Origin of the sequence: Phenylobacterium sp., assembly GCF_036501465.1 — a bacterium.
Taxonomy (GTDB): Bacteria; Pseudomonadota; Alphaproteobacteria; order Caulobacterales; family Caulobacteraceae; genus Phenylobacterium.
The window spans coordinates 1-96772 of record NZ_DASYAF010000071.1 but is presented as its reverse complement, the minus strand read 5'-3'; the positions used below and the strand labels follow the sequence as shown (position 1 = coordinate 96772).

At 70.1% G+C, this 96772-nt stretch carries 96 protein-coding genes, 1 other RNA gene and 2 pseudogenes; 53 read left to right on the top strand and 46 right to left on the bottom strand.

The genetic code is table 11. The features are described 5' to 3' along the window. Positions 1-138: pseudogene (locus VGL85_RS07745) on the top strand (IS481 family transposase); the annotation flags it as partial. Here VGL85_RS07745 and VGL85_RS07740 read toward each other — a convergent pair. The 5 genes from VGL85_RS07740 to VGL85_RS07720 are packed head-to-tail and all read right to left on the bottom strand — an operon-like array spanning position 135 to position 6397. Further along, the gene (locus tag VGL85_RS07740; RefSeq protein WP_331587730.1) at positions 135-3059 is read right to left on the bottom strand and encodes a tetratricopeptide repeat protein; all 2925 of its coding nucleotides are present in this window, start codon (positions 3057-3059) and stop codon (positions 135-137) included. The pseudogene VGL85_RS07745 and the gene VGL85_RS07740 overlap by 4 nt on opposite strands. Positions 3060-3063: 4 nt before the next feature. Continuing rightward, positions 3064-4086: a MotE family protein gene (locus tag VGL85_RS07735; protein WP_331587728.1), complete on the bottom strand. Its 1023-nt coding sequence runs from the start codon at positions 4084-4086 to the stop codon at positions 3064-3066. Next, the gene (locus VGL85_RS07730) at positions 4083-4688 is read right to left on the bottom strand and encodes a DUF6468 domain-containing protein (protein WP_331587726.1); all 606 of its coding nucleotides are present in this window, start codon (positions 4686-4688) and stop codon (positions 4083-4085) included. The genes VGL85_RS07735 and VGL85_RS07730 overlap by 4 nt, the downstream gene beginning before the upstream one ends. Next, positions 4685-5776, bottom strand: coding sequence for a flagellar motor switch protein FliM (gene fliM, locus VGL85_RS07725; protein WP_331587723.1), 1092 nt, complete (start codon positions 5774-5776; stop codon positions 4685-4687). The genes VGL85_RS07730 and fliM overlap by 4 nt, the downstream gene beginning before the upstream one ends. A 27-nt stretch (positions 5777-5803) precedes the next feature. Beyond that, the gene (locus VGL85_RS07720) at positions 5804-6397 is read right to left on the bottom strand and encodes a flagellar basal body-associated FliL family protein (RefSeq protein WP_331587721.1); all 594 of its coding nucleotides are present in this window, start codon (positions 6395-6397) and stop codon (positions 5804-5806) included. Positions 6398-6631: 234 nt separating this feature from the next. On the opposite strand from VGL85_RS07720, the gene flgF reads away from it, so the two are divergent. From flgF to VGL85_RS07690, 6 genes are read left to right on the top strand one after another with little or no spacing between them, the layout of a single operon-like run. Next, complete coding sequence (gene flgF / locus VGL85_RS07715; RefSeq protein WP_331587719.1) at positions 6632-7375, top strand: flagellar basal-body rod protein FlgF; 744 nt, start codon at positions 6632-6634, stop codon at positions 7373-7375. A gap of 15 nt (positions 7376-7390) precedes the next feature. After that, positions 7391-8179 (top strand): flagellar basal-body rod protein FlgG, encoded by a 789-nt coding sequence (flgG, locus tag VGL85_RS07710; RefSeq protein WP_331587717.1) that lies wholly within the window; start codon positions 7391-7393, stop codon positions 8177-8179. A 3-nt stretch (positions 8180-8182) separates the two neighbouring features. Further along, complete coding sequence (gene flgA / locus VGL85_RS07705; protein WP_331587715.1) at positions 8183-8974, top strand: flagellar basal body P-ring formation chaperone FlgA; 792 nt, start codon at positions 8183-8185, stop codon at positions 8972-8974. A gap of 19 nt (positions 8975-8993) precedes the next feature. Then, complete coding sequence (gene flgH / locus VGL85_RS07700; RefSeq protein ID WP_331587713.1) at positions 8994-9758, top strand: flagellar basal body L-ring protein FlgH; 765 nt, start codon at positions 8994-8996, stop codon at positions 9756-9758. 22 nt (positions 9759-9780) lie between these two features. Then, a complete protein-coding gene (locus VGL85_RS07695; protein WP_331587711.1) occupies positions 9781-10263 on the top strand; it encodes a hypothetical protein in 483 nt (160 codons plus the stop codon). Positions 10264-10321: 58 nt separating this feature from the next. Further along, complete coding sequence (locus VGL85_RS07690) at positions 10322-10792, top strand: hypothetical protein (RefSeq protein WP_331587709.1); 471 nt, start codon at positions 10322-10324, stop codon at positions 10790-10792. A gap of 77 nt (positions 10793-10869) precedes the next feature. On the opposite strand, the gene dxs is transcribed toward VGL85_RS07690, so the two are convergent. The 5 genes from dxs to VGL85_RS07665 all read right to left on the bottom strand — a co-directional run bounded on the left by dxs (position 10870) and on the right by VGL85_RS07665 (position 15647). Then, positions 10870-12783, bottom strand: coding sequence for a 1-deoxy-D-xylulose-5-phosphate synthase (gene dxs / locus VGL85_RS07685; protein ID WP_331587707.1), 1914 nt, complete (start codon positions 12781-12783; stop codon positions 10870-10872). 35 nt (positions 12784-12818) lie between these two features. Next, complete coding sequence (locus VGL85_RS07680; RefSeq protein ID WP_331587705.1) at positions 12819-13715, bottom strand: farnesyl diphosphate synthase; 897 nt, start codon at positions 13713-13715, stop codon at positions 12819-12821. Between the two features lie 33 nt (positions 13716-13748). Then, positions 13749-13991, bottom strand: a complete 243-nt coding sequence (locus VGL85_RS07675; protein ID WP_331587703.1) for an exodeoxyribonuclease VII small subunit — start codon at positions 13989-13991, stop codon at positions 13749-13751. Between the two features lie 9 nt (positions 13992-14000). Beyond that, positions 14001-14621: a histidine phosphatase family protein gene (locus VGL85_RS07670; protein WP_331587701.1), complete on the bottom strand. Its 621-nt coding sequence runs from the start codon at positions 14619-14621 to the stop codon at positions 14001-14003. Positions 14622-14723: 102 nt separating this feature from the next. Further along, a complete protein-coding gene (locus VGL85_RS07665) occupies positions 14724-15647 on the bottom strand; it encodes a histone deacetylase family protein (protein ID WP_331587699.1) in 924 nt (307 codons plus the stop codon). 33 nt (positions 15648-15680) lie between these two features. On the opposite strand from VGL85_RS07665, the gene VGL85_RS07660 reads away from it, so the two are divergent. After that, positions 15681-16253: a GNAT family N-acetyltransferase gene (locus tag VGL85_RS07660; RefSeq protein WP_331587697.1), complete on the top strand. Its 573-nt coding sequence runs from the start codon at positions 15681-15683 to the stop codon at positions 16251-16253. Between the two features lie 116 nt (positions 16254-16369). After that, positions 16370-16936 (top strand): recombinase family protein, encoded by a 567-nt coding sequence (locus tag VGL85_RS07655; RefSeq protein ID WP_331587695.1) that lies wholly within the window; start codon positions 16370-16372, stop codon positions 16934-16936. Between the two features lie 14 nt (positions 16937-16950). On the opposite strand, the gene VGL85_RS07650 is transcribed toward VGL85_RS07655, so the two are convergent. From VGL85_RS07650 to VGL85_RS07640, 3 genes are all read right to left on the bottom strand, one after another. Then, complete coding sequence (locus VGL85_RS07650; RefSeq protein ID WP_331587693.1) at positions 16951-18528, bottom strand: DHA2 family efflux MFS transporter permease subunit; 1578 nt, start codon at positions 18526-18528, stop codon at positions 16951-16953. Positions 18529-18559: 31 nt separating this feature from the next. Continuing rightward, complete coding sequence (locus tag VGL85_RS07645; RefSeq protein ID WP_331587691.1) at positions 18560-19699, bottom strand: HlyD family efflux transporter periplasmic adaptor subunit; 1140 nt, start codon at positions 19697-19699, stop codon at positions 18560-18562. A 96-nt stretch (positions 19700-19795) separates the two neighbouring features. After that, positions 19796-21232, bottom strand: a complete 1437-nt coding sequence (locus VGL85_RS07640; RefSeq protein ID WP_331587689.1) for an efflux transporter outer membrane subunit — start codon at positions 21230-21232, stop codon at positions 19796-19798. Positions 21233-21344: 112 nt separating this feature from the next. On the opposite strand from VGL85_RS07640, the gene VGL85_RS07635 reads away from it, so the two are divergent. Then, positions 21345-21962, top strand: a complete 618-nt coding sequence (locus VGL85_RS07635; protein WP_331587687.1) for a TetR/AcrR family transcriptional regulator — start codon at positions 21345-21347, stop codon at positions 21960-21962. Between the two features lie 18 nt (positions 21963-21980). On the opposite strand, the gene VGL85_RS07630 is transcribed toward VGL85_RS07635, so the two are convergent. The 3 genes from VGL85_RS07630 to VGL85_RS07620 form a co-directional block, all read right to left on the bottom strand. Continuing rightward, positions 21981-24164 (bottom strand): TonB-dependent receptor domain-containing protein, encoded by a 2184-nt coding sequence (locus VGL85_RS07630; protein WP_331587685.1) that lies wholly within the window; start codon positions 24162-24164, stop codon positions 21981-21983. A gap of 106 nt (positions 24165-24270) precedes the next feature. Then, positions 24271-25776: a M56 family metallopeptidase gene (locus VGL85_RS07625; protein WP_331587683.1), complete on the bottom strand. Its 1506-nt coding sequence runs from the start codon at positions 25774-25776 to the stop codon at positions 24271-24273. Beyond that, complete coding sequence (locus tag VGL85_RS07620; RefSeq protein ID WP_331587681.1) at positions 25766-26134, bottom strand: BlaI/MecI/CopY family transcriptional regulator; 369 nt, start codon at positions 26132-26134, stop codon at positions 25766-25768. The genes VGL85_RS07625 and VGL85_RS07620 overlap by 11 nt, the downstream gene beginning before the upstream one ends. Before the next feature lie 194 nt (positions 26135-26328). On the opposite strand from VGL85_RS07620, the gene VGL85_RS07615 reads away from it, so the two are divergent. Further along, on the top strand, positions 26329-27324 hold the full coding sequence (locus tag VGL85_RS07615) for an aldo/keto reductase (protein ID WP_331587679.1): 996 nt from the start codon (positions 26329-26331) through the stop codon (positions 27322-27324). On the opposite strand, the gene VGL85_RS07610 is transcribed toward VGL85_RS07615, so the two are convergent. The 4 genes from VGL85_RS07610 to VGL85_RS07595 form a co-directional block, all read right to left on the bottom strand. Then, entirely contained in the window at positions 27321-28541 is a 1221-nt protein-coding gene (locus VGL85_RS07610; RefSeq protein ID WP_331587677.1) for an MFS transporter, read from the bottom strand. The genes VGL85_RS07615 and VGL85_RS07610 overlap by 4 nt on opposite strands. 119 nt (positions 28542-28660) lie before the next feature. After that, positions 28661-29383 (bottom strand): hypothetical protein, encoded by a 723-nt coding sequence (locus VGL85_RS07605; RefSeq protein ID WP_331587675.1) that lies wholly within the window; start codon positions 29381-29383, stop codon positions 28661-28663. 10 nt (positions 29384-29393) lie between these two features. After that, positions 29394-30131, bottom strand: a complete 738-nt coding sequence (locus VGL85_RS07600) for a hypothetical protein (RefSeq protein ID WP_331587672.1) — start codon at positions 30129-30131, stop codon at positions 29394-29396. 2 nt (positions 30132-30133) lie between these two features. Next, positions 30134-30817 (bottom strand): hypothetical protein, encoded by a 684-nt coding sequence (locus VGL85_RS07595; RefSeq protein WP_331587670.1) that lies wholly within the window; start codon positions 30815-30817, stop codon positions 30134-30136. A 184-nt stretch (positions 30818-31001) separates the two neighbouring features. On the opposite strand from VGL85_RS07595, the gene VGL85_RS07590 reads away from it, so the two are divergent. Continuing rightward, the gene (locus VGL85_RS07590; RefSeq protein WP_331587668.1) at positions 31002-32414 is read left to right on the top strand and encodes a M20/M25/M40 family metallo-hydrolase; all 1413 of its coding nucleotides are present in this window, start codon (positions 31002-31004) and stop codon (positions 32412-32414) included. Positions 32415-32436: 22 nt separating this feature from the next. On the opposite strand, the gene VGL85_RS07585 is transcribed toward VGL85_RS07590, so the two are convergent. Then, a complete protein-coding gene (locus VGL85_RS07585; protein WP_331587666.1) occupies positions 32437-33924 on the bottom strand; it encodes an MFS transporter in 1488 nt (495 codons plus the stop codon). A gap of 273 nt (positions 33925-34197) precedes the next feature. On the opposite strand from VGL85_RS07585, the gene VGL85_RS07580 reads away from it, so the two are divergent. Both VGL85_RS07580 and VGL85_RS07575 read left to right on the top strand, forming a co-directional pair. Further along, on the top strand, positions 34198-35376 hold the full coding sequence (locus tag VGL85_RS07580) for a VWA domain-containing protein (protein ID WP_331587664.1): 1179 nt from the start codon (positions 34198-34200) through the stop codon (positions 35374-35376). 8 nt (positions 35377-35384) lie between these two features. After that, positions 35385-36062, top strand: a complete 678-nt coding sequence (locus VGL85_RS07575) for a TetR/AcrR family transcriptional regulator (RefSeq protein ID WP_331587662.1) — start codon at positions 35385-35387, stop codon at positions 36060-36062. Between the two features lie 11 nt (positions 36063-36073). On the opposite strand, the gene VGL85_RS07570 is transcribed toward VGL85_RS07575, so the two are convergent. Together VGL85_RS07570 and VGL85_RS07565 are read right to left on the bottom strand one after the other, a co-directional pair. Beyond that, positions 36074-36349, bottom strand: coding sequence for a hypothetical protein (locus tag VGL85_RS07570; RefSeq protein ID WP_331587660.1), 276 nt, complete (start codon positions 36347-36349; stop codon positions 36074-36076). Between the two features lie 26 nt (positions 36350-36375). After that, positions 36376-37398, bottom strand: a complete 1023-nt coding sequence (locus tag VGL85_RS07565; RefSeq protein ID WP_331587658.1) for a class I SAM-dependent methyltransferase — start codon at positions 37396-37398, stop codon at positions 36376-36378. Positions 37399-37503: 105 nt separating this feature from the next. Here VGL85_RS07565 and VGL85_RS07560 point away from each other — a divergent pair, with 105 nt between their 5' ends. The 6 genes from VGL85_RS07560 to VGL85_RS07535 all read left to right on the top strand — a co-directional run bounded on the left by VGL85_RS07560 (position 37504) and on the right by VGL85_RS07535 (position 43210). Further along, entirely contained in the window at positions 37504-39618 is a 2115-nt protein-coding gene (locus VGL85_RS07560) for a S9 family peptidase (protein WP_331587656.1), read from the top strand. Positions 39619-39687: 69 nt separating this feature from the next. Then, positions 39688-40407 carry a glutathione S-transferase family protein gene (locus VGL85_RS07555; protein ID WP_331587654.1) on the top strand — a complete coding sequence of 240 codons (720 nt, stop codon included), beginning with the start codon at positions 39688-39690 and terminating at the stop codon, positions 40405-40407. Between the two features lie 105 nt (positions 40408-40512). Then, entirely contained in the window at positions 40513-40674 is a 162-nt protein-coding gene (locus tag VGL85_RS07550) for a hypothetical protein (protein ID WP_331587652.1), read from the top strand. 186 nt (positions 40675-40860) lie between these two features. Continuing rightward, positions 40861-41478 carry a DUF6134 family protein gene (locus tag VGL85_RS07545; protein ID WP_331587650.1) on the top strand — a complete coding sequence of 206 codons (618 nt, stop codon included), beginning with the start codon at positions 40861-40863 and terminating at the stop codon, positions 41476-41478. A gap of 157 nt (positions 41479-41635) precedes the next feature. Next, positions 41636-42970, top strand: a complete 1335-nt coding sequence (locus VGL85_RS07540) for an MFS transporter (protein WP_331587648.1) — start codon at positions 41636-41638, stop codon at positions 42968-42970. 69 nt (positions 42971-43039) lie between these two features. Further along, positions 43040-43210, top strand: coding sequence for a hypothetical protein (locus tag VGL85_RS07535; RefSeq protein ID WP_331587646.1), 171 nt, complete (start codon positions 43040-43042; stop codon positions 43208-43210). Between the two features lie 46 nt (positions 43211-43256). Here VGL85_RS07535 and VGL85_RS07530 read toward each other — a convergent pair whose 3' ends face one another. The 7 genes from VGL85_RS07530 to VGL85_RS07500 form a co-directional block, all read right to left on the bottom strand. After that, the gene (locus tag VGL85_RS07530) at positions 43257-44423 is read right to left on the bottom strand and encodes a sialidase family protein (RefSeq protein WP_331587644.1); all 1167 of its coding nucleotides are present in this window, start codon (positions 44421-44423) and stop codon (positions 43257-43259) included. Positions 44424-44426: 3 nt separating this feature from the next. Continuing rightward, positions 44427-45506: a Glu/Leu/Phe/Val dehydrogenase gene (locus VGL85_RS07525; protein WP_331587642.1), complete on the bottom strand. Its 1080-nt coding sequence runs from the start codon at positions 45504-45506 to the stop codon at positions 44427-44429. 74 nt (positions 45507-45580) lie between these two features. Further along, positions 45581-46630, bottom strand: coding sequence for an alpha/beta fold hydrolase (locus tag VGL85_RS07520; protein ID WP_331587640.1), 1050 nt, complete (start codon positions 46628-46630; stop codon positions 45581-45583). A 119-nt stretch (positions 46631-46749) separates the two neighbouring features. After that, positions 46750-47376 (bottom strand): glutathione S-transferase family protein, encoded by a 627-nt coding sequence (locus VGL85_RS07515; protein WP_331587638.1) that lies wholly within the window; start codon positions 47374-47376, stop codon positions 46750-46752. Further along, positions 47373-47639 (bottom strand): DUF3253 domain-containing protein, encoded by a 267-nt coding sequence (locus VGL85_RS07510; RefSeq protein WP_331587636.1) that lies wholly within the window; start codon positions 47637-47639, stop codon positions 47373-47375. The genes VGL85_RS07515 and VGL85_RS07510 overlap by 4 nt, the downstream gene beginning before the upstream one ends. After that, positions 47639-48787 (bottom strand): acyl-CoA dehydrogenase family protein, encoded by a 1149-nt coding sequence (locus VGL85_RS07505; protein ID WP_331587634.1) that lies wholly within the window; start codon positions 48785-48787, stop codon positions 47639-47641. Before VGL85_RS07505 ends, VGL85_RS07510 begins: the two co-directional genes overlap by 1 nt. A gap of 18 nt (positions 48788-48805) precedes the next feature. Then, complete coding sequence (locus VGL85_RS07500; RefSeq protein WP_331587632.1) at positions 48806-50002, bottom strand: acetyl-CoA C-acetyltransferase; 1197 nt, start codon at positions 50000-50002, stop codon at positions 48806-48808. Positions 50003-50156: 154 nt separating this feature from the next. Between VGL85_RS07500 and VGL85_RS07495 the strand changes: the two genes are divergently transcribed. From VGL85_RS07495 to VGL85_RS07480, 4 genes are all read left to right on the top strand, one after another. Then, positions 50157-50630: a PaaI family thioesterase gene (locus VGL85_RS07495; protein ID WP_331587630.1), complete on the top strand. Its 474-nt coding sequence runs from the start codon at positions 50157-50159 to the stop codon at positions 50628-50630. Then, positions 50627-52300 (top strand): glycosyltransferase family 4 protein, encoded by a 1674-nt coding sequence (locus VGL85_RS07490; RefSeq protein WP_331587628.1) that lies wholly within the window; start codon positions 50627-50629, stop codon positions 52298-52300. The genes VGL85_RS07495 and VGL85_RS07490 overlap by 4 nt, the downstream gene beginning before the upstream one ends. Before the next feature lie 98 nt (positions 52301-52398). Continuing rightward, positions 52399-52752 carry a GFA family protein gene (locus tag VGL85_RS07485; RefSeq protein ID WP_331587626.1) on the top strand — a complete coding sequence of 118 codons (354 nt, stop codon included), beginning with the start codon at positions 52399-52401 and terminating at the stop codon, positions 52750-52752. A gap of 125 nt (positions 52753-52877) precedes the next feature. Further along, a complete protein-coding gene (locus tag VGL85_RS07480; protein ID WP_331587624.1) occupies positions 52878-53888 on the top strand; it encodes an MsnO8 family LLM class oxidoreductase in 1011 nt (336 codons plus the stop codon). Here the strand turns inward: VGL85_RS07480 and VGL85_RS07475 are convergent. Genes VGL85_RS07475 through VGL85_RS07465 form a run of 3 tightly spaced genes read right to left on the bottom strand, consistent with a single transcriptional unit; the run spans position 53885 to position 56619 of the window. Then, positions 53885-54679, bottom strand: coding sequence for a hypothetical protein (locus VGL85_RS07475; RefSeq protein ID WP_331587622.1), 795 nt, complete (start codon positions 54677-54679; stop codon positions 53885-53887). The genes VGL85_RS07480 and VGL85_RS07475 overlap by 4 nt on opposite strands. 13 nt (positions 54680-54692) lie before the next feature. Beyond that, positions 54693-55322 carry a glutathione S-transferase gene (locus VGL85_RS07470; RefSeq protein WP_331587620.1) on the bottom strand — a complete coding sequence of 210 codons (630 nt, stop codon included), beginning with the start codon at positions 55320-55322 and terminating at the stop codon, positions 54693-54695. A 13-nt stretch (positions 55323-55335) separates the two neighbouring features. Further along, the gene (locus VGL85_RS07465) at positions 55336-56619 is read right to left on the bottom strand and encodes a NupC/NupG family nucleoside CNT transporter (protein ID WP_331587618.1); all 1284 of its coding nucleotides are present in this window, start codon (positions 56617-56619) and stop codon (positions 55336-55338) included. 188 nt (positions 56620-56807) lie between these two features. Between VGL85_RS07465 and VGL85_RS07460 the strand changes: the two genes are divergently transcribed. The 6 genes from VGL85_RS07460 to VGL85_RS07435 all read left to right on the top strand — a co-directional run bounded on the left by VGL85_RS07460 (position 56808) and on the right by VGL85_RS07435 (position 62010). Beyond that, on the top strand, positions 56808-57527 hold the full coding sequence (locus tag VGL85_RS07460; RefSeq protein WP_331587616.1) for a hypothetical protein: 720 nt from the start codon (positions 56808-56810) through the stop codon (positions 57525-57527). Beyond that, positions 57527-57739 (top strand): helix-turn-helix transcriptional regulator, encoded by a 213-nt coding sequence (locus VGL85_RS07455; RefSeq protein ID WP_331587614.1) that lies wholly within the window; start codon positions 57527-57529, stop codon positions 57737-57739. The genes VGL85_RS07460 and VGL85_RS07455 overlap by 1 nt, the downstream gene beginning before the upstream one ends. 90 nt (positions 57740-57829) lie before the next feature. After that, the gene (locus tag VGL85_RS07450; protein ID WP_331587612.1) at positions 57830-58939 is read left to right on the top strand and encodes a hypothetical protein; all 1110 of its coding nucleotides are present in this window, start codon (positions 57830-57832) and stop codon (positions 58937-58939) included. A 191-nt stretch (positions 58940-59130) separates the two neighbouring features. Further along, positions 59131-60273 carry an ABC transporter permease gene (locus VGL85_RS07445; protein WP_331587610.1) on the top strand — a complete coding sequence of 381 codons (1143 nt, stop codon included), beginning with the start codon at positions 59131-59133 and terminating at the stop codon, positions 60271-60273. Further along, positions 60270-61025, top strand: a complete 756-nt coding sequence (locus tag VGL85_RS07440) for an ABC transporter ATP-binding protein (RefSeq protein WP_331587608.1) — start codon at positions 60270-60272, stop codon at positions 61023-61025. Before VGL85_RS07445 ends, VGL85_RS07440 begins: the two co-directional genes overlap by 4 nt. A 10-nt stretch (positions 61026-61035) precedes the next feature. Further along, positions 61036-62010, top strand: a complete 975-nt coding sequence (locus tag VGL85_RS07435; RefSeq protein ID WP_331587606.1) for an efflux RND transporter periplasmic adaptor subunit — start codon at positions 61036-61038, stop codon at positions 62008-62010. Positions 62011-62106: 96 nt separating this feature from the next. On the opposite strand, the gene VGL85_RS07430 is transcribed toward VGL85_RS07435, so the two are convergent. After that, positions 62107-63894, bottom strand: a complete 1788-nt coding sequence (locus VGL85_RS07430) for a hypothetical protein (RefSeq protein ID WP_331587603.1) — start codon at positions 63892-63894, stop codon at positions 62107-62109. Positions 63895-64038: 144 nt separating this feature from the next. Here VGL85_RS07430 and VGL85_RS07425 point away from each other — a divergent pair, with 144 nt between their 5' ends. The 3 genes from VGL85_RS07425 (at position 64039) to VGL85_RS07415 (ending at position 68035) form a co-directional block, all read left to right on the top strand. Continuing rightward, positions 64039-64941 (top strand): SDR family NAD(P)-dependent oxidoreductase, encoded by a 903-nt coding sequence (locus VGL85_RS07425; RefSeq protein ID WP_331587601.1) that lies wholly within the window; start codon positions 64039-64041, stop codon positions 64939-64941. Between the two features lie 177 nt (positions 64942-65118). Further along, positions 65119-66504 (top strand): MFS transporter, encoded by a 1386-nt coding sequence (locus VGL85_RS07420; protein ID WP_331587599.1) that lies wholly within the window; start codon positions 65119-65121, stop codon positions 66502-66504. Positions 66505-66610: 106 nt separating this feature from the next. Continuing rightward, positions 66611-68035, top strand: coding sequence for an MFS transporter (locus VGL85_RS07415; RefSeq protein ID WP_331587596.1), 1425 nt, complete (start codon positions 66611-66613; stop codon positions 68033-68035). Here VGL85_RS07415 and VGL85_RS07410 read toward each other — a convergent pair. Beyond that, positions 68028-69164: an Mrp/NBP35 family ATP-binding protein gene (locus tag VGL85_RS07410; RefSeq protein ID WP_331587594.1), complete on the bottom strand. Its 1137-nt coding sequence runs from the start codon at positions 69162-69164 to the stop codon at positions 68028-68030. The genes VGL85_RS07415 and VGL85_RS07410 overlap by 8 nt on opposite strands. A gap of 121 nt (positions 69165-69285) precedes the next feature. On the opposite strand from VGL85_RS07410, the gene hflK reads away from it, so the two are divergent. From hflK to VGL85_RS07390, 4 genes are read left to right on the top strand one after another with little or no spacing between them, the layout of a single operon-like run. Next, complete coding sequence (gene hflK / locus VGL85_RS07405; protein WP_331587592.1) at positions 69286-70503, top strand: FtsH protease activity modulator HflK; 1218 nt, start codon at positions 69286-69288, stop codon at positions 70501-70503. After that, complete coding sequence (locus tag VGL85_RS07400; protein ID WP_331587591.1) at positions 70500-71420, top strand: protease modulator HflC; 921 nt, start codon at positions 70500-70502, stop codon at positions 71418-71420. The genes hflK and VGL85_RS07400 overlap by 4 nt, the downstream gene beginning before the upstream one ends. Beyond that, on the top strand, positions 71420-71962 hold the full coding sequence (locus VGL85_RS07395) for a GNAT family N-acetyltransferase (RefSeq protein ID WP_331587590.1): 543 nt from the start codon (positions 71420-71422) through the stop codon (positions 71960-71962). Before VGL85_RS07400 ends, VGL85_RS07395 begins: the two co-directional genes overlap by 1 nt. Positions 71963-72001: 39 nt before the next feature. After that, positions 72002-73333 carry an acyl-CoA thioester hydrolase/BAAT C-terminal domain-containing protein gene (locus VGL85_RS07390; RefSeq protein ID WP_331587589.1) on the top strand — a complete coding sequence of 444 codons (1332 nt, stop codon included), beginning with the start codon at positions 72002-72004 and terminating at the stop codon, positions 73331-73333. Here the strand turns inward: VGL85_RS07390 and VGL85_RS07385 are convergent. Both VGL85_RS07385 and serB read right to left on the bottom strand, forming a co-directional pair. After that, positions 73330-73998: an HAD family phosphatase gene (locus VGL85_RS07385; protein ID WP_331587587.1), complete on the bottom strand. Its 669-nt coding sequence runs from the start codon at positions 73996-73998 to the stop codon at positions 73330-73332. The two genes, VGL85_RS07390 and VGL85_RS07385, sit on opposite strands and share 4 nt — an antisense overlap. A 3-nt stretch (positions 73999-74001) precedes the next feature. Next, positions 74002-74898: a phosphoserine phosphatase SerB gene (gene serB / locus VGL85_RS07380; protein WP_331587585.1), complete on the bottom strand. Its 897-nt coding sequence runs from the start codon at positions 74896-74898 to the stop codon at positions 74002-74004. On the opposite strand from serB, the gene miaA reads away from it, so the two are divergent. Then, positions 74897-75826 (top strand): tRNA (adenosine(37)-N6)-dimethylallyltransferase MiaA, encoded by a 930-nt coding sequence (gene miaA / locus VGL85_RS07375; RefSeq protein ID WP_331587583.1) that lies wholly within the window; start codon positions 74897-74899, stop codon positions 75824-75826. The genes serB and miaA overlap by 2 nt on opposite strands. A 170-nt stretch (positions 75827-75996) precedes the next feature. Continuing rightward, positions 75997-77790: an acetolactate synthase 3 large subunit gene (locus tag VGL85_RS07370; RefSeq protein WP_331587581.1), complete on the top strand. Its 1794-nt coding sequence runs from the start codon at positions 75997-75999 to the stop codon at positions 77788-77790. Positions 77791-77800: 10 nt separating this feature from the next. On the opposite strand, the gene VGL85_RS07365 is transcribed toward VGL85_RS07370, so the two are convergent. Then, positions 77801-78112 (bottom strand): DUF6665 family protein, encoded by a 312-nt coding sequence (locus tag VGL85_RS07365; RefSeq protein ID WP_331587579.1) that lies wholly within the window; start codon positions 78110-78112, stop codon positions 77801-77803. Positions 78113-78175: 63 nt separating this feature from the next. Further along, positions 78176-78544, bottom strand: coding sequence for a nuclear transport factor 2 family protein (locus VGL85_RS07360; RefSeq protein WP_331587577.1), 369 nt, complete (start codon positions 78542-78544; stop codon positions 78176-78178). Between the two features lie 164 nt (positions 78545-78708). Between VGL85_RS07360 and ilvN the strand changes: the two genes are divergently transcribed. Then, entirely contained in the window at positions 78709-79260 is a 552-nt protein-coding gene (gene ilvN, locus VGL85_RS07355; RefSeq protein ID WP_331587575.1) for an acetolactate synthase small subunit, read from the top strand. Here ilvN and VGL85_RS07350 read toward each other — a convergent pair. Continuing rightward, entirely contained in the window at positions 79257-79874 is a 618-nt protein-coding gene (locus VGL85_RS07350) for a septation protein IspZ (RefSeq protein ID WP_331587573.1), read from the bottom strand. The two genes, ilvN and VGL85_RS07350, sit on opposite strands and share 4 nt — an antisense overlap. Before the next feature lie 127 nt (positions 79875-80001). On the opposite strand from VGL85_RS07350, the gene ssrA reads away from it, so the two are divergent. The 11 genes from ssrA to flhA all read left to right on the top strand — a co-directional run bounded on the left by ssrA (position 80002) and on the right by flhA (position 92074). After that, positions 80002-80363: a transfer-messenger RNA gene (gene ssrA / locus VGL85_RS07345) on the top strand. 205 nt (positions 80364-80568) lie between these two features. Beyond that, positions 80569-81054, top strand: coding sequence for an SspB family protein (locus VGL85_RS07340; protein ID WP_331587571.1), 486 nt, complete (start codon positions 80569-80571; stop codon positions 81052-81054). Next, the gene (locus tag VGL85_RS07335; protein WP_331587569.1) at positions 81054-81515 is read left to right on the top strand and encodes a PaaI family thioesterase; all 462 of its coding nucleotides are present in this window, start codon (positions 81054-81056) and stop codon (positions 81513-81515) included. The genes VGL85_RS07340 and VGL85_RS07335 overlap by 1 nt, the downstream gene beginning before the upstream one ends. Before the next feature lie 41 nt (positions 81516-81556). Next, positions 81557-82303, top strand: a complete 747-nt coding sequence (locus VGL85_RS07330; protein ID WP_331587567.1) for a C13 family peptidase — start codon at positions 81557-81559, stop codon at positions 82301-82303. A gap of 94 nt (positions 82304-82397) precedes the next feature. Continuing rightward, complete coding sequence (locus VGL85_RS07325) at positions 82398-84680, top strand: serine hydrolase domain-containing protein (RefSeq protein ID WP_331587565.1); 2283 nt, start codon at positions 82398-82400, stop codon at positions 84678-84680. A 170-nt stretch (positions 84681-84850) separates the two neighbouring features. Then, entirely contained in the window at positions 84851-86515 is a 1665-nt protein-coding gene (gene fliF, locus VGL85_RS07320; protein ID WP_331587563.1) for a flagellar basal-body MS-ring/collar protein FliF, read from the top strand. After that, positions 86515-87537: a flagellar motor switch protein FliG gene (fliG, locus tag VGL85_RS07315; RefSeq protein ID WP_331587561.1), complete on the top strand. Its 1023-nt coding sequence runs from the start codon at positions 86515-86517 to the stop codon at positions 87535-87537. The genes fliF and fliG overlap by 1 nt, the downstream gene beginning before the upstream one ends. After that, positions 87537-88217 carry a flagellar assembly protein FliH gene (locus tag VGL85_RS07310; protein WP_331587559.1) on the top strand — a complete coding sequence of 227 codons (681 nt, stop codon included), beginning with the start codon at positions 87537-87539 and terminating at the stop codon, positions 88215-88217. Before fliG ends, VGL85_RS07310 begins: the two co-directional genes overlap by 1 nt. 1 nt (position 88218) lies before the next feature. Further along, a complete protein-coding gene (gene fliN / locus VGL85_RS07305) occupies positions 88219-88575 on the top strand; it encodes a flagellar motor switch protein FliN (RefSeq protein WP_331587557.1) in 357 nt (118 codons plus the stop codon). Positions 88576-88600: 25 nt separating this feature from the next. Continuing rightward, positions 88601-89971: a sigma-54 dependent transcriptional regulator gene (locus tag VGL85_RS07300; RefSeq protein ID WP_331587555.1), complete on the top strand. Its 1371-nt coding sequence runs from the start codon at positions 88601-88603 to the stop codon at positions 89969-89971. Positions 89972-90040: 69 nt separating this feature from the next. Beyond that, a complete protein-coding gene (gene flhA, locus VGL85_RS07295; protein ID WP_414695201.1) occupies positions 90041-92074 on the top strand; it encodes a flagellar biosynthesis protein FlhA in 2034 nt (677 codons plus the stop codon). Positions 92075-92078: 4 nt separating this feature from the next. Here flhA and VGL85_RS07290 read toward each other — a convergent pair whose 3' ends face one another. From VGL85_RS07290 to VGL85_RS07275, 4 genes are all read right to left on the bottom strand, one after another. Beyond that, positions 92079-93038, bottom strand: coding sequence for an acyl-CoA thioester hydrolase/BAAT C-terminal domain-containing protein (locus VGL85_RS07290; protein ID WP_331587551.1), 960 nt, complete (start codon positions 93036-93038; stop codon positions 92079-92081). Further along, the gene (locus VGL85_RS07285) at positions 93038-93589 is read right to left on the bottom strand and encodes a hypothetical protein (protein ID WP_331587549.1); all 552 of its coding nucleotides are present in this window, start codon (positions 93587-93589) and stop codon (positions 93038-93040) included. The genes VGL85_RS07290 and VGL85_RS07285 overlap by 1 nt, the downstream gene beginning before the upstream one ends. A gap of 72 nt (positions 93590-93661) precedes the next feature. Then, positions 93662-93970: a transcriptional regulator gene (locus tag VGL85_RS07280; protein ID WP_331587547.1), complete on the bottom strand. Its 309-nt coding sequence runs from the start codon at positions 93968-93970 to the stop codon at positions 93662-93664. A gap of 3 nt (positions 93971-93973) precedes the next feature. Beyond that, positions 93974-94522, bottom strand: coding sequence for a hypothetical protein (locus tag VGL85_RS07275; protein ID WP_331587545.1), 549 nt, complete (start codon positions 94520-94522; stop codon positions 93974-93976). 150 nt (positions 94523-94672) lie between these two features. Here VGL85_RS07275 and VGL85_RS07270 point away from each other — a divergent pair, with 150 nt between their 5' ends. Next, positions 94673-95035, top strand: a complete 363-nt coding sequence (locus VGL85_RS07270; RefSeq protein WP_331587543.1) for a DUF4282 domain-containing protein — start codon at positions 94673-94675, stop codon at positions 95033-95035. A 74-nt stretch (positions 95036-95109) separates the two neighbouring features. Next, positions 95110-95643 carry a MarR family transcriptional regulator gene (locus tag VGL85_RS07265; protein WP_331587541.1) on the top strand — a complete coding sequence of 178 codons (534 nt, stop codon included), beginning with the start codon at positions 95110-95112 and terminating at the stop codon, positions 95641-95643. Here the strand turns inward: VGL85_RS07265 and VGL85_RS07260 are convergent. Both VGL85_RS07260 and fliI read right to left on the bottom strand, forming a co-directional pair. Further along, entirely contained in the window at positions 95640-96065 is a 426-nt protein-coding gene (locus VGL85_RS07260) for a flagellar export protein FliJ (protein WP_331587538.1), read from the bottom strand. The genes VGL85_RS07265 and VGL85_RS07260 overlap by 4 nt on opposite strands. Positions 96066-96132: 67 nt before the next feature. After that, positions 96133-96772: pseudogene (gene fliI, locus VGL85_RS07255) on the bottom strand (flagellum-specific ATP synthase FliI); the annotation flags it as partial.

Genomic DNA, 96772 nt, shown 5'->3' with positions numbered 1-96772 from the left:
GACGCCTACAACTTCGCCAAGCGGCTGAAGACCCTACAGGGCCTCACACCCTACGAAGCCATCTGCAAGGCCTGGGCGGATAAGCCGGATCGCTTCAGGATCGATCCCGTCCACTTGACCTCGGGACTGAACACCTAGGCCTTGGCTGGCGTTTTGGGCGGCGTCGCGGCGGCCTGTTTGGCCGGCGCCTTGGCCGAGGCGGGCGCGGGGGCCGCGGCCTTGGTGGGGCCGCTCGGCGGCGGAGCTTCGCGGAAGTGGGCCTTCATCTTGTCGACCCAGCCGGTGAAGGCCTCGTTGTCGGCGCTGACGCGACCGAAGTCGGCAACGCTCAGCTTGTTGGTCGAGACCCCGGTCAGGGCGATCCGCAGCGCCGCCGGATTGTGGGCGCCGTCGAAGAAGCCCTTGTATTCGTTGGACAGCCGGGCCAGGGCCGCGTCGTCGCCGGCCAGGCTGTAGGCGACGCCGGCGCGCAGCAGGCGGCCCTCCTCGTCGGCCGACAGCGGCTGCGGCGTCTTCCAGCGGTCGCCCAGCGATTTCTCGAACTGCGGCCCGGACTTGGCCCAGTCCTTCTGCTTCCAGGTGATCTCGGCGCGCAGGTCGGTGGCGTCCCGGGAATTGTCCTTCTCGATGATCTCCAGGGCCGAATCGTAACGGCCGACGCCCATCCAGCCACGGGCCTCCACCAGGCGCCGCTCGGCGTTCAGCGCGTTGGGCAGGATGGTGGTGCGCGAGGAGTTGATCGCCTGGATCGCCTGCTCGGGCTTGCGGTCCATCAGGTAGATGACCGCCAGGTCGGTGGCGACCTGGGCCTTGGCCACGCCGTCCAGGCGGTTGTCGACCTGGTACTTCAGGAAGAATGCGGCCCGGTCGAGCAGGTCCACGTCCACCAGCCGGCGCACCAGCTTGCGGACCATCAGGTCGCCGTCGGCGCCCAGGGGCGCGAGTTCCTGGAAGTCGGTGAACAGGCCCAGCGCCTGCACCGGCTCCAGGCCGTCAGCGCCGCCGTCCAGGAACAGCGAGCGGAAGGCCGCGGTGAGGTCGGCCTGCAGCTGCAGGGCCTCGGGCAGGTCCGGCAGGCGCTTGCCGGCCGAGCGCAGGGTCTCCAGCGCCTCGCGGTAGCGGCCCTGGCTGAGATAGAGCTGGCCGAGCGCGCGGATGGTCTCGAGCTCGGTGGCGTCGCCGCGCCAGCGGTAGCGCAGGCCGTCGAAGATCTGGGCCGCCTGGACCGGCGTCACCTTGCCGGTCTCCAGCCGGATCTGGGTGGCGCGCAGCAGGGCGGGCGAGGACAGGCTCTCGCGCGGCACCGTCGCGATCGCCTGGTACATGCGCAGCGCCCGGTTCTTGTGGCCCTGCTGCTCGATGACCCGGGCCTGGACCAGGCGGGTGGCGAGTTCCTCCCAGGGGTCGGTCTTGTCGGCCAGCGCCAGGTGGATGCGGGCGTCGGCGCTGGCCAGGTCGCCCTGGGCGAGCGCGGCCTGGGCGTCGGCGCGGGCGAAGCGCGCCTTCCAGGTCGGCGAGAACATGTTGAAGGCTTCGGCGCCCTTGACGAACTGGCCGCGCGCCTCGGACCACTGGGCGAGCTGGGCGGCGATGTAGGCGCGCCAAAGCGAGGCGGACTTGTCCTCGGCCAGGACCGGGGCGGAGAAGTCGGCCTCGGCCTCCTTGTAGCGCCGCGCCATGACCCGGGCGATGCCACGCAGGCCGCGCCACTCAGGGTTCTCCATCATGGCCGAATTGGTGCGGGCCAGGTCGTTCAGGACGCCGATCGCCTCGTAGGAAAGCTCGCTGCCGACCAGGAAGCGCGCCAGCGCCATGCGCGCGCCGGTGGGCGCGGCCTTGTCCTTGTTGGCCCTTTCGACGGTCGCGGCGGCCAGCAGGTGCTGGTAGCGGTCGAGGAAACCCTTGGGCCCGGTCTTCGGCCAGTCCTGGTAGTTGATCACCGACGGCAGGGCGGCGGGCCTGGGCGTGTCCAGCCCATAGCGGGTGTCGTCGTCGACGGCGTAGGTCGGCGAGAGCGCCATGCCGGCCTTGCGGCCGATATGGACGATGTCGCCGGCGCGCACCACGTCGAGGTCGTCGACGTACTGCTCGATGGCCACGCCCTGCACCGAGGGCAGGACCGCCATCTGCACATAGTCGTGCCGCGAGGCCACGCCCTTGGCCGGGCCGAGCGCGGTGACCACGTCCAGGGTGTCGCCGGCCTGGGGATCCAGGAGCCGCACCACGCGGGTGGCGCCGGCCACGGCGGCCTTCAGCCCGGGCGGGCCTTCGACGTCGTCGCGCTGCACGCGTACGGCGGTGGAGGGGCCCTGCTCGCCCGGCCCCACCGAGACGGTCCAGGTCGCGCCCTGGGCGGTGGCGAAGATCGGCGCGCCGTGGGCGGCCTCGATGCGCACGGCGGCGTAGTCGGCGCCCTTGACCGCGGAGACCGCCGAGAACTGCGGCACGCCCTTGATCGTGTGGCTGACGTCGATGGTCGCCGCGGCGTCGAAGACGATCCAGACCGCGTCGCCGCGGCGGAACACCGCCGCGCCCGCCGGATTGGCCCACGGGAAGCTGAACTGCACCTGGGAATTGACCACGGCCGAGGCCATGTGGACCACGCCGCCGGCCGGGACGGGATTGGGACGGACGGGCTCCGGCTCGACCGGCGGCGGCGGCGCGGCCGCGACCTCCTCCGGAGGAGGCTTCGCCTTCTGGAAGACGTTGAGGAACATCGCCCCGTCGGCGTTGCCCACCTTGTAGTCGGCGTCGTCGGCGAGGGTGATGGAGAGCTGCAGCCGCCCGCCCGCGTGCTTCTTTTCGGCGGTCTTGATCCACTTGGGCGGCGAGGTGCGCAGGCGCGCGATGTCCGGGTCGGCGTCGCGCGGGAAGCTGAAGGTCAGCACCTGGCCGGCGCGCTTCACCTGGGCCGCGGCGCCGCGGAACTCCACGCGGGAGAAGCCGTCGGCCTGGGCCACGCGCACGTCAAGACCCGTCGTCGCCGCCCCGGCGGGGGCGACGACGGCCGCGACGGCGATCGCCGCCACACCTGCGCGCAGGGTCTGGCGCAGGGTCAAGGACCTATCCGGCCTTCGCCGGTGTTGGCGCGGCGGCCGGCGGCGACTTGTCGGCCGCGGCCGTGGCCTGGGCGTCGTCGCCCTCGGCGGCGGGCTTCTTCTTGGCCGGCGCCTTCCTGGCCGAGCGGGCCTTCTTGGCCGGGGGCGCGGCCTTCGTCGGGTCGTCGGCGGCGGTCTTGGTGGCGGCGGCCGCGGCGTCGGCCTTGGCGTCGGCGCCCTGGGCCAGGATCTGGGCGGGGGTGAAGCGCTTGGCGAGCGCCTCGGTCAGCTTCTTGGCCTCGGCCGGCGGCATCTGGCCGACGATGCCGGAGAGCGAACGCTCCTTCATCTTGGCGGCGATCGGCAGGCGGACGCTGTCGTCGAGGATGGCCATGCGCGCGGCGGCGTCCTTGGGCTTCATGCCCTCGAACACCTTCACCAGGCGGTCGATCTCTGTCTGTTCCTTGCCGTCGGCCTGGGCCAGCAGGTTCTGGATGTCCGTCTTCAGGCCCTGCAGCACCTTGGTCTTGGCGTCGAGCTTGGCCTCGGCGGCGGCCAGCAGGGCCACCTGGGTGGAAAGGTCCTGCTCGCGCTGGTCCAACTGGCCGCGCCGCGCGCCCAGGTTCTGCAGGATCTGCAGCTCGGCGGGCGACAGGCCGGCTTCCTTGGCCAGTTCGGCGGCGGTGGGCGCGCAGACGGCCCGGGGCTGCTGCGACGGCGGCGGCAGGGCGGAGCTGGCGGCGGCGTCCTTGCCGGCGCCCGCGGCCGAAGCCGCCCCGGCGTCGGGCGCGCCCGGGTGCGCGGGGTCCGCGAACAGCGAGCCCTCGCCGTCGCCGGCCTTGGCGTCAGTGATCGCGGCGGCGGCCTTGGCGGCCGCCGGCTTCTTGGCCGCGCCCTTCTTCGGCGCCGGCTTGGCGGCTTCCTCGGCGAAGGCCTTGGCGCCGCTCAACAGGCCAGGCAGGTCGCGCGCGCCGGCCAACGCATTGATCGCCAGGACTCCGCCGACGGCGACGCCGACCAGGGGCAGGATGCGGGGCATCGACTTCAACGACGGACTCCGTGGACTTGATCGAGGGTGAGCGGCTCGTCGTCGAACAGATCGTCGTCGGCCAGGCGGCGGCCGCGCAACGGCCGCTCGTAGGAGGGGTTCGGCAGGACGTCGCCGGAGATGCGGCGCTCGCCGCGCGCCAGGATCTCGGCCCCGGCGCGCTCGGCGTCGCTCTGATGGGGATTTGCGCGCAGGGGGGGCATGATCCGCTCCGGGCGCGCCTCGCGCGCGGCGGCCAGCAGGGCGCCCAGGCGCCGCTCGGCCACCGGGTCGTCGGAGAGACCCTGCTCGGCGTTCTGCGGGGCGGCGCGCTGTGGCACGTGGGCGTGCTCGACCAGCCGCTCCAGCTTGAGCGCCAGCGCGCGGCCCTTTTCGATGCGGTCGGCCAGGAGGTCGACGGCCTCGTCGGTGGCGGAGCGCAGGTCGGCCAGGCCCTGTTCGGCGCGGGCGGCGGCGCGGTTCAGCTCGCTGACCGCCTCGGCGAAGCCCTCGTGGCTGTCGCGCAGCGCCTTCAGCCGGCGGTTCAGCCGCAGGCCCACGCCGAGCGCCGCCAGCAGCAGCACGGCGAGCATCGAATTCATCACCAGGCCGACGATGCTCATACGGACCTCTGCACGGCTTGCCGGGCGTGGGGCGTCAGCGGCGCTTCCACGCGCACGGCGATGTGGGCGTTGCGGCGGCCCATGCGGCCGCGGGTGAGCGGGATGACGCCGGCGCGCAGCTCGATCAGGCTGTCGGGCGTGGCGTTCAGCATCAGGGTGTCGCCGACCTTCAGGTCGAGGACCTGCTTCAGGCCCAGCTGCTGCTCGTCGAGGACGGCGCGGACCTCCATGCTGGTGGTCCAGAGCTCGGTGGCCAGGTGGCCTTCCCAGATGTTGTCGCGGCCGAACTTCTCGCCCATGAACTGCTGCAGCAGCATCTTGCGGATGGGCTCCAGCGTCGCATAGGGCAGCAGGAGCTCGATGCGCCCGCCGCGGTCTTCCATGTCGATGCGCAGCTTCACCAGGATCGCGGCGTTGGCGGGCCTGGCGATGGCGGCGAAGCGCGGGTTGGTCTCCAGGCGATCGAGGCTGAAGGTCACCGGGGTCAGGGGCTCGAAGGCCTCGCGGGCGTCGGCCAGCACCACCTCGACCATCCGCTGCACCAGCACGCGCTCGATGGTGGTGTAGGGGCGGCCCTCGATGCGCATGGCCGCGGTGCCGCGCCGCCCGCCCAGCAGGACGTCGACGATCGAATAGATCAGGTTGGAATCGACCGTCAGCAGGCCGTAGTTGTTCAGCTCCTCGGCCCGGAACACCGACAGGATCGCCGGCAGCGGGATCGAGTTCAGGTAGTCGCCGAAGCGGATCGAGGAGATGTTGTCGAGGCTGACCTCGACGTTGTCGGAGGTGAAGTTGCGCAAGGAGGTGGTCATCAACCGCACCAGGCGGTCGAAGACGATCTCCAGCATCGGCAGGCGCTCGTAGGAGACCAGCGCGGAGTTGATGATCGCGCGGATGCCGGTGCGCTCGCCGCCCTCCTCCTCGGAGAGGTCGAAGCCCAGCAGGCTGTCGATCTCGTCCTGGTTGAGGATGCGCTCGTTGGCCTCGCCGCCGTCGTCCCAGTCGGTGGACGCGGCGTCGCCCGGCGCGGCGCCGGGAGCGGCGTCGGCGGCGGCGATTTCTTCGGTGTTTTCGGGTTCGTCGGCCATGGGTGACTGCGATCAGGCGCTGGCGCGCTAGTTGATCAGCATCTCCTCGATGAGCACGGCGTTGGCCTTGGCCGAGGGGGCGAGCACTAGGTTCACCCGGCGCAGGATCTCCATGCGCAGCTCGTAGGAGCCCTGGCTGCCGGAGAGGTCCTCGGGCCGCAGTTCGCGCAGGAAGGTCTGGAACATGTCCTGGAGCCTGGGCATGTTCGGCTCCAGCTCGTCGACCGCATCCTGGTTCGGCATCTCCAGGGTCAGCTTCAGCTTCAGGAAGGTCGGGCGGCCGTCGGCCGTCTGCATGTTCACGACCACGTCGGGGATCGTGTAGAACAGCACGCCGTCGGGGCCTTCCTTGACCACCGGGGCGTTCTTGTCGTCCTTCTTGTCGCCGTCCTTGCCCTTCTTCTTCTCCGGCTTCTTCTTGGCGTCCTTGCCGGCCGACGCCTCGGGCTTCGGCTTCAGCATGAAGAAGGCGCCCGCGCCGCCGCCGCCCACCACCACGAGCGCAGCCGCGCCCGCGATGAGCATCAGCTTCATCGGCAGCTTCTTCTTGGGCTTGTCGCCCTCTGCGTCTTCGCCCTCGGAGCCTTCCTTGGGCGCTTCGGAGACCTCTTCCTTGGCCACGCGCGCGTTCCTTAGAAACTTACACGCTCACCCATGCGGCCAAGTTGGTTAACGCGCGGTTTTTAACGGACGTTAATGGGTGACAAGCCTGCCCGGCAGATTCCGCCGCGCGGCAGCCGTTAACCAATTTATTCACTGATTTCTTTGGGCTTTTTAGTTGGCCCGATGCTTGCAAACCCTGGCGACGAAAGTGTCGCGCCTTTTGCGACGCCCCCAGAGGTCTTCGGAAGCTCGATGGACAACACCCTCTACGTCGGCCTGTCGCGCCAGATGGTGCTGAAGCGCGAGATGGACATCATCGCCAACAACATCGCCAACGCCGACACCAACGGTTTCAAGGTCGAGAACCTGATGACCAAGGAGGTGGACGGCGCGCCGGCCTTCACCCAGGGCGGCCCGCGCCCGGTCAAGTTCGTCGGCGAGGACGGCGTGGCCCGCGACTTCAGCCAGGGCGGCATGCGCCGCACCGACGCCACCTACGACGTGGCCATCGACGGCCAGGGCTTCTTCAAGGTCAGCACCGCCAACGGCGACCGCTTCACCCGCGACGGCCACTTCCGCACCGACTCCAACGGGGTGATCACCACCCAGAACGGCGACCCGGTGGCCGACGACGGCGGCGGCCAGATCACCATCGACCCCAACAAGTCGGGCCCGATCACCATCTCGGAAGACGGCATCGTCAGCCAGGGGACCGAGCGGGTCGGCAAGATCGGCGTCTACAAGTTCGACAGCCAGTCGGCGCTCGAGAAGACCGGCGACAACCTCTACCAGAACGCCGCCAACCAGACCCCGACCGCGGCCGACACCGCCAAGGTGCGCCAGGGGATGCTGGAGAGCTCCAACGTCAATTCGATCACCCAGATCACGCGGATGATCGAGGTCAACCGCGCCTACGAACAAGTCACCCAGATGATCTCCGCCGAGAGCGACCTGTCGCGCACCTCCGTGTCGCGCCTGGGCAAGCTCAGCAGCTAGTTAGGACCTTAAGCGATGCAAGCACTCCGCACCGCCGCGACCGGCATGGCCGCGCAACAGATGAACGTCGAGGTCATCTCGAACAACATCGCCAACATGAACACGGTCGGCTTCAAGAAGCAGCGCGCCGAGTTCTCGGACCTGCTCTACCAGACCCTGCAGCAGCAGGGCGCGCAGTCGTCGGACCAGGGCACCGTCGTGCCCACCGGCGTGCAGGTCGGCGCGGGCGTCAAGGCCGGCTCAGTCTACCGGATCGCGAGCCAGGGGGCGATGACCTCCACCGGCAACCCCTACGACCTGGCGATCAACGGCCGCGGCTACTTCCAGGTGCTGACGCCGTCGGGCGACATCGCCTATTCGCGGGCCGGCAACTTCGCGATCAACGACCAGGGCCAACTGGTCACCCAGGACGGCTACCAGGTGCAGCCGGCGATCACGATCCCGCAGAACGCCACCAACGTCACCATCTCCCAGACCGGCCAGGTGCAGGTGACCCAGCCGGGCGTCGCCACCCCGGCGGTGGTCGGCCAGATCGAACTCGCCAGCTTCACCAACGAGGCGGGCCTGTCCGCCCAGGGCAGCAACCTGTTCCTGCAGACCGCCGCCTCCGGCGCGCCGGTGACCTCGACGCCGGGCCTGCAGGGCTTCGGCACCCTGATGCAGGGCTACACCGAGGCGTCGAACGTCGATCCGGTGAGCGAGATCACCAACCTGATCGTCGCCCAGCGCGCCTATGAAATGAACTCCAAGGTGATCACCACCGCCGACAACATGCTGGGCGTGGCCAACCAGGTGAAGCAGTAAGCCATGCGTCTCGCGCTTACCCTGATCGCCGCCGCGCTCGCGGTCGCAGGCCCAGCCCTCGCCGGCCGCCCCGTGAGCCTGAAGGCCGACACCACCAGCGCCGACGCGGTCGTGACCCTGGGCGACCTGTTCGATGGCGCGGGCGCCGCCGGCCGCCTGGCCGTGGCCCAGCGCACCGCCTCGACCGTGGTGCTGGACGCCGCCGCCGTTCAGGCCGCCGCGCGCCGCGCCGGCCTCGACTGGGACAACCCCGACCACCTGCGCAAGCTGGTGGTCCGCGCCGGGATCAGCGCGCCCTCGGCGCCCATCGCCCGGAGCGTCTCCGGCTCGCCCGCCGCCGCCCAGCTGGGCGCCTCGGCGGCCCGCGGCGAGGTCGAGGTGCTGACCTATGCCCGCAGCCTGAACGCCGGAGAGCTGGTGCAGCCCACCGACCTGGCCTGGGCGAAGGCCGTGGCGGCGCCCGCCGACAGCCCCTCGGACCCCGACCAGGTGATCGGCATGGCCACGCGGCGGCCGGTCCGCTCCGGCGCCGTGGTCATGGCCCGCGACGTGGGCGCGGCCGTGGTCGTCAGGTCCGGCGACCTGGTCATCGTGACCTACGACAGCGGCGGGGTCTCGCTCTCGCTGGAGGGCAAGGCGATGGGCTCCGCCGGGGTCGGCGACACCCTGCAGGTCCAGAACACCCAGTCGCGGAAGATCATCCAGGTGGTGGTTTCCGGGCCCGGAACCGCCGTGGTCGGCCCCGCCGCCCTCGAAATCAAATCCAACCGCACCACCCGCTACGCCGCCCGCTGAGAGAACAGAGAGTCATTCCATGCGCATCCTCGCCCGCACCCGCACCCGCACCGCCGCCGCCGTCGCCCTGATCGCACTGGTCCCCGCCCTGGGCTCCCTGGGCGCCTGCACCACCGTCAAGGAGGCCGTCCACGGCCCGGAGCTGGCCCCGGTCGGCTATCCCTCGCACCTGGCGCCGATGGACCCGAAGACGACGCTGCAGTATCCGGCGCCGCAGCCGCCGACCGCCAATTCCCTGTGGCGGACCGGCGCGCGCACCTTCTTCAGCGACCAGCGCGCCCGCGCGCCGGGCGACATCCTGACCGTGCTGATCAACATCAACGACAGCGCCAACACCAAGAACGAGACCACCAGCTCGCGCACCAGCGGCGCCAATGTCGGCATCCCGAACCTGCTGGGCTTCGAATCGACCCTGGGCAAGATCCTGCCCAAGGCCTTCAACCCGGCCAGCGCGGTCTCGACCAACTCCAAGATGACCAACGACGGCTCGGGCGCGGTGACCCGCCAGGAGCAGATCAGCCTGACCATCGCGGCCACGGTGATGGCGGTGCTGCCGAACGGCAACCTGGTGATCCAGGGCACCCAGGAGGTGAAGACCAACACCGACATCCGCCAGCTGACCATCGCCGGCATCGTGCGGCCGGAGGACATCTCGGCCAACAACACCATCCAGCACACCCAGATCGCCGAGGCGCGGATCAACTACGGCGGCCGCGGCGACATCTCCAGCGTGCAGAAGACCCCAGCCGGCCAGTCGCTGCTGCAGCGGTTCTCGCCGTTCTAGGGCGCGGCGGGCGGTGCGGCGCATGCGCGGCCTGATGGTCCTGGGGCTGGCGGCCGTGGTGCTGGGCGGCTGCGGCAGCGTCCGCGTCAGCGCCGTCACCGATCTCGCCGCCGAGCACCCGCACACCGCCTGGGACCTCAGCGAGGACGGCGACGAACTGCGGCTGTCGCTGGGATCGCCGGGCAACAAGGTCCAGGTGGCCCTGACCTGCCGCGTGCGCAGCGGGCGGATCGACTTCACCCTGGCCGGCCGCGAGGGCGACCCGGCGATGATGGAGCTGCGCTCCGGCGAGATCATCAAGCGCTATGCCGGCGCGGGCCACGCCGATCCCGACAGCCCGGGCGTGATGCTGGTCGAGGTCCCCGTCGGCGCCGACGACCCGGTGATGCGCCGTCTGGCCGACACCGGCCAGCTGAGGATCGCCTTCGGCGACCGGCGCATCATCCTGCCCAACGCCTTCGCCCCGGCCCACGACTTCCTGCGGGCCTGCCGGGCGGCGAATTGACAGCCGTTGGGGCTGGTGCACGCTGGCCGCCGATCCTCTGGTCTTCGGAAATTTCAGTATGCGCCGCGTCCTGGCTTCCGCCGCCATCGCCGTCAGCCTGGTGACGCTTGCGGGCGCGGGCCGCGCCGATCCGGACATGGTCTGGATCTATATGGAGCCCAGCCATCCGCAAACGGACCCGGCGCGCCTGGCCTACGGCGTGCCCGCCACCGAGGACGGGCTGATCAGCATCGACTGCCGGCCGGGATCGGGGACGCTGAGCCTGACGACCTGGATCGACCCGGACCCGCACGTCGGCCGCACCACGCTGCGGGCGGGGGCCGCGCGTTCGGTTCACAGCTCGAAGACCGAGCCCAACGACATCGCCGAGGGCGTGGCCGTGGAGACATCAGCCTCCACCCAGGACCCGGCGATCCGGGCGTTCCGCAAGGGCGCCGCGCTCTCCGTCATCACCGGCCGGAGCGTGACGCGGTTGCCGCCGGTGACGCGCGCGGCGGCCGAGCCGTTCTTCCGGGTCTGCGGAGGCTAGGATCTTTCAACAGCTCAGCGGACACAGACATCCGTTTTCCCCGCTTTCGCGGGGAATGCGGCTGTTGAGTCCGGACGCTAGGCGCGCCAGCCCATGGCGACGGCGTTGTCCATGCCGAGCGCGGCCAGGACGCCGCGCACGATGCCGTCCGCGTCGAGGCCGGCCTGGGCGTACATGGCCTCGGGCTTGTCCTGGTCCTGGAAGACGTCGGGCAGCACCAGGGGACGGACCTTCAGGCCGCGGTCCAGCGCGCCGTGCTGGGCCAGCGTCTGCAGGACGAAGGCGCCGAAGCCGCCGACCGCGCCCTCCTCCACGGTGACCAGGGCCTCGTGCTCGCGGGCCAGGCGCAGCACCAGCTCCACGTCCAAGGGCTTGGCGAAGCGGGCGTCGGCGACGGTCGCCGAGAGGCCTCGGGCGGCCAGCAGGTCGGCGGCCTTCAGCGCCTCGCCGAGCCGTGTGCCCAGCGACAGAATGGCGACGGCGGTCCCCTCGCGCAGGATGCGGCCCCTGCCGATCTCGTAGGGGGCGGCCAGGTCCGGGATGGCGACGCCGGTCCCCTCGCCGCGCGGATAGCGGAAGGCGGACGGGCGGTCGTCGATCTCCACGGCCGTGGCCACCGCGTGGGCCAGCTCCGCCTCGTCGGCCGGGGCCATCAGCACCATGCCGGGCAGCGCGCCCATGTAGCCGATGTCGAAGGAGCCCGCGTGCGTCGGCCCGTCGGCGCCCACCAGGCCCGCGCGGTCCATGGCGAAGCGCACCGGCAGGCGCTGGATCGCCACGTCGTGGACCACCTGGTCATAGCCGCGCTGCAGGAAGGTGGAATAGATCGCCGCGAACGGCTTCATGCCGTCGGCGGCCAGGCCGGCGGCGAAGGTCACCGCGTGCTGCTCGGCGATGCCGACGTCGTAGGTCCGCTCCGGGAAGCGCTGGCCGAACAGGTCCAGGCCCGTGCCGGACGGCATGGCCGCGGTGATGGCGACGATCTTGTCGTCGATCTCGGCGCGCTTGATCAGCTCCTGGGCGAAGACCTTGGTGTAGCTGGGGGCGATGGCCTGCCCCTTGGCCTGTTGGCCGGTGACCACGTCGAACTTCGCCACCGCGTGCAGCTTGTCGGCGGCGGCCTCGGCCGGGGCGTAGCCCTTGCCTTTGTGGGTGACCACATGGACCAGCACCGGGCGGTCGGTGATCTCGCGCGCGTTCCTCAGAACATGGACCAGGGCGCCCATGTCGTGGCCGTCGATCGGGCCCACGTAGTAGAAGCCCAGCTCCTCGAACAGGGTGCCGCCGGTGACCATGCCGCGGGCGTATTCCTCCGCCTTGCGGGCGGCCTCCTGCATCGGCTTGGGCAGCACCTTGGCCACCGTGCGGCCCACCTTGCGGAACGACTGGTAGCCGCCGCCGGAGACCAGCCTGGCCATGTAGGCGCTCATTCCGCCCACCGGCGGGGCGATCGACATGTCGTTGTCGTTGAGGATGACGGTGAGCTGCCTGGTCGTCTCGCAGGCGTTGTTCATCGCCTCATAGGCCATCCCCGCGCTCATCGAGCCGTCGCCGATCACGGCGACCACGCGGTGGTCCTCGCCCTTGCGGTCGCGGGCGGCGGCGAAACCCAGAGCGGCCGAGATCGAGGTCGAGGCGTGGGCCGCACCGAAGGGGTCGTAGGGGCTTTCCGCGCGCTTGGTGAAGCCCGACAGGCCGCCGCCCTGGCGAAGCGTGCGGATGCGGGCGCGGCGACCCGTGAGGATCTTGTGCGGATAGGCCTGGTGGCCGACGTCCCAGATCAGGATGTCCTTGGGCGTCTCATAGACGTGATGCAGCGCCACCGTGAGCTCGACCACGCCCAGGCCCGCGCCCAGGTGGCCGCCGGTGACCGAGACCGCATCGATGGTTTCGGCGCGCAGTTCGTCGGCCAGTTGCCTCAGCTCGGCGATGGAAAGACCGCGGGTGTCGGCGGGCGAATCGACCGTGTCGAGCAGCGGGGTGACGGGCATGAAAACGAACCGGGCGGGACTGATTAGGGGACGATCTAGGATTGGCGCTCTAACACGAAATCGACGCTGGCCCTCAGGAATTCAGCCGCTGCGCCAAAGGGCTCCAGGTGCGATTTCGTCTGCTCCCGCAGGAGCGCCAGGCGCTCGCGCGCGGCCGGCACGCCCAACAGGGTGACGAAGTTCGCCTTGCCTTTTCCGGCGTCCTTGCCGACCGCCTTGCCGAGCCGTTCCGGGTCGCCCTCGGCGTCCAGCAGGTCGTCGACGATCTGGTAGGCCAGGCCCAGGTCGTGGGCGAAAGCCAGCATGGCGTGACGCTCCGAATCCTTGGCGCGGGCCAGCACCAGCGGCAGCTCGAACGCGCAGGCGATCAGCGCGCCGGTCTTCAGCCGCTGCATGCGCGCCACCCCGCCCAGGTCGTCGCGCACGCCCAGGATATCGATCATCTGGCCGCCGCACATGCCGCGCGCGCCCGCCGCCTGGGCGAGCCTGGCCACCAGCTCGGCGCGGATCGCCCCGTCGGAATGGGTGTCCGGATGGGCGAGGATCTCGAAGGCGGCGGTCTGCAGGGCGTCGCCGGCCAGGATGGCGGTGGCCTCGTCATAGGCCTTGTGCGCCGAGGGCCGGCCGCGGCGGGTGTCGTCGTCGTCCATGGCCGGCAGGTCGTCGTGCACCAGGCTGTAGGCGTGGATGCATTCCAGCGCGCAGGCGGCGCGCAGCGTCGAGCGCTCCGGCACGTCGAACATCCGCCCCGTCTCGAGCGCGAAGTAGGTGCGCAGCCGCTTGCCGGGCCCGAGCGCCGAATAGCGCATGGCCTCGGTCAGCCGGCCCTCCGGCCCGTCGGCGCGCGGCAGCAGTTCATCCAGCGCGACCGTGACGAGGTCGGCGGCCTCGGCCACCCGCTGGCCCAGCTCTCCGTTCGAGAGCACTGGCATCAGGAGACTTTTGGCATCAGGAGCCTTTCGGCATCAGCTGAACTCGGCGGGTTCGACACCCTGGGCGCCGCCCGCGCCGACCACGATCTTCTCCACGCGCAGGCGCGCGGCCTCCAGGCGGGCCTCGCAATGGGCCTTCAGCGCCGCGCCGCGCTCGTACATGCGGATCGAATCCTCCAGCGGCGCCTGGCCGCTCTCCAGCCGACCCACAATCTGCTCCAGCTCGGCGAGCGCCTGCTCAAATGACATGGCGGCGATATCGGCGGGTTCGGACATGGATTCTACCTAGGACCGCTCGAAGCGTTGCGTCGACCAGTATTTGTAGCCTTCGCGCAGGGTCCGCCTCCAGCCGCGGCGGCGCAGCGCCCGGCCGATCATCGCATTGAAGAATCCGTGGGCCAGCACCACCACGTCGCGCCCATCGGCAGCGATGGCGGCGAGCTCGGCGGCGGCGAACTCGGCGCGGGCCTCGGCCTCCTTGCGGGTCTCCTGGCCCTCGTGGTGGTTGAAGAACCACCACCAGAAGCGGGCGAAGAAACCCCACAGACGCGGCGACAGGCGGATCCAGCCGGGCCAGTTCGGCGGCGGCAGGGGCGCCTCCACCAGGAACTCCTCGCGGGTGAAGGCCCGGCCCCTGCCCAGCGCCTCGGCGCTCTCGATGGCGCGCTGGCGGGTCGAGGCGATCAGCACGTCGCAGCGTTCCACGAAGGCGGCCAGGTCCTTGGGCGGGGTCTGGCCCGGCAGCAGGCCCATCACCTCATAGCGGGCCCAGAACTCGCGGTATTCGGCGGCGGTCAGGCGGACCTGGCGCGACAGGGCGGGCTCGCCGTGGCGGGCGAGCGTGATCACGCCCGGACGGCCCCAGGCCGCCTCCGCGGACGCGATGCTGGCGGTTTCCGCGTTCACGGCCTCAGCCCACCCTCGCGAATGACTGGCTGGCGAAGAGCTGGCCGGCGAAGGGCTGGCCCGCGAACGACTGGCGGCTTCGCCTTCACGAGAGCTCCGTCCCTACCCCAGCGAGAGGGCGCGCACGTGCGCAAGCGCCGACGAGCCCAGAGCCTGAAGGTCGTAACCGCCCTCCAGCGAAGAGACAACCCGGCCCTTGGCGTGGCGGCCCGCGACCTCGACGATGGCGCGGGTGGCCCAGGCGAAGTCTTCCGCCTCCAGGGCCTGGCCGCCGCCGCCCAGTGGGTCGCGCACATGGGCGTCGAAGCCGGCCGAGATGATGATCAGGTCCGGCGCGAAGGCGTCGACCCGCGGCATCAGGCTCTCGAAGGCCTTGCGCCAGACCGCCGCCGAGGCGCCCTCCGGCGAGACGGCGTTGGCGATGTTGGGCGCGGTCGGCTCCGACGGATGGCCGGTGCCGGGCCACATGGGCCACTGCTGGATCGAGGCCAGGAACAGGCCGTCCTGGCCGTCGAAAGCGGCCTGGGTGCCGTTGCCGTGGTGGATGTCGAAGTCGACGACGGCGACCTTCTCCAGGCCCGCCGCCTGGGCGGCGCGGGCGGCGACGGCGACGTTGGAGAAGATGCAGAAGCCCATGGGCAAGCCTGGCTCGGCGTGGTGGCCGGGCGGGCGCACGGCGCAGAAGGCGCGCGCCGTCTTGCCGGCGGCCACGTCGCGCACCGCGGCCACCACGGCGCCGGCCGCCCGGCGCGCGGCGGCCTTGCTGCCGGCCGACATGTAGGTGTCCTCGTCCAGCTTCACCGTGCCCGCCTCGGTGCGGGTGGCGGCGATGGCGTCGAGGTATTCGCGGCTGTGGACCGCCAGCAGGTCGGCGTCGTCGACCAGCGGCGCCTCGTGGGGCGAAAGGTCGAGATCGCTGTCGTCCAGCGCCGCGGTCACCGCGGCCAGGCGTTCGGGCCGTTCCGGATGGCGGTCGCCGGGACGGTGGCCCAGCATGTCCAGATGAGTATAAAGCGCGACGGTCATGCCCAATCCTAGCTTCAGATTCCCCGCCTGCCGATGCCTGAACCCATAATACGGCGCGCCGGCCCGGCCGATGCGGCGACCCTGTCGGCGATCGGCGCGGAGACCTTCGTCGAGACCTTCGGCCATCTCTATCCGCCGCGGGACCTCGAACGCTTCCTGGTCGAGGCCTACGACCTGGAGCGGACGCGCAAGGACCTCGCCGACCCGGCGAAGGCGTCGTGGTTGGTGGAGGCGGACGGCCAGGCGATCGGCTATGGTCTGGCCGGGCCCTGTGGCCTACCGCACCCGCAGGCGACGCCGGCCTGCGGCGAGATCAAGCGCATCTACTTCCGCAAGGCCTGGCAGGGCGCGGGCCTGGGCGCCGCCCTGTTCGCCGAGATGGTGGGCTGGCTGCAGGCGGCGGGACCGCGCGCGGTCTGGATCGGCGTCTGGTCGGAGAACCACGGCGCCCAGCGGTTCTACGCCCGCCATGGCTACGAGACGGTGGGTGAATACGGCTTCGAGGTCGGCGACACAGTCGATCGCGAATATATTCTGAGGCGTTCGTGGGAGAGTTATGCCGCGGACGCCGCAAAAACGGCGGTAGGCGAACACAATCCCGCCTGAATTACCCCGTCCAAGGGTTGAATATTGCCTGGATTTAATCCTTCGCCGCTTGTGGCGGCGCTTGGCATCTGGGACCCTTGGGGCAAGTCCTAACCTTATAGGAGACGCGCAGGGGTATGCGCCGGATCGGCTACGTCAGGCGGCCAGAGCGCGTACCCGGTTTCGGGTGCGAGCTGGCGCGTGATTTCGCTCGTGAGGACGACGCCGCGGCCGAGGCCGAGGCCCTGCGCGCGGCCGGCTGCGACGAGGTCCGGCTGGAGGTCGACGCCACGTCCGGCGGCGACGCCTTCGCGGTGCTGCATGCGCTGCTGGACGCCATCGGGCCGGGCGACCAGCTGGTGGTGGGCCGTCTCGAGCGCCTGGGCGGCAGCGGACGGGCCATGCTGGCGGTGCTGGAGCGGCTGGAGCGCCGCGGCGCGGGCCTTGAGATCATCCGCCCGACGCTGAGCAGCCGCGGCCCGGGCGGGACGGCGCTGCGCGCGGCGCTGGAGGCGGTGGCGGCGGCCGAGCCGAACGGCGGCGCGCGGCCCAGGCGCGCGGCGGCGACCCAGGAGATCCGCGCCCTGCAGGAGGCCGGGGTCGGGCCGGTGGAGATCGCGCGCCGCCTGGGCGTCAGCCGGATGACGGTCTGGCGCAAGCTGAAGGCGGCGGAGGGCTTCGGGGGCCAGTCCGCCCTGCCCTAGCCCGCCGTCCAGCGCTAGTCCGCCGCGTGCGCCGCGCCGCCGGCCCCGATCGCCTTGCGGCTCAGCCAGACCATGGGAATGACGATCACCATCAGCCAGGCGCAGACCCGGAAGATGTCGACGGTGGCCAGCATATAGGCCTGGCTCACCACCTGGTTGGTGACCGCGCCCAGCGACTGCAGCGGCGAGAGGCCCGCGCCCTGCAGCTTCGACATGCTCTGGACGAAGGACGGCGCCTGGGAGCCCATGGTCTCGGAGAGCCGGGTCTGGTGCACGGCCTCGATGCGGTCCCAGCTGGTGGTCACCAGCGAGGCGGCGAAGCTGCCGGCGGTGATCCGCAGGAAGTTGTACATGCCGGTCGCCTGGGGGACCATCTGGGCCGGCAGGCCGTTCAGCGCCATGGTCACCATGGAGACGAAGAAGGTCGCCATGGCGATGCCCTGCACCAGCATGGGGATCACCAGCGCCTGGAAGCCGACGTCGCTGGTGAACAGCGAGCGCAGGTAGAAGGAGGCGGCGAAGGCCAGCAGCGACAGCGTCGCCGTCCAGCGCGCGTCGACCTTGTTCATGATCCGGGCGGCGAACGGGGTCAGGAACACCGCCACCACGCCGGACGGCGCGGCCACCAGGCCCGCCCAGGTGGCGATGTAGCCCATGCGGGTCTGCAGCCAGAGCGGCTGGAGCAGGTTGGTGGCGAAGAACACCGCATAGCCCAGGCATGAGGCGGTGGTGGCGAGCACGAAGTTGCGGTTCTTCATAAGGGCCAGGTCGACGATCGGATGCGCCTCGTTCAGCTCCCAGATCAGCCACGCGATGAAGCCCACGATGGCGATCAGCATCTCGACGACGATGGCCGGCGAGTTGAACCAGTCGGCGTCCTTGCCGGTGTCGAGCATGACCTGCAGCGCGCCGACCCAGGTCAGCAGGAGGAAGAAGCCCCAGCGGTCGATGGGCAGCTGGCGGGTCGGGGTCTCGCGGCTCTTCATGGCGCGCCAGCAGACGACGGCGCAGATCGCCCCAACCGGCAGGTTGATCAGGAAGATCCACGGCCAGGAGATGTTGTCGGAGATGTAGCCGCCGAGGATCGGCCCGCAGATCGGCGCCACCAGGGTGGTCATCGACCATAGGGCCAGCGCCGTGCCGCGCTGGGCGGCGGGGAAGATCATGATCAGCAGCGCCTGCGAGCCCGGGATCATCGGGCCGGAAAGCGCGCCCTGCAGGATCCGGAAGACGATCAGCGACGGCAGGTTCCAGGACACGCCGCAGAGGAAGGAGGCGATGGTGAAGCCGGTGACCGAGGCCACGAAGGTCCGCACCACGCCATAGCGCTGCATCAGCCAGCCGGTGAGTGGAACCGAGGCGCCGTTGGCCACCGCGAAGGAGGTGATCACCCAGGTGCCCTGGTCGGCCGAGACGCCCAGGTTGCCGGCGATGGTCGGCACCGAGACGTTGGCGATGGTGGTGTCCAGCACCTGCATGAAGGTGCCGAGCGCCAGCGCGATGGCGGTGATCGCCAGGGCGGCGCCCTGCATGGGAGCCGGCCCGGCAGGCTGGGCGGCTTGCGCTTGGACAGGCTTGGAGTCGTCGGCCATGGCCGCGCCTTTCAGGACTTAGGGCGGAAGCTTAGTTGGCGTGCGAGATGTCGACGGTGGCCTTCATGGACAGGCCCACGCGCAGGGGGTGGCGGGCCAGCTCCTTGGGGTCGAGGTCGATGCGGACCGGCAGGCGCTGGACCACCTTGATCCAGTTGCCCGAGGCGTTCTGGGCCGGGATCAGGGAGAAGGCCGAGCCGGTGCCGCCGGACAGGCCGCGCACGCGCCCGTGGAACTTCACGTCCGAGCCATAGAGGTCGGAGGTGAGCGTCACCGCCTGGCCGGGGCGCACCTTCTTCAGTTGCACTTCCTTGAAGTTGGCGTCGACGTAGGCGTCGTTGGCCGGGACGATGGCCATCAAGGGCGCGCCGACCGCGACCTGCTGGCCGACCTCCACCTGCTTCTTGGAGACGATGCCGTCCATGGGCGCCTTCAAGACCGTGCGGTCGAGCATCAGCTGGGCGGCGTCGAGGCGGGCCTTGGCGGCGGCGACTTCCGGGTTCTGGTCGAGGGAGACGCCAGCGATCAGCACGCGGTTGGCCTCGCGCTGGCCGGCGGCGGCGGCGCGGCTGGCCTGGGCCTGGGCGAGCGCGGCCTGGGCCTCGGCGTAGCGGTTCTTGGCGTTGGTCAGCTCATCGCCGGAGACGGCGCCGGAGGCCGACAGCGCCTGGCGGCGGTCGAGGTCGGTCTTGGCGCGGTCGAGGTCGGAACGGGCGCGGGCGATATCGGCGTCGCGCGCGGCGAGCTGGCCGGCGAGCGCGGTGTCGTTGGCGCTATAGCCCTGCACCTTGCGGATCGCCTGGCCGAGCGCGGCCTGGGCCTGCTCGACGGCGATCTTGGCGTCGGCGTCGTCCAGCACGATCAGCGGCTGGCCGGCCTTGACCTGCTCGGTCTCGCGCACCAGCACCTTGGCGACGGGACCGGCGATCAGCGGCGTCACCTGCCCCACGTCGGCGCCGACGTAGGCGTTGTCGGTGGAGACCGTGCGGCCGCCGAACAGCAGGGCGTAGGCGCCGTAGAGCACGGCGGCCAGCACCACGACGATGGCCAGGAGGATCAGCATCTGGCGGCGGCGCGACCTGGCCGCGGTCTGGGCGGCGGCCGGACCGGAGACCTGGACCCCGGGGCCCGGTTCGACGCCGGTCTTTGCGAAGGTGGCGGTGTCGGACATCTGAGTGGTCCTTGGAGGATCGGCGTCGGGAAGGCGTCGGGTTGGAACTGGGAGTCGTGAAAACCAGGCGGTCGTGCAAGAGGACGAAGCGGCGGGTCAGGTCGTGACGTGGTAGCCGCCGCCCAGCGCGCGGATCAGCTCCACGTCGAGGGTCAGCGCGCGGGCGTCGAGGTCGGCCACCGCGCGGCGGCGGCGCAGCAGGTCCTGCTCCACCAGCAGCACGGCGGGATAGGTCGACAGCCCGCCCTGGTAGCGCAGCTTGGCGATGCGGTAGGCGTCCTCGCTGGCGGCGAGGGCGGCGCGGCTGTCGGCCAACTGGACCTGCAGGGCCTTGTCGGAAGCCAGCACGTCGGCGACCTGGTGGAAGGCCTCGGTGACGGCGGCGTCGTAGCTGGCGACGGCGGCGTCGCGGTCGGCCTCGGCGCCCTTCAGCCCGGCGCGCAGGCGCCCACCCTCGAAGATCGGCAGGCTGAGCGCCGGGCCCACCGAGCCGATGTCGGAGCCGGAGGCGGTGAGCGCGGAAAGATGCAGGGCCTGGACGCCCAGGAAGGCGGTCAGGTTGACGTCCGGATAGAAGGCGGCGCGGGCCTCCTTGATGTGGCTGGTCGCCGCCTCGGCGCGCCAGCGGGCGGCGGCGACGTCGGGGCGGCGGCCGACCAGGTCGGCGGCGAGCTGGCCCGGCACGCCCAGCGGCTTCAGGGCCGCGATGCTGGGCCGGGCGATGGAAAGGCCGCGGTCGGGGCCAGCGCCCGCGAGCGCGGCCAGGCGGTTGCGGGTCAGCGCGATCTGCTCGTCGATGGCGTCGAGGTCGGCCTTGGCCTGCAGCGGCTGGGCCTCGGCCTGGCGCTGCTCGCCCAGGGTGTCGAGGCCGTTCTTCACCCGGTCGGAGACCAGCTTGGCGGTCTCGGCCTGGGCGGCCTGGGCGCGTTCGGCCACGTCGCGTTCGGCGTAGAGGCGGGCCAGGTCGGCGTAGGCGGCCGCGACATTGGTCGACAGCATCAGCCGCGCCTCGGCGGCGTCGGCCTGGGCGGCGCGGGTGTCGGAGACGGCGGCGGCCACCGCGGCGCGGTTCTTGCCCCAGAAGTCCAGCTCCCAGGAGAAGTCCAGCGCCTCGCGGCCGTACCAGTTGTAGCCCTTGGGCACGAACGGCTTGGGGATGCCCAGGTTGTAGCTCTGCTTCATCTCCTCGACGCCGAGGTTGGCGTTGAGGCTCGGCAGCTCGCGCGAATGGGTGGAGGAGACGATCGCCTCGGCCTTGCGCACGCGGGCCTCGGCCAGGGCCAGGCTGGGCGAGCCGGAGAGCGCCTCGGTCATCAGGCCGTCGAGCTGGGCGTCGCCGTAAGCGCGCCACCAGGCGTCGGCCGGCCAGTCGCGGCTGGCGCCGGCGAAGGCCTGGGTGGTGGCGTAGCTGGCCGGTGTCTTGGCCACCCTGGCGGGCGACGGCGGCGGCAGGGTGGCGCAGGCGGTAAGCGCGGTGGCGGCCAGCAGGGCCCCGAGGGATGTCATTGGGAGCGGGCGGGAGAACGTCGTCATGGTCCGACTCTTGTCATACCGTACGGTACGGTCATATATTCTGGGGGACGATATAGCGAACCCTGCCTTGACCCGTCAAGACTGACCATACCGTACGGTTGGAAAAAAGATGATGCTGCTGACGAAAACCAAACTGGACCGCGACCAGCGCCGCGAGCTCATCCTAGATGTGGCGCAGGAGGTCTTCCTGGAAGAGGGCTACGCCAACGCCTCGATGTCGGTGATCGCCGCGCGGCTCGGCGGCTCCAAGGGCACGCTCTATAACTACTTCAAAAGCAAGGACGAACTGTTCAACGCCTATGTCGAACGGCGCTGCCTGTGGCAGGACGAAATCTTCGCCATGCCCACCGACAAGGAGACGCCGGAGCAGACCTTGCGGCGGATCGGCGGCGCCTATCTGCGGCGCGTGCTGACCGACTTCAACCTGAAGAACTTCCGCCTGATCACCGCCGAGGCCGAGCGCTCGCCGGAGATCGGCCGCACCTTCTATGACGCGGGTCCCAAGCTCGGCGCCGAGCGGGTGGCCGAGCTGTTGAGCGGCATGCAGGCGGCCGGCCACCTGGACCTGGACGACCCGCTGGACGCCGCCCACCAGTTCCTGGGCCTGGCCCAGAACCGCTATTTCAAGGCCCGGCTCTGCAACGCCATCCCCGAGCTCACCGAGAAGCAGATCGAGGACGAGGCGAAGCTGGCGGCCAAGACCTTCCTGCGGGCGTTCGGCAAGCGCTAGCGGGTGACCCCGCCAGCGCTATTGCGGGGCGGTCCCGCCCTGCTTGAACTCGAACCCCGGATCGCGCCCGCCGCGGCCGCCGAAGCTGCGCGAGATCCCGATGAGGAGCACGCGCGAGTCGGTATCGCGCCGGGACCCGGTCTTCAGGGCCGGGGTCTCGATCACCTGGGAATCGTGCAGCGTCTTGAAGAGGTCCTGGACCACCACCAGGACCGACAGGCGCTCGTCGATCCTGTGCCGATAGCCGAGGTTGACGGCGCCCGATGGCTTGGCGAAGCCCTGCGCCGTCAGCCGCTTTCCGTTCTCGAAGGCGCCGACCTGCACGAAGTCGGCTTTGGTGACCTGCCAGTTGAGCGTCGCGTGGCCGAAGACCGTGGTCGCCGTGCGGGTCCGCGGCGCCCCGAACGGGGTCGGGTCGAACTGGCTCCAATAGAGGTCGCCGCTCAGGTTGTAGGTCAGCGTCGGCATGAGCCGGCCCGCCGCGATCAGCTCCAGGCCGGCGTTGCGGGTGCGTTCGGCGTTGACCCGTTGCGTGAGGAAGATCCCGTCGCCGAGGTCGCGGACGTCGTCGGTGAAGGCGTCCTTGTTCCGCCGCCAGTAGAGGTTGGCCATGTAGACCGCGGGGCTCCGGCGCAGCTGGTAGCCGAACTCGAAGGAGTCCGTCTGCTGCAGCTTCAGGTCGAGGTTCCCGGCCCGCAGGTCGGTGGGGTCCATCTGAATCGCGAACGGATTGAGGTCCTCCGGGTTGGGCCGCTGGACGCGGCGGCTGTAGCTGGCGGTGAGCTGTTGGGCGTCGGTCAGCTTGTAGGCGAGGTGCAGGCTGGGGTTCGCCCGCAGATCGTCGCGCCGGCGTTCCAGCCCCAGGGTGGTCTGGGTGAGGTCGAGGCTCTCGTCCTCCAGCCGCAAGCCCGCCAGCACCGTCACCGCGCCGAGCGGGCGCTCGTAGGTGACATAGGCCTGGTTGAGCACCTGCCGGTCGTCGAACAGGTCGACGAACGCGGGCGCGACCACAAGCACGTCCGGCGCCGCGCCGAAGGACCCGCCGTTGTTGAAGCCGTTGTCGATGATCTGAAGCGCGTAGCCGACCTTCAGCTTGCCGGTTGAAAACGGCAGGGTGTAGTCGGCCTTGAGATCGGTCTGGCGCACGGCGTTCTTGGACGACAGGCGGTCGAACGACTCCGGCAGAGCGGGAGTGCTTTCGGCGATGTCCTCGCGTCGGTAGCCGATCCTCTGGACCTGTTCGTAGTTCGCGCTGACCACCAGCTCCTCGCCGTCGATGCGGAACCTGCGCCGCCAGGTTCCGGTCGCGCCGCCATAGGCCTGCCGGGCCGTGGTGAGCGCAACCCGGTTGAAGGCCTCCGCCAAACCGCCTGTCGGGTCCGTCCGCTGGAAATCGTCTGTGGCCCTGAGGTCGAAGCTGGTGAACAGGACCCGCACCTCACCGCTCAGGCGGTTCTTGGCGTCATAGTCGAAATCGACGGCCGAGCGGGCGCCCAGGTAGTCGTATTCCACGTGCCCGAGGCTGGCGTCGTGGCTGGCGAGGATGTCGCCACCGGCCGGATCGAGGGCGGCGCGGTCGTCCTGGCCCACCTGGCGCTGGGTGTCGTGCCGGTACTGGGCGTCCGTCGTCCAGGACAGCGAACCGGAATTGTAGCCTTGGCTGCCCGTCGCGATGAAACGCGCGCCGGAGACAGCCTCGAGGCGGGCGGAGCCGGTCCGCCCCGCCCCGCGCGCCTTCTTCATCACCAGGTTGATGATGCCCGATCCCTCGGACTGGAACTCCGCCGATGGGTTGGTGATCACCTCGACGCGTTCGATCCGGTCGGCCGGGATCTGTTGCAGCGCCTGACCGGCTGAGGCGCCGCGAAACTGCGCAGAGGGCTTGCCGTCGACCAGGATGGTGACGTTCCCCTGTCCGCGCAGGCTGAGGTTGCCCTGCAGGTCCACCTGCACCGAGGGGATGTTGCGCAGGGCGTCAGCGATGGAGCCGGTCTGGGCCTGAAGGTCGCCGGCGACGCTGTAGCTGCGCCGATCGATCGAGGTGGTGATCGGCGCGGCCTGGCCGGTGACGACCACGCCCTGCACGGTCGTCGTCGAAGGTGGCGCGGGCGGCGGCCCCGCGGCAGGTTGGGCGGCAGCGGTCGTTGAGGTCACCAGGGCGACGGTGAACGCGGCGGAGACGGCGCGGCGCGTGAACGGCATGGCGGAACTCCTGGCATAGGCGCGCGCGGCGTCATCCAGCGCCGGCGGGCGTCGGTTTTGGGGAAGGTCGAGGGATCGAAGCGGGGCGGTGGAGCGCCCGCGGTCGCTAACCGGGGCGCGGCGGTCCGTCGGAGCCGGCGTGGAGGACGGCGCCGACCGAGACCTTCTGGCCATTGTCCAGCACGAGCTCGGCGGCCTCGCCGGACGCGACGGTCGCCGCGCCGGACCCGATCAGTTGGCCATCGAGGTAGAGCGCCGGGTGGAACTCGACCTTGTCGCCCACCTGCCGGGCGCCGGGGACCAGGAGATAACGCGGAACGAAGTTCACGGAGCCCGACGTGTAGGCCGTGCCCTGGCGATAGGTGACGTGCTCGCCCAGCAGCTTGCCGTTCGGCAGCACCGTACTGATCGACATGTCGATGCTGACGCCGGGTCGAAGCCGCGGCAGCCACCCGTCGGGCCTCACAGCGTAGTCGATCGTCGTGGGAGGCCCTGGATCGTCCTGGACGGACGCCGGCGGCGCGTTCGCTATCGAGGCTGCCGCCACGTCCGCGGCGGTCAGCGGCGCTGAGGCGACCTCACCCGCCACGGCGGCCTTCACCGGGACCGGATACGGCGTGACCTGCTCCATGCGAGACGGGCGCGAGGCCGGAAGGGGAGACACGCCGGCCTCCGGCGCCAGGCGGACGATGCGGTGGGCGGGCTGAGCGGCCCAGACGGCGAGGCTGGTCATCAGGGCGAGCAGGACCGCACCGCCGGCCCCCGCCGCCCGACGTCCAACGGGCAGCCTCGGCGCGTTCAGCAGCACCAGCCGCTGTTCCAGCGCCGAGGCCGCGGCGGCCGGCCAGTAGCAGCCGAGCGGCAGGGCCATGGCCGCCGTCTGGGCCTTCAGCATGGCCTCGGCGTAGGACCGCCGGGCCCTGGGGAACCTGGCCATGACGGCGGCGTCGCAGGCGAATTCCTGGTCCAGCCGGAGCGCGCGCGCTGCGAAATGAACCAGCGGATTGAACCAGTTGAGGCATTGCCAGAGCAGCACCAGGGCATTGATGGCGGGGTCGCCCGTGGCGATGTGGTTCCGCTCGTGGGCCAGGACGACTTCCTGCTCGCGGGCTGAGAAGCGCCGGTCGAAGTCGGCCGGCGCCAGTATCCTCGGCGCAAGGACCCCGATGACCGCAGGCCCGGCCATCGAGTGCTGGGCCCGCAGGATCTGGCCATCCCGCCGCACGGGTCCGATCCCGGCCATGAAACGGTGCTGCCGCCAGAGGAGCCAGGCCACGCCGATCACGGCGCCCGCCAGCCAGGCGCAGAGCAGAACCGCCTGCCAATCGATCCGGAATGCGGCCTCGCCCGTCGGCGGCGCGGCCGCGGCCAGGGACGTCAGGCCCTCCCGCGGCGGCGGCGGGACCGCCGGCGCGCGGGCGATCACGGTGACGACCGACCGCGCCGGCAGCAGGCAGGCCATCGCAGCGACCGGGACGACGAGCCAGGCCGCATAGGCGACCCCCGCGCCGGCGAAGCGCCGCAACAGCGGTCGGACCGCCGCGACCGCCAGGATCGCGGTGGCGGACGCCAGGTTGCTGCGAGCGAGCGCCGCCAGGATTTCACTCTCCATCTTCGTAGTCGCTTATCAGGCGCTTCAGGTGGGCGACGTCTTCCGCCGTCAGCTTCTCGCGCTCGGAGAACTGGGTGACGAACGGGCCGAGCCGGCCGTCGAACAGGCGCTGGATGAGCCCCTTGCTCTCGGCGTGCAGGTAGTCGGCCTCGCTGATCAGCGGCCGGTACAGGAACCGCCGCCCGTCCGGCTCCGCCGCCACCGCGCCCTTCTTGACCAGCCGTGCGAGCAGGGTGCGCACGGTCGTCTCGCTCCAGTTCTCGGAGGGACCAAGCTCGGCGATCAGCTCTTCCGAGCGGCGCGGGCTCCTCGCCCACAGCAGCTTCATCACAAGGCTTTCGGCGACGGTGACGTTCACAGGCCCCAACCCTCTACAGCTGTAGTCCTCGCAAGGACTACAGCTGTCGTTCCAGGTGTCAAATTACATCGGTTTCACACTTCGCCCCGTCGGGCGCCGCGGGCGGATAGTGGCGGCTGGGGGCTTATCCAGGCGAAGCGGGACCCCTAAGTTGCGCGTCACCGGACCGACGTCCAGGCCACAGGAGGCGACCCATGCAGATGCGCAAACTCGGCAAGACCGGCCCGGAGGTCTCGGCCATCGGCCTGGGCGCCATGGGCATGTCGGGGATGTACGGCCCGGCCGACCGGGGCGAGAGCCTGGCCACCGTCCATGCCGCGCTCGACGCCGGGATCAACCTGATCGACACCGGCGACTTCTACGGCATGGGCCACAACGAGATGCTGCTGGGCGAGGCGCTGAAGGGCGCGCCGCGCGACAGCTACCTGCTCTCCGTCAAGTTCGGCGCCCAGCGCGACCCGAGGGGCGCCTTTCTGGGCTTCGATGGCCGGCCGGCGGCGGTGAAGACCGCGCTGGCCTACAGCCTGCAGCGCCTGGGCGTGGACCACATCGACATCTACCGCCCGGCCCGACTGGACCCCAATGTTCCCATCGAGGACACCGTCGGGGCCATCGCCGAGCTGATCAAGGCCGGCTATGTGCGCCACATCGGCCTGTCCGAGGTGGGCTCGGCGACGATCCGCCGGGCCGCCGCCGTCCATCCCATCGTCGACCTGCAGATCGAGTACGCCCTGGTCTCGCGCGGCATCGAGGACGGGATCCTCGACACGACCCGCGAGCTCGGCATCGGCATCACCGCCTATGGGGTGCTGTCGCGCGGGCTGATCAGCGGCCACGCCACCAGCGACACCGCCCAGCCCGGCGACTTCCGCGGCCACAGCCCGCGTTTCCAGGGGGAGAACCTGGCGAAGAACCTGGAACTGGCCGAGCGGCTGCGCGCGGCGGCCGCGACCATCGGCCTGACGCCGGCCCAGGCGGCCATCGCCTGGGTGGCGGCCAAGGGCGACGACATGGTCCCCCTGGTCGGCGCGCGCCGCCGGGACCGGCTGGCCGAGGCGCTGGGCGCCCTGAAGGCCCCGCTGATCCCCGCCCAGGTGGCCGCCCTAGAAACCGCCGTGCCGAGGGGCTCGGCCGCGGGCACGCGCTATCCGGAGATCCAGATGGCCATGCTGGACAGCGAGAAGCGCTAGGCGAGCGCCGGCTCGGGGTCGGCCTTGGGGAACGGCCGGAAGGTCATGGCGATGGCGAAGGCGCCCAGGCCCATCAGGCACGAGCCGATGTAGAGCCAGCGATAGCTGCCGACCGCGTCGTAGATCATGCCGCCGACGATGGGGCCGGTCGCCATGCCCAGGCTGCCGGCCATGGCCGTGCCGCCGATCACCATGCCCATCATCTTCAGCGGGAAGTTCTCCCGCGCGATCACCGAATAGAGCGGCATGACGCCGGAATAGATGAAGCCGAACAGCACCGCAGCCGCATAGAAGCCGCCAAGGTCGCCGGCGGCGATGTAGCCCAGCGCGCCGAGCGCCTGGGCCAGCAGGCCCACCACCAGCACCCGCTTGGCCCCGAACCGGTCGCCCAGCCAGCCGAAGGCGACGCGCCCGCCCATGCCCGCCAGGCCCTCGACGCTGTAGATCGACACCGCCGCCACCATCGGGATGCCGCAGGTCAGCGCATAGCTCACCGTGTGAATGATCGGGCCGGAGTGGGTGGCGCAACAGAAGAAGTTGGTGGCGACCAGGATCAGGAACTGCGGCGAGCGCAGCGCCTGGCCGGCGGTCATGGCGGGGGCGTCACCGGCGGTCTCCGGGGCGGCCTCGCCCGCGCCCTCCCCGCCCAGCGCGGGCGGGCGGCGCACCAGGAAGGCCACCGGGATCATCAGGGTGGCGGCCACCGCGGCGACGATCTCCATGGTGACGCGCCAGTCGTGGTGGGTGATCAGCCAGGCGGCCAGCGGCGACATGGTCAGGGGCGCCATGCCCATGCCGGCCGAGACCAGGGAGACGGCGAGGCTCCGGTGGGTGTCGAACCAGCCGGTGACGCAGGCCATCATCGGGGCGAAGATCGCCGAGGCCGCCCCGCCGACGCCGATCCCGAACACCACCTGGAAGGCCAGCAGCGAGGTCGTCCGGCTGGCGATCGCCAGGGCCACGGCCAGCACCACCGTGCCGATCAGCACCACCCGGCGCGGGCCGATGCGGTCCGAAAGGCTGCCCCAGGCCATGCTGCCGACGGCCATGGCCAGGAAGCCCACGGTCATCGCCGCCGAGACCCCGGTCACCGACCAGCCGGTGGCCTTGGCCATGGGCAGCAGCATCACCGGCAGGGAGAACATCGACCCCATGGCGACACAGCCCAGCAGGCCGCCGGCCGCGACGATGATCCAGCGATAGGTCGTGTTGGTCATGCTGTCGTTCCGTTCCGCGAAGGCTTACGTCCTTCAAGACGATCGGCAAGCGCCGATGCCGACACGGCTGGCTACGGCGTGTTTCCGGGCTTGGGCTTGTGGAGGTCCATGGCTCAGGGCTACCCGGTGGGGTTGGCGATCATGCGCAGGGCCGTGGCGCGGTCGGTGTCGATGGGCACGCAGATGGGCGGCATGGCCAGGTCCATGGCCTTGTGCGGCGGCGCGACCGGGGTGATGCCGAGCGCCTTCGCATCGCTGAGGACGCGATCGGTCGCGCGGCGCGCCCTGAAGTTCTCCATCCGCGCCTTTTGCAGCGCTTCGCTGAGGCCCCAGATCATCTGCGGCGACAGGGTCCTGGCGCCTTCCAGGGCGCGCAGGGTCGCCCAGGCCTGCAGCCCCTGCTCCTGGGCGGCGACGAAGCCCTCGATGGGGAAATAGAGGGTCGAGAAGGCGCCCTGCTCGTCGCTGTCGAACAGGGCCGCGCGGCCGGACTGGGCGGCGGCGATCCAGCGCTTGGTGGAGACCGGCGCATTGGCCGGGCGGCCGATCCATTGGGCGATCGGGTGCGGCTGGCCCTCGCGCGCGGCGGCCAGGATCGCGGCGATTTCGTCGATACGCTTCTCGACGCAGCGCGCCTGCTGCCGGTCCTGCACCATCCAGCCCAGGTCGGCGGCGATCTCGCCGCGCACCGCTTCATGGGCCTCGGCGGAGAGGCGGCGTTCGTGCAGGTTCTCCACCACCGCCTCGGCGGCGAGCGCGGTCAGCACGCCGATCACGATGGTGGCGTACTCCTTCAGGAACTCGCGCAGGCCATGCCAGGGCTTGGGTTTGTGGATGTCCATGCGGCTGGCCTCAGGGTGTCAGCGGCCGGGGGCCGGCCAGGCGGGCGGACTCTTCGGCCGGCATGGACAGGGGCTGGCAGATCGCCTGGTCCTTGTAGGATTGGGGCGCCTGGGCCGCGATCCCGGGGACCTCGCCCTTGATACCGATCTGCGCCGCGAAAAGGCTGGCCTCGTACAGGTTTCCCCGCACCGAGATGTCCAGAAGCCGCGCGCGGCCGAGCGCCGCGCGCGCCTGCGCCAGCAGTTCCGGCGAAGGGCGCCGCACGCCCTCCAGCCCGATGAGATCGCCCCACACCTCGCGCTCTGTGGCCTTGTTCGCCTGGTAGGCCATGAACAGCACGTAGATCCGCGCGAACGTCCGCTGCTCCTGCAGCGACAACAGGCTGGTGCGCCCACCGGCGGTCACAGCCTCCCACCGATCGACCGAAACCGTCGGATGGCCCGCCGCGCCGATGGTCAGTGGCGGCTGGACGGGCTCGCCCGCTTCGGCCCTGGCCACGAAGTCGCTGAGCTCCGCAACGCGGCGCGTGATGCAGGGCTCCAGCGTATTGCGGCGCTTCATGTTCGCCAGGTCGAGATTGATCTCGTCCCGCACCGCCGCGCGAGCTTCCTCCGACTGCCGCATTTCGTGGAACTTCTGTACCACCGCCTCTGCGGCGAGCGCGATCAGCACGCCGATGACGATGGTGCCGATCTCCTTCAGAAATTCGCGCAGGCCGTGCCAGGGCTTGGGTTTGTGGATGTCCATCGTCAGCGCGTTCCCGTCACCGGCGATGGCCGAGGGAAGGCTTCGCAGAGCGCGTCGATGCGGGCCTCGTAAGCCGGAATTTTCGGTCCGGGTCCTGCGCCAAGGCCGCGGCCCACCGCGAGCATGCCGGGAATGTTTCGGCTTTCGCCCGCGATGTTGGCGCGGATCTGGCCGATCAACCGGATCAGGGCATGCGACTCCTGGGGATCGAGGCTGTCGCGCTCCAGATAGCCCAGGAGCTCGAGGTCATTCAGTACCTGGCGGTAGACGGTGATCTGCTGGTTCTCGATCCCATAGTAGTACCGCGCGAACGTCAGCCGCTCCTCCTGGCCCATGTGCGGGACCGCGCCGTTCTTGGCGGTCTCCCAGGCCGCGGTCCCGCCCAGGGATTGCTGGAGCACACCTGGCCACTTCGGCTTCGGCGCCGCGCCCTTCGCCCAGGCTTCCATGGCGTCGAGCAGGCCTGGCCAGCAGGCGTCCTCCCGCGCCTCCAGGGTCAGCGTCCGCAGGCTGCGACCGATGTCCGTACGCAGCGCCGCCCGCGTCCCGCGCACCTCGCCTTGCGTGTGCGCCCACTCGACGGCCTGCTCGCCGCCCAGCGCGATCAGCACGCCGATGACGATCGTGCCGACCTCCTTCGCGAGCTCGCGCCAGCCGTGCCACGGCTTCGGTTTGTGGATGTCCATGCCCCGGCCGCTCCCCCAAGCGGTCAACTCACCCCTGGCGCTTGCGTAGCACGGATACGCGCCGGGCTGGCAAGCGTGGCGGGCCGCCGCACTAGCCGCACCGCGCAGCGGCGGACGGCAGAAGGGCCTTGGCGGGTGGCTGTCGCGGCACCTAAGGTCGGCGCAGTTTCAGGGGGACTCTCAGATGTCGAAGGCTTTGGTTTCGGTGCTCGTGCTGATGGCGGGCGCGGCGGTTCCGGTGTTGGCGCAGGCCCAGGCGCGGCCCGACCAGGTCGAATTCCGCGCGCTCTACAAGGAGCTGGTGGAGACCAACACCACGCTGTCGGCCGGCAACTGCACCGTGGCCGCCGCCAAGATGGGCGCGCGGCTGAAGGCGGCGGGGTTCCCGGACGGCGACCTGCACTACTTCAGCGTGCCGGACCATCCGAAGGAGGGCGGCCTGGTGGCCATCCTGCCGGGCAAGGATCCGAAGGCGAAGGCGGTGCTGATGCTGGCCCACATCGACGTGGTCGAAGCCAAGCGCGAGGACTGGACGCGCGATCCCTTCACCCTGGTCGAGGAGAACGGTTACTTCTACGCGCGCGGCGCGGCGGACGATAAGTCGATGGCCTCGATCTGGGTGGACAGCATGGTCCGCTTCAAGAAGGAGGGCTACCACCCGCGCCGCACCCTGAAGATGGCGCTGACCTGCGGCGAGGAGACCAACGGCGCCTTCAACGGCGCGGAATACCTGGCCAAGAACAGGCGCGAGCTGATCGATGCGGCCTTCGCCATCAATGAGGGCGGCTCCGGGCGGCTGGACGCCAACGGCAAGCCGGTCTTCTCCGGCATCCAGGTGGGCGAGAAGCTGTCGCAGAACTACCGGCTGGAGGTCACCAACCCGGGCGGCCACTCGTCGCGGCCCATGCCGAACAACGCCATCTACCACCTCGCCCACGCGCTGACGAAGGTGGAGGCTTATCGCTTCCCGGTGATGTTCAGCGACACCACCCGCGACTATTTCACCCGCCTGGAGGCCACCGAGCCGGTCGACCAGAAGGCGGCCATCGTCGCCCTGCTGAAGAACCCGCAGGACGCCGCGGCGCGCGCGACGCTGGAGAAGGATCCGGACAAGAACTCGATCCTGCACACCAATTGCGTGGCGACCATGCTGGACGCCGGCCACGCCACCAACGCCCTGCCGCAACGGGCGCGGGCCAACATCAACTGCCGTATCTTCCCGGGCACGAGCTCCGACGCGGTGCTGCATACCCTGGAGGAGGTGATCGCCGATCCGCAGGTGAAGGTGACCATGCCGGAGGTGCGCAACGCCGCCTCCCCGCCGCCGCCGCTCGACCCCAAGGTGCTGGGCCCGGCCGAGAAGCTCGCGGCGGAAATGTACCCCGGCGTGCCGCAGGTGCGGCTGATGTCGGCTGGGGCGACGGACGGCGCTTTCCTGACCCCCGTCGGCATCCCGACCTATGGCATCTCCGGCGCTTTCCACGGCGCCGGCAACGGGGTCCACGGCCTGAACGAGCGCATCGAGGTCAAGAGCCTCTACGACGAGCGCGACTATCTGTTCCGGCTGGTGAAGATCTACGCCGAGGCGGCCGACTGAGCCGCCCGGTCACCGCCGCCGTCTAGGCCTCAGGACGATCCGCCGCGGCCGCGCGGCGGGCGGCGATGACGGCGAGGTTCTTCTGGTGGCCGGCCTGGTCGATACGGAAGGTCCGCCAGGTGAGGATGGCCAGGCCGCTGAGGGTGAAGGCCAGCAGCAGGTAGATCTCCGCCAAGTGGCGCATGATCGCCGGGTCCAGGGTCGACGGCCTGGCGCCGGCCGGGAACTTCACGATCGCCAGCAGGATGCCCGGCAGGATGGTGGCCAGCCCGCTAGCCAGCTTCAGCGTCAGCCGGTCGGAGAACAGCACAAGGCCCTCGGAGCGCCGCGCGGTCCTGGCCTGGTTCTCCTCCACCACGTCGGCGATCATCGAGGTGTTCACGATCGAGCCCGAGATGGTCAGGATTCCGGCCACGGTCTGGGTCGAGATCAGGATCGGCAGCAGCGACGCGGCCCCGTTCGGGGGCAGCAGGCCCAGGAGCCGCAGGACCAGCGGCCCGTGGGTGACGATCACGCCCGTCGCATAGAGCGCCAGATAGGCGCGTTTCTTCTCCAGCTTGGCCGAGACCGCGGCGGCGAGCGCGAAGCCGATCGGCGCGGAGATCGCCTGGGTCGCCACCAGCAGGGCCACGCTCTTCGACGGCAGGCTGAAGATGAAGGTGTTGATGTAGATCAGCAGGCCCGCGGTCAGCGCCACCGGGATCGCCGCCAGCACGCCGCCCGCCACCGCGATCAGGAAGTTGCGGTTGGAGAAGATGGCGGCCACCTCCGCCGCCCACTCGCGCCAGCGCACGTCTCGCGGCGCCGGGCGATAGAGGTGCGGGATGCGCGAATGGGTGCCGAGGTCGGAGATCAGGTTGGCGGCCATCATCAGCAGGCCCACCGCGATCGCCATGCGCGGGTAGCCGGCCGGGTTCAGCTGGCCCAGCGGGAACTCCGGCGTCTTCCTGAGGAACACTCCATAGGTGAGGATCGCCGCGATCGCCCCGCCGGTGGCGCCCAGCATGTAACGGAAGCCGTACATCTGGGTGCGGTCGTGATAGCCGGGCGCGATCTCGGGCAGCAGCGCGCCCGACGGCACCATGTAGAGGCTGTGACTGAAGCGGAAGGCAGTGACCGTCACGCAGAGCCAGAGGAACAGCTGGTGCTGGGAAAGGCCGTGCGGCGGCGTCCAGAGCGCGATGAACGAGATCCCGACCGGCAGGATGGAGGCGTACATCAGCGGGTGGCGGCGGCCCAGGCGGGCGCGCAGGTTGTCGGAGAACTGGGCCACCAGCAGGTCGAAGACCGCATCGACGAACAGCGACACGCCGAGCGCCAGGCTGACCAGCGACGCCGGCACGTGCAGGATCTGGCTGTAATAGAGCAGCAGCACCCCACCCACGACGATGAGCTGGGAGCCGTCCTCCATCGAGCCGATGCCGAACAGCACCTTGGTGGTGAGCGACAGCGGCCGCGGCTGAACGCGGGCGGCCTCCTGCAGCGGCGGCTGCGGCGTGGGCTGGTCCATCAGGTGCGCACCCGCGTCTCTTACCGGACGCCGTTCCTTGGCTGTCGCCCTCCCCGGGCAGGGAAGTCACCTTAGAAGGCCGGCGCAAAGCCGGTAGCCGCCTTGGGCGCGTCTTCCGCCTGACGAAACGAGGCGCCGGCGCCCAGATTACCGCCGGATCGCGCCCTCTTCAGGGGCGGAGGGGGCGCTGGACATCGCGCACCTCAAGTCCCATCCTCCGCGTTCAAACAGACGTTCGCGGCTTGCGAGACCGCCAAAAAGAGACCCCTGCGCATGTTCATGCGGTTCTTCACCGAGCTTCGCCAGGCCAAGGTGCCGGTGACGCTGAAGGAGTACCTGGCCCTGATGGAGGGCCTGGACAAGCAAGTCATCGATCGGAGCGTCGACGACTTCTACTACCTGTCGCGCACCGCCCTGGTGAAGGACGAGCGCAACCTCGACAAGTTCGACCAGGTGTTCGCCCATGTGTTCAAGGGGCTGGAGAAGCTGGGCGACGACGTCATCGCCGACATCCCGGCCGAATGGCTGAAGCGGCTGTCCGACCAGTTCCTCACCGAGGAGGAGAAGGCGCAGATCGAGGCCATGGGCGGCTTCGAGGCGCTGATGGAGGCCCTGGCCCAGCGCGCCAAGGAGCGGCGCGAAAGCGACGAGAAGGAAGGCGAAGGCCGCGGCGAAGGCGGCGCCAACTCGCCGTTCGGCGCCAACGGCTATCACCCCGAGGGCGTGCGCATCGGCCAGGACAAGGGCCGCCACGGCCGGGCGATCAAGGTCTGGGACAGGCGCGAGTACAAGAACCTCGACGACCAGGTTGAGCTCGGCACCCGCAACATCAAGGTGGCGCTGCGGCGCCTGCGCAAATGGGTGCGCGACGGGTCGGCCGACGAGCTCGACATGGGCGGCACCATCAAGGGCACCGCCGAGAAGGGCTACCTCGACATCCAGATGCGCCCTGAGCGCCGCAACAAGATCAGCGTGCTGATCTTCTTCGACATCGGCGGCTCGATGGACAGCCACATCAAGGTCTGCGAGGAGCTGTTCTCAGCGGCGCGGTCCGAGTTCAAGAACATGGAGTTCTACTACTTCCACAACTGCCTCTATGAGAGCGTGTGGAAGGACAACCGCCGGCGCCACGCCGAGAAGCTGAACACCTGGGACATCCTGCACAAGTTCCCCCACGACTATAAGATCATCTTCGTGGGCGACGCGACCATGAGCCCCTACGAGGTCACCTATCCGGGCGGCTCGGTGGAGCACTGGAACGAGGAGGCGGGCGCCGTCTGGCTCGACCGGGTGACCAACATCTTCGAGCACGCGATCTGGCTGAACCCCACCGCCGAGCGGCACTGGGACTACACGCCCTCGGTCGGCCTGATCAAACAGCTGATGGGCGAGCGGATGTTCCCGCTGACCCTGCAGGGCCTGGAGAAGGCCATGAAGGAGCTGTCCCGGTAGGGGCCGCGATGACCGACCGCACCACGACCGACGACGCCCTCGACATCGACCCCTCGGCGTCGGAAGGGGACCAGGCGGCCACCAAGGCCGCGGTGTTCGCCGCCGCCGAGCGGCTGTTTGCCCTGCACGGCTTCCAGAACGTCTCGGTGCGCGACATCACCGCCGCGGCCGGCGTCAACCTGGCCAGCGTGAACTACCACTTCGGCTCCAAGGACGCCCTGCTGTTCGAGATCTTCCGCCGGCGCACCGGCGAGCTGAACCGCGAGCGGGCGCGGATGCTGCACGAGGCCGCCGACCGGCACGGCGGCAAGCCGCCAGTGCGCGAGGTGCTGGAAGCCCTGTTCGCCCCGCCGCTGCGCTGGGCCGACCCGGCCGGCAACCGTCAGGTCAGCGCCCAGTTCATTATCCGTGCGCGCTCCGAAGGCACCGAGGAGATCCGCGAGGTGCTGCAGAACGACGTTTCCCACCTGGAGCGGTTCGCCGAGGCGCTGAAGACCGCCTGCCCGCACCTGCCGCCGGAGACCGTCTACTGGCGGCTGCATTTCTGCCTGGGCATGGTGCACAACAACCGCTTCGCGGAGTTCGACCGGCTGCATCACCTGTCGGGCGGCGCGACGCGCGAGGGCGACGTGGCCGCCCTGCTCTCGCGCATGCTGGACTTCGCCGAGGCGGGCTTCCGGGCCTAGGCCTAAGGCCTTCAGAACCCTTCCTGGGCGACTACGGCGGTGACGGCGGCGCGCTTGACGACGACGCCGCGATAGATCGCCGTCTCCGCGTCGGCCGGAGCGCCGGACAGTCGCACGAACTCGTCCCAGCGGTCCTCGGGCGCCAGCAGGACCAGGCCCTCGGTCTTGTCCCCGTAGGCGTCGATCTCGCGGTCGACCTCCTCTCGGATGTCGGTCACGCCCGCCTTGCCGGGGTCGCGGGTGTCCAGATGGGTCGGACGCGGCTCCATGAGCGTGCGAACCGCCAAACCGGCCTCCAGGTTCCCGTTCCCGCTCAGCGCGTGAGGACGATGGAGCCTTCCAGCATGAGCTGGCGGCGCGCGTCGTAGGTCATGGCCGCGTCGAGGTCGTCGAGGGCGACCAGGGCCCAGTCCGGCAGGGCGAGGTCGGCGCGGCCGGTCATCAGGCGCAGCTGCACGGCGGCGGTGTCGCGGTACATGGTGGCGTGGTCGAGGTGCGGCACGAAGCGGACGTCGCTGAACCCGGCGTTCGTCGCCCAGGCCTCGATGCGCGTGCGGGAGAACAGCCACTTGTCGTCGAGATCCGCGAACCAGGGCGCGGCGGTGTCGGGCGCGCTGCGCGTGGCCACGTCGTGGATCATGGCTTCGAGAGCGGAGACGATCCCGGCGTCGAGCGGGTCGTCGCGCAGGGCGGACTCGGCCAGGATCCGCCGGTAGGCGTAGCGCAGCAGGCCCCAGCCGTCGAAAGGCTCGAAGAAGATCGCATGGCCGCCGGGCCTGAGCGCGCGGGCGGCGGCGGCCAGGCCCAGCCTGGGATCGAGCAGGTGATGCAGGATCGAAGCGCCGGTGACCACATCGAAGGCGCCAGGCGTGACGATCGCGCTCATGGCGTCCATCTTCACGCCCACCACCGCCTCCGGGTCGGGCTGGTCCTGGACATAGGCGCCCAGCATGGCCAGCAGCTCGCCGGACAGGTCGGTGGCCACGATCCTGGCGTTTTCGAACAGCCGCTGGCAGGGGACCACCGAATTGACCCCGGACCCCGAGCCCAGGTCCAGGATCAGCGGCGCGGCGGCGACCTCGATCCCGGTGGCGGCCAGCGCGCTGCGGAACAGCCCTTCGAAGTGGTCGGAGGCCGAATAGCGCTGATGGTATTCGGCAGCGTTGGCCTTGAACTGGTCGGTGATGGTGGCCTTGGAGCTCAAGTCCTCGACCGTCCAGACCAGGGTGCGCCCCGCGCCGTCGCGCAGGTGGGGGGTGAGCGGCGCCTGGAACAGCGACTGCGCCCACGGCGGCGGCGGTCGCTTGCGTCCTAGGAAGTCCGCCAGGGAGCCCATGGCGTTCCGCTACGGGAAGGCCGGCGCCCTGGCAAGCCGCCGGCCGTGGCGCTTGACGGCGCCGGCCCTGCGCGCGATCCGGAAGGCGGCAGTTCGGGGGACGGCATGGGACGGACGATCGCGGGGGCGCTGGCCGCCCTGGGGTTGGCGATTTTGGGCCCGACGGCGGGCGGGGCCCTGGCGGCCGATCCGGCGACGACGCCATCCACCGCCAAGCCCGCGCCGGCGCAGCCGCCGCTGAACGCCAGCGTGCGCGACGTGCGCGACGTGCGCGGAGGTGCGGTCTCGCCGGACGGGCGGCAGGTGGCTGCGCTCATCGCGGCCTCGACGGCCGAGGGCGGGCAGACGCACATCTGGCTGCTGTCGGCCGACGGGAAGGCCGCGCGGCAAGCGACCTTCACCACCGGCGAGACCGATCCGGGGGAGCGCGCGCCGGCCTGGTCGCATGACGGCAAGAGCCTGTTCTTCCTGGCCAAGCGCGGCAAGGCCGAGCGGCTCTATCGCCTGCCCATGGCGGGCGGCGAGGCCCAGGCGCTGACCGTGGCGCGGCCGGCGAGCGGGCCGGTGAAGGCCGGCTGGACGCTGAAGGCCGAGGACGCGGTGGAGGTCGCCGCGCGCAGCTACGACATCGCCCCCGACGACCACGCCATCGCCCTGGTCGCGGCCGACGGCGAGACCGCCGCGCGCGACGCCGAGGTGAAGAAGAAGGACGATGCGGTGCGGGTCGGCCGCGACGACAAGAAGCCCGTGCGGCTCTACCTGGTCGACGCGGCGAGCGGCCAGGCGCGAGCGGTTGACCTGCCCGACGAGGTGCAGTCCGCCCGCTGGAGCCCGGACGGCAAGGCGCTGCTGGTGGTCACAGCCCCGCCGGACGAGGACCTGGGCCCAGCCGCTCGGCTGTGGCGGGTGCGGGCCGCCGACGGAACCGCGACCCAGGTCACCGCCGCGCCGAAGACGGTGCGCCAGCCACTGTGGACGGCGACGGGCGCGGTGTGGCTGGCCCAATGCGAGGAAGACGCCCCGCCCGGCTGCGCCGAGCTCTATGCCTACGACTTCGCCGCCGGTGCGGCGCGCGGCCTGACCAAGGGCCTGAAGGGCTCGCTGGCCAGCGGCGTCCTGGTGGTGGAGAAGGGCGGCCGCAGCGTGGTGACGCCGCTCGCCGTGGGCGTTAAGAGCCGCCTCGCGCGGATCGACCTGGCCAGCGGCGCCATGAGCTTCATCGACACGCCCCAGCCGGTGGTGCTGAGCCTGGCGACCAATCCGGACGAGAGCGCCTGGGCCTATGTGGCGACCGGCCCCACCCAGCCTCCGGCGATGTTCGCGGTCGCGCATCTCGGCGAGCCCGCGACGAAGCTTGCGGGCCCCGCCATCACGCCGCCGGATTGGCCGATGACGCCCAGCCAGACGGTGACCTGGAAGAGCGGCAAGCTGCAGATCGAGGGCTTGGTCTATCTGCCCAAGGGCGCGTCCGCTTCGGCCAAGGCGCCGTTGGTGGTGGTGGTCCACGGCGGGCCGACCGGCGTCTTCCAGGACCGCTATTCGAACCTGGTGAACCTGCTGGTCGCCCAGGGCTGGGCGGTTCTGGAGACCAACCCGCGCGGCAGCGAGGGCTATGGCGCGGCCTTCGAGGCGGCCAACAGGAACGACCTGGGCGGCGGCGACTACGCCGACATCATGAGCGGCGTCGACATGGCGATCGCCAAGTTCCCGGTGGACCCCGCCCGCATGGCGCTGATCGGCTACAGCTACGGCGGCGAGATGGCGGCCTTCGTCGAGGGCCGCACCGACCGCTTCAAAGCCCTGGTCTCCGGCGCCCCGGTGATCGACCAGTTCAGCGAGTACGGCACGGAGGACGAGGCCTGGTACGACCGCTGGTACTTCGGCCAGCCCTGGCTGCATTTCGCCGACGCCTGGCGGCAGAGCGCGCTGTCCCGCGTGGCCCACGCCAAGACCCCGCTCCTGCTGCTGCAAGGCGAGGAGGACCCCACCGACCCGCTGGGCCAGTCGCAGGAGATGCGCCGGGCGCTGCGCGAAATGGGCGCGCCGGTGGTGCTGGTGACCTACCCGCGCGAGACCCACGCCGGCCTGGGCGCCGGCTTCGGCGCACAGCCCAGCCGCGAGCCGTGGCATGGCGACGACCTGCGCCGCCGGATGCTGGCCTTCCTGGCCGACGCCTTCGCCGGCAAGGATCCGGCCGCGGAACCGCCGTCCGCCTCCTGACATCCTGCTGACAGGAAGCTGTCAGCAGGCGGGCGGCAGGATGGGGCCTGATCTTCAGGAGACCCGTCGATGATCGTCCTCGCCGCCTTCGGCCCGCTGTGGGGCACGCCGGACCCCAGCCCCTTCGTCGTCAAGACCGAGGTGCAGTTGAAGATGGCGGGCCTGGCCTATCGCAAGGAACGCCGGCGTCCGCCCGAGGGCCCGAAGGGCAAGGTGCCGTTCATCGTCGACGACGGCGAGACGATCGGCGACAGCGTGCTGATCCGCGACCACATCGAGCGCAAGTACGGCCTGGACCTGGACGCGGGCCTCAGCCCCCGTGAGCGCGCCCTGGGCTGGGCGGCCGAGCGGACCGCGGAGGACCACCTCTACTGGGCGATCGTCCACGCTCGCTGGGCGATCCCGGCGAACTTCGACAAGGGGCCGGCGATCTTCTTCCAGGGCGCGCCGGACGCGGTGCGCGAGGCCGCGCGCGAAGGCATGGGCCGGGTGCTGCACGGCCAGGGCTTCGGGCGGCACGCGCCGGGCGAGGTGGCGGACCTGGCCGGGCGTTCGTTCGCCGCGCTCTCGACCCTGATCGGCGACGGGCCCTATCTGGCCGGCGAGACCCTGGGCGCCGCGGACGCCAGCCTGTTCGGCTGCCTGGCCGCCGCGGCGACGCCGTTCTTCGACACCGCGGTGCGCGACGCCCTGATCGCGCACCCGAACCTGGTCGCCTACCACGACCGGATGATGACCCGTTTCTATCCGGAGCTCGCCGCCGCGCCCCGCCAGCCGCAGCCCGCCTGAACCCCCGCGATCACGGGGCGTTCACACAGACGTGCGCCCCGCGCCCCCTCGTCTTCCGGGACCCTCGGAGTCAGAGTTCGGGCGGGGGGTCGAAGAGCACGGGAGATGCGCATGACCCATGGCTTCCAGCAGCAGAGCCCCGGCCTCGACCTGAACTTCAGCTTCCCCAAGTCGGTCCCCGCCGCCCAGCACGGGCAGAAGCCGGACCGCAAGGCCGCCCAGCCGCAACGCCCGGCCCGCGCCATCGAGCCGCGCCCGGGCCACTGAGGCCTCGCTTCCCCCGATCCTGAGCCCGAGCCCAAGGCCCGCGACACGGCGCCACGCGACGGTTTCCGCCCTGGCGCTAACGCATCCCTAACCGCCAATGGCCCGTAATAGTCGTCAGTCAGACGTCCCGCGAACGCGCGCCTCGGAAAGCCACCTCCAGGCCCGCCGTCCACGAGAGATCCGCGTATGCCGAACGCCGAAGTGTTGCTTTCCCGCCGCCTGATCCTGGCCGGCGGCCTCATCCTGCCGATCGCGCCAAGGCTGGCGCTGGCGGCGACGCCCCGCAACCTCAGCTTCGCGGTGTTCCGCAACAATTCGCACATCGGCGAGCACCACATCGCCTTCGCCGGCGACGGCGCGGCGGTGACCGCGACCACCGACGCGATCATGACCGTGAAGATCGGCCCGGTGCCGGTGTTCAGGTACCATCACCACGCGGTGGAGACCCGCCGCGACGGCCTGTTCGCCACCCTGGAGACCGCCACCACCACCAACGGCAAGGCCGAGCGCGTCGAGGCCGAGCGCACCGACGGCGCGGTCCGCGTCGACTGCGCCACCGGCAAGGCGGTGCTGGCCGCCAACGTCAACCCGCTGACCCACTGGAATCCGCGGATCTTCGACGGCCCCATGTTCAATCCGCAGACCGGCAAGATGATGAAGGTGCGGGTCTCGCGCGAGACAACCACCCGCTGGGCGATCCGCGGCGAGGTGGAGATGGACGACACCTACGATGAGACCGGCGCCTGGTTGGCCGCCAAGGCCAAGGCCGACGACGGATCGACCATCGAGTACCGCCGCCTCTGAGCGGGCCGCGCGCCGCCGGCGAATTGTGGGCAGCGGCGCCTATACCCTTTCACGCGCCAAGCGGACTCTGTTAGACCGGGGCCATTGAATTCCGCGCTTTTCGTGAAGGGCGCCGGCCTCGGCCCGTCGCGGCCGACCTCCCGCCGGCGTGGGTTGTTTGGACGCCAAGCCTGAGCCCGCCGAAGGGGTCTCCGAGGAGACCGACCTCGCCGCCCGCGAGGCCGCCTACGAGAAGTTCGTCTGGGACAACCTGAAGCGGAACTACCTCGGCAACTACCTGCACGGCATGCTGGGGATGACCGGCTTCCGGCTGGTCAATGCGCCGACCTTCCTGCCGGCCTATCTGCACATGGTCTCCGGCTCCAACGCCATCGTCGGCCTGGGCCTGGCGCTGCAGCAGGTGGGCGGGGTGATCTCGCCGATCTTCGGCGCCAGCAAGATCGAGCACCGCACCAAGGTGATGCCCGCGGCCATCTGGATGGGCGGGCTGGCGCGGACCATGGTGCTGCTGATGGCCATCGCCGGCTGGGTGCTGAAAGGCCAGCCGCTGGTCATCGCCCTGCTGGGCCTGATGTTCCTGTTCGGCCTGTTCATGGGCACCCAGCGGGTGGTGTTCAGTCTCCTGATCGCCAAGGTGATCCCGATCAGCCGGCGCGGCCGCCTGCAGGCCTGGCGCAACGCCACCGGCGGGGCGATCGCCGCGACCCTGGCCTATTTCGCGGGCCGCTACTTCATCGGCGCCAACCTGTTCGGCAACGGCTATTCGACCACCTTCGTCTGCGCCTTCGTGCTGACCAGCATGGGCCTGTGGGCCATCCAGCTCCTGCTCAAGGAGCCGGAGCCACCGACCACGCGGACCCAGGCGCCGTTCCGCGAACGGCTGCGCGACTTCCCCAAGCTGATCCGCCAGGACCGCGGCTACACCTGCTTCCTGCTGGTGCAGATGCTGTCGGTCTCGGCGCGGGTCGCGACGCCGTTCTACATCATCTATGTGGGCCAGAAACTGCACGTGCAGGGCGCGGTCCAGACCGGCGAGCTGCTGGGCGTGCTGTCGACCGCCTATCTGGGCGCCGACACCCTGTCGAACCTGGTCTGGGGCTATCTGGGCGACAAGACCGGATTTAAGCTGGTGATGCTGTTCTCGCTGGTCACCTGGGTGGCGGCGACGGTGCTCTTGATGAACGTCACCGCTGTTCCGCTGATCTTCATCGCCTTTTTCGGCCTGGGCGGGGCGAACTCCGGCTACAACATGGCCGCCCAGACCATGATCCTGGAGTTCGGCGCCCGCGACGACCTGCCGATGCGCATCGCCGTCTCCGCCACCGCCGAGGCCATCACCGCAACGCTCGGCCCGCTGATCGGCGGCCAGCTCGCCGACCTGATCGGCTTCGACCGGGTGTTCGGCATTTCGCTGGGCTTCCTGGCCGTGGCGATCCTGTTGCTGACCACGGCGGTGAAGGAACCCCGGACGGCCCGGCTGGCGGCGCTCTAGGCGCGATCGCGGCGCCGAGGCGGTCGCCTGAGCCTTGCGCCGCGCCCGCGCCGCTGCCTTGATCGGCGGATGATCCACGTCCCGACCGCGGCCTGGGCCCACACGGCATTCGACCTGGCGGCCTGGTCGAGCGGGATTGGCCTGTCGGTGGTCCTCTACCGCTGGCGGCTGAAGGACTTGGCTCAGGCCGTGGCGCGGCGCACGGACGGGGCCTACTTCGCCGCTGGCGTCGCCACCTAAGCCACACCCCAGCTGGTCCGGGCGGACGGCGACGAGCCCAACCGACCTAGGGACGCACCCCCGTCGCGTGCAGGCTGAAGACGATGCCCTTCGCACTGCTGAAGACGCGTCGCACGATCAGAACGCCTGTCGCCGAGCGCGGATCGTAGGCACAGGCGCCGGGCCCGTTCTGGGCGCTGTCGGACGAGACGATCCGGGCGCGCACAACCGGGCCGCCCGAGGCGTCGCGCGCGAGGCTCGGCGGGTCCAGCGAAGAGACCTCTAGCAGCGCGCAGCCAAGATGTTGCTCGCCGCGACTGCTCACGATGTTCGGCGTGACGATGAGGAGGAGCCGCCCGTCGCGCCCTCGCGCCAGGTCGGCCTGGGTGAGTTCATTTCCGCCGAGCGCTTGCGCCTCGTGCGATCCCGCAAATCGGCCCACCCATCGCCATGCGCCGTCGTCGCGCCGGGCGAAGAGGCCGAGGAACCCCTGCGCTGGGTCACGCGGCGTCTTGCATTGGGCCAGCAGGTACAGAATGCCGTGGTCTTGGAACAGGGCGGGCTCGGTCCAGACCGGGCAGGCCTGGTCGATGCCGGCGATCCGTGACAGCTCGACGAACGGCCGCCAGTCCGGGCCCGTGAACGGACCCCCCAAGCGAGAAGTCCCGACGCTCGCAAGGCGCTGGGGCTCTGCGGCCTCGGCCATCTCGAAATGGAAGCTGTCGGGTGCGAAGTCGTTGCCGTTTCCGCGGGGATTGAAATAGGCCAGGGCCAGGGCCGCCCAGCCCCCCGGCGCCGGAGAGATCGTCGAGACCTCATGGCCCGAAAGGCCTTCACGTCCCTCGTAGCGTTCCGGCCCCGCAGTCCACAGCCGCCTGACCAGCCGGAAGCTGCGCCCCCCATCATCGCTGCGCGCCAGTCGGATGCTGACGCCAGCGTCCAGGATCGGCTTTCCCGGAACGGAGCCTGGCCCGACTTCGGTGGAGACGTAGGAATAGCTGAGCCAGATCGTCCCGGTCCGGGGATCCGTGCGCAACGAGGGGTCGCCGAAGCCGCGGAACGGAGCCAGGCCGTAGCCAGGGACCTGAGCCGGCGGATCGCCGGCCACCGTCAGTTCGGGACAACGCCCGTCGTCGGCGCGGCAATCGAAAGGAGCCGGAGGAGTCGCGGCGCCGGCAAGAGTGGCTCGCGCCACCAGAGCGACCCCCACTGCGGCGAGGGCGGCCCGGCGCATCGACTAGGCCGCCGCCTTCTTCTGTTCCGCGGCGCGGTTGATGCGGGCCTTGGCCATTTCGCCGGCGACCTCGTGGGTCGGGCGGCGGTCGGCCTTGGAGCGGTCGAGCACCTCGGCCAGGGTCGCGAGCAGGGTGTCGAGCTTGCCGGCCACCCAGGCGGGATCGAAGGCCTCGCCGCGCTCCAGGGCGCGGATCTCGCCGGCGACGTTGATGATGCCGCCGCCGTTGATGACGTAGTCCGGCAGGTAGAGCATGCCGCGGTCGTAGACGGCCCGGCCGATCTCCGGATCGGAGAGCTGGTTGTTGGCGCCGCCGGCGATCACCTTGCAGCGCAGGCGCGGCAGGGTGTCGGCGTTGACCGCCCCGCCGAGCGCGCAGGGGGCGAACACCTCAGCCTCGGCGTCGAAGATCTGGTTGGGGGCGACGACCTTGGCGCCGGTCCTGGCGGCGACCTCGGCCAGGGCCTCCTGGTTCACATCGGTGACGATCAGTTTCGCGCCGGCCGCGTGCAGCTTCTCGGCCAGGTAGGCGCCCACGTGGCCGACGCCCTGGATGGCGACGGTGACGCCGGCCAGGTCGCGGCCGAGGGCCCGCTCGACGCCCAGCTTCACGCCGCGGAACACGCCCTCGGCGGTGACCGGGCTGGGATCGCCCGAAGCCGCCGCGTGGCCGGTCAGGCCGGCGACGAAGCGGGTGGTCTTGCGCGCGTGCATCAGGTCGGCCGGCGAGACGCCCACGTCCTCGGCGGTCCAGTACTTGCCGCCCACATCCTCGACCGCGCGGCCGAAGGCCTCGAACAGGGCCGGCGTCTTCATGGTGCGGCTGTCGCCGATGATGACCGCCTTGCCGCCGCCCAGCTCCAGGTCGGCCATGGCGTTCTTGTAGGACATGGCCCGCGAGAGCCGGAGCGCATCCTCCAGCGCCGCCTCGGCGCTCACGAAGGGCCACATGCGGCAGCCGCCGGCGGCGGGGCCGCGGGCCGTGGAATGCACCGCGATGATGCATTTCAGGCCGGTTTTTTCGTCAAAGAACGAATGGACGCCTTCGTGGCCCTCGAAAGCGGGGGAATCGAACAAGGTCATGCCGCCTACATCGTCGGAGTTGGGGAAGGATTTGCGGGGGAAGGCTCTACCCCTCGCCGGTTAACGGGACAACCCTAGTTGAGCGATTGGCCCGAAGGCGATCCGGCCGCCGCCTGGAGTCGACCGTTCGTCGTGGTTGGGGCGCTGGGGATCTTCGGCGCGCCCGAGGGCAAGGGGCCGTGCGGGTCCTTGATGAAGGCCGCGATATCCTTCCAGACCATGGGCCCTTCGTGGTCGCGCATCATCAGGTGATAGCCGTGGGCGTAGTAGGCCGAGCGGTCGGTGGGCTTGAGCTGGGAGGCTGCCTTGAAGGCGGCGTTCTTCGGGATGATCTGGTCGTGGGCGCCGTAGAGGTAGAGCGTCGGCAGGCTGGCCTTGCCCACGTCGCCGGCCGCCTTGTCCATGGTGGTGACCAGGCCATAGAGGGTGTCGGAGCGCGCGCCCCAGATCATCAGCGGGTCCTTGCCCATGGCGATCAGCTCTTCGCGGTTGTCGGAGGGCGTGACGTGGGCGGTGAGCCAGCTCGGCGGCTCATAGACCTTCGGCCCGGTGAAATTGGCCGCGAACCACAGGAGCGTCTTGTTGGGCAGGGGCTGCGAGCGCCAGCCCCAGACCGCCGGCGACATCAGCACCAGGCGATCGGCGCTGGGCGGGCGGTCCGAGGCAAAGGCCTCCGCGGCCACGGCGCCGCCCAGGCTCTCGCCGGCCACAGCGATGATCGCATGCGGATACTTGGCGCGCGCCAGGGCGGCCACGGTGCGCAGGTCCTCGACCATGAGGTCGTCGCCGGCCCAGATGCCGCGCCCGGGCGAGCGGCCGAAGCCGCGCTGGTCGTAGGCGATGGTGGTGATCCCCTGGCTCGCCCACCAGGGCGCGGCCATGTGGAAGGCGTTGGCGTAGTCGTTCATGCCGTGCACGCCGACGATGACCGCCCAGGGCTCGCCGCTGGTGGCGTCCCACTCCGACAGCCCGAGCCTGGCGCCGTCGAAGCTGATGATGTCGCTGGCCTCGATCCGGGGGCCGGAAAAGCCCAGCGGCGGGCGGCCGGCCTGTTGGACCATGAGCGGCGTGCAGGCCCCGAGGCTCAGGGCGGCGAAGAGAACGGCGAGCGTGCGGAGAATCATGTCGTGGGACGATCTGCCAGACCGTTTCGGCGGATTCGAGGCGACTTCACGTCGCGCCTCCCTCGCCGTCGCCGCCCCGACCGTGATGGCCGCGGCCTCGCGGCTATGGGCGGCGGGCGTTAGGCCGCGAGCATCCCCTTCTCCTGGGCGATCAGCTTGGCGAAGGCGGGGCGTTCCCAGATCCGGCTGATATAGGCGTGCGCCTTCGGGTGCGCCTTGGCGTCCATGTGGCAGTCGCCGTGCGCGAGCGTGGCCAGCGGGCTCGCCACCGCGATGTCGGCCAGGGTGAAGCGGTTCTCGACCAGGAAGCCGGAGGCGGGCGCGACGCTCTCCAGATAGTCCATCAACTTTGGGAACTCGGTCTTCTGGGCCTCATCGGCGACAGCCAGGTCGCCGGGCCGGCCGAAAAACTTCGGCGAGACGACGCGGTTGAAGAAAATCTTCCCGCCACAGGCCGCCACGATCGTGTCGCCGAATTCCTCGTACCAGATGGCCCGCGCGCGGGCCTTCGCCTCGGTCGGGATCAGGTTCGGTTCGGGATGGACCGCTTCCAGGTAGGTGATGATCGCCGTGGAGTCCGAGATCGTGAAATCGCCGTCGCGGAAGCCCGGCATCTTGCCGAACGGGCTGACCTCCCTGAACTCGGGATCCATCTGGGACTTCAGCTCGAAGTCGACGCCCTTCTCCGTGGCGAAGACGAGCGTCTTGCGGACGAAGGGGCTCAGCGAATTCCCATAGATGATCATGGCGCATCTTCCTTCTGTTCAGCGTCCGGCAGGCGCATCCGCCAGACGCCTTTGAAGTCGTCCGGATCGGCCGGCTTGTTGTGGCGTAGGATCGTGAGCTTGCCCTGGCGCGCCAGGCCACGGGCGACGGCGCGGACGTGGCCGAGACTGCGCCGCCAGCCCTCCGGATCGGCGGCGCGGGCGACATCTTCCGGCGACACCGACTTGCCCGGCACGACCTTGGCCAGCAGGTCGAAGATGGCGGTCTCGATGGCCTCGCTCATCAGCCGCCGCGCTTCAGGGTCTCGCGGGCGATGACCACCTGCTGGATCTGGCTGGTGCCCTCGTAGATGCGGAAGATCCGCACGTCGCGGTAGAGGCGCTCGATGCCGTGGTCGGCGACGTAGCCGGCGCCGCCGAAGATCTGCACCGCGCGGTCGGCGACGCGGCCGACCATCTCGGAGGCGAAGTACTTGGCGGCCGCCGCCTCCATGGTGACGCTCTGGCCGGCGTCGCGCTTGCGGGCGGTCTCCATGGTCAGCGCCTTGGCGGCCAGCGCCTCGGTCTTGGAGTCGGCGATCATCCCTTGCAGCAGCTGGAAGTTACTGAGCGCCTGACCGAACTGCTTGCGCTCGGTCATGTAGGCCACGCAGTCCTTGATCAGCCGCTCGGCGACGCCGATGCAGACCGCCGAGATGTGCAGCCGCCCGCGGTCCAGCACCTGCATGGCGACCTTGAAGCCCTCGCCTTCCCGGCCCAGGCGGTTCGCCGCCGGCACGCGAACATTGTCGAAGATCACGTCGCAGATGTGGGCGCCCTGCTGGCCCATCTTCTTCTCAGGCTTGCCCACAGACAGGCCCGGGAGGTCGCGCTCCACCAGGAAGGCCGAGACGCCGCCGGCGCCCGGCTTGTCCGGATCGGTGCGGGCCATGACCGTGAAGAGGTGGGCCTTGTTGGCGTTGGTGATGAAGCGCTTGGCGCCGTTCAGGACGTAGTGGTCGCCGTCCTTGATCGCCCGCGTCTGGACGTTGGCGCTGTCGGACCCGGCCTCGGGCTCGGTGAGCGCAAAGGAGGTGACGATCTCGCCGGTGGCGATGCCCGGCAGGTACTTTTCCTTCTGCTCGTCGGCGCCGAACATCACCAGCCCCTGGCTGCCGATGCCGACATTGGTGCCGAAGGCCGAGCGGAAGGCCGGGCTGGTGCGGCCGAGCTCGATGGCCACCAGGCACTCGTCTTCCATGGAAAGGTCCAGGCCGCCGTATTCCTCCGGGATCGACAGGCCGAAGAGCCCCAGGGCCTTCATCTCCTCGATCAGCTCGGGGGGCATGGCGTCGTCTTCCGCCACCTTGGCCTCGAGCGGGCGCAGCCGCTCGGCGACGAAGCGGGCGACCGTATCGATCAGCTGATCGCGGGTTTCGGTGTCGAGCGCCATGGTCGTTTCCCCTTGAACTCAGGCGCGCTCGAAGATCGCGGCGATGCCCTGGCCGCCGCCGATGCACATGGTCTCCAGGCCGTACTTGCCGTCTCGGCGCTTCAGTTCGCGCAGCAGGTTGGCCAGGATGCGGCCGCCGGTGGCGCCGATCGGGTGGCCGAGGCTGATGCCCGAGCCGTTGACGTTGAGCCGGTCGCGCTCATCCCAGCCCCAGCCCTTCAGCACCGCCAGCACCTGCGGCGCGAAGGCTTCGTTCAGCTCCACGAGGTCGATGTCGTCCCAGGAGAGGCCGGTGCGCTCGAATAGCCGCTTCACCGCCGGGACAGGGCCGATGCCCATGCGCGAGGGATCGCAGCCGGCCGCCGCCCAGCTCACGAAATAGCCCATCGGCTCCAGGCCCAGTTCTTCCAGCTTGTCCTCGGCGACCACCAGGCAGGCGGCGGCGGCGTCATTCTGCTGGCTGGCGTTGCCGGCGGTGACCACGCCGTCCTTCTCGATGGGGCGCAGCTTGCCGAGGCTCTCGGTGGTGGCGTCGGCGCGCACGCCCTCGTCCTGCGCAAAGACGATCGGATCACCCTTCTTCTGCTTCACCGAGACCGGGACGATCTCGTCGTCGAACTTGCCGGCCGCCCAGGCCGCCGCCGCGCGCTGATGGCTCATGGCGGCGTATTCGTCCGACGCTTCGCGGCTGATCTGGTAGTCGCGCGCCAGGTTGTCGGCGGTCTCGATCATGCCGCTGATGACGCCAAAGCGCTCGATCGGCTGGCTCATCACCCGCCCGCGCGCCAGGCGGTCGTGCATGGTCACCGAACCGGCCCGCGCGCCCTTGCGCATGTCGGTGGTGTAGTACTCGGCGTTACTCATGCTCTCGACGCCGCCGGCGATCACCACGTCGGCCACGCCGGTCTGGACCATCATCGCTGCGTCCACCACCGCCTGCAGGCCAGAGCCGCAGCGGCGGTCGAGCTGGTAGCCGGGGATTTCGATCGGCAGGCCCGCCGCCAGCGCAGAATACCGCGCGATGCAGGGCGCCTCGCCCGAGGCGTAGCCCTGGGCGAAGATCACGTCGTCGATCTTCTCCGGATCGACCCCGGTGCGCGCGACCAGGTCCTTGATCACCACGGCGCCAAGCTCGCCGGCGGTCATGTCGCTGAGCGCGCCGAGGTACTTGCCGACGCCGGTGCGGATGGGGGAGACGATGGCGGCGCGCTTCATGGGGTTCCGTTCGCAATGGGGCCGTTGAAAACGACGGACCTATAGCGCGACGGGCTCGGCGGCGTCCAAGCCAGATCGCATGAGGGCCGCGGGACCTTTCCTGAAAGCCGCCCCCATGCTTTAGCCCTGGCGAAGGCAACGAGGGTGCGGACCGGTGGACGGCGCGAGCGGCGACAACAACTACGCCTCGAAGATCAAGCTCATCACCGAGGGCGAGTGGGCCGGCTGGAACTTCTATCCGGGCGGTGACCCGTTCGAGGACCTGGCCGGGCCGTTCTATTGCCGGGTAGACGAGCAGGGCCGGCGCATCAGCGCCTTCAAGGCCGAGCGCAAACACATGAACGGCGGGATGTTCATGCACGGCGGCTGCGTGATGACCTTCGCCGACTTCTGCCTGTTCTGGATCGCCCGCGACGCCATCGACGGCTCGGCCAGCGTGACCGCCACCTTCAACGGCGAGTTCGTGGGCTCCGCCGGCGTCGGCGACATCGTCGAGTGCGTGGGCGAGGTGGTGAAGGCCGGCCGCTCCATGGTCTTCGTGCGCGGAATCATCGCCAACGCCAGCCACGGCGGCGAGCCGATGATGAGCTTCTCCTCGGTGCTGAAGAAGACCGGCCCGCGTCCGTGAAGACGGTCTTCTTCTTCGATCCCGACGGCTACTCGCTGACCGGCCCGAAGCTGATGGGCCGCCAGTCCGCCGGGGCCGGGTTCCTGCGCGCGGCGATCAAGGGCGCGGGCGAGACGCCGGTCGCGGTCAGCGTCATGACCCAGAGCGCGGCCAAGGCCTTCCAGGCGCATATGGAGACCGCCGGAGCCGGCGTCCGCTACGAGATCCTCGCCGCGCGCAACCTCGATCAGCTGGCGCAGGCCGATGTCTACTTCCGCCCCGACGTGGTCCTGACCGATGACGCGCGCTGGCGACTGCGCATGGGCCCCGCCGCCTACAGCCTGTGCGGCCTCACCCACACCCTGGCCTCCGACCGGGTGATGGACGTGTTCGCGCGCCTGCCGTTCGAGCCGCTTATGGCCTGGGACGCGCTGATCTGCACCTCGAAGGTCGCCCGCGCGGTGCTGACCCGAGTGTTCGATGAAGCTGAGGCGCAGCATCGCTGGCGGACCGGCGAGCCCACCGCCGCCCTGCCGCGGCCGATGCTGCCGATCATCCCGTTGGGCGTGCATTGCGAGGACTACGCCTTCAGCAAGGCCGACCAGGCCGCGGCGCGCGCGGAGCTGGGGTTGGACGACGACACCGTGGCGGCGCTCTCGTCGGGGCGGATCTCGATGAACGCCAAGGCCCATCCCCTTCCGATGATGACCGGCCTGCAGGCGGCGGCGCAGCGGCTGGGCGCGGGCGGGACCGGGCGCAAGCTGGCCCTGATCATCGCCGGCCAGGCCGAGACGCAGGGCACGCTCGAGATGTTCCGGCGCGCCGCCGCCGAGCTCTGTCCCGACGTGCGCACGATCTTCGTCGATGGCGCCGATGCCGGCCGCTACCGGCAGACTTGGGCGGCGGCCGACATCTTCATGTCGCTGTCGGACAACATCCAGGAGACCTTCGGCCTGACCCCGATCGAGGCGATGGCGGCGGGCCTGCCGGCCCTGGTCAGCGACTGGAACGGCTACAAGGACACCGTCCGCGACGGGATCGACGGCTTCCGGGTCCCCACCTGGGCGCCGGAGCCGGGCGGCGGCGAGCGGCTGTCGCGCGACTTCCAGACCGGCGAGATCGCCTATGGCATGTATCTGGCGCGGGCGAGCAGTGCGGTGGCGGTGGACATTCCCGTGCTCGCCGAGCGGCTGGACGCGCTGATCGTCGATGCCGATCTGCGCCGGCGGATGGGGGCGGCGGGCCAGGCCCGGGCGCGCGAGGCCTATGACTGGGCGGTGGTCTACGCGCAGTACCGCGAACTCTGGACCGAGCTCGACGCCATCCGGCGGCGCGCCCAGGCCGACCCGAAGACCGCGGCCTGGCTGGCGGCCGCCCCGCGGCGCAGCCCCGACCACCTGGGCCCGTTCGACGCCTTTGAAAGCTTCCCGACCCGCCATGTGGGGCCGCGGACCGTCGTGGGGCTGGGCTCGGTCGCCTCGAGCGAGGCCTACCGCGCCTTGATCGAGCAGGAGACGCTGCGGCATCTTTGGGTGGTGCCGCAGGTGTTCGAGGCCTTCCAGCGCTGCCTGGCCGACGGGCCGCTCAGCGTGGCCGACCTTTCCGCGAAGAGCGGGGTCGACCTCACGCCGACCATCGAGGCGGTCGCGCGCCTGGCCAAGCTGGACGCGGTCACCCTGCGCGCGCCCTGAACGGCGAGGGGTCGGCCGCAACTGTCTCTGGACAGACGACCTTGCCGGGGGCCCCATGGTCGCCCACATGGCGCCCTAGGGAGACGCCGGAGAGATTCATGATCGAGGCCGCCTGCCATTGCGGCGCCGTGCGCCTGACGGCGCCCCGCGCGCCGGAGACGGTGACGGAGTGCAACTGCTCCATCTGCCGCAAGCTGGCCGCGCGCTGGGCCTACTACTCGCCGGCCGAGGTGACCCTGCCCAAGGCCGGCGCCACCCAACCCTATGTCTGGGGCGACCGGATGCTGGCCTTCCACCGCTGCAAGGCCTGCGGGGTCACCACCCACTGGCAGAGCCTGGACGGCGCCCAGGAGCGGATGGGGGTCAACGCGCGGCTGATGGACGGGCTGGACTGGGACAAGGTCCGCGTCCGCCGCTTCGACGGGGCCGACAGCTGGACCTATCTGGACTGAGCCAAGTTCATGCGCCGTCATCCCCGGACTTGTCCCGGGGACCCATACACGCCAAGTCCTCAGGTGATCTCAACACCGGTGTCCATGGATGGCCGGGACAGGCCCGGCCATGACGACCAGAAACTATGATCCTTTCAGTTCTTGATCTCAGTCCCGTCACCGGCGAGGCCACCCAGGCGCAGGCGGTGCGCGAGACGATCGAGGTGGCCAGGGCCGCCGAGCGGGCCGGCTATCATCGCCTGTGGCTGGCCGAGCACCACAACATCGCGGGCCTGGGTTCGCCGGCTCCGGAGATCCTGATCGCGGCCCTGACCCAGGCGACCTCGACGCTCCGCCTGGGCTCCGGCGGAGTGATGCTGGTCAACCATTCGCCGCTGAAGGTGGCCGAGGTGTTCATGGAGCTGGAGGCGCTGGCGCCCGGCCGCATCGACCTGGGCCTGGGCCGGGCGCTGGGGACCGACGCGCGCACCGGCGGCGCCCTGCGCTCGGTGGGATCGGAGGCCTTCCCGCAGTACTTCCACCTGCTCTCCACCTGGCTGCTGGACGCCTCGGGCAAGGCGCCGATCGGCGACGACAGCCCGCTGCACGACATCCACGCCAGCCCCTCCGGCCCCTCGCACCCGGACGTGTTCATCCTTTGCACCTCTGAGGAGAGCGCCGCCTTCGCCGGCCAGATGGGCGTGGGCATGGTGTTCGCCGAGTTCATCGCGCGCACCGACGGCGACGCGGCGGTGGCCGCCTATCGCGCGGCCTTCCAGCCCTCGCTGTTCCGCGCCGAGCCATGGGCCGGGATCGCGCTGATCGCCTACGCGGCGGCGACCGCCGAGCAGGCCTGGGCGCAGGACGCCCTGCGGCGCGCGGCCAACGTCTCCATGCTGTCCGGCCGCCGCCGCCGCTTCCGCGACCTCGACGCCGCCGAGACCTTCCTCGCCGAACACCAAGGCACGCCGGTCCGCGCCCTGGTCGAGGCCCGGACCATCGCCGCCGACGCCGCCACGGTCCAGGCGCGGCTGGCGGACAAGGCCAGGGCCGCCCAGGCCGACGAGGTCTTCGTCATGGCGACCGGTCCGTCGCTTGACGCCCGCATCCGGTCGCTGGACCTGATCGCCGCCGCCCACGCCGCGGCCGCAGCCTAGTCGGCGACCTTCCAGGCTGCGCCGTCGCGCACCAGGTTGGAGAAGCCGCCGTCGGACCCCAGGACCACGGCGGTGTGTTGGCGGATCACCACCCGCCTGGTCGCCTTCAGCTCCTTGACCATCTCGCGGCCCATGGCCGCGGCCTGCTTGAACTGCTCCGGCGGGAGGGACCGCAGGCTCGAGCTTTCGGCCGAGACCGCGAGCGCGGCGGCCAGGTCGCCGCGGGCGATGGCGTCGGCGCGGGCCAGCAGCACCTTCACCGGCTCGCTGGCCACCGCGGCCGGCCCTTTGAGGTCGGCCTGCACCGCGTCGACCGCCAGCGGCGCGTCGAAGGTGAAGCTCATCCCCTCGCCCTCGTACTGGCCGGAGACGCGGGTGGCGGTGACCTCCAGCCGCTTGAACAGGCCCTGTGAGTTGGAGATCGAAGAGTTGGTCAGCGAGGCGCGCGGATCGGCGGGCCTGGCCAGGATCACCATGTGCATCTCGGTCGGGGCCTTGGGCGCGAACTCGAGCATGATCCCGTGCGCCGCCTGCTTGCGCGCGAGCGTGGTCACCGGCGGGAAGGCGACGCCGTAGAGCGCCTCGGCCGGCACGTCCTCCTGGCTCAGCACCAGGCGAATCTGCGGGCCCTTGTCGAGCAGGCCTTCGAGGTTGTCCTGGCTGAGGGCCACGGCGTGGGTGAGCGCGAAGCTCCCGGCGTCGCCCTTGAACTGGCCGGTGGCGGCGCCGGCCTGGGCCCAGACCGGTCCGGCGAGCAAGGTCGCGGCGAGAGCTAGACCAAGGGCGCGCATGGGGCGGTCTCCTCTAGGTGGCCTGTGGCATGCCGGCCTTGGCGGCCGGGCGGGCGGACATGGCGGCGTGCCAGCGGACCACGTTGGGCAGATCCTCCGGCGGCCTGACCTTGATCATCCGGGCAAAGTCCAGGCCGATGAAGGCCAGGATGTCGGCGATGGTGATGCGCTCGGCCGCGATCCAGTCGCGCCCCTCCAGCCGTCGGTCGAAGAACTTCAGCGCCTTCAGCGCGCTGTCGCGGCTGTGCTCGCCGACCGCCTGGTTCTGCTGTTCGAGCGCGGCCATGGCTGGGTGGGTGTGGCGCACGCCGATCATCATCGGGTGGGCGACCATCAGCTCGGCGCGGCGCGTCCACATCTCGATGACGCCGATCTCTTCCGGCGTGCGGCCGAACAGGTTGGGCTGCGGATAGCGGCTTTCCAGGTAGCGGCAGATGGCGACGGACTCGCCGATCACCGTGCCGTCATCGAGCTCCAGCGACGGCACCAGCGGCAGGCCGGCCTTGGCGACATATTCCGGCGTGCGCTGTTCGCCCTGCATCAGGTTCAGCGTGATGACCTCGATGTCCTCGATGCCTTTCTCGGCCATGAACCAGCGGACCCGGCGCGGGTTGGGCGCGAGCAGGGTGTCGTAGAGCTTCATGATCGGCCTCCGCCTACTTGCCGAACAGGCCGGACGGCATGGCGCCCACCACCGAGGCGGTGAGGCAGGTGGCCAGGAAGCCGGCCATCATCGCCTTCCAGACCATGCCCATGATCTCGCCGCGCCGCTCCGGCGCAAGCACCGAATAGCCGGCGACATTGATGCCTACCGAGGCGATGTTGGCGAAGCCGCAGAGCGCATAGGTCATGATCATCCGCGTGCGCTCGTCCAGCGCGCTGGTCGGGATGGCGCTCATGCGGATGAAGGCGGTGAACTCGGTCAGCACCAGCTTGACGCCCAGGAGCGAGCCGGCGGTGGGCGCGTCGGCCCACTTGATCCCCAGCGCCCAGGCCAGCGGCGCAAACACCACGCCCAGGATGCGTTCCACCGAGATCGGCTGGCCGCCCACATTGCCCAGCATGCCCAGCAGGCCGTTGACCATCGCCACCAGGGCCACGAAGACGATCAGGGTCGCGGCCACGTTGAGCACGATCGACAAGCCGTCGGAGGTGCCCTTGATCAGGGCGTCGACCGAGCTGTCGTAGGTCTTGTCCTTGATCGCCTCGGCGTCGGCCTCGACCTCGGCCTCCGGCACGCGCGGCACCAGGATTCGGGCCAGCAGCACGCCGGCCGGCGCGGAGATCAGCGAGGCGGTCAGCACGTGGCTGGCGGCGTTCGGCAGCACGTCCTTCAGGATCGTCGCATAGGCCACCATGGTCGAGCCGGAGACGCAGCTCATCCCCACCGCCAGCAGCATGAACAGCTCCGAGCGCGACAGGCTGGGCAGGTAGGAGCGGATGAAGATCGGGCCCTCAACCTGGCCCATGAACACCGTGGCGGCGGTCGCAAGCGCCGGCGGCCCGCGCAGGCCCATGGTCTTGGAGAACACCACGCCGAAGCCCTGGGTGATCCAGCGCAGGATCCGCCAGTGCCAGAGCAGGGCGGCGAGGGCGCAGACCACCAGGATCACCGGCAGGACGCGGAAGGCGAAGACGAACAGCGCGCCGGGGTTGGTCAGGTTGTAGGGCTGGTCGCCGGACCCGGCCAGGAAGCCGAACACGAAGGCGACGCCGGCCTGGGTGGAGGCCGAGAGCCCGTCCACCGCGTGGCCGACCTCCTGCAGGCCCGCGCGCAGCGCCGGCAGGCCGAACAGCGCCAGCACCATCACCGCCTGGACGACCACCGCGCCGATGGCGAGCTTCCACGGGAAACGCCGGCGGTCTTCCGAGAAGGCCCAGCAGATGCCGATGGCCGCCGCGATGCCCACAAGGCTCTGCGCATTCTCAAGACCGAACATCCAGCGAAACCCCCCGACCGCGATTCCGGCGGTCCTCGCTACGATTAGAGCGGCAGATGCGCAGCTTCCGCAAGCGGGGTCCCGGCAGGGGCCTTCCCAACGGGAGCGAGCTCGCAGGACATTTCGTTTGACGGCTCATATTTATCGTATAACAATATATTCGCATCGTTCAGCGGATGGAGGGCGGGATGGCGGCGACACTGGCGAAGACCGGATGGGGTGCGAATTTCCCGGACGGGTTCGGCCTGCGGACCTTCGGGCGCGCGATGTCCTGGGTCTGCCTTGGCCTGTCGGCCCTCCTGGTGGTGGTGGCGGCCGGCTCGGTCGCAGCCGATGTCACCCTGGCCTCGGGCGGCTTGACCGCCTGCGGGCCTCCGGTGGGCGCGGCCGCCGTCCGGACCTGCCCGTCGGGCTCGATCACCATGACGTCGCAAGTGGTCTATGCGCCGGACGGGCATGTGATTTCCCGCAAGACCCTGCCGGGGCCGCCGCCGGACATGACGCGCTGGTCCCCGGCCACCTTCGGCGGCCTGGCCTGGATCATCACACCGCTGCTGCTGGCCGCGGCGCTGTGGCAGGGCAGCCGGTTCTTCGCCGACCTGGCGCGCGGCCGGGTGCTTCAGGCCTCGACGGTCCGGCGGCTGCGGAACTTCTCGATGCTGGGCGTCGCCTTCCTTCTGTCCGACGCCCTACTCGAGTCCGTCGTCAACGCCGTGCTGGGCCTGTTCAGTCGCCAGACCGTGCGCTTTGCCTGGCCGTTCATGATCAGGTCGCCTCAAGCCCAAGCCGGCTGGACACTCTCGGGAAGTCTCCTGCTCGAGATCGTCTTCGCGGCGGTGCTGATCGCCATGGTGAGCGTGCTGGCCCGCGCCGCGGCGATCGCCGAAGACCACGCCCAGATCGTCTGATGCCGATCCGCGTGACGCTCAATGTGATGATGGCCGAGCGCAACGTCCGCTCGAAGGAACTGGCGGCCTATGTCGGCATCACCGACGCCAACCTGTCGCTCTTGAAGCAGGGCAAGGTGAAGGGCGTGCGCTTCGAGACCTTGGAGCGCATCTGCGACTACCTGGACTGCGAGCCCGGCGACATCCTGCGCCGCGAGAAGCGCGCGCCATAGGCCGCCGCCTTCGGGTCTGCTAGGCTCCACAGCTCATAACGACGGGCGTCGGCCTTGCGTCAGGACGCCCGCACCTTAGGGAGCTGGGCGATGAGGAACGGGGTTTCCGTTGCGGTGTTGGCGTTCGTGCTGGGGCTGGCCGGGGCGGCGCGGGCCGCCGATGCGCCGAGCGCCACAGGGCCCGCCAAGGCCAAGGCCTATTCCCCGCCGCGCACCCCATCCGGCCATCCGGACCTGACCGGCGTCTGGTCCAACGCTTCGGTCACCAACCTCACCCGTGCGCCGGGCGTGGCCAAGCTGGTGGTCGGCAAGGACGAGGCCGCCAAGCTCGCCAAGGACAGCCCGTTCGAGAAGCTGGCGGCGGCCGAGGAAGGCCCGTCCAACTTCAACGACAACCTCCTGAAAGACGGCAACAACGACCGCGGCTACAACACCTTCTGGATCGACCCGGGCAAGAGCCTGGCCAACGTGAAGGGCGAGTTCCGCACCTCCTGGATCGTCGAGCCGGCCAACGGCCAGCTGCCGCTCTCCGACGAAGGCCGGAAGCTGCTGGCGCAATACCGCAAGGACCGCGCCGACCACCTGTTCTACGGGCCGGAATATCTGCCGGTGTCGGAGCGCTGCCTGATCGGCTTCACCGGCGCGGGTGGGCCGGGGATGCTGAACACCATCTACAACAACAACTACCAGATCGTCGAAACGCCGGACGCCATCGTCATCGACGTGGAGATGGTCCACGACGCGCGCGTGATCCCGCTGTTCAAGGACAAGGCCACGGCGCTCGCCCATCACCGGCCGCAGGCTATCGATCCCTGGCTGGGCGACAGCGTCGGCTGGTGGGAGGGCGACACCCTGGTGGTCGAAACCATCCACGTGAACCCCGAAGAGGGGAGGACCGGGCCGATCTATCTGTCGGACAAGGGCCGGGTGACCGAGCGCTTCACCCGCACCTCGCCGACCCAGATCTTCTACCGCTTCGAGGTGGACGATCCTGTCTACTACACGAGCCACTGGGCGGCGGAGGAGAGCCTGAACGCGCGCAGGGAGCACGTCTACGAATACGCCTGTCACGAGGGCAACTACGCCATGACCGGCATCCTGGGCGGCGCGCGCAAGCAGGAGGCCCAGGGCATCAAGCCGACCATGGGCCCCGGAATCTTCGGCACCCCGATCCCGGAAAAAACCAAGGGCGGCGAATAGCTTAGCGGCGCACGACGCCCATTACGAAAGCTTAATCCCGAAAACCGCATCCGCCGCGTGCATCGGCGGTCTCTCACTGTTGAACGCGAACTTTCGGCGGCCGGGGCCCGCTGGAACGGCCCCTCTGGCGGGGCCGGACGGGCCCTCCCAGGCGACCGGATCATCCCGCCGCGTTCGGACCGGAGAGGACCATGTCGCTGGCGCTGGCCACCCTGCTGTACGAATGGAAACGCTACAGCGCCGCCATGGTGGCGCTGGCCTTCTCGGGCCTGCTCGTCCTGGCCCAGGTCGGCATGTTCACCGGCATCGTGCAGGGGATCACGGCGTCCATCGACCGCTCGCGCGCCGACCTGATGATCCTGGCGCCGAAGAACGAGAGCCTGATCAATTCCGGCCCCAACGGCCTGCCCGAGCGCGTCCAGCCGCTGATCTATCTGAACCCGGAGGTGACCGAGGTCGAGAGCCTCGACGGCGACGGCGCGCGCTGGGTCAACACGCCGGAGAAGGGCCAGAAGGTCGTCACCACCTACGTCAACACCTTCGACGTCGATCCGCGCCCCGACTCGGTGACCCTGCCGACGGACTATCCGGAATCGATCCGGCTCGCCCTGCTCGAGCCCTACGCGGTGATCATGGACAAGACCGCGCTGGCGCGGCTGGGCACCAAGCTCGGCGCCGCCGCCACCTTGAACGGCAAGACCGTCCACGTGCGCGGCGTGCTGCAGAACTACCCCAACGTCGACCAGCCCACGGTCTACATGTCGCGCGACACCCTGCGGCTCCTGGGCATGGGCCCGAAGAACGGCAAGACCGGCCCGCTGATGGTGCGGATCAAGGATCCCGCACAGGCGGACCGGGTGCGCGACCAGCTGAACGCGGTCAGCAACGGCGCCTACAAGGCCTGGAGCAAGCCCGACCTCGCCGCGGCGAACCGCAAGGCGATCATGGGCGAGCAGATCATCGGCATCTTCCTGGGCTTCTCGCTGTTCCTGGGCCTGTTGATCGGCGTCGGCATCACCTCCCAGACCCTGCGCGGCGCGATCCTCGCCAGCATCAAGGAGTTCGCGAGCCTGCGGGCGCTGGGCGTCTCCATGGGCTCGCTCAGCAGGATCGTGCTGGAGCTGGCGCTGTGGGTCGGCGTGGCCGGGCTGATCGCCACCTTCGTCTTCACCGCCGGGATCTACCTGCTCGGCTCCAAGTTCGGCATGCCCATGGGCTTCCCGATGCCCTGGGTGATCACGGTCGTCATCCTGCTGCTGGTCATCTCGATCCTCTCGGGGGTGTTTTCCCTGGGGGTCCTGAAGCGCAGCCAACCCGCGGACCTCCTGCGATGAGCTCGGCCTCCGAACACGCCCTGAACGCGCATGGCCTCTACAAGCGCTTCAAGACCGGGCGCACCCATATCGAGGTGCTGAAGCGGGTCGACTTCGACGCCCTGCACGGCGACGTGACCATGGTCATGGGCCCCTCCGGCTCCGGCAAGTCGACCCTGATCGCCACCCTTTCGGGCCTCCTGAAGCCCGACGAAGGCCAGGTCGCCGCGCTCGGCCAGGACATCTGGAGCCTGCGCCAGGGCAAGATCGACCGGTTCCGGCTCGACCACTGCGGCTTCATCTTCCAGGGCTTCAACCTGTTCTCGGCGCTCACCGCCCTGCAGCAGGTGGAGATCGTGCTGAAGTACCAGGGCGTGCCGAAGCGCGAAGCGCGCCGCCGGGCCGCCGACGCGCTCGCCGAAGTGGGCCTCGAGACGCGCATGAACTCGCGCCCGTCCGAGATGTCGGGCGGCGAGAAGCAGCGGGTGGCGATCGCCCGGGCGCTCGCCAAGTCGCCGCAGCTGCTGTTCGCCGACGAGCCCACCAGCGCGCTCGACGGCGAGAACGGCCAGGTCGTCATCCGCCTGCTGCAACGGGCCGCCAAGAGCCATGGCGCCGCGGTGGTCTGCGTGACCCACGACCCGCGGCTCGAGGCCTACGCCGACCGCATCATCCACATCGAGGACGGGAACATCCTGGGCGACCACCGCGTCGTCAGCACCATCCCCAACTCCGAGCCCCATCACCACCGCCCCGCATTGGTCGGGGCCTGAGGACACTCTCATGTTCGCTTTTCTCAAGAGCCGCATCTTCTGGATCGTCGCCGTCGTGCTGATCGTCGGCGCCGGCGGCTTCGTCGTCGTGAACGGCCAGATGAACGCCAAGAAGGCCGAAGCCGCCAAGCTGGCCGCCGCGAAGGCGCCGCTCAGCCCCTATGTCGCCATCGCCAACGGCAAGGCCGACGTGGAGGGCGGGGTGATCCAGGTGGCCGCGCGCACCTCCGGCGTGGTCCGCGAGGTCGATGTGCAGGAGGGCGACCAGGTCAAGAAGGGCCAGGTGCTGGCCCGCCTGGAGGACGACCAGCCGCGCCTGCAGGCGCTGGAAGCCGACGCCGAGCTGCGTCAGGCCCAGGCCCAGGTCGCCCTGTTGCAGGTGCAGATCGCCACCGCCAAGCGCGAGTTCGGCCGCGTGCAGTCGCTGATCGACAAGGGCTATGTCTCCAAGCAGTCGGTCGACCAGGCGCAGGACGCGATCCGCGGCGCCGAGGCCAGCCTGCAGGCGCAGAACGCGGCCATCGGCACCGCCCAGGCCAAGCTGAGCCAAGCCAAGTTCAACGAAGAGCTGACCGTCATCCGCGCGCCGGCCGACGGGCGGATCGTGCGCCGCTACGCCAACCCCGGCGCCGGCGCCTCGACGCTGAACGTCTCCAACATGTTCGACCTGGAGCCCCGGGCCGATCGGATCGTGCGCGCCGAGATCTCCGAAAGCGCCCTGCCCTTCGTGCAGATCGGCCAGGACGTGCAGCTGTCGGCCGAGGCCGATCCCGCCAAGGTGGTCAGCGGCCGGGTGCTGCGCCGCGCCGAGGTGTTCGGGGCGCGCAAGCTGACCTCGGACGATCCGACCGAGAAGACCGACGAGCGGGTCGTCGAGGTCGTCGTCAGCACCCAGGGGACGCCGTTCCTGATCGGCCAACGAGTCCTGGTGAAGTTCATGCGGACCCAGCAGCAGGCGCAAGCCAGAACGCCTGCGGTGGGATAGCGGGTCCGCATAACCCTCCCCCGTCCAGCCCCAAGAGGACGGGGGAGGACTCCCTCTAAGGCCCGGGACCCCAAGCCCGGGCCTTCTTTCTTGCGCCTAAGACACCGGCGGGGCCGGGCAGCCCGGGGCCGCCACCGGCGTCACCGTCTGGCGGCTGACGGTCCCGGTTCCGGCCGGCAGGTAGCTGATGACCTGGTCCGCCTCGCCCGGCGGTTTCACCTTCAGCACATAGGGATGGCTGGCGTCGCCCGGCTCTGCGGCGATGATTTCCAGGAGCCGCATGCCGTCGCGCAGGCCGGCGGCGTAGGCGGGCCCGCCCGGCTTGACCCCGGCCAGGGTCATGTTCGCCGCGCGGGTGGCGTCGGGGTCCCAGCCGCGGTCGAAGGCGGCGACCTGGACGGTCTCGACCGCGAAGCAGGCGCCCAGGGCGCCGCGCGGCAGGTCGATGGGCTCGCCGTCGATCATGTGGCGCTGGATCAGCGGACGCGGATCGATGCCGGTCACCGCCTGGTAGGCGGCTGGGAACAACTCGGCGGCATGGCGTGTCTCGCCCTTCACCGCCGCCATGCGCCGCATCTCGCGCATCACCGCATCCAGCGACGAGCCGTGCGCCCGCGCCTGGGTGTCCAGCGTCGCGGCCAGGATGGCGCCGCGGTAGTAGGGCAGCTTCTGGGCGTACTGGTTGACCCAGAAATTGGTCATCACCACGGTGTTCGGCGCGGCCTTCAGCGGCGAGATGGCGTAGCGGGCCAGGGTCTCGTTCCAGCGCGCGGCGAAGTCGGCGGGGCCGAACTGGCCCGCGGCCAGCATCAGCTTCCAGGCGTAGTAGTCGGTGAAGCCCTCCGAGAACCAGAATCCCAGGGGCTCGGTCGGCCCGTCCGGCAGACTGCCCAGCAGGACCGGGTTCCAGGTGTGGAAGTACTCGTGCGCCAGGAGCCAGCGCAGGTCGAGCTGGTCCGAGGCGGGATCGACCCACAGCGCAAACGCGTCGGAGCGGCCGCGGCCGTTCATCGACAGCCGGCGACCGACGCTCAGCGTCGGCGACATGGCCACCAGATAGGGCTTGGCCTTCTCGCCCCAGAAGGCGCGCTCGGCGGCCAGGATCTCGAACACCTTGGCGGCGAAATCCTTGTCGGCGAAATTGTAGCGGCCGACGATCGCCACGCGCAGGCGGACATTGTCCACGCGCTTTTCGATCAGGCGCACGTCCCGCCCGCCGATGACGACGCTTTCCTGGATATCGTCGACGGTGCCCGGGCGTGTCGCCTTGCGGCCGGGTCCGGCCAGGTGCTCCAGGTCCGAGGCGAAGCCGAAGCCGCCGATCCCGAACAGCGAGCGCGGCGCGCCGGCCCATTCGAAGGTCGCCGGCGACTTGTCGTGATCCTCCGGGGTGGCGAACAGGCCCTCGCCCAGGGCGAAGAACCAGTCGGGCCGGATCACCGGCCAGGTCTGGTGGCTGTTGTCGTCGGTCGGGTCGCGCCCGTAGGCCGAGACCACGCGGTAGCTGGCGGTGATCGGCGTTCCCGGCGCGGCGTGGACAACCCAGGCGCCCGGCCCGTCCGCCGTCGCCTCGCCGCCCTCGATCCTGACGTCGCGAGCGAAGCGCCAGAGCCGGTCGTCCTCGCCCGTCCTGGCCCAGGCGAGCCGGCTCCTGCCCGACGGCCCCTCGTGGAAGCGGATCTCGACCTTCAGGGCGGTGATCTTGTCACCCGCCATCACCGGCGACAGCCGGTAGGCGACGGGGTCGGGCAGGACCGGATGCGGCTGGACTGGCGTAGGCAGGGTTGGCGTAGGCAGGGTTGGCGCGGGCGGGGATGGCGCAGGCTGCGCCCGGGCGGCCGCGGCGCCGAGGACCAGGACTGCAATCGCCGTCAGCCAACGCATCGCCCGATCCTAAGCGCGGCGCGAGCGACCGCAATCGCCGCGCCCTTCTTGACGCCCCAGCTTGACGCTTCCGGCGTCACCCCGCAAAACGCCGCCGAATTTGGCCGCCGGACGGCCGCGCTCACTCCAGAGAGGATCCCTTCCATGGCGGACATCCGCTTCGACGGCAAAGTGGCCATCGTCACCGGCGCAGGCGGAGGCCTGGGCCGCCAGCACGCCCTGGAGCTGGCCCGGCGCGGCGCCAAGGTGGTGGTCAACGACCTGGGCGGCTCGATGGACGGCTCCGGCGGCGGCTCGGAGGCCAGCCACAAGGTGGTCGAAGAGGTCAAGGCCCTGGGCGGCGAGGCGATCGCCAACGGCTCCTCGGTCACCGACGACGCCGGCGTGGCGCTGATGGTCAAGCAGGCGATGGACGCCTGGGGCCGCATCGATGTGCTGGTCGCCAACGCCGGCGTGCTGCGCGACAAGACCTTCGCCAAGATGGAGATCGCCGACTTCGAGTTCGTGCTCGGCGTCCACCTACTGGGCACGGTGAAGCCCGCCAAGGCGGTCTGGGAGATCATGCGAGAGCAGAACTACGGCCGCATCGTCTGCACGACTTCGTCCTCCGGCCTCTACGGCAACTTCGGCCAGTCGAACTATGGCGCGGCCAAGCTGGGCATCATCGGCTTCATGAACACGCTGAAGCTCGAGGGGCAGAAGAACAACATCCACGTCAACGCCATCGCCCCGGTCGCCGCCACGCGGATGACCGAGAACCTGATGCCGCCGGCCATCCTGGAGAAGCTGAAGCCGGAATATGTGACGCCCGGCGTCGTGTTCCTCTGCTCCGACGAGGCGCCCTCCGGCTGCATCCTGACCGCCGGGGCCGGCGCCTTTGCGCTCTCGCGGATCGTCGAGACCGAGGGCGTCTATCTGGGCGAAGACGGACTGTCGGTGGAAGAGGTGCGCGACAACTGGGCCAGGATCACCGATCCGGCCGGCCAGCAGGCCTATCAGGCCGGCGGCGAACAGAGCGCCAAGTTCTTCCGCCTGATGGGCGGCTGACCGGCCTTTCCCCTCAGGGAAAGGGAGAGCTTCGTTACGCCGAATCAACTTGCGCCCCGCGAGGTCCGCGCGCGTAACCTTGCCTCCTGATCGCGCCCGCCAGAGGCGCGGCGAAAGGAGGATCGCGTGGCCGAGCCCAGCCCCGCGTCTAGGGGGTCCGCGGCGCCCAGGACGGCCATGTCCGGGCGCGCCGTGCTGGCGTTCGCCTGCGCCTACATGCCCTATGCGGCGCTGCTGCTGTCGGTCGCCGTCCAGCTGCCGCCGTTCTTCGCCAGCCAGCTGGGCCTGGGCCTCGCCGCCGGCGCGGCGTTCGGGGTCGTGCGGCTGATCGACATTCCGGTCGACCCCGTGCTGGGGCTGCTGATCGACAAGACCCGCAGCCCGATCGGCCGCTACCGGCCGTGGATGATCGCCGGCGCGCCGATCATGATGCTGGCGCTCTACATGCTCTACCAGGCCAAGCCGGGCATCGATGAAACCTACCTGGTGATCTGGCTGCTGGTGATCTACCTCGGCATGTCGATCCAGCTGGTGGCCGGCAACGCCTGGGCCTCCACCCTGGCCGCCAGCTATACGGCGCGCTCGAAGATCTTCGGCGCCATGCTCGGCATGGGCGTGGTGGGCGCGGTCCTGGCCCTGGTGATCCCGGTGGTGGCGGCCAAGCTGGGCCAGGACGAGGTTCACGGCATGCGCGCCGTCGGCTGGTTCCTGTTCGGGCTGGTCCCGGCCTCCACCGCGATCGCGCTCCTGCGCACGCCCGAGCGGGCGGCCGAGCCCGACCGGGCCAAGCGCTTCGGCCTGGCCGACTACGTGGCGCTGCTCTCCCGCGGCAATGTCCTGCGGATCCTCGTCGCCGACTTCTGCGTGACCATGGGCCCGGGCTGGATGGCGGCGCTTTACGTCTTCTATTTCCGCGACTCCCGCGGGCTCGGCCTCACCGCCGGCAACCTGCTGCTCGCCCTCTACATCCTGGCTGGGCTGTTCGGCGGCCCGGCCGCGGCGTGGCTGGCCAACCGGATCAGCAAGCACCGCGCCCTGATCGTCACCACCACCCTCTATTCCCTGGCGCTGATCCTCATCCCGCTGCTGCCCAAGGGCCAATCCCTGCCCTTCGTGCTGCCGATGTTCTGCCTGGGCGCGCTCGCCACCGGCTTCGTGGTGATGGTGCGCGCGATCACCGCCGACGTGGGCGACGAGCTGCGGCTGGAGGGCGGGCGCGACCTGATCGGCCTGCTCTATGCGGTGACCAGCGCCACCACCAAGGCCGCCAGCGCGCTGTCGATCTTCGTCAGCTACGCCCTGCTGAGCTCCATCGGCTACGACGCCAGGCCGCACGCCGCGAACGGACCGGCCCAGGTCCACGGCCTGGAGCTGATCTACATCACCGGGCCCATCGTCTTCGTGATGCTCGGGGGCGCCGCCTTCCTGGGCTACAAGCTCTCCGCCGAGCGTCATGCCGAGATCCGCCGCCAGCTCGAAGCGCGCGACGCGCTGCTGGCGGAGCAGCTGGGCGTCGACGGCGTCACGGCCTCGCCGGGCGCCCCGCTCGTCACCGGTCCGTGACCGCCAGCCGCGCCCGAAAGCCCTTGCACGGGCCCGGGTCTGCGGTCTCTCCTGTCCGGATTAAGCACCCCACAGAGGGTGACCTATTGATATTGGGAGACGCTCAGTGACCTCAACTTCGGGGACCGCCACCTCCGGCCGACTGCCGCTGCCACGCCTACTCGCCTTCTCCCTCGGGAGCATTCCCGCCTACATGCTGATCACGATGACCGGCGTCTATCTGCCGCCGTTCTACGCCGGCAAGATGGGGGTCACGCTCAGCGTCATCGGGGCGACCATCGGGCTGCTGCGGCTGACCGACCTGGGGCTCGACGTGGCGCTGGGCTGGCTGATGGACAAGACCCGCACGCCCATGGGCCGCTACCGGCCGTGGTTCCTGCTCGGCCTGCCGGTGCTCTGGCTCTCCGTCTACAAGGTGTTCAATCCGCCGGCGAACCCGGACACCACCTACCTGTTCGCCTGGTACATCCTGCTCTACGTCGCCTACTCGCTGCTGGTGCTGGGGCATTCGGCCTGGGCCGCGACGATCAGCGGCAAGTACCATGAGCGCTCGCGGATGTTCGGCTGGATGCTGGGTGTCGGGGTCTGCGGCTCCTCCTTCCTGGGCCTGCTGCCGAAACTGACCCACGGCCGGCTCACCCCGGCCGACCCGGCCGCCATCCCGACGGTCGGCTGGATCATCATGGCGGTGGCCACCGTGGCGGTGATCGTGCCCCTCCTGGCGGCGCCGGAACGGTCGACCCCGCTGGCGACCAAGGAGCGGACGACGCTCAACGACTATTTCGCGGTGATCACCAACCCGTCGATGGCCCGGCTGGTGGCGGCGGACCTGTTCCTGATCCTCGGCCCGGGCTCGAGCGCGCCGATCTACCTGTTCTTCTTCCGCGAAGCGAAGGGCTTCTCGCCAGCCGATGTCAGCGTCCTGCTGATCCCCTATGGCGCGGCGGGCATCCTGGCCGCGCCGATCTGGGCCAAGATCGCCCAGCGCTTCGGCAAGCACCGCACGGTGCAGGCGGCCGGCGTCTGCTACGCGATCTTCCAGACGATCCTGATGCTCGTGCCCGCCAAGCTGTTCTGGCCGACGTTTGCGAGCATGTTCAGCGTCGGCTTCTGCGCGGCGGCGTTCATCGTGCTGATCCGGGCCATGGTCGCCGATGTGGCCGACGAACTGCGGCTGACCACCGGCCAGGAGCGGTCGGGCGTGCTCTACGCCCTGGTGACGCTCACCCAGAAGCTGGGCTCGTCGCTGGCGGTGATCATCATCTATCCGATCCTCGACCTGTTCCACTATGTGGCCAAGCCCGGCTACCACAACACGCCCCACGCCATCTGGGGGCTGGAGATGTGCTACGTCTTCGCGCCCATCATCCTGGTGGTCGTGGGTTCCACCTGCCTGGTCGGCTACAAGCTCGACGCCAAGCGGCAGACCGAAATCCGCGACGCCCTGGAAGAGCTGGAGGCGCGGGACTACGCCGCCGGCACGGAAGTCCTGGGCGGGCCCGGCGAGAACATCGCCGCGCGGGCTAGCTGAGCAGCCGCCGCGCGATGTCCATGAACACGTGCGCCGCCTGGCTGTCGGGGTGGGAGACCACCACCGGCTGGCCTTCGTCGCCCGACTGACGGACCGCGACCTCGAGAGGCGCCTGACCCAGCAGCGGCACGCCCAGCCGCTGGGCTTCGCGCACGGCCCCGCCCTCGCCGAAGATCGGGATACGCGCGCCGGTCGTCGGGTCGGCGAACCAGGCCATGTTCTCGACCACGCCCAGGATCGCGGCGCCGGTCTTGCGGAACATGGTGGCCGCGCGGCGCGCGTCGATCAGGGCGATCTCCTGCGGCGTCGAGACGATGACCACCCCGTCGAGCTGCAGCTTCTGGACCAGGGTGAGCTGGATGTCGCCGGTGCCGGGCGGCAGGTCGATGACCAGCACGTCCAGCGGGTCGTTCTCGGTTCCCCAGACGCTGTTCATCAGGGTGCGCAGCGCTGAGGACGCCATCGGCCCGCGCCAGATGTTGGCCGTGCCGTCCTCGACGATGAAGCCGATGGACATCACCTTCACGCCCCACGCCATCAGCGGGATCAGCCGCTTGTCGTCGTCGAAGGTCGGCTCGTCCTTGATCCCCATCATGTGCGGGGCCGAGGGGCCATAGATGTCGGCGTCCAGCAGGCCCGATTTCAGGCCCAGGCGGGCGAAGGCGGCGGCCAGGTTCACCGAGACCGTGGACTTGCCGACCCCGCCCTTGCCGCTGGCGACCGCGATCACCTTGCCGACGAAAGCCGGGCGCTCGGCCTCGCCCATGGGCCCCAGCCTGGCCTGCGGGTCCTCGGCGACCCGCGCGGTGGGCCGCCGGCGCGGGCTGACCTGGGCGCTGAACTGCGGGGTATGGGCCGCCTCGGCGGTCAGCACCACCTGGGCCTGGCCCACGCCGGGCTGGGCGGCCAGCACCCGCTCGGCCGCCTCGCGCACCGGGGCGTAGAGCTCGGCCTCGGCGGCCGGGACCTCCAGCATGAAGCCCACCCGGTCGCCGCGGATCGACAGTCCGCGCACCAGCCCGGCGGCGGACAGCCCCTTGCCCGACTTGGGATCGATCACGGCGTCGAGGCCGGCGAGCAGGGCGGCTCGATCGGGGCCGGGGGATTTCGGGACGGGCTGGTCGCTCATGACGCCTTAAGCTTGCTTTGAGATGGGCTGGGTCTCATATCCATCAGACCGCGCCGGTTATATGGGCGCAGCGCCTGGATCGACCACAACAAAGCCCCGAACGCAAAGACCGACCCGGCACATGCCCTGGAACGACAACGCCAATCCCGGCCCCTGGGGCTCGCCGCCGCCGGGCGATGACGACGAGCGCAAGGATCCGCCGCGCCGCGGAAGCGGCGGGCGCGGCCCCGGCCGCCCGGGCGGCCCGGACCTGAACGCCGGTATGGACCGGGTGCGCCAGCGCATGCGCGGCCTGTTCGGCGGCCCTGGCGGCGGCGTGCGGCCCGGCGCCCTGGTGGGCATCGCCGCGGCGGTCTTCGCACTGTGGGCGCTGAGCGGCATCTATCTGGTGCAGCCGAACGAGGTGGCGGTGGTCACCACCTTCGGGGCCTATTCGCGCAACGAGGGCCCCGGCCCGCGCTACCACCTGCCCTGGCCGATCGAGAAGGTCGAGAAGGTGCCGGTGACCACGCTGAACCGCTTCGACATCGGCTCATCGGGGGGCGGCGGCGGCGCCTCATCCGACGCCAGCGTCAGCGATGCCGGCGCCTCCTCGCCCAGCCTGATGCTGACCGCCGACGAGGCGATCATCGACCTGAATTTCAGCGTCACCTGGCGGATCTCCGACCCTGGCCGCTTCATCTTCGCCACCCGCGACCCCGAGGATGCGATCAAGGCCGTGGCCGAGAGTTCCATGCGCGAGGTGGTCGGCCGCAACCAGCTCGACTTCATCCTCAACAACGGCCGCGGCAAGGTGCAGTTCGAGACCGCCGACCAGATGCAGCGCATCCTCGACGCCTGGGGCATGGGCGTGCGCATCGTCGAGGTGCAGATCCGTTCGGCCAACCCGCCACAGGAGGTGGTCGCCGCCTTCCGCGACGTGCAGAGCGCCCAGCAGGATCGCGATTCCGCCGAAAACGTCGCCGACGCTTACAAGAACCGCGTGGTCAATGAAGCCAAGGGGACAGCCGCCCAGATCGTCCAGTCGGCCGAGGGGTATCGGGAGCAGTCGGTGCGAACCGCCACCGGTGAGGCTGCCCGCTTCAATTCGATCTACGCCGAATACCGTCGCGCGCCCCAGGCGACCCGCGACCGTCTCTACCTGGAGACCATGGAGCGGGTGCTGCGCAACTCCAACAAGGTGGTGATCTCCGGCAAGGGCGTCACCGCCCCGGTGATCCTGCCGCCCGACGTGTTCCGCCCGCGCAGCGGGCCGGCCGCCCTGGCCCCGTCCGCGCCGACCCAGCCGTCGGCGCAAGGCGGCCAGCCGCAGGCGACGCAGCCGGGAGGGCAGCCATGAGCCGCCCCGCGCCCTGGCTGCTGTACGCCATTCTGGCCATCGTGGCCGCGATCCTGGCCGCCAACACCTTCTTCGTGGTCGACCAGCGGCAGGAGGCCATCGTGCTGCGCCTGGGCCAGCCGGTCCGGGTGATCCACGCGCCGCGCGAGGCCGGCGGCGCCGGCCTGAACTTCAAGACGCCGTTCCTGGAGAACGTGGTCACCCTGGACCGCCGCAACCAGGCGATGGAGGCCGACCAGGAGGAGATCGTCACCGGCGACCAGGAGCGGCTCGTGGTCGACGCCTTCCTGCGCTACCGCATCTCCGACCCGCTGCAGTACTACCGGACCCTGCACGACGAGCACACGGCGCAGGACCGACTGGAGCGGCTGGTGAACTCCTCCCTGCGCCAGATCCTGGGCGCGTCCACCACCGACGACATCATCTCCGGCAAGCGCGAGGTGCTGATGGCGCAGTCGCGGGCCGACGTCGCCAAGCGGGCCAAGGAATCCCAGCTCGGCATCGACATCATCGACCTTCGGATGAAGCGCGTGGACCTGCCGACCGCCAACCAGGCTTCGGTCTATACGCGCATGCAGACCAACCGACAGCAAGCGGCCGCCCAGTACCGCGCCGAGGGCGAACAGAAGAAGCGCGAGATCATGGCCGCCGCCGACAAGGAGGTGACCATCACCCTGGCCAAGGCCAGCGAGGAAGGCGCCGAGACCCGCGGCCAGGGCGACGCCCAGCGGACCCGCATCTTCGCCCAGGCCTTCGGCAAGGATCCCAGCTTCGCGGCCTTCTATCGATCCATGCAGGCCTATGAGGCGGGCCTAGGCCAGGGCGACACCACCCTCGTGCTCTCGCCTGACAGCGCCTTCTTCAAATACTTCGAGCAGGGGCCGAACGCGGGCGCCGGGCCCGCGACCAGGCGCTGATGCCGGCGCTGGTCCGGGCGGAGCTGGCGTTCATCCCGAGCTTCCTCGAAGCGCTGGGCGAAGGCTTTTCGCGCGACAACCTGCGCCCGACCTCGCCTGAAGAAATCGCCCAGATCGAGCGCCAGCCCGAGTGGTTCGTGCGCATCGTCAACAATCCGCCGCGCCAGGTGGTGCTGCCGGACGGCACGCTCGGCCAGCGCGTGCCGGCCACCGAGCTCTGGTACATGGACGGCGCGACCTTCCTGGGCTCGGTCGGCATCCGCCACGAGCTGAACGCGATCCTCGAGAGCTGGGGCGGCCACATCGGCTATGCGGTGCGCCCCTCGGCCCGCCGCCAGGGCCACGCCAGCGCCATGTTGGCTGAGGCGCTGGACCACGTCCGCGCGACCCTGCCGCTCAGCCGGGTGATGCTGACGGTGGACCTCGACAACACCGCCTCGATCAAGGTGATCGAGAAGAACGGCGGGACCATCCGCGACGAGGTCGACAACCCCTGGGTGGAAGGGGTCCGCGGCCGCCGCTACTGGATCGACTTGCGCTGACCCCTCTGGCAACCTGACGCCGCAGCCGGGTCGAAGCCGATGAAATCCCTGATCGCAGCCCTGGCCGCCGCCCTGATTCTGGCTCCCGTCCCGCCCGCCGCCGCGCCCGCGCCGCCCGCGATCCAGGTCTCGCCCGAAGCGCCGCTGATGGACCAGCCGTTCCGCCTCAGCCTCACAGGCCTGCCGCCCGGCCGGCCCGCGACCCTGACCGCCCGCGCCCAGGCTCAGGACGGCGTCTGGTGGCGAAGCGCGGTGAGACTGCCCGGCGCGCCCGCCGAAGCCATCGACGCGACCCGGCTGATCGCCGCCATGACCGCGGACGCCGCACCCAAGGGGGGAGACCGCCAGGCGTTCGCCGTCACCGACGTCTCGCAGCCGCTCGCCACCACCTTCGAAATCAGCGCCGGCGGCCGGCGGCTGGCGAGCCGCACGGTGACCCGGCGCTTCGGCCCAGCCGGCATTTGCCCCTTCGCCATTCGCGAGGATGGCGTCGTCGGGGTCTTCTACGTTCCCGCGCAGCCCGGACCGCATCCCGGCGTGCTGGTGATCGGCGGCTCGGACGGCGGCTTCGGCGCGCCCCAGGTCGCCATGATGCTGGCCGACCACGGCTTCGCGGCGCTGTCGCTGGCCTATTTCGGCAAGAAGGGCCTGCCGGCGACCCTGGAAGACGTGCCCATGGAGACCTTCAGCCGCGCGGTCGGCTGGCTTCATCGCAACCCCGCGGTCGATCCGCGCTTCGTGGCGATCTATTCCGAATCCCGCGGCACGGAGCCGGCGCTCTACGCCGCCGCCACGACCGGGGGCGTGGACGCCGTGGTCGCCCGCTCGCCCAGTTTCGCGCTGTGGGGCGGCGTCTCGGCCAACCATTTGCCAGGGAAGCCGGCCTGGACAGTCGCCGGCAAGCCGCTGCCGGCCATTCCAAACACCCTCTATCCAGGCTTCATCGCGGCCTATCTGGGCGACAGGCTCACCGGCCGGCCGGTGCGCCAGACGCCGCTGTTCCTGGAGGACCTGGCCCATTTCGGCGACACCGCCCGGGTCGAGATCCCGGTGGAGCGGATCGCCGGGCCGCTGCTGCTGCTGGCTGGAGCGGGCGACCAGATCTGGCCCTCGGCGATGATGGCCGGGCGCATCGAGGCGCGCCGCCGGCGCTTCGGCCGGGCCGGCGCAGACCAGCTGGTAGTCTATCCCGGGGTCGGCCACGCCATCCCCTATGCCTACCTGCCGGTGCGCAAGCGCGACGCCGCGGGCCCATTCGCGGTGGGCGGCGCGCCACCGGGCGAGACTCGCGCGCAGGCCGACGCCTGGCCGCGCATCCTGCGGTTCCTGACCGACGCGGCGAAAGCGCGCGCCAGGCCCGACGCCCGCTAGACCGCCTGCCCCGCCAACAGGGCCGCGACCTCGTGCAGGTCGGCGGCGATGCGCACGGTCAGCGTCTCCATCTCCTCGGTGGGGTCCAGCATGTCCGGCACCATCACGGTCATCATCCCAGCCGAAGACGCCGAGCGGACGCCGTTGTGGCTGTCCTCAAGCGCCAGGCAGGAGGCCGGATCGACCCCCAGCGCCGCGGCGGCCTTGAGGAACGGCTCGGGGTGCGGCTTGCCCTTTTCCTGCGCCTCGCGGGTGATGAAGGCGTCGAAGCGGGGCAGCAGGCCGTGCGGCCCCAGGCTCTGCTCGACGGCATAGCGGCTGGACGAAGTTGCGATGGCGCGCGGCAGCTTCAGCGCATCGAGCCGGTCGAGGATTTCCACCACCCCGGCCTTCAGCGCGATGCCCGCCGCCTGCTCGGTGCGGAAATAGACGCTGACCGCGGCGGAGAAGGCCGGCAGGTCGAAGCCTTCCCCGAAGTGCTCCATGAGGATCAGGTCGCTGGCCTCGTGGCGCAGGCCCACCATCCGCTGGAAAGTGGCGAACGGCATCTCGCCGCCGAAGCTCGCCGCGGCGTGCTGCATGGCGGCGAACACCACCTGCTCGGTGGCGACCAGCAGGCCGTCCATGTCGAAGACGACGGCTTTGACGGGACGCGGGAAACTCATGCCTCAATCGCCAATGAAGGCGTCCTGCTCGTAGCCCTGGAAATAGAGCAGGGTCGTGAGGTCCGTATGGTCGATGCGCGCGTCGGCCTTCGCCGCCACGATCGGCTTGGCGCGGTAGGCGACGCCCAGGCCGGCCGCCTCGATCATCGCCAGGTCGTTGGCGCCGTCGCCGAGCGCGATGGCGGCCGACAGCGGCAGGTCGCGGGCCGCGGCCTCTTCCACGAGCGCCGCCAGCTTGGCCTCGCGCCCGAGGATCGGATCGCCCACCTCGCCGCTGAGCGCACCCTCGACCTCGATCAGGCTGTTGGCGCGATGGGCGTGGAACAGGGCCGCCTGGGCCACCCGGCCGGTGAAGAACGAGAAGCCGCCGCTGACCAGCACGCAGCGCGCGCCGTTGGCGGCCATGGTGCGCACCAGGGTCCGCGCCCCGGGGTTCAGCCGCACGCGCTCGTCATAGGTCTGCTGCAGGGCCGTCACCGGCAGGCCTTTCAGCATGGCGACCCGCTCGCGCAGCGCGCCCTCGAACGCCAGCTCGCCGCGCATGGCGCGCTCGGTGATGGCGCTGATCTCGGCCTTCAGGCCGGCGAAGTCGGCCAGTTCGTCCAGGCATTCGACATTGATGATGGTGGAATCCATGTCCGCCACCAGCAGCTTCTTGCGCCGTCCGGCGGTGGGCTGCAGGCACCAGTCGACGCCCTGGTCGGCGAGCGCGGGACCGAGCGCGGCGCGGACCGCGGCGAGGTCCCGAGCCTCCAGGATCACGTCGGTGACGCCGGTGTCGCCGCCGTCCAGCTTCCGCGCCGACTTGCCTTCAGCGCCCGCGCTGGCGAAGACATCGCGCAGGTTCAGCGAGACGTTCCCCGCCTCGGGCGGCGCGACGACGGTGAGGACAAGTTCCATGGCGCCCCGCATCTGGCTGATCGCCGGACCCACGGCAAGCGGCAAGTCGGCGCTCGCGCTGCGGCTCGCCGAAGCTGTGGGCGCGGAGATCGTCAACGCCGACTCCATGCAGCTCTACGCCGACCTGCGCCTGCTGACCGCCCGGCCCTCGCTCGAGGATGAAGCCCGCGCGCCGCATCACCTGTTCGGGACGGTCGACGCCGCCGACGGCTGGTCGGTGGGCCGCTGGCTGAAGGCGGCGCATGCGGCATTGGAGGGGATCGCGGCGCGCGGCCGGCCGGCGGTGGTGGTCGGCGGCACCGGCCTCTACTTCCGCGCCCTGACGCTGGGCCTGGCCGAGATCCCCGCCATCGCCGCCGACGTGCGCCGCGCTGCCGCCGCCGAGTACGAGGCGCTGGGGGCTGAGGATTTCCACGCGCGCCTGGCCAAGATCGACCCGGCCGCGGCCGCCCGCATCCCGACCACGGATCGCCAGCGGCTGGCGCGGGCCTGGGAGGTCTGGGCCGCCACCGGGCGATCGCTCTCCGATTGGCAGGCCGACAGCGCATTGGCCCTGCCCGCCGGGTCGTGGTCCGCCGTGGCGCTCGATCCGCCGCGCGAGGCGCTCTACGCCCGCTGCGACGCCCGGCTGGCGGCGATGGCGGACCAGGGCGTGCTGGCGGAAGTGGCCGCGCTCACCGCCCGCGACCTCGACCCGGCCCTGCCGCTGATGAAGGCCGTGGGCCTGCGCGAATTCGCCGCCCACCTGCGCGGCGAGGCCAGCCTTCCGGAGGCGCTTTCGGCCGCCCAGCAGCAGACCCGCAACTACGCCAAGCGCCAGGCCACCTGGATGCGCGGCCAGATGGCCGACTGGCCGCGCGTCGGCGGAATCGACGCGGACGACCAGTGGGGGCAGTTTCTTGCGCTTAACCCCGTCTTGACGCCCTAGGGCCAGCATGCGAAAGCCCAAACCCTGAGCTTCCGAGGAACACTCGTGCGCAAGATTCTTGTACTCGTAAGGCGACCCTAAGCGGACTGACCCTGCTCAGCCCGTCCAAGGTCGCTTATAACCAGGCCCCCACGCGGGCCTTTTTTATTGCCCCAAGACCGAGCCAACCCATGACCGCCCACCAGACGACGATCGAAGCCGAGACCACCACGCTTTCGGGCGCCGAGATGGTCGTGCGCGCGCTTCTCGACCAGGGCGTGGACGTGCTGTTCGGCTATCCGGGCGGGGCGGTGCTGCCGATCTATGACGCCCTGTTCGCCGAGCCGCGGCTGAAGCACGTGCTGGTGCGCCACGAGCAGGGCGCGACCCACGCGGCGGAGGGCTATGCGCGCTCCACCGGCCGGCCCGGCGTGGTGCTGGTCACCTCCGGCCCGGGCGCGACCAATGCGGTGACCGGCATCGCCGACGCCCTGATGGACTCCATCCCGCTGATCGTCATCACCGGCCAGGTGGCGACCCATCTGATCGGCACCGACGCCTTCCAGGAATGCGACACCATCGGCATCACCCGGCCCTGCACCAAGCACAACTACCTGGTGAAGGACGTGGCCGACCTGCCGCGCGTGCTGCACGAGGCCTTCCACATCGCCACCACCGGCCGGCCGGGCCCGGTGGTCATCGACATCCCCAAGGACGTGCAGTTCGCCAAGGGCCCCTACCAGGGCCCGGCCCAGGTGAAGCACGTCCACAACTATGCGCCGCGCGTGAAGGGCGACCCGGGCCGCATCGCCGAGGCCGCGGCGATGATCGCCAAGGCGCGCCGCCCGATCCTCTACACCGGCGGCGGGGTGATCAATTCCGGGCCGGAGGCGGCGAAGCTGCTGCGCGAGTTCGCCGCGCTGACCGGCGCGCCGGTCACCTCGACCCTGATGGGCCTGGGCGCCTTCCCGGCGTCGAGCCCGCAGTGGCTGGGGATGCTGGGCATGCACGGCAGCTTCGAAGCCAACAACGCCATGCACGACTGCGACGTCATGGTGGCGATCGGCGCGCGCTTCGACGACCGGGTGACCGGGCGCCTGGACGCCTTCGCGCCCGGCTCACGCAAGATTCACATCGACGTCGACGCGTCTTCCATCGGCAAGAACGTGCGCACGGACATCGGCATCGTCGGCGATGCCGGCAATGTGTTGGCGGACCTGATCGCGGTCTGGAAGGCCAAGAGCTATTCGACCGACAAGAAGGCGATGGGCGACTGGTGGGCCCAGATCGACGCCTGGCGCGCCCGCGACAGCTTCCGCTACCGACCCGACGCCAAGCTCATCAAGCCGCAGCACGCCATCCAGCGGCTCTATGAGCTGACCAAGGACAAGGACGTCTACATCACCACCGAGGTCGGCCAGCACCAGATGTGGGCCGCCCAGTTCTACCGCTTCGAGGAGCCCAACCGCTGGATGACCTCGGGCGGCCTGGGAACCATGGGCTACGGCCTGCCCGCCGCCGTCGGCGTGCAGATGGCCCATCCCGACAGCCTGGTGATCGACATCGCCGGCGACGCATCGGTGCAGATGACCATGCAGGAGATGTCGACAGCCGTGCAGCACGGCCTGCCGATCAAGATCTTCATCCTCAACAACGAGTGGATGGGCATGGTGCGCCAGTGGCAGCAGCTGCTGCACGGCGAGCGCTATTCGCACTCCTATTCCGCGAGCCTGCCGGACTTCGTGAAGCTGGCCGAGGCCTATGGCGGCGTGGGCATCCGCGCCGAGCATCCGGACGAGCTGGACGACGCCATCCGCGCGATGATCGCGTCGGACAAGCCGGTGCTGTTCGACTGCCGGGTGACCAAGGAAGAGAACTGCTTCCCGATGATCCCCTCCGGCAAGGCGCACAACGAGATGATCATGGCCGAGGAAGCCCGCGACCTGGGAGCGATCATCGACGACGCGGGGAAAAGGCTGGTGTGAAGCGAGCGGCTTAGCGCGCGCCCAGCCGCGCCACGACCTCGCGCGGGATGCGGTAGTCGGCGACGATCTGGGCGCGGTCGCGCAGGCCCATCACCTCGCGCTGCACCAGGAAGCACCAGACCGCGTCGGCGGCGGTCGCCAGGACTTCGCCGCGGCCCTCGCCCTGATGCTCGCGCAGCGCCGCCAGCGCCGCCTCGGCCTTGCGGCCCATCCGGCCCAGCGAGGCGGCCTGCTCCTGGGCGATCTCGCCGCGCAGGATGCTCTCGCCGGTCTCATAGGCCAGGCGCGTGTTCAGGCTCTGCGGCGTGCGGAACGACGACATCGCGCCAATGTCGGCGACCGGCCTCGCGGGCGCAAGCGAGGCCGGCTCACGGAGCCCGCGAGATCACATCCCGTTATAGAAGTAGGCCTCTTCGGCGATCTTGCCGTCCTTGATGGTGTAGAGCGCGGTCTCGTCCATAACGAAGCGCTGGCCGCTGTCCTTCTGTGTGACGTCCATCTTGAAGCGGACCACGAAGCGGTCGCCGTTCACGAACGGGCCTTCCACCTCGACGCCGTGCACATCATGGGCGCCGGCCCACCACTCACCCTTGCCGCGCAGCGCCGCCTTGCCACGCGCCACCGGGTCGCCGCCGTTCGGAGCGACCGGCTCGATGCTGACCGCATCCTCGGCCCAGTACTTCTCGCCCGAGCCCGCGAAGTCGCCGGCCTTCCACATCGCCACCAGATCATCGGCCACATCCTGGGTCGTCATGACGAACTCCTTTGCTGCGCCCGATCCTCCGCCGTCCCTGTGACGAGGGTGCGTCAGGCTCGTGGTGAAGACGCGCCAGCCGGCGCGAATTCGACAGGCGCCGTTCTACGGGGGGCCTCGTGACAGCGTGCTGGCAGCAGGAAGCACCGGCGCTATAAGGGGCCATGACCGACACCGCCCAGCCCGCCTCCGTCTACGACCTCGCCCATTCCGACGAAGTTGAGAATCTGGCGACCTTCGCGGTGCTGGTGGACAACGAGCCGGGCGTGCTGCACCGCCTGGTCGGGCTGTTCGCGGCGCGCGGCTACAACATCGAGAGCCTGACGGTCGCCGAGACCGACGCCAACGCCCATACCAGCCGGGTGACCATCGTCACCCGCGGCACGCCGCAGGTGCTGGCCCAGATCGAGGCCCAGCTCACCAAGATGGTCTCGACCCGCCATGTGCAGGACGTGACCCGCGACCCCAACGGCCTGGAGCGCGAGCTGGCGCTGATCAAGGTCAAGGGGACCGGCCCGGAGCGGGTGGAGGCGCTGCGCGTCGCCGACATCTTCCGCGCCCGGGTGATCGACACCACCCACGAGAGCTTCGTCTTCGAGCTGACCGGGGCGCCGTCGAAGATCGACAAGTTCTCCGACCTGATGCGCCCGCTGGGGCTGGTGGAGATCTCGCGCACCGGCGTGCTCTCCATCCAGCGGGGCGTGGAAGTCCTCTAGGCCGCCTGGGCCGCTTCCACCGTCTGCGCCTCGGCGGCCTTGCCGGCATCGACTTCGGCCGCCATGAGGCGGGCGTGGCGGCGATGGCCGATGTACTTGGCGCTACCGAAATGGACGGCGAACAGCGTCAGCTTCGAGGCCAGCGGGAAGACGGCGAGGAAGGCCGGCCACCAGGCGGGATACAGCCAGGCGATGACCAGGTTGGCGATGGCGGTGGTGAACATAAGGCCGGACCAGACGTAGCCCCAGCCGACCATCAGGTCGCTGACCAGGTGGACGGCGTCGTCGGGCAGGTAGCGGATCATCCAGCCCTTCTTCAGCATCACCACGCCGATGGCGACATAGATGATCGAGGGCTTGATCATCAGGAAGCGCGGATCGTTGGTCATCATGGCCACGCCGCCCAGCACCACGACCAGGCCGAGCGAAGCCCATTGCAGCAACTCCACCGGCCGGTGGGTCGCCTTCTGGAACACCACCTGGCCGATGCCCACCAACAGGGCCGCGCCGGTGGCGGTGCGCACGTCCACGTGCATGGCGAGCAGGACGGCCAAGACGATCGACGACAGGAAGTCCGAGGCCAGGGGGCGGATGGCGTAGATGAGGTCCTTCACGGGAATTCTCCAACGAAAACTGACGCCTGGAACCCTAGCCGCCGGCCGCCCGGCCCTTAAGACCACTCACGAAGCCAAGGCGGCGGTTGGCGCAAAACGCCCCGCCACCCACGCTTCGCGAACGGATTTTGTTCAAATCTCAACGCCTCGCCCCTATATTGGAGGGGTCAGGGTTCGCCCTGTCTATGGAGATAAACGCGCACGTAATAAGCGGACTGGACCCGGGTGCGATTCCCGGCGGCTCCACCATCTTCTTTCCGGGTTATCGCCGGATTTGTGAGGGGCCGATCAGCATCGACAGACGTGTAAAGGTGTTGCTTTCTCTCGGCCTGACCCACCGTCCCGGGTCTTTAAACTAACTGCGAACGATAACTTCGCTGGAGACATCCGTCTCGCCGCGTAAGCGGTGCGACCCGTCTCACCTAAGTCCTAGGGGTTCAGATCCTTAGGCGGGGCCCGGAGGACGCCTGCCAACAGAAGTCCTCCACCTTTCTCGGCGCTGCCGAGGCGTCCTCCGTTCTTGAGCGAATGTTTGGCGGCGCCTGCCAACAGAAGCCGCCCACTTTCCCTCCCAATTTTCTCCCTGATCTGCGCGCCAAATCAGCGATCTCCGCGTTCCGTTGGACAGGCTGAACAAGAGCTTTGCGGTCGCTGACCTTAAGGTTAGGGTCGCGCCCGTATTTTCGGAGACCCCATGGCCCAGGATCCGCCGGCCCAGGATTTGATGCGCTACGAGGCCATGGCCCAGGACGCTTTGCGCGGGGTCGTCAAAGCTGCGCTCAAGCGCGCCGCCGCGCCGGAGGGCCTGCCGGGCGCCCATCACTTCTACATCACCTTCAAGACCGATGCGCCCGGCGTCTCCGGCCCGCCAGACCTGCTGGGCAAATACCCGGACGAGATGACCATCGTGCTGCAGCACCAGTATTGGGACCTGGCGCCCGGCGAGACCTTCTTCTCGGTGACCCTGCAGTTCGGCGGCCAGCCCAAGCGGCTGAGCGTGCCCTATGCGGCGGTGACCCGCTTCTACGATCCCAGCGTGCAGTTCCTGCTGCAGTTCGAGGCGCCGGCCAGCGAGGCCAAGCCCGCCGAGCCCGAGGCGGATGAAGAGGTCCCCGCCGCGGCGCCGTCCGGAGAGGGCGAGGCCAAGATCGTCTCCCTCGACCAGTTCCGGAAGAAGTGATGAGCGAGACGCAAGCGCCGGCCCTCACCGACGAGGCGATCCTCGAACGTTTCCAGCGCACCAGGAACCAGCCCACCGGCTCCCAGACCCTGGGGTTCCGGATGGTGTCGGTGAGCCAGGCTGCGAAGACCGTCGAGGTGGAGTTCGACGCCAGGCCGGAACTCCTGCTGAATCCGATGAAGCAGATTCAGGGCGGCTATCTCTGCGCCATGCTGGACGAGTGCATGAGCGTGGCCTGCATGGTGGCCTCGGGCATGACGGCGGTCGCACCCACCCTGGAGATGAAGACCAGCTTCTTCCGCCCCGGCATGCCCGGGAAGCTGAAGGGCGTGGGCAAGGTGGTGAAGTGGGGCCGCCAGGTCGCCTTCACCGAGGGCGAGCTGTTCGACGCGGACGGCCGGCTGCTCGCCAAGGCCACCGGCACGGCGATCCCGACGCCGTTCCAGAACTACAAGAAGTAGGCGCGATGCCGCGGCGGATCGGGTGGCCCCGGATTTGGGCGTTGCTGATCGGCCTGATGCTGCTGGCGGCCGCGCCGGCGGCCATCGCGGGCTCGGCCTTTTCCGACTGGAGCTGGGTGGTGGTGGCCGGCGACTGGCACGCCCATTCCGGCGGCCCGTCCGAAGCCTTCGACAACGCCCGGCGCGACGTGGTCACCGAGTTGGAGGACGCGGGCTTTTCCGCCGCCAACCTCAAGCAGTTCTCGGTGCGCCCGGAGCGCTATCCCGACGCCCATGCCGAGAAGTCCGAGCCGCAGGCGATCTACGATGCGCTCTCCGACCTGACGGCCAAGGCCCAGGGCGGCTGCCTGATCTATTTCAGCTCGCACGGGGCGCCGATGGGCGTGGTGGTGGACCAGCAGTTCCTGCCGCCGGCGGTGCTGGCGGGGATGGTCGACCAAACCTGCGGCAAGCGGCCGACGGTGGTGATCATCTCGGCCTGCTTCTCCGGCGTCTTCGTGCCGGCGCTGGCGAGTTCGAACCGCATGGTGCTGACCGCCGCGCGGCCCGACCGCTCGTCCTTCGGCTGCGGCGAGGCGGACAAATATCCCTACTTCGACCAGTGCGTGCTGGAGACCCTGCCCAAGGTCGGCGACTTCGCCGCCCTGGGGACCCAGGTGCAGACTTGCGTGGCCGCCCGCGAGACCAAGGAAGGGATGAAGCCGCCGTCCGAGCCGCAGCTGTTCATCGGCCCGGCGCTCAAGCCCATGCTGCCGCTGCTGGCGCTGACCCCGCAGAAACGAAACTGACACCGAACGGCCGGGCCGAGCGCGGCGCCGCTTGGACGGACTCGCCGCGGCGCCCTACAACCGACTGGCAACTCCGAAGGGGCCCTTAGTCCGGATGCGCTCCACCGTCTTCGCCGTCCTGGCCGCCTTGGCGCTGGTCGTCGCGCCCTGGGCCGGCGCCCTGGCGCAGGACGAGGCGCCGAAGCCCGCGCCCAAGTCCGCCGCCGCTGGCGCCGCCGCCGGCCTGCCCCGAAAGCCGATCCCCTACACCAGGCTGAACGCGAAGCCGGCGAAGCCGAAGCCGAAGCCCGCCGAAGGCGCCGCGGCGGCGAGCGGAGCGCCGAGCGCGGCGGGAGCGGCTGCGGCCAAGCCGCCGCCGGTCGTCGCCGCGCCCGCCCCGCGCACGCCCGCGCCCCAGCCCGCCTATGACGAATTCGGCCCGCTGCCGCAGGCCAAGCCCGCGCCGCCACCGCCGCAACCGGTCCAGCCGCCCGCCCGCGCCCAGCGCCTGGCATCCGGCCAGGCCATGGCGCCGGCCGAACTGGAAGCCTTCGTCGATGGGGTGATGAAGGACGCCATGGGCCGCGAGCACATCGCCGGCGCCGCCGTCTCGGTGGTGCAGAACGGCCAGCTGGTCATGAAGAAGGGCTACGGCTTCGCCGGCCTCAATCCCGACCGGCCGGTGGATCCGGACCGCACCCTGTTCCGCATCGGTTCGATCTCCAAGACCTTCACCTGGATCGCGGTGATGAAGGAGGTCGAGGCCGGCCGCATCCGCCTGAACCAGCCGGTGAACCTCTACCTGCCGGAGAAGGCGCAGGTGAAGGACCAGGGCTACGACCAGCCGGTGCGCGTCGCCAACCTGATGGACCATTCCGCGGGCTTCGAGGACCGCGCGCTGGGCCAGCTGTTCGAGCGCGACTTCGATCGGGTGCGCCCGCTGGACCTCTACCTTCGCCAGGAACGGCCGCGGCGCGTCCATGCGCCGGGCGTGGTCTCCAGCTATTCCAACTATGGCGCGGCGTTGGCCGGCGAGGCGGTCGCGTGGACCTCCGGCAAGCCCTACGAGCGGCTGGTGGAGGACGAGATCCTGAACCCGCTGGGCATGGGCCACACCAGCTTCCGCGAGCCGCACCCCGTGAAGGCGGGGCTGCCGGCGCCCATGCCGGCCGGCCTGACCGGTGACGTCTCCGACGGCTACCGCTGGACGGGGATCGGCTTCCACCGCCGCCCCTATGAGTTCATCGAGCAGATCGCCCCGGCCGGCGCGGGTTCATCCACCGCCGGCGACATGGCGAAATACATGCTGATGATGCTGGGCGGCGGCCAGTTGAACGGCGCGACCATCTACGGCCCGACCACGGCGGAAGCCTTCCGCACACCGCTGCGCAAGACCCCGGTCGGCATCAACGGCTGGGCGCACGGCCTGATGGTCTTCGACCTGCCCGGCGGCCACCGCGGCTACGGCCACGGCGGAGCGACGCTCAGCTTCTTCTCCAACATGGTGGTCGTGCCGGACCTGAACCTCGGGATCTTCGTCACCACCAACACCGACACCGCCCGGCCGCTGGTGAACCGCCTGCCCGATCGCATCGTGCAGCACTTCTATGCGCCGCCTGAGCCCTTCCCGCGGGCCGGCTCGCCAGAGCTGGTCGGGCGCGCCGGCGACTTCGAGGGCTATTACCTGACCACCCGGCGCGCCTATTCCGGCCTCGAGGGCTTCGTCGACCAGCTCACCGGCGGGGCCAAGGTCAGCATCACCCACGACGGGCGGCTGGTGACCCGCGACCAGGGCGGGGTCAAGACCTGGTCCCCCGAGGGGCCGCTGGACGACGGCCGCTTCATCGCCAGCCAGGGCGAAGAGCGGCTGGCCTTCGATGTCGCCGACGGCCAGGCGCGCGCCTTCCATGTGGCCAGCGGGACCATGGCCTATGAGCGGATCAGCCTGTGGCGCCAGCCCAACATGCTGATGCTGCTGGCCGCGCTGACCGCTGTCGCCGCGGTCGCCACCCTGGCCGGCGTGCCGCTGCGCAACCGTCGCGAGTTCCGCCAGAACCAGATCCAGAGCCGCGCGAGCCTGGTGCAGACCATCCAGGCGGTGCTGTGGCTCACCAGCTTCGGCCTGTTCAGCCTCTTCCTCGGCAAGATCGGCGACGCGGCGGCGGTGATGTATTCCTGGCCAGGCTTCTCCATGGTCGTCGCCTCGGCCGCCGCCCTGGTCTCGGCCGGGCTCACCGCCACGACGCTCCTCGCCCTGCCGGCGGTGTGGCGAGGCGGGCGGCGGGTGGATAGCTGGACCCAGCTGCGCAAGGCCGGCTTCACGGTGACGGTCCTGGTCTATCTGGCCTTTTCGGTGGAGCTGGCGGTCCTGGGCGCGCTCAGCCCTTGGAATACCTAGGGAAATCGGCTGGAACGCCCCGCCGCCTACGTAATCGCCCGTAGGCTTTTCCTGGCCGGAAACGACGCCCCCTAAACCTCGCGTTTACCAAGCACTGGGAAAAAGCTGCCTAGCACCGGGCAAATCCTGCTCGGGCCGCTGTTCGTGCGGGTTGGAAGGACGGGAAGGCGTTGAACCAGATCCTGGCTGCGCTTCAGAGGTTCGGGATCGGCCGGTTGGCCGCGATCCTCGGCATCGGCGCGGGCGTGGCGGCGGCCCTGTTCGCCGTGACCATGGGCCTGGGCCAGCCGAAGGCCCTGCTCTATTCCAACCTCGACCTCAAGGAAGCCGGCTCGATCACCGCGGCCCTCGACCAGGGCGGCATCAAGTACGAGGTGAAGGGCGACGGCTCGACCATCATGGTGCCGCGCGACCAGGTCGCCTCGACGCGCCTGATGCTGTCGTCCAAGGGCCTGCCGACCGCGGGCTCCGTCGGCTACGAGATTTTCGACAACACCAGCGCCATGGGCCAGACGGACTTCGTCCAGCAGCTCAACCGCCAGCGCGCCCTGGAGGGCGAACTCGGGCGCACCATCCGCAGCCTCGACGGCATCACCTCGGCCCGGGTGCACCTGGTGCTGCCCAAGCGCCAGCTGTTCGAGGAGGACGCCGAGCAGCCGTCGGCCTCGGTGAGCATCGGAGTCGGCGGCCGCGAGCCCGGCCCCGATAACGTGCGCGCCATCCAGAACCTGGTGGCCGGCGCCGTGCCGAACCTGAAGCCCGACCGCGTCACCGTCATCGACCAGCACGCCAAGACCCTCTCGGGCGGCGAAACCGGCATGGCCGCCGAAGCCGACGGCCGCAAGAGCGAGGTCGAGCAGCGCATCGCCAAGCAGGTGAAGACCCTGGTGGAAGGCGTCGTGGGCGCCGGCAAGGCCCGCGTCAACGTCACCGCCGACGTCGACCTTGCGCAGGTCACCACCCAGAAGGAAGACTTCAACCCGGACGGCCAGGTCGTCCGCTCGGAGTCCACCACCGACGAGAATTCCAAGGACACCCAGGCCGGCGCGCCGACCCAGGCCTCCGCCGCGGCCAAGGTTCCCGGCCCCTCCACCGTCGACGGCTCGGGCGACACCTCGAACGCCACCGGCAAGCAGGAGTCGACCACCAACTACGAGATCAGCAAGACCGTCACCACCGAGGTGCGCCAGCCGGGCGCCGTGAAGAAGATCTCGGTCGCCGTGGCCGTCGACGGCGTCTATGGCGCGGCCGACAAGAAGACCGGCAAGCCCGGCGCCTACGCGCCCCGCTCGGCCGCCGAGATGGCCCAGATCCAGAACCTGGTGCAGACCGCCGTGGGCTACGACAAGGACCGCGGCGACCAGGTCCAGGTGATCAACGTCAAGTTCGCGACCCCCGACGACCAGGAAGGCGTCTCGACCGCCAGCCCGCTGATGGGCTTCGACAAGAACGACATCATGCGCGCCGCCGAACTGGGCGTGCTGGCGGTGGTGGCGATCCTGATGATGCTGTTCATCGTCCGCCCGCTGCTGAAGGGCGCGATGAGCGGCGGCGCCGGCGGCCTGCCGATGCTGGCGGGCGGCGGCGGCGGCGCGACCCGCATCGTGACCTCGGCCGACGGCCAGCAGATGCAGGTCACGGTCGATCCGGCCACCGGCCAGCAGATGGCCCTGCCCGCGCCCGGCGGCGGCGACGGCCTGGAGCAGAAGATCGACATCGCCCGCATCGAGGGCCAGGTGAAGGCCAGCTCCGTCAAGCGCGTGGCCGAGTTCGTCGACAAGCATCCGGATGAATCGGTCTCGATCATCCGCGGCTGGCTGCACGAGTCCGCCTGATGGCCAAACCCAAGGGCATTGCCGACGCCTCGCGCCTGAGCGGGCCTGAAAAGGCCGCCGTGGTGCTGCTGGCGCTGGGCGAGGATCACGCCAGCGTCTGGCGCGGCCTCGACGAGGAAGAGATCAAGATCATCTCCCAGGCCATGGCGGGCCTCGGCCAGGTCACCTCGACCGTGGTCGAGGACCTGCTGGTCGAGTTCGTCTCCGGCATGGGCGCCGGCGCGATCACCGGTTCGGTGGAGCTGACCCAGAAGCTGCTCGCCTCGATCATGCCCGAGGACAAGGTCGACAACCTCATGGAGGAGATCCGCGGTCCGGCGGGCCGCACCATGTGGGACAAGCTGGGCAATGTGAACGAGGCGGTGCTCGCCAACTACCTGAAGAACGAATACCCGCAGACCGTCGCGGTGGTGCTGTCGAAGATCAAGTCGGAGCACGCCGCGCGCGTGCTGACCTGCCTGCCCGAGGACTTCGCGCTGGAATGCGTCACCCGCATGCTGCGCATGGAGCCGGTGCAGCGCGAGATCCTCGACAAGATCGAGCAGACCCTGCGCACCGAATTCATGTCGAACCTGGCGCGCACCTCCAAGCGTGACAGCCACGAGATGATGGCCGACATCTTCAACGCCTTCGACCGCCAGACCGAGACCCGCTTCATCACCGCCCTGGAAGAGCGCAACCGCGAGGCGGCCGAGCGCATCCGCGCCCTGATGTTCGTCTTCGAGGACCTCAACAAGCTCGACCCGGGCGGCGTGCAGACCCTGCTGCGAACGGTGGAGAAGGATCAGCTGGCGCTGGCGCTGAAGGGCGCCTCGGACGTGCTGCGCGACATGTTCTTCTCCAACATGAGTGAGCGCGCCGCCAAGATCATGCGCGAGGACATGGAGAGCATGGGCCCCGTGCGCCTGCGCGAGGTCGAACAGGCGCAGATGGCCATGGTGCAGGCCGCCAAGGACCTGGCCAACAAGGGCGAGATCGTCCTGGTCGGCGCCGGCGGCGACGACGACGAGCTGGTGTACTGATGGCCGCCCAACCGCTCCCCACCGGCCCGGTCGAGAAGTTCAACTTCGACACCGTCTTCGAGGCCACCGGCCGGGTGATCGCCACGCCCAGGCCCAAGCGCACCTATACCGCCGACGAGGTCGAGCAGATCAAGAACGCCGCCGAGGCGGCCGGCGAGGCGCGTGCGCTGGAAAGCGTCGCCAACCTGCAGGCCCAGGCCCTGGCGGTGATCGCCAACGTCGCCCAGCAGGCCCTGCCCGGCCTGGCGGCCGTGGCGCACGAGCATCGCGTGGGTTCGGCCGAGCTGGCGCTGACCTGTGCGCGCGGCATCGCCGCCGCGGCCCTGGACGCCTTTCCTGAGGCGCCGGTGAAGGCCGCCGTCGAGGCCCTGGCCCGCGAGATCGAGGCCGCGCCGCGGCTGATCGTCAGCGCCGACGCCGAACTGGCGAGCGGCCTGCAGGCGGTGCTGGAAGAGACCGCCCAGGCCATCGGCTACGCCGGCGCCATCCAGGTGCGCCCGAACGGCGCCATGGGCGGCCACGCCTTCACCCTCGATTTCGGCGACGGCTCGGCGAGTTTCGATCCCGCCGCCGCCGCCGAGCGCGTCGCCGAGGCCCTGCGCGCGGCGCTCGCCGCCGAGGGCCTGCACGCCGAACCCCTGATCCCGGGCGCGCCACCGCCCGACAGCCCCGAGTCCTGAAATGTCCGAAACCCCCGACGCACCGCCCGGCGCCGAACTGAAGCTGGACGAATTCGCCGCCAGCGAAGGCCAGCTGCCCGAGGTCCTGGGCGACGAGGAGAAGAGCGCCACCGACCTGGCGCCGGTCTTCGACGTGCCGGTGAACATCTCGGCGGTTCTGGGCCGCGCCAGCCTGTCGGTCGCCCAGCTCCTGCAGCTGGCCCAGGGCAGCGTGCTGGAGCTGGACCGCAAGGTCGGCGAGGCCATCGACATCTATGTGAACAACCGCCTGGTGGCGCGCGGCGAAGTCGTGATCGTCGATGAGCGGCTGGGCGTGACCATGACGGAAATCATCAAGGACGGTGACGCGGCGGCCTGAGGCCAGCGTCTGAGGGAGATTATCCATGCGGCTTCTGGTCGTCGGAAAACTGAACGGACAGCTCTCCACCGCCGTGAAGATGGCGATGAGCGCGGGCGCCAAGGTGAGCCACGTCGAAACGACGGATGCGGCCACCCATGCGCTGCGCGCCGGCCAGGGCGCCGACCTGATGATGGTCGACTACGAGCTCGACATCGCAGGCCTGATCGCCGCCAACGAGGCCGAGCGGATCCGGGTGCCGGTGGTGGCCTGCGGGGTCGCCGCCGACGCCGCCGGCGCGGCCGGGGCGATCAAGGCCGGCGCCAAGGAATTCATCCCCCTGCCGCCGGACGCCCAGCTGATCGCCGCGGTGCTGTCCGCCGTCGCCGACGACAACCGCCCGATGGTGGTGCGCGACCCGTCCATGCAGGCGGTGATCGCCATGGCCGACCAGATCGCGCCGTCCGACGCCTCGATCCTGATCACCGGCGAGAGCGGCGTGGGCAAGGAAGTCATCGCCCGTCACGTCCACCAGAAGTCGCGCCGCGCCGCGCGGCCGTTCATCTCCGTCAACTGCGCCGCCATCCCCGAGAACCTGCTGGAGAGCGAGCTGTTCGGCCACGAGAAAGGCGCCTTCACCGGCGCGGTGGCCCGGCGCATCGGCAAGTTCGAGGAAGCCAACGGCGGCACCCTGCTGCTGGACGAAATCAGCGAGATGGACGCGCGCCTGCAGGCCAAGCTGCTGCGCGCCATCCAGGAGCGTGAGATCGACCGCGTGGGCGGTCAGAAGCCGGTGCGGGTCGACATCCGCATCCTGGCCACCTCCAACCGCGACCTGGCCCAGGCCGTGCGCGAAGGGACCTTCCGCGAAGACCTGCTCTATCGCCTGAACGTCGTGAACCTGCGCATCCCGGCGCTGCGCGACCGGCCGGGCGACGTGCTGGCCATGGCCGAATTCTTCATCAGGAAATACGCCGCCGCCAACGGCATGCCGGAGCGGCCGCTGTCGGCCGAGGCCAAGCGCCGCCTGGCCGGCCATCGCTGGCCCGGCAACGTGCGCGAGCTGGAGAACGCCATGCACCGCGCGGTGCTGCTGGCGATCGGCCCGGAAATCGAGGAAGACGCCATCCGCCTGCCGGACGGTCAGCCGCTGGCCGCCGCCGACCCGGCCGCGCGCACCGCCCAGGCCGCCAGCCTGGCCGCCGAAACCGCCGCGCGCGCCTTCGTCGGCCAGACCGTGGCCGCCGTGGAGCAGCAGCTGATCATCGACACCCTGGAGCACTGCCTGGGCAACCGTACCCACGCGGCCAACATCCTGGGCATCTCGATCCGCACCCTGCGCAACAAGCTCAAGGAATACACCGACTCCGGCGTGGCCGTGCCGCCGCCGCAGATGGGGGCGGCCTCCGCCGCCTGATGAGCAAGACCGGTGGCTGACGCATCCCTACCTTCCCCGACCGGGTCGGCGCCGAGCGCGCGCGACATCATGGGCTGGGTGATGCGCGGCGAAGTCGCGCTGGCGCTGGGCGTGGTCGGCATCGTCGTCCTGCTGATCCTGCCGATCCCGGCCTTCCTGCTGGACCTGCTGCTGTCGATCTCGATCACCAGCGCCGTGCTGATCCTGATGACCTCGCTGCTCATCAAGAAGCCGCTGGAATTCACCGGCTTTCCGATGGTGCTCCTGGTCACCACCCTGTTCCGCCTGTCGCTGGGCATCGCGTCCACGCGCCTGATCCTCGGCCACGGCCACGAGGGCGTGCACGGCGCCGGCCACGTCATCGAAGCCTTCGGCAAGCTGATGATGGGCGGCAACTTCGTCATCGGCATCATCGTCTTCGCGATCCTGGTGATCGTGAACTTCGTGGTGATCACCAAGGGCTCGGGGCGCATCGCCGAGGTGGCCGCCCGCTTCACCCTGGACTCCATGCCCGGCAAGCAGATGGCCATCGACGCCGACCTGTCGGCGGGGCTGATCGACGAGACCGAGGCCAAGCGGCGGCGCAAGGAGCTGGAGCAGGAGAGCACCTTCTTCGGCGCCATGGACGGCGCCTCCAAGTTCGTCCGCGGCGACGCGATGGCGGGCCTGATCATCGTCGCCATCAACATCATCGGCGGCATCCTGATCGGGGTGCTGCAGCATCACGTGCCGATCGGCGTGGCGGCCTCGACCTACACCGTCATGACCATCGGCGACGGCCTGGTGACCCAGATCCCGGCGCTGATCATCTCGATCGCCGCGGGCTTCCTGGTCTCCAAGTCCGGCGTCGAAGGCTCGGCCGACAAGGCCCTGGTCACCCAGCTCGCCATGAACCCGGTGAGCCTGGGCATGGTGGCCGCCGCCGCCGGCGTGCTGGCGGTGGTGCCGGGCATGCCGATGATCCCGTTCTTCGGCATCTCGGTCGGCGCGGGCGCGCTGGCCTGGCGCCGCTCGCAGAAGGCCAAGGAGCCGCCGCCGGTCGAGATCAAGCCGATGGAGGACGCGCCCGAGGAGCCGATCGCCCAGACCCTGGCCATCGACGAGATCAAGATCGAGCTGGGCTATGGCCTGCTGGGCCTGATCAACGACCTGGAGGGCCGCCGGCTCACCGACCAGATCAAGGCGCTGCGCAAGACTCTGGCTGCCGATTACGGCTTCGTGATGCCGTCGGTGCGCATCCTCGACAACATGCGCCTGCCCAGCCAGGGCTATTGCATCCGCATCAAGGAGATGGAGGCCGGCGCCGGCGAGGTCCGCCTGGGCCACATGATGGCCATGGACCCGCGCGGCGGCCAGGTGGAGCTGCCCGGCGAGCACGTCAAGGAGCCCGCCTTCGGCCTGCCCGCCACCTGGGTGGACGAGGCGCTGCGCGAGGAAGCCACCTTCCGCGGATACACCATCGTCGACCCGGCCACGGTGCTGACCACCCACCTGACCGAGATCCTCAAGGAGAACATGCCGGACCTGCTGTCCTACGCCGAGGTCCAGAAGCTTCTGAAGGACATGCCGGCCGAGCAGAAGAAGCTGGTCGACGACCTCGTGCCGTCGGTGGTCACCGCCACCACCGTCCAGCGGGTGCTACAGGCCTTGCTGCGCGAGCGGGTCTCGATCCGCGACCTGCCGGCGATCCTGGAAGGCATCGGCGAGGCCGTGCCGCACACCACCTCGGTGACCAATCTGGTGGAGCAGGTGCGCGCCCGGCTGGCGCGGCAGCTGTCCTTCGCCTATCGCGGCGACGACGGCGCCCTGCCGATCGTGACGCTGACGCCGGAGTGGGAGAACACCTTCGCCGACGCCCTGGTGGGAACCGGCGACGACAAGCAGCTGGCGCTCGCGCCCTCGCGCCTGCAGGACTTCGTGCGCGGCGTGCGCGACGTCTTCGAACGCGCCGCGCTCGCCGGGGATTCGCCGGTGCTGCTGACCAGCCCCGGCATCCGCCCCTACGTCCGTTCGATCATCGAGCGCTTCCGCGGCCAGACCCCGGTGATGAGCCAGAACGAGGTCCATCCGCGCGCCAAGCTGAAGACCGTCGGCGCGATCTGACGGCTCAGCGCTTCGCGCAGCTCTTTCCCGCGAACGCCCGGTCGAGGAAGGCCAGCGCCTTGGGCCAGCCGTCGGCGCGCGCGGCGTTGTTGCCCTCCGGCGTGCCGCCCAGTCCGGCCAGCGCCTTCAGGTTCGGGCTGTCCGCCGCCAGGGGCGGGCCGAAAGCCGCATGGCCGGCGTTGTCGTAGGCCAGGTGGATGTGCGCCCAGGCGAAGTGGTGGGCGTCGAGCCGCGCCATCACCTGATCGGCCATCGGCGTGGAGGGCCAGAGCTGGTCGGCCTTGCCGGAGATCATCAGCACCGGCCCCCTGATCTTCTCCACCGGAATCGCCGCCGCCGGCGAGGCCTTGGCCAGGCTGCGCTCATAGAGGTCTCGCACGCCGCGGAACGGGCCGTCGTCGTAGGGGACGAAGACCAGCGGCTTGCCCTGCCAGCTCCAGGAAGCGGTCGCCACGGGCGCGGCGGGATTGCGCATGTCGATCCCTGCCCAGACGACGCTGGAAGGCACGCCCGCCACCACCGCGCAGATGCGCGGGTCGCGCGAGGCGAGCAGCAGCGCCGCCTCCCCGCCCTTCGAGCCGCCCAGCACCGCGATCGGCCGGGGACCGACGCCCGGTTGGGCGCGCAGCCAGTCGACGCCGGCCTCGAAGGTCTCCAGCGGGATGTCCTTCAGCGCCGCCGGCAGGCCCGGCGCGTCGAAATAGGCGATGGCCAGGGTCCCGAAGCCGTGTTCGGCCAGCCGCCGCGCCAGCGGCTGGGCGCCGCGCAGCCCGCCTTCGGAGCCGCCCAGCACCAGGACCACCTCGCCCTTGCCGGCCGGCGGCGGATAGTAGGCGCCGACCATGCCGGGCCCGAGCGTGGTGACCGGCTCCGGCGCGGCGCGGTCCTGCGCATGGGCTGGGGCGTAAGCTGAGGCAGCCGCAGCGGCGAACGCCAGGGCCGCGAGGATCGGGCGGGCGCGCATCAGGCCGCCGCCTTCGCCAGCCGCCCGGCCTGCGCCCTGCGCCGCCGCAGGACCAGCCGCACCTGGCTCACCGCCGTGGCGAGCGCGAAGCCCAGGATCAGCACCACGAAGCTCATCATGACGATCGCATGGGTCTGGCCCACCACCGGCGTGAACTTCGGCGCGATGTAGTGGCGCAGGGCGCTCACCCGCAGGAAGACCTCGTTCACCCCGCCGCCGATCAGCACGTAGTAGCTGAGCAGCATGCAGGTCAGGTGGCCGTACTTCCATGCCTGGCCCGCGCCGTGCCAGCGGCCGAGCGTGAAGCCGCCCAGCGAGGTCACCAGCGCCATGATCGCGAACCAGTGGGCGAAGGTGAAGGCGTGGTGCGTGTAGATGGTCAGGCTGGTGAGGCTCGCGAAGACGATCGCGCCCACGTACCAGTCGCCCAGGCGGCGGTGCCGCGGCGTGCCCTTGCGGGCGACGATCAGCCAGGCCCCGAGCCCCAGGGCGACGACGCAAGCGGCGGTATGGAACACGCCGACCACCGACATGGTGAGATTGACGCTCACGGCGATCTCCTCGGAAGTTCGCCTTATACTCTGCTTCACAGAGTATTCTGTCAACTGGAGTGATTGAGGCGATCAGCCGTCCTCGCGGACCACGCCCTCGATGATGTCGCGCAGGTACTGCAGGTGCTGCTCATAGGCGCGCCGGCCGGGCCGGGTGATGCTGGCCTGGGTGCGCGGGCGCTTGCCCACGAAGTCCTTGTCGATGGCGATGTAGCCGGCCTTCTCCAGGGTCGCGAGGTGCGCGCCCAGATTGCCGTCGGTGGCCTGGGCGATGGCCTTCAGCCGCTTGAACTCCAGCCCCTCGCCGTCCGGCAGGGCGTTCAGCACCGACATCAGGCGCAGCCGCGTCGACTGGTGGATGATCTCGTCCGCCTCGGCCACGCCTCAGGCCTTCCGGAACCAGAGGCCGCCCAGGATCAGCCCGCCGCCGCCGACCACCGCGCTCCACAGGAAGAACCAGTCGCGCAGGAACAGCCAGCCGACCACGGTGGCGGCCATGACCACCGCGCCCACGGCCGAAAGCCGCAGGCCCCCCGCCGAGCCCAGGGCGATATAGACCGCGCCCACCGCCAGGCTGGCCAGCGCATTGGCCTGGGCGAGGCCGAGCGGCGGCGCCACCACCTGGACGCAGAGACCGAAGCCGCCGATGGCGGCGGCGACCAGCAGCGCCTTCACCGGGCCGCCGGCGACGCCGGAGCCGAAGCGGCGGCCCATGACCATGCTGGCGACCACCCCCAGGATCACCAGCCCCGTCCACGCCAGTTCGCCGGCCCGTTCGCTGATCTGGGCGGCGATGTTGGCAAGCGTCCAGACCGCGCCCCAGACGAGCAGATAGCCGCTGCCGCTCTGGTAGCCGCGAGCCCGGGCGCTGCGCCCCGCCGCCGCCTCCGCGTCCTTCAGGGCGCTGGCGGCCTCCTCGGCGGGAATCGTCATGGCGCGGCCTCCACTCTGTGTCACAGAGTATTCTGCCCACCCGCCGCGTCAAGCCGCCGCGATCCCCGCGCCGTTGCAGGCGCCGGCCCGGGCTGATAGCGGTGCGGACGCGGAGCGGGACCGAAGCTCCGGACAAGTCTTGGGAAACGGATGCGGCGACCTCTCCAACGACCAAAGGGCGCGGGTTCGACGGTCCTCTGGGACCTGCTCACCTTCCAGCACCTGATGACCAACCAGGTCATCCACCTGATCTATTGGGCCGGTCTGGCGCTGATCGCGCTCGGCGCCTTCGGCACGATCGGGGCTGCGGTCGGCGTGGCGATCCGCGACCCGTTCCCCTGGGGCCTGGTGCTGGCGATCCCGGTGGTGATCGGCGGCTTCGTGGTGATGGCCGCCCTGATCCTGCTGTGGCGCTCGTTCTGCGAGTTCTATGTGGCGGTCTTCCGGATCAGCGAGGACCTGTCGGTGCTGCGCGAAAGCGTCGAAGCCGAACGCAAGCGGACCCTCCCTTAGCCACCCTCATCGCCACCGACGTTATAGGAACAAGGTTCTTGGCGCCCGGTGGGAAATCACCGGATACAGGCCCTATGCCCAAGGCGCAGTCCGCCTCCATCGATCCCGCCGACGAGTTCCCGTTCGCCGTGGACGACTACCTGCTCCACCTGGTGGTCGCGATCTACCAGTTCCGCGATTCCCGGCTGGACCATGCGTTGCGGCCGCTGGGCCTCAACGTCAGCCGCTACCGGGTGCTGGGCGTGCTCGAGCGGTTCGGGGCCAGCACCATGACCGAGCTGGCCAGCTTCACGGCCATGCAGCGCACGACCCTGACCCGGATCGCCGACCAGCTGGTTGCGGCCGGCTTCGTGACCCGCGCCGGCGAGGCGCGCGACCGCCGCCAGGTGATCCTCACGCTCACCGACGAGGGCCGCGAGGCCCACGCGCGCGCCCTGGACCAGGTGCGCAGCCTGAACCAGAGCCTGCTGGGCGCCGTCCCCGACCCCGAGCGGCGCTCGGCGGTGCGGGTGCTGATGCAGGTGGTCGACAAGCTGGCCCCCAGCCGGCTGGCGCGCGACGGGATCCTGCACTTCAGCCGCGAGGGGCTGGAGGGCCGTTCAGCCTAGCTGGCTCGGCTGGCGCTGCGCCGGGCCGCACGCATGCCGACCTCGTCGAGTTCGGCGTTCTCGCGGCGGCGCACTTCCTTGGCCTGGGCCGCCTGCATGCTCTCGGCGACCTGCTCGTACTTCTTCTGCTCTTCGAAGGCGGCGGCCAGCGCATCGCGCGCGCCGCGCTCCTCGGCCTCCAGGGCGTCGATCTCGGCCTGCACCGCGGCCTTGCGGACCTTCAGGCCCTCGGCGTAGCCGACCAGGTACCAGCCGGCCTCGGCGTTCTGGGCGGCGTGCTTGGTCTCGGCCTCGCCCTCGGCGATCATCACGGCCAGGCGGGTCTCGGCGTCGGCCTTGCGCCTGGCGACCTCGGCCAGGCGGGCCTGGCGGTTTTCGACTTCATAGCTCGCGAGCTTGATCAAGGAGTCCGCCCAGCTCATCCGCCTACGCTCCTAGCGGAGCTTCGGCGGATTGGGTGAAGGCTGCGAAGCCTTTGGCGAAGCCGGCTCATGCCGCGGGCACGCTATCGAGGATGAAGCCCAGCTGGTCGAACGAGGCGGGCAGGCTGGTCACCTCGTCCTTGTCCTGGGCCAGGAAAGCCTCCAGCGCCGGGTTCAGCGCGATGGCGCGGTCGACCTGCGGGTCGGCGCCGGCGCGGTAGGCGCCGATGCGGATCAGCTCCTCCATGTTGGCGTAGGCGCTGAGCGCCTGGCGGGCGGACTTCACAATCTCGCGCTCCCGCGGCTGGTGGCAGGCCGGCATGGTCCGGCTGATCGACTTCAGGACATTGATCGCCGGGAAGCGGCCGCGCTCGGCGATGGCGCGCTCCATCACGATGTGGCCGTCCAAGATGCCGCGCACCGCGTCGGCGATCGGCTCGTTGTGGTCGTCGCCGTCCACCAGCACCGTGAAGATGCCGGTGATCGGGCCCGCGCGCGTGCCGTCCGGGCGGATCGGGCCGGGGCCAGCGCGCTCCAAAAGCTTCGGCAGTTCGGTGAAGACGGTGGGCGTATAGCCCTTGGTGGTCGGCGGCTCGCCGGCGGCCAGGCCGATCTCGCGCTGGGCCATGGCGAAGCGGGTGACCGAGTCCATCAGGCACAGGACTTCCATGTCCTGGTCGCGCAGGTATTCGGCGATGGCCATGGTC

Excerpts from the sequence above, each read along its gene's own strand:
- VGL85_RS07730 (WP_331587726.1), bottom strand. The coding sequence starts at position 4,688 with ATGAGCATCGTCGGCCTGGTGATGAATTCGATGCTCGCCGTGCTGCTG.
- fliM (WP_331587723.1), bottom strand. The coding sequence starts at position 5,776 with ATGGCCGACGAACCCGAAAACACCGAAGAAATCGCCGCCGCCGACGCC.
- flgF (WP_331587719.1), top strand. The coding sequence starts at position 6,632 with ATGGACAACACCCTCTACGTCGGCCTGTCGCGCCAGATGGTGCTGAAG.
- flgG (WP_331587717.1), top strand. The coding sequence starts at position 7,391 with ATGCAAGCACTCCGCACCGCCGCGACCGGCATGGCCGCGCAACAGATG.
- flgA (WP_331587715.1), top strand. The coding sequence starts at position 8,183 with ATGCGTCTCGCGCTTACCCTGATCGCCGCCGCGCTCGCGGTCGCAGGC.
- flgH (WP_331587713.1), top strand. The coding sequence starts at position 8,994 with ATGCGCATCCTCGCCCGCACCCGCACCCGCACCGCCGCCGCCGTCGCC.
- VGL85_RS07695 (WP_331587711.1), top strand. The coding sequence starts at position 9,781 with ATGCGCGGCCTGATGGTCCTGGGGCTGGCGGCCGTGGTGCTGGGCGGC.
- VGL85_RS07690 (WP_331587709.1), top strand. The coding sequence starts at position 10,322 with ATGCGCCGCGTCCTGGCTTCCGCCGCCATCGCCGTCAGCCTGGTGACG.
- dxs (WP_331587707.1), bottom strand. The coding sequence starts at position 12,783 with ATGCCCGTCACCCCGCTGCTCGACACGGTCGATTCGCCCGCCGACACC.
- VGL85_RS07680 (WP_331587705.1), bottom strand. The coding sequence starts at position 13,715 with ATGCCAGTGCTCTCGAACGGAGAGCTGGGCCAGCGGGTGGCCGAGGCC.
- VGL85_RS07675 (WP_331587703.1), bottom strand. The coding sequence starts at position 13,991 with ATGTCCGAACCCGCCGATATCGCCGCCATGTCATTTGAGCAGGCGCTC.
- VGL85_RS07665 (WP_331587699.1), bottom strand. The coding sequence starts at position 15,647 with ATGACCGTCGCGCTTTATACTCATCTGGACATGCTGGGCCACCGTCCC.
- VGL85_RS07660 (WP_331587697.1), top strand. The coding sequence starts at position 15,681 with ATGCCTGAACCCATAATACGGCGCGCCGGCCCGGCCGATGCGGCGACC.
- VGL85_RS07655 (WP_331587695.1), top strand. The coding sequence starts at position 16,370 with ATGCGCCGGATCGGCTACGTCAGGCGGCCAGAGCGCGTACCCGGTTTC.
- VGL85_RS07650 (WP_331587693.1), bottom strand. The coding sequence starts at position 18,528 with ATGGCCGACGACTCCAAGCCTGTCCAAGCGCAAGCCGCCCAGCCTGCC.
- VGL85_RS07645 (WP_331587691.1), bottom strand. The coding sequence starts at position 19,699 with ATGTCCGACACCGCCACCTTCGCAAAGACCGGCGTCGAACCGGGCCCC.
- VGL85_RS07640 (WP_331587689.1), bottom strand. The coding sequence starts at position 21,232 with ATGACGACGTTCTCCCGCCCGCTCCCAATGACATCCCTCGGGGCCCTG.
- VGL85_RS07635 (WP_331587687.1), top strand. The coding sequence starts at position 21,345 with ATGCTGCTGACGAAAACCAAACTGGACCGCGACCAGCGCCGCGAGCTC.
- VGL85_RS07630 (WP_331587685.1), bottom strand. The coding sequence starts at position 24,164 with ATGCCGTTCACGCGCCGCGCCGTCTCCGCCGCGTTCACCGTCGCCCTG.
- VGL85_RS07625 (WP_331587683.1), bottom strand. The coding sequence starts at position 25,776 with ATGGAGAGTGAAATCCTGGCGGCGCTCGCTCGCAGCAACCTGGCGTCC.
- VGL85_RS07615 (WP_331587679.1), top strand. The coding sequence starts at position 26,329 with ATGCAGATGCGCAAACTCGGCAAGACCGGCCCGGAGGTCTCGGCCATC.
- VGL85_RS07610 (WP_331587677.1), bottom strand. The coding sequence starts at position 28,541 with ATGACCAACACGACCTATCGCTGGATCATCGTCGCGGCCGGCGGCCTG.
- VGL85_RS07605 (WP_331587675.1), bottom strand. The coding sequence starts at position 29,383 with ATGGACATCCACAAACCCAAGCCCTGGCATGGCCTGCGCGAGTTCCTG.
- VGL85_RS07600 (WP_331587672.1), bottom strand. The coding sequence starts at position 30,131 with ATGGACATCCACAAACCCAAGCCCTGGCACGGCCTGCGCGAATTTCTG.
- VGL85_RS07595 (WP_331587670.1), bottom strand. The coding sequence starts at position 30,817 with ATGGACATCCACAAACCGAAGCCGTGGCACGGCTGGCGCGAGCTCGCG.
- VGL85_RS07590 (WP_331587668.1), top strand. The coding sequence starts at position 31,002 with ATGTCGAAGGCTTTGGTTTCGGTGCTCGTGCTGATGGCGGGCGCGGCG.
- VGL85_RS07585 (WP_331587666.1), bottom strand. The coding sequence starts at position 33,924 with ATGGACCAGCCCACGCCGCAGCCGCCGCTGCAGGAGGCCGCCCGCGTT.
- VGL85_RS07580 (WP_331587664.1), top strand. The coding sequence starts at position 34,198 with ATGTTCATGCGGTTCTTCACCGAGCTTCGCCAGGCCAAGGTGCCGGTG.
- VGL85_RS07575 (WP_331587662.1), top strand. The coding sequence starts at position 35,385 with ATGACCGACCGCACCACGACCGACGACGCCCTCGACATCGACCCCTCG.
- VGL85_RS07565 (WP_331587658.1), bottom strand. The coding sequence starts at position 37,398 with ATGGGCTCCCTGGCGGACTTCCTAGGACGCAAGCGACCGCCGCCGCCG.
- VGL85_RS07560 (WP_331587656.1), top strand. The coding sequence starts at position 37,504 with ATGGGACGGACGATCGCGGGGGCGCTGGCCGCCCTGGGGTTGGCGATT.
- VGL85_RS07555 (WP_331587654.1), top strand. The coding sequence starts at position 39,688 with ATGATCGTCCTCGCCGCCTTCGGCCCGCTGTGGGGCACGCCGGACCCC.
- VGL85_RS07550 (WP_331587652.1), top strand. The coding sequence starts at position 40,513 with ATGCGCATGACCCATGGCTTCCAGCAGCAGAGCCCCGGCCTCGACCTG.
- VGL85_RS07545 (WP_331587650.1), top strand. The coding sequence starts at position 40,861 with ATGCCGAACGCCGAAGTGTTGCTTTCCCGCCGCCTGATCCTGGCCGGC.
- VGL85_RS07535 (WP_331587646.1), top strand. The coding sequence starts at position 43,040 with ATGATCCACGTCCCGACCGCGGCCTGGGCCCACACGGCATTCGACCTG.
- VGL85_RS07530 (WP_331587644.1), bottom strand. The coding sequence starts at position 44,423 with ATGCGCCGGGCCGCCCTCGCCGCAGTGGGGGTCGCTCTGGTGGCGCGA.
- VGL85_RS07525 (WP_331587642.1), bottom strand. The coding sequence starts at position 45,506 with ATGACCTTGTTCGATTCCCCCGCTTTCGAGGGCCACGAAGGCGTCCAT.
- VGL85_RS07520 (WP_331587640.1), bottom strand. The coding sequence starts at position 46,630 with ATGATTCTCCGCACGCTCGCCGTTCTCTTCGCCGCCCTGAGCCTCGGG.
- VGL85_RS07515 (WP_331587638.1), bottom strand. The coding sequence starts at position 47,376 with ATGATCATCTATGGGAATTCGCTGAGCCCCTTCGTCCGCAAGACGCTC.
- VGL85_RS07510 (WP_331587636.1), bottom strand. The coding sequence starts at position 47,639 with ATGAGCGAGGCCATCGAGACCGCCATCTTCGACCTGCTGGCCAAGGTC.
- VGL85_RS07505 (WP_331587634.1), bottom strand. The coding sequence starts at position 48,787 with ATGGCGCTCGACACCGAAACCCGCGATCAGCTGATCGATACGGTCGCC.
- VGL85_RS07500 (WP_331587632.1), bottom strand. The coding sequence starts at position 50,002 with ATGAAGCGCGCCGCCATCGTCTCCCCCATCCGCACCGGCGTCGGCAAG.
- VGL85_RS07485 (WP_331587626.1), top strand. The coding sequence starts at position 52,399 with ATGATCGAGGCCGCCTGCCATTGCGGCGCCGTGCGCCTGACGGCGCCC.
- VGL85_RS07480 (WP_331587624.1), top strand. The coding sequence starts at position 52,878 with ATGATCCTTTCAGTTCTTGATCTCAGTCCCGTCACCGGCGAGGCCACC.
- VGL85_RS07475 (WP_331587622.1), bottom strand. The coding sequence starts at position 54,679 with ATGCGCGCCCTTGGTCTAGCTCTCGCCGCGACCTTGCTCGCCGGACCG.
- VGL85_RS07470 (WP_331587620.1), bottom strand. The coding sequence starts at position 55,322 with ATGAAGCTCTACGACACCCTGCTCGCGCCCAACCCGCGCCGGGTCCGC.
- VGL85_RS07465 (WP_331587618.1), bottom strand. The coding sequence starts at position 56,619 with ATGTTCGGTCTTGAGAATGCGCAGAGCCTTGTGGGCATCGCGGCGGCC.
- VGL85_RS07460 (WP_331587616.1), top strand. The coding sequence starts at position 56,808 with ATGGCGGCGACACTGGCGAAGACCGGATGGGGTGCGAATTTCCCGGAC.
- VGL85_RS07455 (WP_331587614.1), top strand. The coding sequence starts at position 57,527 with ATGCCGATCCGCGTGACGCTCAATGTGATGATGGCCGAGCGCAACGTC.
- VGL85_RS07450 (WP_331587612.1), top strand. The coding sequence starts at position 57,830 with ATGAGGAACGGGGTTTCCGTTGCGGTGTTGGCGTTCGTGCTGGGGCTG.
- VGL85_RS07445 (WP_331587610.1), top strand. The coding sequence starts at position 59,131 with ATGTCGCTGGCGCTGGCCACCCTGCTGTACGAATGGAAACGCTACAGC.
- VGL85_RS07440 (WP_331587608.1), top strand. The coding sequence starts at position 60,270 with ATGAGCTCGGCCTCCGAACACGCCCTGAACGCGCATGGCCTCTACAAG.
- VGL85_RS07435 (WP_331587606.1), top strand. The coding sequence starts at position 61,036 with ATGTTCGCTTTTCTCAAGAGCCGCATCTTCTGGATCGTCGCCGTCGTG.
- VGL85_RS07430 (WP_331587603.1), bottom strand. The coding sequence starts at position 63,894 with ATGCGTTGGCTGACGGCGATTGCAGTCCTGGTCCTCGGCGCCGCGGCC.
- VGL85_RS07425 (WP_331587601.1), top strand. The coding sequence starts at position 64,039 with ATGGCGGACATCCGCTTCGACGGCAAAGTGGCCATCGTCACCGGCGCA.
- VGL85_RS07420 (WP_331587599.1), top strand. The coding sequence starts at position 65,119 with ATGTCCGGGCGCGCCGTGCTGGCGTTCGCCTGCGCCTACATGCCCTAT.
- VGL85_RS07410 (WP_331587594.1), bottom strand. The coding sequence starts at position 69,164 with ATGAGCGACCAGCCCGTCCCGAAATCCCCCGGCCCCGATCGAGCCGCC.
- hflK (WP_331587592.1), top strand. The coding sequence starts at position 69,286 with ATGCCCTGGAACGACAACGCCAATCCCGGCCCCTGGGGCTCGCCGCCG.
- VGL85_RS07400 (WP_331587591.1), top strand. The coding sequence starts at position 70,500 with ATGAGCCGCCCCGCGCCCTGGCTGCTGTACGCCATTCTGGCCATCGTG.
- VGL85_RS07395 (WP_331587590.1), top strand. The coding sequence starts at position 71,420 with ATGCCGGCGCTGGTCCGGGCGGAGCTGGCGTTCATCCCGAGCTTCCTC.
- VGL85_RS07390 (WP_331587589.1), top strand. The coding sequence starts at position 72,002 with ATGAAATCCCTGATCGCAGCCCTGGCCGCCGCCCTGATTCTGGCTCCC.
- VGL85_RS07385 (WP_331587587.1), bottom strand. The coding sequence starts at position 73,998 with ATGAGTTTCCCGCGTCCCGTCAAAGCCGTCGTCTTCGACATGGACGGC.
- miaA (WP_331587583.1), top strand. The coding sequence starts at position 74,897 with ATGGCGCCCCGCATCTGGCTGATCGCCGGACCCACGGCAAGCGGCAAG.
- serB (WP_331587585.1), bottom strand. The coding sequence starts at position 74,898 with ATGGAACTTGTCCTCACCGTCGTCGCGCCGCCCGAGGCGGGGAACGTC.
- VGL85_RS07370 (WP_331587581.1), top strand. The coding sequence starts at position 75,997 with ATGACCGCCCACCAGACGACGATCGAAGCCGAGACCACCACGCTTTCG.
- VGL85_RS07365 (WP_331587579.1), bottom strand. The coding sequence starts at position 78,112 with ATGTCGTCGTTCCGCACGCCGCAGAGCCTGAACACGCGCCTGGCCTAT.
- VGL85_RS07360 (WP_331587577.1), bottom strand. The coding sequence starts at position 78,544 with ATGACGACCCAGGATGTGGCCGATGATCTGGTGGCGATGTGGAAGGCC.
- ilvN (WP_331587575.1), top strand. The coding sequence starts at position 78,709 with ATGACCGACACCGCCCAGCCCGCCTCCGTCTACGACCTCGCCCATTCC.
- VGL85_RS07340 (WP_331587571.1), top strand. The coding sequence starts at position 80,569 with ATGGCCCAGGATCCGCCGGCCCAGGATTTGATGCGCTACGAGGCCATG.
- VGL85_RS07335 (WP_331587569.1), top strand. The coding sequence starts at position 81,054 with ATGAGCGAGACGCAAGCGCCGGCCCTCACCGACGAGGCGATCCTCGAA.
- VGL85_RS07325 (WP_331587565.1), top strand. The coding sequence starts at position 82,398 with ATGCGCTCCACCGTCTTCGCCGTCCTGGCCGCCTTGGCGCTGGTCGTC.
- fliG (WP_331587561.1), top strand. The coding sequence starts at position 86,515 with ATGGCCAAACCCAAGGGCATTGCCGACGCCTCGCGCCTGAGCGGGCCT.
- VGL85_RS07310 (WP_331587559.1), top strand. The coding sequence starts at position 87,537 with ATGGCCGCCCAACCGCTCCCCACCGGCCCGGTCGAGAAGTTCAACTTC.
- fliN (WP_331587557.1), top strand. The coding sequence starts at position 88,219 with ATGTCCGAAACCCCCGACGCACCGCCCGGCGCCGAACTGAAGCTGGAC.
- VGL85_RS07300 (WP_331587555.1), top strand. The coding sequence starts at position 88,601 with ATGCGGCTTCTGGTCGTCGGAAAACTGAACGGACAGCTCTCCACCGCC.
- flhA (WP_414695201.1), top strand. The coding sequence starts at position 90,041 with ATGGGCTGGGTGATGCGCGGCGAAGTCGCGCTGGCGCTGGGCGTGGTC.
- VGL85_RS07290 (WP_331587551.1), bottom strand. The coding sequence starts at position 93,038 with ATGCGCGCCCGCCCGATCCTCGCGGCCCTGGCGTTCGCCGCTGCGGCT.
- VGL85_RS07275 (WP_331587545.1), bottom strand. The coding sequence starts at position 94,522 with ATGACGATTCCCGCCGAGGAGGCCGCCAGCGCCCTGAAGGACGCGGAG.
- VGL85_RS07270 (WP_331587543.1), top strand. The coding sequence starts at position 94,673 with ATGCGGCGACCTCTCCAACGACCAAAGGGCGCGGGTTCGACGGTCCTC.
- VGL85_RS07265 (WP_331587541.1), top strand. The coding sequence starts at position 95,110 with ATGCCCAAGGCGCAGTCCGCCTCCATCGATCCCGCCGACGAGTTCCCG.
- VGL85_RS07260 (WP_331587538.1), bottom strand. The coding sequence starts at position 96,065 with ATGAGCTGGGCGGACTCCTTGATCAAGCTCGCGAGCTATGAAGTCGAA.